At 29.8% G+C, this 86,315-nt stretch carries 64 protein-coding genes and 1 riboswitch (1 of these 65 cut by a window edge); of the genes, 6 read left to right on the plus strand and 58 right to left on the minus strand.

The window, feature by feature from the left end:
- From N4A55_RS11095 to N4A55_RS11215, 25 genes are all read right to left on the minus strand, one after another.
- On the minus strand, positions 1 to 410 hold the 5' end (the start) of the coding sequence (locus tag N4A55_RS11095; protein WP_293756222.1) for a sensor histidine kinase. Its footprint begins 1,309 nt before the window's first position; the window shows 410 of its 1,719 coding nt (coding positions 1-410); the start codon lies at positions 408 to 410; the stop codon falls past the left edge of the window.
- A gap of 2 nt (positions 411 to 412) precedes the next feature.
- Positions 413 to 2,167, minus strand: a complete 1,755-nt coding sequence (locus N4A55_RS11100; RefSeq protein WP_293756224.1) for an extracellular solute-binding protein — start codon at positions 2,165 to 2,167, stop codon at positions 413 to 415.
- A gap of 133 nt (positions 2,168 to 2,300) precedes the next feature.
- Entirely contained in the window at positions 2,301 to 3,077 is a 777-nt protein-coding gene (locus N4A55_RS11105; RefSeq protein ID WP_293756226.1) for a thioesterase II family protein, read from the minus strand.
- Between the two features lie 2 nt (positions 3,078 to 3,079).
- Complete coding sequence (locus tag N4A55_RS11110) at positions 3,080 to 3,481, minus strand: PaaI family thioesterase (RefSeq protein WP_293756228.1); 402 nt, start codon at positions 3,479 to 3,481, stop codon at positions 3,080 to 3,082.
- Between the two features lie 3 nt (positions 3,482 to 3,484).
- Positions 3,485 to 4,594 (minus strand): o-succinylbenzoate synthase, encoded by a 1,110-nt coding sequence (gene menC / locus N4A55_RS11115; protein WP_293756230.1) that lies wholly within the window; start codon positions 4,592 to 4,594, stop codon positions 3,485 to 3,487.
- Positions 4,575 to 5,993, minus strand: coding sequence for an o-succinylbenzoate--CoA ligase (gene menE / locus N4A55_RS11120; protein ID WP_293756232.1), 1,419 nt, complete (start codon positions 5,991 to 5,993; stop codon positions 4,575 to 4,577). The genes menC and menE overlap by 20 nt, the downstream gene beginning before the upstream one ends.
- Before the next feature lie 11 nt (positions 5,994 to 6,004).
- On the minus strand, positions 6,005 to 6,847 hold the full coding sequence (gene menB / locus N4A55_RS11125; protein ID WP_293756234.1) for a 1,4-dihydroxy-2-naphthoyl-CoA synthase: 843 nt from the start codon (positions 6,845 to 6,847) through the stop codon (positions 6,005 to 6,007).
- Positions 6,848 to 6,871: 24 nt separating this feature from the next.
- Positions 6,872 to 7,678, minus strand: a complete 807-nt coding sequence (gene menH, locus N4A55_RS11130) for a 2-succinyl-6-hydroxy-2,4-cyclohexadiene-1-carboxylate synthase (RefSeq protein WP_293756236.1) — start codon at positions 7,676 to 7,678, stop codon at positions 6,872 to 6,874.
- Between the two features lie 8 nt (positions 7,679 to 7,686).
- Positions 7,687 to 9,348: a 2-succinyl-5-enolpyruvyl-6-hydroxy-3-cyclohexene-1-carboxylic-acid synthase gene (gene menD, locus N4A55_RS11135; protein WP_293756239.1), complete on the minus strand. Its 1,662-nt coding sequence runs from the start codon at positions 9,346 to 9,348 to the stop codon at positions 7,687 to 7,689.
- A gap of 11 nt (positions 9,349 to 9,359) precedes the next feature.
- Positions 9,360 to 10,499, minus strand: coding sequence for an isochorismate synthase (locus tag N4A55_RS11140; RefSeq protein WP_293756242.1), 1,140 nt, complete (start codon positions 10,497 to 10,499; stop codon positions 9,360 to 9,362).
- 25 nt (positions 10,500 to 10,524) lie between these two features.
- Positions 10,525 to 11,553, minus strand: coding sequence for a 3-deoxy-7-phosphoheptulonate synthase (gene aroF / locus N4A55_RS11145; RefSeq protein WP_330666385.1), 1,029 nt, complete (start codon positions 11,551 to 11,553; stop codon positions 10,525 to 10,527).
- Between the two features lie 16 nt (positions 11,554 to 11,569).
- Positions 11,570 to 12,730, minus strand: a complete 1,161-nt coding sequence (locus N4A55_RS11150) for a saccharopine dehydrogenase NADP-binding domain-containing protein (protein ID WP_293756245.1) — start codon at positions 12,728 to 12,730, stop codon at positions 11,570 to 11,572.
- Entirely contained in the window at positions 12,711 to 20,528 is a 7,818-nt protein-coding gene (locus tag N4A55_RS11155) for a non-ribosomal peptide synthetase (RefSeq protein ID WP_293756248.1), read from the minus strand. The genes N4A55_RS11150 and N4A55_RS11155 overlap by 20 nt, the downstream gene beginning before the upstream one ends.
- 16 nt (positions 20,529 to 20,544) lie before the next feature.
- The gene (locus N4A55_RS11160; protein ID WP_293756251.1) at positions 20,545 to 22,131 is read right to left on the minus strand and encodes a (2,3-dihydroxybenzoyl)adenylate synthase; all 1,587 of its coding nucleotides are present in this window, start codon (positions 22,129 to 22,131) and stop codon (positions 20,545 to 20,547) included.
- A complete protein-coding gene (locus tag N4A55_RS11165; RefSeq protein ID WP_293756253.1) occupies positions 22,128 to 23,159 on the minus strand; it encodes a methyltransferase in 1,032 nt (343 codons plus the stop codon). Before N4A55_RS11165 ends, N4A55_RS11160 begins: the two co-directional genes overlap by 4 nt.
- A 22-nt stretch (positions 23,160 to 23,181) precedes the next feature.
- A complete protein-coding gene (locus N4A55_RS11170; protein WP_293756256.1) occupies positions 23,182 to 27,480 on the minus strand; it encodes an amino acid adenylation domain-containing protein in 4,299 nt (1,432 codons plus the stop codon).
- A 39-nt stretch (positions 27,481 to 27,519) separates the two neighbouring features.
- Positions 27,520 to 28,599: a Gfo/Idh/MocA family oxidoreductase gene (locus N4A55_RS11175; protein ID WP_293756259.1), complete on the minus strand. Its 1,080-nt coding sequence runs from the start codon at positions 28,597 to 28,599 to the stop codon at positions 27,520 to 27,522.
- Positions 28,600 to 28,634: 35 nt separating this feature from the next.
- Positions 28,635 to 29,237: an MptD family putative ECF transporter S component gene (locus N4A55_RS11180; protein WP_293756262.1), complete on the minus strand. Its 603-nt coding sequence runs from the start codon at positions 29,235 to 29,237 to the stop codon at positions 28,635 to 28,637.
- Positions 29,234 to 30,727, minus strand: coding sequence for an ABC transporter ATP-binding protein (locus N4A55_RS11185; protein WP_293756265.1), 1,494 nt, complete (start codon positions 30,725 to 30,727; stop codon positions 29,234 to 29,236). The genes N4A55_RS11180 and N4A55_RS11185 overlap by 4 nt, the downstream gene beginning before the upstream one ends.
- A gap of 32 nt (positions 30,728 to 30,759) precedes the next feature.
- Positions 30,760 to 31,485 carry an energy-coupling factor transporter transmembrane component T family protein gene (locus N4A55_RS11190; protein WP_293756267.1) on the minus strand — a complete coding sequence of 242 codons (726 nt, stop codon included), beginning with the start codon at positions 31,483 to 31,485 and terminating at the stop codon, positions 30,760 to 30,762.
- Between the two features lie 65 nt (positions 31,486 to 31,550).
- Entirely contained in the window at positions 31,551 to 33,299 is a 1,749-nt protein-coding gene (locus N4A55_RS11195; protein ID WP_293756269.1) for an ABC transporter ATP-binding protein, read from the minus strand.
- Positions 33,292 to 35,091 (minus strand): ABC transporter ATP-binding protein, encoded by a 1,800-nt coding sequence (locus N4A55_RS11200; protein WP_293756272.1) that lies wholly within the window; start codon positions 35,089 to 35,091, stop codon positions 33,292 to 33,294. Before N4A55_RS11200 ends, N4A55_RS11195 begins: the two co-directional genes overlap by 8 nt.
- 343 nt (positions 35,092 to 35,434) lie before the next feature.
- Entirely contained in the window at positions 35,435 to 37,564 is a 2,130-nt protein-coding gene (locus N4A55_RS11205) for a neutral/alkaline ceramidase (protein WP_293756274.1), read from the minus strand.
- A gap of 150 nt (positions 37,565 to 37,714) precedes the next feature.
- Positions 37,715 to 39,454, minus strand: coding sequence for an adenine deaminase (gene ade, locus N4A55_RS11210; protein ID WP_293756276.1), 1,740 nt, complete (start codon positions 39,452 to 39,454; stop codon positions 37,715 to 37,717).
- Between the two features lie 267 nt (positions 39,455 to 39,721).
- Positions 39,722 to 39,823: riboswitch (purine riboswitch) on the minus strand.
- Positions 39,824 to 40,040: 217 nt separating this feature from the next.
- Positions 40,041 to 40,571, minus strand: a complete 531-nt coding sequence (locus N4A55_RS11215) for a GNAT family N-acetyltransferase (RefSeq protein WP_293756278.1) — start codon at positions 40,569 to 40,571, stop codon at positions 40,041 to 40,043.
- A 1,050-nt stretch (positions 40,572 to 41,621) separates the two neighbouring features.
- Between N4A55_RS11215 and N4A55_RS11220 the strand changes: the two genes are divergently transcribed.
- On the plus strand, positions 41,622 to 41,852 hold the full coding sequence (locus tag N4A55_RS11220; RefSeq protein WP_293756281.1) for a hypothetical protein: 231 nt from the start codon (positions 41,622 to 41,624) through the stop codon (positions 41,850 to 41,852).
- 68 nt (positions 41,853 to 41,920) lie between these two features.
- Entirely contained in the window at positions 41,921 to 42,499 is a 579-nt protein-coding gene (locus tag N4A55_RS11225; RefSeq protein ID WP_293756284.1) for a hypothetical protein, read from the plus strand.
- A gap of 69 nt (positions 42,500 to 42,568) precedes the next feature.
- Here N4A55_RS11225 and N4A55_RS11230 read toward each other — a convergent pair whose 3' ends face one another.
- The 6 genes from N4A55_RS11230 to N4A55_RS11255 form a co-directional block, all read right to left on the minus strand.
- On the minus strand, positions 42,569 to 43,105 hold the full coding sequence (locus N4A55_RS11230; RefSeq protein WP_293756286.1) for a 2-oxoacid:acceptor oxidoreductase family protein: 537 nt from the start codon (positions 43,103 to 43,105) through the stop codon (positions 42,569 to 42,571).
- Between the two features lie 2 nt (positions 43,106 to 43,107).
- Complete coding sequence (locus N4A55_RS11235; RefSeq protein ID WP_193774598.1) at positions 43,108 to 43,845, minus strand: thiamine pyrophosphate-dependent enzyme; 738 nt, start codon at positions 43,843 to 43,845, stop codon at positions 43,108 to 43,110.
- Between the two features lie 2 nt (positions 43,846 to 43,847).
- A complete protein-coding gene (locus tag N4A55_RS11240) occupies positions 43,848 to 44,912 on the minus strand; it encodes a 3-methyl-2-oxobutanoate dehydrogenase subunit VorB (protein ID WP_330666384.1) in 1,065 nt (354 codons plus the stop codon).
- A gap of 26 nt (positions 44,913 to 44,938) precedes the next feature.
- Positions 44,939 to 45,145, minus strand: coding sequence for a 4Fe-4S dicluster domain-containing protein (locus tag N4A55_RS11245; protein ID WP_113674034.1), 207 nt, complete (start codon positions 45,143 to 45,145; stop codon positions 44,939 to 44,941).
- Between the two features lie 151 nt (positions 45,146 to 45,296).
- Positions 45,297 to 45,965 (minus strand): hypothetical protein, encoded by a 669-nt coding sequence (locus tag N4A55_RS11250; protein WP_293756292.1) that lies wholly within the window; start codon positions 45,963 to 45,965, stop codon positions 45,297 to 45,299.
- 527 nt (positions 45,966 to 46,492) lie between these two features.
- Positions 46,493 to 47,560, minus strand: coding sequence for a branched-chain amino acid aminotransferase (locus tag N4A55_RS11255; protein ID WP_293756294.1), 1,068 nt, complete (start codon positions 47,558 to 47,560; stop codon positions 46,493 to 46,495).
- Between the two features lie 530 nt (positions 47,561 to 48,090).
- Here N4A55_RS11255 and dinB point away from each other — a divergent pair.
- Positions 48,091 to 49,278, plus strand: a complete 1,188-nt coding sequence (dinB, locus tag N4A55_RS11260) for a DNA polymerase IV (protein ID WP_293756296.1) — start codon at positions 48,091 to 48,093, stop codon at positions 49,276 to 49,278.
- A gap of 81 nt (positions 49,279 to 49,359) precedes the next feature.
- Here dinB and N4A55_RS11265 read toward each other — a convergent pair whose 3' ends face one another.
- The 7 genes from N4A55_RS11265 to N4A55_RS11295 all read right to left on the minus strand — a co-directional run bounded on the left by N4A55_RS11265 (position 49,360) and on the right by N4A55_RS11295 (position 57,078).
- Positions 49,360 to 49,509 carry a hypothetical protein gene (locus tag N4A55_RS11265; RefSeq protein WP_293756298.1) on the minus strand — a complete coding sequence of 50 codons (150 nt, stop codon included), beginning with the start codon at positions 49,507 to 49,509 and terminating at the stop codon, positions 49,360 to 49,362.
- Positions 49,502 to 49,774: a PadR family transcriptional regulator gene (locus tag N4A55_RS11270; protein ID WP_293756301.1), complete on the minus strand. Its 273-nt coding sequence runs from the start codon at positions 49,772 to 49,774 to the stop codon at positions 49,502 to 49,504. Before N4A55_RS11270 ends, N4A55_RS11265 begins: the two co-directional genes overlap by 8 nt.
- Positions 49,775 to 49,914: 140 nt before the next feature.
- Positions 49,915 to 51,621 (minus strand): HAMP domain-containing sensor histidine kinase, encoded by a 1,707-nt coding sequence (locus N4A55_RS11275; RefSeq protein WP_293756303.1) that lies wholly within the window; start codon positions 51,619 to 51,621, stop codon positions 49,915 to 49,917.
- Positions 51,622 to 52,299 carry a response regulator transcription factor gene (locus tag N4A55_RS11280; RefSeq protein ID WP_293756306.1) on the minus strand — a complete coding sequence of 226 codons (678 nt, stop codon included), beginning with the start codon at positions 52,297 to 52,299 and terminating at the stop codon, positions 51,622 to 51,624.
- A gap of 8 nt (positions 52,300 to 52,307) precedes the next feature.
- Positions 52,308 to 54,119 carry a hypothetical protein gene (locus tag N4A55_RS11285; RefSeq protein ID WP_293756309.1) on the minus strand — a complete coding sequence of 604 codons (1,812 nt, stop codon included), beginning with the start codon at positions 54,117 to 54,119 and terminating at the stop codon, positions 52,308 to 52,310.
- Positions 54,120 to 54,155: 36 nt separating this feature from the next.
- The gene (locus N4A55_RS11290; protein WP_293756311.1) at positions 54,156 to 56,081 is read right to left on the minus strand and encodes an ABC transporter ATP-binding protein/permease; all 1,926 of its coding nucleotides are present in this window, start codon (positions 56,079 to 56,081) and stop codon (positions 54,156 to 54,158) included.
- Between the two features lie 280 nt (positions 56,082 to 56,361).
- Positions 56,362 to 57,078, minus strand: a complete 717-nt coding sequence (locus tag N4A55_RS11295; protein WP_293756313.1) for a DUF2161 domain-containing phosphodiesterase — start codon at positions 57,076 to 57,078, stop codon at positions 56,362 to 56,364.
- A gap of 179 nt (positions 57,079 to 57,257) precedes the next feature.
- On the opposite strand from N4A55_RS11295, the gene N4A55_RS11300 reads away from it, so the two are divergent.
- Positions 57,258 to 57,479, plus strand: a complete 222-nt coding sequence (locus tag N4A55_RS11300) for a hypothetical protein (RefSeq protein WP_293756316.1) — start codon at positions 57,258 to 57,260, stop codon at positions 57,477 to 57,479.
- 90 nt (positions 57,480 to 57,569) lie between these two features.
- On the opposite strand, the gene N4A55_RS11305 is transcribed toward N4A55_RS11300, so the two are convergent.
- Positions 57,570 to 58,697 carry a TMEM165/GDT1 family protein gene (locus N4A55_RS11305; RefSeq protein ID WP_293756319.1) on the minus strand — a complete coding sequence of 376 codons (1,128 nt, stop codon included), beginning with the start codon at positions 58,695 to 58,697 and terminating at the stop codon, positions 57,570 to 57,572.
- Positions 58,698 to 59,074: 377 nt separating this feature from the next.
- Positions 59,075 to 60,397 carry an FAD-dependent oxidoreductase gene (locus tag N4A55_RS11310; RefSeq protein WP_293756322.1) on the minus strand — a complete coding sequence of 441 codons (1,323 nt, stop codon included), beginning with the start codon at positions 60,395 to 60,397 and terminating at the stop codon, positions 59,075 to 59,077.
- A gap of 215 nt (positions 60,398 to 60,612) precedes the next feature.
- Here N4A55_RS11310 and N4A55_RS11315 point away from each other — a divergent pair, with 215 nt between their 5' ends.
- Positions 60,613 to 61,008, plus strand: a complete 396-nt coding sequence (locus N4A55_RS11315; protein WP_293756325.1) for a hypothetical protein — start codon at positions 60,613 to 60,615, stop codon at positions 61,006 to 61,008.
- A gap of 4 nt (positions 61,009 to 61,012) precedes the next feature.
- Here N4A55_RS11315 and N4A55_RS11320 read toward each other — a convergent pair whose 3' ends face one another.
- From N4A55_RS11320 to N4A55_RS11370, 11 genes are all read right to left on the minus strand, one after another.
- Positions 61,013 to 62,116, minus strand: a complete 1,104-nt coding sequence (locus tag N4A55_RS11320; RefSeq protein WP_293756327.1) for a GntR family transcriptional regulator — start codon at positions 62,114 to 62,116, stop codon at positions 61,013 to 61,015.
- Between the two features lie 9 nt (positions 62,117 to 62,125).
- Positions 62,126 to 63,586: a rhamnulokinase gene (locus N4A55_RS11325; protein WP_293756329.1), complete on the minus strand. Its 1,461-nt coding sequence runs from the start codon at positions 63,584 to 63,586 to the stop codon at positions 62,126 to 62,128.
- 102 nt (positions 63,587 to 63,688) lie between these two features.
- Positions 63,689 to 64,450: an amino acid ABC transporter ATP-binding protein gene (locus N4A55_RS11330; protein ID WP_293756332.1), complete on the minus strand. Its 762-nt coding sequence runs from the start codon at positions 64,448 to 64,450 to the stop codon at positions 63,689 to 63,691.
- A 13-nt stretch (positions 64,451 to 64,463) separates the two neighbouring features.
- Positions 64,464 to 65,075 (minus strand): amino acid ABC transporter permease, encoded by a 612-nt coding sequence (locus tag N4A55_RS11335; RefSeq protein ID WP_443083832.1) that lies wholly within the window; start codon positions 65,073 to 65,075, stop codon positions 64,464 to 64,466.
- 107 nt (positions 65,076 to 65,182) lie between these two features.
- A complete protein-coding gene (locus N4A55_RS11340) occupies positions 65,183 to 65,986 on the minus strand; it encodes an amino acid ABC transporter substrate-binding protein (protein WP_293756338.1) in 804 nt (267 codons plus the stop codon).
- Between the two features lie 109 nt (positions 65,987 to 66,095).
- Positions 66,096 to 67,016, minus strand: a complete 921-nt coding sequence (locus tag N4A55_RS11345; RefSeq protein ID WP_293756340.1) for a glycyl-radical enzyme activating protein — start codon at positions 67,014 to 67,016, stop codon at positions 66,096 to 66,098.
- 14 nt (positions 67,017 to 67,030) lie between these two features.
- Entirely contained in the window at positions 67,031 to 69,562 is a 2,532-nt protein-coding gene (locus N4A55_RS11350; protein ID WP_293756344.1) for a glycyl radical protein, read from the minus strand.
- A 316-nt stretch (positions 69,563 to 69,878) separates the two neighbouring features.
- On the minus strand, positions 69,879 to 70,853 hold the full coding sequence (locus tag N4A55_RS11355; protein WP_293756347.1) for a LacI family DNA-binding transcriptional regulator: 975 nt from the start codon (positions 70,851 to 70,853) through the stop codon (positions 69,879 to 69,881).
- 20 nt (positions 70,854 to 70,873) lie between these two features.
- A complete protein-coding gene (locus tag N4A55_RS11360) occupies positions 70,874 to 73,471 on the minus strand; it encodes a GH116 family glycosyl-hydrolase (RefSeq protein ID WP_293756350.1) in 2,598 nt (865 codons plus the stop codon).
- Positions 73,472 to 73,609: 138 nt separating this feature from the next.
- The gene (locus N4A55_RS11365) at positions 73,610 to 73,996 is read right to left on the minus strand and encodes a reverse transcriptase-like protein (protein ID WP_293756353.1); all 387 of its coding nucleotides are present in this window, start codon (positions 73,994 to 73,996) and stop codon (positions 73,610 to 73,612) included.
- Between the two features lie 80 nt (positions 73,997 to 74,076).
- On the minus strand, positions 74,077 to 74,775 hold the full coding sequence (locus tag N4A55_RS11370; protein WP_293756356.1) for a L,D-transpeptidase family protein: 699 nt from the start codon (positions 74,773 to 74,775) through the stop codon (positions 74,077 to 74,079).
- Between the two features lie 547 nt (positions 74,776 to 75,322).
- On the opposite strand from N4A55_RS11370, the gene N4A55_RS11375 reads away from it, so the two are divergent.
- Entirely contained in the window at positions 75,323 to 77,284 is a 1,962-nt protein-coding gene (locus N4A55_RS11375) for a GTP-binding protein (protein ID WP_293756359.1), read from the plus strand.
- A gap of 93 nt (positions 77,285 to 77,377) precedes the next feature.
- Here N4A55_RS11375 and N4A55_RS11380 read toward each other — a convergent pair whose 3' ends face one another.
- From N4A55_RS11380 to N4A55_RS11410, 7 genes are all read right to left on the minus strand, one after another.
- On the minus strand, positions 77,378 to 78,580 hold the full coding sequence (locus N4A55_RS11380) for a DUF3810 domain-containing protein (RefSeq protein WP_293756361.1): 1,203 nt from the start codon (positions 78,578 to 78,580) through the stop codon (positions 77,378 to 77,380).
- Entirely contained in the window at positions 78,549 to 80,768 is a 2,220-nt protein-coding gene (locus N4A55_RS11385) for an AraC family transcriptional regulator (RefSeq protein WP_293756364.1), read from the minus strand. The genes N4A55_RS11380 and N4A55_RS11385 overlap by 32 nt, the downstream gene beginning before the upstream one ends.
- A gap of 93 nt (positions 80,769 to 80,861) precedes the next feature.
- The gene (locus tag N4A55_RS11390) at positions 80,862 to 81,536 is read right to left on the minus strand and encodes a DUF1961 family protein (protein WP_293756366.1); all 675 of its coding nucleotides are present in this window, start codon (positions 81,534 to 81,536) and stop codon (positions 80,862 to 80,864) included.
- Positions 81,536 to 82,255 (minus strand): DUF1961 family protein, encoded by a 720-nt coding sequence (locus N4A55_RS11395; protein ID WP_293756369.1) that lies wholly within the window; start codon positions 82,253 to 82,255, stop codon positions 81,536 to 81,538. The genes N4A55_RS11390 and N4A55_RS11395 overlap by 1 nt, the downstream gene beginning before the upstream one ends.
- 24 nt (positions 82,256 to 82,279) lie before the next feature.
- Positions 82,280 to 83,668 carry a sulfatase-like hydrolase/transferase gene (locus N4A55_RS11400; RefSeq protein WP_293756371.1) on the minus strand — a complete coding sequence of 463 codons (1,389 nt, stop codon included), beginning with the start codon at positions 83,666 to 83,668 and terminating at the stop codon, positions 82,280 to 82,282.
- A gap of 14 nt (positions 83,669 to 83,682) precedes the next feature.
- Positions 83,683 to 85,059, minus strand: a complete 1,377-nt coding sequence (locus tag N4A55_RS11405; RefSeq protein ID WP_293756374.1) for a sulfatase family protein — start codon at positions 85,057 to 85,059, stop codon at positions 83,683 to 83,685.
- A 13-nt stretch (positions 85,060 to 85,072) separates the two neighbouring features.
- Positions 85,073 to 86,185: a glycoside hydrolase family 88 protein gene (locus N4A55_RS11410; RefSeq protein WP_293756376.1), complete on the minus strand. Its 1,113-nt coding sequence runs from the start codon at positions 86,183 to 86,185 to the stop codon at positions 85,073 to 85,075.
- Between the last annotated feature and the right edge of the window lie 130 nt (positions 86,186 to 86,315).

The raw sequence follows: 86,315 nt of genomic DNA on the forward strand, positions 1-86,315 counted from the left end.
TTAATTTTATTAAGCTTATTTCCCTCATGTATATAATATGTAATGTTTGCAATATTAGGATTAGATACTTCATAAAAAGCAGCTTTTTGTTGAATCTCTTCTAATAATTGTATACTGTCATAATTATTAAATTTACTAAAATTAGCTGATATATTGTTATTAATAAATCCCTCGAGAACCAGCTGTTGTGAAACATATCTCATATTATCCATAATGTTTTCAAACTGGAGCATTATTTTACTAACTTCACTTTCAATAGCAATATTGATATTTTTTTTATTAATGTTTAATGTGGTCTTAAAAGATATAACACCAATAATAATTATTGGTATTGTACAAGTAGTTATTAATAATATTATAAGACGACTTTTTAGTGAGCTAAACAAACTAATTTTTGGTATATATCGCATCCTTACACTCCTACATCTTTGTTTAGTTGTTGATACCATGTGTTTAATTCATCTTTAATATTATTACCACCTCTTATATTCCACTCATATATGTATTCATCAAAAAATTCTATAGGTACTTCACCCATTATTATTTTATTAAAAATGTAATTTTGATATTTTTTGAGAGATTTTTCTTTTTTTATCATAGTATTTGTACATGTATATACCTCATCATAATTAATATATGCATTTTCAAATAAATATTTCATATTAGCCACACCACCATTAGGTGCTATACGGCTAAAATACATACCCCAACTAATAGCATTAGAAGGGTTTTTAATATATTCATTATATGAATTCCAAGCTTTCCAAAACTCAGTATTTGATTGTATATAATCATTAGGTACTTCATTTAATCCCTTATCTATAATTGTATTTATTGCATTATAATTATCTATTATGGAAGTAGGCATATATACCTCCCAAGGCAACCAGTTTTGCACATAACTATTATATTCTATCTTTTCTTCTTCGGTCATGTTTTTTTGATATGAAGGATTATATATTTTACTCTCATAATTTGCAGTATAGTTCATTATTTTAAAAATAGCTTCTGGATTATCACACTCTTTACTTACAACTGTATAAGTATCAATTAGATATCTTGGCACAAAGATTTCTGGCAATCTCCCATCTTCACTAAGTATTGGCCCTATAACCCATTTTGCTTGAGGAGTTTTATTAACGTTATAGTTAAGAGGGTAATTAGGAACCCACCAACTGCCACATACTATAGGATAATCTCCATTAATAATTCCTTTTATCAAATTACTATTATTCATATTAGTATATGAATCAAAAGAAGCAAAATCAGAATGTATATACCCTTTTGTATACCATTCATTTAGCTTTTTTAGTGGCTTCATAAGTTCTTTATTAATACCACCATATTCAAGTACTCCTTTTTCGTTCTTATACCAACCTTTTGTTGTGGTTGAATAAGCCATGAAAAAAGGTACAAATCCAGCTAACTGATTCTCATAGTCTTTACTAGCAGCAATAATTGGTTCACCAATAATACCATCATTATCCCAATCTATTTTCATTAATTTATCACATACAGTTTCAAACTCTTTTATTGTTGAAGGTAATTTTTCTATACCTGCTTTTTGTAATATATCCATTCTATAATAAATCTGTCCTAATTGTTGACCAGAGTATTGAACATTTGGCAGACCATAGATTTTTTTTCCTCTCATCCCTGTATTAATTATATTATTATCATAATTAGTTATATTTTTTATAGTTTCATTACAATATTTTTCATAGATATTGGTTAAATCAGCTAATTTCCCTTGTTCATATAAATATTGAAATTGAGTTTTAGTAACTTGTACAATATCAGGTAGATTTCCAACTTCTAATTCAGCAGTGAATTTTGCGTCGTATTGATCGTTGCTAACAATCCATTTATATTTTATTTCTATATTAAGATCTCTTTTTAATAACTTTATAAGTGTTGCTGTTTCAGGAGTAACCTCTTTTGGAGTCTTAGGGTTAATTGAATCACTATATCCAAGAACTACTCCTATAGTGACAGGTTTATCATATTTTTTATTTATTAGTATTTCAGAACCATTTTGTTTTACATTTTTATTACTCTCTTCCTTAAGTGAGTTATAACTATAATCATTAGAACATCCAGTTATAATTATAATAACTATAATACCAATAATATATAGTTTAAAACAAACCTTTCTATGTAAATTCATTATGTTTTCCTCTCTAAAATATGTCTTACAACTAGCTTATAAGGTGTTAGCAAGTTTTTATAACATTGTATCATCTTCACTTGACTCTTACAAGTTGTAAAAAAAAACATTCTCCTGTAATTGTAGAAAAATCCTAACTCAATCCCATATTATACTCTCTGATTCCCAATATATTGTCAAGCATATAATTATAATAATCTTCTCCCAACTGATGCAAAAAGAAATGGTCTCCCTCAAATTCTTTTATAATAAACATGTTGGTTGTAACCAATCCCCATCTTTCCATTATTTTTTTACTAGCATCATAATCCTCTTTTCCTGCATGGGCTACAATAGGGATGTCAACTACTTCATCTTTGTAAGCTAAAGACTCATTTAACTTATAATCATTTTTTATTGCTGGTATTATAACCCTCAGTATTTCCTCATTTTCCAAAATATCTGAAGGTGTTCCATTGTTTCTTTTCAATTCTTTTACTAATTCATCGTCTTCCATGTAAGTCTGATACCTATCTTTTATATCATCAATAGGTGCATGTCTACCAGCAACAATTAATGAAGATGGCTTATTATGATAATCATTCTGTAATAGGTAGGCAGTTTTAAAAGCTATCATTGCTCCCATACTATGACCGTATAGTGTATAATCTTGTCCACAGGATACTTCATTTATGGCTTTAGCTACTTGAGGAATCAACTCTTCATAGTTAGAGATATATTCTTCCGTCATTCTCGTTGCTTTACCTGGTAATTCAATAGAGAATATATCTATATCAGTATCATATATCATCCAAGGTCTGTAAGTAGAAGCACTTCCTCCTGCATGATGGAAACAAAATACTTTATGTTTTTTCTTATCTTTCAATGAATTCATATCTTTGAATGGAAACCATTTCTTATACCTTTCCATGATTAGCTATTTTCCCCTTTCTCCACTTTAGTACTATCCTGCTCCATTATGGCATTAGTCACATTAACTACCGATATTAATTTATTTCTTTCATCTTTTACTTCAATAGTCCATAGATGGGTTCGGTTACCTCTATGAATCAGTCTTCCTGTTCCCTGTAAATAACCACCTATATTTTTTGGTCTAAGATGATTAGCAGTTATATTCTGACCTACAGCCATGTAGTTTTCATCAAGAATATTCTTTGAACCTAAACCAGCCAATGTCTCTGCAAAAGTAATTGTCAAGCCTCCATGAACTATCCCATAACTCTGATTATAAAAATCAGTGATATCTATTCTTGCTTCAATATAACTATCTTCTAGTATTATATTCTTGATATCCATAACCTGTAAAATATTCAAAAGCTATACCTCCTTTTTATTGTAATATATAGTATATTTTTTAAGTCTATCTATATTTACTTCATAACCGAAACTATTATTACTGCTTAATTTATAATAACTCTTCTTAAATTCAAGTGGTGGATATATCAAATCTTCATTAAAATATCTGGAACTTGAAGATAAGTCCCCTTCTATAAAATTATCTCCCAAAAATGCAAGATTAACTTGTATCATCTTCCCAATGCTGCTTTCAACCATACTTCCCATCCAAAAGGGTATACTCTCAGCTCTACATATCTTAATGGCTTCTTTTGTATAATACATACCCCCTAATCTTGAACATTTTATATTAAGCATTTTAATTGCTTGTAGTGAAATAGCTCTTTTTAGCTCTTTTGTATTCATAATGCTTTCATCAAGACATATGGGAGTTATCAACTGTTTTTGTAACCACGCAAGTTCTTTTATTTTTTTGAATTTAATTGGTTCTTCTATACAAATAAAATTCATAGAATCATATATCTTAAGTTCTTTTATATCATCTAAAGTAAAACTCCTATTAGCGTCTAATAAGAATCTAAGGTTAGGAAAACCATGTACAATTTTAATTATCTTAGGTAGACTGGTTTTCGGTTTTATTTTTAGTTTGAACCTTTTATATCCCTCATTATAGTATTTTCTAATATTATAAGTTAATTCTTCATACTCCATATCACCAAGTGCTATACCACCTTTTATCTTATCCTTTAAGATCTCTCTATCAAATAGATAATCTATAGCTTTTATATTATTTGTTCTGCAATATAAGTCTATTAAAGCTGATTCTATAGCTGCTATAGTCATTGGATATTTATTATCTATGATTTTATGAATTTCCAAAGGGTCATCTATTTGTAGATTCAATAATCTATCTATATACTCATTTTCTAAGATATGTAATGATTTATCAATGGTTTCATCTGTATAAAAGGGTTTATTAAAAGCAACTACTTCACCATATCCATAACTTCCATTATAATCTGTTATCTTTATCACTATAGTTTCCCTTTTACCTAGACTTGTTTTGGCCGAAGTGAATGTAAACTTGATATTAAGATGTATTTTAAAAAGTTCAACTCTCTTTATCTTCATATTCACAACTCCTCAAAGCTTTTTTCATTATTTTTCCTGTGTAATTCTTAGGTAGACTATCTCTAAAAATTATCTCTTTTGGGATTTTATAATTAGCTAACTGGGATTTTAAATATTTTAGTATATCCTCTCTGGATAATTCTGTAACAATATATAGTATTGGTACATTACCCCATTTAGAATCTTTTTTTGATATGACAGCGCACTCATTTACATAAGGATTATTATATAGAATGTTTTCAATCTCTAAAGGATATATGTTTTCACCTCCAGAAATAATTAAGTTGGATCTTCTATCAAGGATATATAAAAATCCATCATCATCAAAATAACCAATATCTCCAGTAGAAAAATATCCTGATAATCTATTTTTATGTAAATACCCTTTCATAAGCATAGGTGATTTTATTGTTATCTCCCCTGCTATGTAACCATCTTTTGTATGTTCCAAAAACTTGTCCGTATTTATCTTAATATCTACATATTTCATTGGTTTTCCTACTGATTTTATTTTTTCTAAGTTATCCATAACATTAAAATTAACTACTTGACTAGTGGTCTCAGTCATACCATAACTTTTGTAGATAGGAATATTCAATTTTGTTGATTTATTAATCAAATCATCTTCTATAAATTCTCCACCTAGAAGCATGACTCTAAGATTATGTTCTTCTATTTTATCTATTATCCTTCTTAACATAGTAGGTACCATAGATACCATATTAATCTTATTATTGTTTATTAGATATATAACTTTTTCTTCGTCGAAGCTTTCTAATATAGTAATTCTTGTACCATTATACAGACTTCTTAGTAATACCATTAATCCTCCCACATGAAACATAGGAAGAACTAACAACCAATTGTCATCTGGGCAGTATCCTAATGATTGTTTTGAAGCTTGTACATGACTTGTTATCTGATTTATTGTTATAGGAACAGACTTGAACCTGCCAGTTGTAGCACTGGTATTCATGATGAATAATACTTTGTCATTATTATGATTTTTGTTCTTATTACTATCAATAGGAATTATAATAGTCTCTTTCTCATTAGGCTCGTTAATATGTGTACCAAATACCTCTTTGAATGAAATGTATCTGTTATCACTTGAAAAAACCACTGTTATATCTAGCTCATCAATTTGTTCCTTTATCTCATTATTTTTTAGCATAGAATTTAGAAGTAGGGTCTCTACTTCTAAATTCATTAAGGCTAATAACATCATTGCGAATTCCACTGAATTATTAGATATGATTGCAACTCTTTTATTATCTCCTATATATTTTTTTAATTTTATTATAAGTTCATTTGTCTTTATATACACTTGTTTATATGTAAGTGAATTAATGAATATTTTATTTGGTATAGTCTGACTATACTTATATAGTTGGTTCATAGTTATCACCATCAAGGAAATTTATAAAACCTATCAAACTCTGGTTCTCTCTTTTCTTTGAAAGCATCTCTGCCTTCTTTACCTTCCTCACTAGTATAGAATAATAGTGTTGCATCACCTGCTAATTGCTGTAATCCTGCTATACCATCAGTATCAGCATTAAATGAAGATTTTAAGAACCTTAGAGCAGTAGGTGAGTGCTTCAATATTTCTTTTGCCCAATTTACAGTTTCATTTTCTAATTGGTCAAATGGTACTACTGTATTTACAAGACTCATTTGAAGTGCTTCCTTAGCAGTGTATTGTCTGCATAGATACCATATTTCTCTTGCTTTTTTATGTCCAACTATTCTAGCAAGATATCCAGCACCATATCCCCCGTCAAAGGAGCCAACTTTTGGTCCTGTTTGTCCAAATTTAGCATTCTCTGAAGCTATAGTTAAATCGCAGACTATATGTAGAACATGTCCTCCTCCAATTGCAAAACCATTTACCATTGCAATTACTGGCTTTGGTATAATCCTTATTAGATGCTGCAAGTCTAGAACATTTAATCTTGGAATCCTATCATCTCCCACATAACCTCCGTTACCTCTAACCTTCTGATCACCACCTGAACAAAATGCTTCTTTTTCTTCACCTTCACCATGATTAGCTCCAGTTAGGATAATAACTCCAATACTGCTATCTTCTCTAGCCACTGTAAATGCATCTATTAGTTCCATTACTGTTTTTGGTCTGAACGCATTTCTTACATGAGGTCTATTTATAGTAATCTTAGCGATCCCCTCATGAGTTTCGTATATAACATCTTCATAATTTCTAATTCCTTTGGTCCAATTAATCTTATTCATGTAATACCTCCATTAATTAATTTATTATAATATTTTGGTTTGTCTTATATTATGTAATAACTTATTTATTGACTGAGTTTTTTCCATATGAACATTATGTCCACTTGATTCTACCCTAACATGGTTTATATTTCTTATTAGCTCAGTTAATTCCTCACCTATAGATGTATATTTCTTATCTAATTCACCACTAATAAATGTGACACCTATATTAAGTTTATATAATTCACTTTTTAGGCAATTAATTCTACCTTGACTAAAACCTATAAGTGAGTTGGATAAGCCTTGTATATTATTACTGAGTCTAATTTTCTTTATAGCATTTCTAACATCATCCTTTAACATTTTTTGAGTTTCAAATATTGATATGTTACTCCAATAGGATTCAAACCACTCTATTCCATTATATCTTATGTCTTCAGCTAATCTACAATCACTGTAATAACGTTTATTACGCATTGATTCGTCTTCTATACCATAAGAAGATGATTCTAAGATAAGATGACTTAACTCTTCTTGATATAAAAAAGCATATGCTAAAGCTATTCGTCCTCCCATTGAGTAACCATATAAAATATACTTTGTATCAGTTATAGTATTAATAATATAGTTAATTGCTTTTACTAAATATTTTACATTATAATATTTCATATCTTTTGGCGACTGGGTTTTTCCATGTCCTATGAGGTCTATAAAAATCCTCTTATAACCTATACAATCTAAATACCTGAAAGTACTAATGTTTTCTGAGAAACCATGTAAAAACACCATAGGTATTCCATTACCTTCAACTTCTACATTGTAATTAATATCATCATATTTTATCTTCATAACCTTACCTAATATTTTTCCGTAATCAATTTATGTATTTTTTTACTTTCTTTTGAATCTATCATGACTTCTAGTAAGTTGACACCTTTTGATTCAATAGCTTTCAAAAATCTTGTCTCAAAATCTTCATAATTATTAATTAAGCTATATTTGATATTGTATAGGGTAGTTAGTCCACTGAAATCAATACCATGTTTAGTTAAAAACAAGTATTCAAAATTCCTTTCCTTACTCTGTGGCAGATATCTAAATATCCCACCGCCCCCGTTATTGATAAGTACTATAATAATATCAGCACCTTCCATTTGAGAGACTAACAGACCGTTCAAGTCATGATAGAAAGATAAATCCCCTATAAGTAAAACTGTATTCTCTGCAACCTGTGAAACACCTAGTGAAGAGGAAACAATTCCATCAATTCCATTAGCTCCTCTATTACAAAGTATCTTGATATTCTTCTTATATTTATCTCTGAAATAACTATCTACATGTCGGATTGACATACTATTAGCAACAAATAATCTAGTATCTTCCTTCATGGATTTTTCCATAATCTTTATTATATTGCCTTCAACTATAGTTTTTTCTTTTACCACATCATCTATGTTTTTGGTGTATCTTGTTTGAAGATTAATCCATTTATTAAGATAACTACAATCACTTAGGTTATAATTAATCAGGTTACAAAACTTTTGTTCACCAGATACAATATAATCTGTAATAGAAAGAGTTGAACTAACATAGCTAAACTCTGGTGCAACCTTAATATATCTAACATTCTCATTATATTTTATAAATTTATTTAAAGGTTTTGATACAAAAACATCTCCAAAGTGAATTATATAATCTACTTTTAATTCTGAATATATCTCTTCATTCTTCAATATAGAATCATATGTATATATGATATTTTTACTCTCCCTACTTCTAAAATTAGAAATAGGGTCAGCTAATATTGGAACTTTAAGTTTTTCTGATAAAGCTATTACTTCATCAAAATAATTTTGATTGGTATCAACACCACATATGATGATACCCGATTGGTACTTAGAAAAATCTACGTCTAAGCTACAATCATTACCATTATATAATTCATTAAAATTATAATTATGTTTTCTTCTACCTAGAGTAAAATCTAGTTTATCAAATTCAGGAACTAAAGGATCTCGCAATGGTACATTGATATGAACAACCCCCTTAGGTAGAGCCATAGCCATACTGTAACTTCTATCTATCACTGTCCTCACATATCTATAATATAGTTCATCATCTTTTGGTAATGCCAGTTCTTCATAATGTTTAACAAAATTATTATATATATTGTTTTGATTTATTGATTGAGGTGCACCAACATTCCTTAGTTCATGGGGTCTATCTGACGTAAGTACTATTAGTGGTATCTTAGAAGTTGCTGCTTCTGTAATAGCTGGCAAATAATTACAAGCTGCAGTACCAGAAGTACACACTAATATTACAGGTTCGCCTAATTCTTTTGCTATTCCCAGAGCGAAGAATCCAGCTGAACGTTCATCAATATTGATATATGTCTTAAAATCCCCTTCCATGAAAATCATGGATAAGGGTGTTGACCTAGACCCTGGACTAATTACTACATGTTTTATTCCTAATAAATATAATTCATCAATTAATGCTCCTATATAGTTAGTCATAAATTATCTCCTTACAAACACTCTAAAATAGTTTTAAGTTTGCCTTGTGTTTCTATATATTCTTTTTTACAATCTGAATTCTTGACTATTCCACAACCTGCATATCCATAGAGCTTATCATTTTCAATTATTCCCGATCTTATTCCAACTACAAATACACCATTACCAGATTCATCAATCACACCTATAGGTGAAGCATACATACCTCTTTCATGAGGTTCATATTTTCTTATTATTTCTAGGGCGATATCTCTTGGAGTACCTCCTAATGCAGGAGTTGGATGTAATCTATCTCTCCAAGTGATAATATCATCAGTGCTATCTGTCATAAGTTTAGTATGTAGATGATATAGATTTTTTGCTTCCAAAAGTTTTCTTTTAGAAACATATGTATTATTACCGTATTTCTCTAAGGTCTTTTTGATTGTTGATACTACCAAATCATGTTCATGGGAATTCTTTTCATCTTTTAAAAATTCTTCTCTGTTCTTAGAATCATTTTTCTTATCCTTAAGGAGAGTCCCTGCTACAGCATGACTGATTATTTTATTTTTCTTCTTTTCTAATAATATTTCTGGTGTAGCTCCTAGAAAACACTTACTACCTTTGGAATAAGCAAAAATAAAGTTCCCTGAATTATTATCAATCAATCTTTTTATAATAAATTCTTCTCTTGGTCTCTTAGATAAATCAATGATAACCTCTCTTGATAGAACAACCTTGTTAATTTTCTTTGTTAGTATTTTATCATAGCTAATACCAAATAGCTCTTTCCATTTATTATAATCTGTATTTGTAAGAGTATAATTATAATACTCTTCGTTCATTGTAGTATCAGTAAACTTTCTATCTATACCTTGATAATATAGTGTCTGTTTATTATCCTTTATCTTAAGATAATATGAAAAAGCAATGTTTTCTGATGTAAAATCATTCCATATACTATCTTTTACAGTATTAAAAAAAGTTTTTGTAGAAAAAATATATTTGTATCCGTCAAAGCTTTCGTTGTGTTTAAAAGTCTTCAACCTCTTGGCACCCATTATTATTTCTTCTTCGTTCGGGTTATAAAACAAGAATTTTTCTTCATCTTGGAAATCATTCCAAAAAGAGAATATATTATTAAGATTCAATGATTTCTCTTTATACATATAATAACCTCTCTTATACAATTAATTAAGCAATATCTCTTCCTACAGCTTTTGCTAATACTCTTAGTTCCTTAACTAGTTTCTTATAACAAAATGGTGTCAATGTCTGCTTTCCATCTGATACTGCATTCTCTGGATCTTCGCAAACTTCTATTATTAGTCCATCTGCTCCTACTGCTATGGCTGCCTTTGAAAGAGAAGATACCATCCAATCTCTTCCACAGGCATGACTTGGATCAACAATTATAGGCAGGTGACTTAATCTTTTAATAGCTACCACAGCACTTAGATCCAATGTATTTCTAGTGTAAGTTTCAAATGTTCTTATTCCTCTTTCGCATAGGATTACTTTATTATTACCATTTGCCATTATGTATTCAGCAGATAATAAAAATTCTTCTATGGTAGCAGATAAACCTCTCTTAAGCAAAATTGGTTTATGGATTTTACCTAATTCTTTCAGAAGGGCATAATTCTGCATATTTCTTGCACCTACCTGTATTATATCTGCACATTCTACAAACTGATCTATATAATCTGCTGACATTATTTCTGTAACTATGGGTAATCCTGTTTTTTTACTAGCTTCTTTTAGATACTCTAAGCCAGCAGTTCCTAATCCTTGAAAAGTATATGGTGATGTTCTAGGCTTAAAAGCTCCTCCACGTAAAAATGAAGCTCCATCCCTTTTAACTATTCTTGCTATGTCTTCTATCTGTTGTTGACTCTCTACAGAACAAGGTCCTGCAATTAATGCTATGTTTTTCCCTCCTATAGTTTTCCCTTTTATATTATAGACAGAATCCTCTGAATGAAATAATCTATTTGCCCTTTTATATGGATCTTTTATCTCTATGTATTTCTTGACTATATCTATAGATTCAATACTATATGGGTCAATTTTATGAGTATCCCCACTTAATATGAGAACCTTAGAATCTAGACCATTAACTTCATGTGCTTGTACATTTTTATGATCTAGTATTTCTAATAACTTGTTAACATCCTTATCTTTGGTTTGAGATTCTAGTACTATTATTATAATTCCTCCTATTCTCTTAACGTTCTAATTATATTATTTCTCCTTCTTCAAATTCTTTAATTGCTTCATAAAACATAATTCCTTTGTTATTCATTTTTTTTATAAAACTATCCTCAGAGATGATATCCGCAACATAATATACGCCACATTCATTTTTATTTTGTATAATATTCATTATTATTTCTATGATATTGGCACCTATAATACCTGATATATCATTTCCAGCTCCGTTATATAGAATCTTACCTTCAATTTCTATTTTATTATTGTCTTTTATACCTTCACAGGTTATATAAATCATAGTAAAGTCATTATGATTTATATCTCCAACAAATTTCCCCGTCATTTTTTTTGCTAATATATCTTTACCTAGTCTTTTACTATCTTTTATTATTAACATAGCATTTTCAATATCCTCTTTATTATAGAAAGTATTATAAAAATATGCTTCATCTATATTATTATTCTGGCACATTTTTTCAAACTCTACATTAATTATAGGATAACAATATCTGCTCCCTGCTGGTTCTGGGAGATTATACTTTTGTATTATATTGTTGTGTAGACTTGTAATGCATCCTCTATTGATATATTTCATCCCTTTACCAACTTTATTCCGGATTCCGCATATGTAATCATATGCGGAACTAAACGATAATTTTCCTTGAGTAGTAAAATATAATTTTAGACTATTTACAAGGTCAAAATATTTTTTGATGATATACATAGGATATATCTCTGTTAATCCTGGATAAACTCCACAAGCTATGATGAACAATAATCTTTTGGATTTTATTATGCTTTCCTTATTTTTTAATAAATCATAGAGTTTCTCTCCTCCAGAAACATCTACATAATGTACTCCTTGTTCAATACATGCTAAACCAACTTTATCTAATATAATTTCACTGGGTCCTGAGCAATTCATAACTATATTGCATCTACTGCAAAAATCTTCAAGCTGTACTTTATTATTAATATCAACTTGTACATATTCTTTTATAGAATCAGAAATATCAAACATCTTTTCTAATTTATCCTTGTCTCGAGACCCTAAAAGTAATTCATAATCTGTATATTCTATAAGAGTCTTAACAGCTTTTTTTCCAACACTGCCTGTTGCACCTAAAATACCTACAATATTTTTTCTCATATTCAAGCTACTATTGTTATATTTCTCCTTCTTCATACTCTTCATCATCCTTGCTTAATTCCTTATCAATAAAACTGGTTAATAATTCTATTGTAGGATTATCAAAAATATCTTTTAATGCTATATTGATATTTTCCTCTTTAAAAACATTTATTACTTGAATAGCTAATAATGAATCTCCTCCTAGTTCAAAGAAATTATCATCAATGCCTATCTCATCATATTTTAAAATATTACACCATATACGAGCGATTTCTTTTTCTCTATCATTAGTAGGATATCTCTTTTCACCCATAAAAGTCATATTAGATTTTTCATTCATCTCTTTTATCTTTGCTCTATCTATTTTCCCATTATTGGATAAAGGGAATCTATCTAGTACAACAAACTTCTTAGGTATCATATAATCAGTCAGCTTATGACTTAATAGTTCCTTTATCCTTTCTTGGTTAAAAGAATAATAAGTATCTTTTGCTTCTGCTATGAAGAAATTATCCATATTGTACACTCTCTTATAACTACTGTCTTTTAATAGTTCTATCCATCTGGATGCTGATAAAAATGGTAGTTTGATCTCTTTACGCTCATCCATAAGATCTTTATATCCATCTTCAAAGAAAGCTGTTGTATTAAGAATCAATTTATTATTTTCTGTAGGTTCAACAAATAATAGATATCCTCCCGGTTCTATCATATCATTAAGGTATTTTACTGTTTTTTCTATATTATCTGCTCTATGAAGGCAATTGTCTGCAATTATGATATGGTATCTTTCATCTTCATAGTCTTGTTCTCTGGCTGATTTATTCATATCAAATAATCTGTATTCTATGCTTATATCTTTTAGACTTTCTTTTTTCTTATTCAAGAAAAAGTTGGATTCATCTGAATAAGTATATTCTATATTAGTTCCAAAACCTTCTACCAAGTCTTTTGTGATATTAGAAGCCCTACTTCCTATTTCCAATACCTTAACTTTCTTGTCATTTGAATGGTTTTTTAATAGCTTATCAAAAACATTCAACATAAGCTTTTTATTATAATCTGTGGTTAGATTATATCTATTAAGATATTCTGGTGTTAGAAATACTTCTTTTTCCTCTAACAATAACTCTAATGGTTCTATCTCACCTCGTAATATCATATTATAAGTCTTAATATCACGTCTAATTTTATTAATTAGGTCTAATGCTTTTGTATAGATGTCCTCGTTTGATTTAATATATCCAGCATTAGGCTTTATAGGAATTTTTACTAATATCATGCTATCGCAATAATATTTATTATCTTTTATATAAATAATACTTTCATCTATTAACATGTCTAACCAACTGTTAATAAGGGTTTTGTATCTATCTATATAACCTGCTCTTTCCATTATTTCATCTATAGTATATTCCTTAAATGCTTCATTAAATATTCCTGCCTCAAAAAAGGCTCTACATATACCATAAATGCTAGCATAATCGGTAAACTTACGAAATTCATCTAAGATTCTATGATAATTAGGAGTCTTAATATTACTGTCTATACTAGTTATATACTTACTTAATTCATTCCAATGATATAGATCATCTACAGATTCCACTTTCACTTCATCATATATCCTGTTATCATCTTCTATTATTATATTAGCTATTAGGTACCCTACACCTAAGTCTTTAGAATCCATAAGAGTTACTACACTATCTCTAATACCATCTATACCACTAATTGCTGATTCAATCTCTCCTAATTCAACACGGTATCCGTTTATCTTGACCTGTAGGTCTTCTCGTCCAAGAAACTCTATATTTCCATCAGGGAAGTATCTTGCCATATCACCTGTATAATATAATCGTTCACCTTTTTCTGAATGATATATGAACCTTTCTTTTGTTTTTTCTTCGTCATTCCAGTAACCTCTTGCAAGACCTTCTCCAGCAATATATAATCTACCTTCGACCCAGTTAGGACAATCCTCCATTAGTTCATTCAAGATATGATATCTCTGATTAGTAAGGGGCTTTCCATAAGGTATACTTTTCCACTTATCATTAATATCTTCCACCATAAATATATTTGACCAAATAGAAGCTTCTGTTGCTCCTCCCAGACCTGCTACAACAGCATTTTCAAATCTAGCTTTTATTTTACTTGGTAGATTAAGAGGTATCCAGTCTCCACTTAACAGTACTAACCTAAGATTAGTATTATTTATAAGCTTATTATCATAATCATATTCAATAAGCATCTGCATAAATGCAGGAACAGTATTCCATACAGTTATATTGTTCTCATCTAATAGGTCAATCCAATAATCAGGTTCTTTTGCTTTTGTACTTTCAGGTATAATAACGGCTCCTCCACAGGATAACATTCCAAATATATCATATACTGATAAATCAAAATTAAGGTTTGATAATGCTATTGTTCTATCATTATGACCTATATTAAAACGTTTATTTATATCTAATATAGTGTTAACTGCACTTTTATGATCTATGACAACTCCTTTTGGTACTCCTGTTGAACCAGATGTATATATTACATAGGCTAAATCATTAGGTTTTGTCTCGTCTATATAATCATCTATGGTTTCATCAGATATCACAACTTCATCAATAGATAGTTTTATTGTTCCTTCTATATCTAACTCTTTATATAGAACAGATTGGGTCAAAATAATGTTAGTATCAGCTTCTTTTAATATGACTCTCATTCTATCTACTGAATTACTAGAATCAATAGGTAAATAAGCAGCTTTTGCCATCATTACACCTAGAACCGCTGGAATCTGTTCCCAACCCTTGTTCATAACTATCGCAATTAGGCTCTTATTATCAATGTTTTTTTCTTCGATATATCTTTTTATTTCATATGCATACAAAAATACTTCCTTATATGTTAGTGTTTTCTCATCATTAATGGTAGCTATATAATCAGGATGTTCCTTGACTTGTTTTAGAAACAAGCTTATTAATGTTTCAGTAGCCAAAGGAGCTTTTGTATTATTTGCTTCTATTCTTGACTGGTCTAAAATACTAATTAGATTACAAGTATTATCTGTCCACATATCTTTATTAACTGCCAAATCAGCTAATAATTTTTCATAGGCTGACATTATTTCATTAACCAATCCATCAGGAAAAATCCTATCAATTACATCCCAGAAAAGATATAGATTACCTTCCTTTTCTGCTACTTGATGATCTAGCCATACTTGTGGTGTCTCTGACATATTATATTTTATTTTTGGAAAATCCTTACTTACCTGATCCCCTTCTAAGCTTATCCCTAGACCACTCGTAAATACTATTGGCATAATAGGTGATGAATTATCTTTGTACCCAAGCTTACTGTATTCTCTCTGTACCTCAACACCACAAAAATATGGATGGTCAAGATTTTGCCATAATTTCTTTTGTATATTTTTACATCTTTCTAAGAATGTTATGCCATTTGTTCTGTCTACTGACAACATAACGAGAGAAGTAAAGTCCCCTATAATATCATTTATCCTATCGTGAACGGGTAATCTATTAAACCTAGTTAAGTTAATTGTAAAATTTTGTGTCTTGCTGAACCTTCCTATTACTTCTGAAAATGCAGTCAATAAAATGGCTGAAGGTGTAATATTTTCTTTCTTCCCTATAGATTTAATTCTATTCCACCTATCACTGACTAATATGGATTCATAATGATTGAATCTGGCTGATTCAAGAAAATCCGGACTATTTTTAATAGGTATTTCTGGTGCAGGAGGCATAATCTTAATTTCATTCAACCAGTAATTTTTATCATTTTCATATAATGAAGTTTCCTTTATTTTCTGTAAAGCCAATACATAATCTCTAAAGGAAAGGTGTATTTCTGGAAGTTTAAAATCCATATCTGCATATAAATTCTTCAATTGTTCCATGAATAATGAAATACTCCATCCATCAAATATAATATTGTCAAAATTCATATGTAGTCTTATCTTATCATCGTAATAGGTTGCATTAATATCAAACAAAGGCCATTTATCTATTGATAAAGTTGTGTGAGAAATCTCTTCTCTTATCTCATCCAATTTTTTATTGATATTAGAAGCACCTCTTAAATCTGTAGTTTTGATATGATAATCAGGTACTTTTTCAAGTATTACCTGTTTATGTTCTTCTGGTATAATAACAGCTCTTAACATATCATGGTATCTAATTAATACATTCAAGGCATTCTCTAACTTACGTATATCAATTGTACTTCCTTCTAATTCATAATAATAGTGAGTAGATACATTTCCCAGAGTATACAGACCACTACGTCCTATTAGATAAGCCTGTTGTATTTCTGTTAATGGGAATGGTTCATATCTCATCTTATCATTTATTTCAATGTATTTTACCAGTTCTTTGTTTTCTTGGTAAGTTTCTTCTATATCATTATTGTCTAAAGCCTTTTCTATGTAAAGTATCTGTTTTTCAAAAACTGGCCTTGTAAATATTTCTTCTAGGGATAACCTTACATTTAATTTCTCAGAAACTAATACACTTAATCTAGTTGCAAGAAGTGAATCTCCTCCCAAAGCAAAATAGTTATCCAAGGTACTTACCCTATCTACTTGTAGTATTTCACTCCATATCTTGGCTAAGGATATTTCTAATGGTGTTTTGGGTAATATACACTCCTTAACATCATCTTCTTCTATATTCATCTGGGTCAAACTCTTAATATCTACTTTTCCATTAGATGTTATAGGCATTTTGGGGATAATTTTAAATGAAGTAGGTACCATATAGTGTGGTAGTTTATCTTCCAAGTAATCTAATAGTTTCTTAGTATCTAATGTTAAATCCTTATTTCCCAATACTAAGAAAGATACTAGATATTTACCGTTTAAGTTGTTTATAGGTATTACAACACTATCTTTTATGTTATGAAATTTATTTATTGCTATTTCAATCTCTGTTAATTCAATTCTATGACCTCTTATCTTCACTTGAAAATCTTCTCTTCCAAGAAATTCTATATTACCATCTGATAGATAACGTCCTAAGTCACCTGTCTTATACCAACGCTCACCACCCCACATAACAAAACTGTTCTTTGTCAACTGTTCCTCATTAACATACCCTCTTGCTACTCCATCTCCACCAATCCATAATTCTCCAGCTACATAGTCTGGACAATCTCTTCCTTGTTTGTCAACAACTCTGAATTTCTGATTGGTTAATGGCTTACCATAAGGTATTGACTTCCACTCATCAGGTATAGGTAATGTTACCTCATAATGATTAGACCATATGGAAGCTTCTGTTGCACCACCTAAGCTAACCATAGATGAATTAACAGCAATCTCTTTCAACTTCTTGGGTAAATTAAGACCAATCCAATCTCCTGAAAGTAAAGCTAGTCTAATAGTTGGCATATTGATGTGTTTACTCTCTGCCATCAATAACAGCATATCCAACAGTGCTGGAACAGAATTCCAAAGAGTTATATTATACTTGTTTATTAATTTAACCCACTTCTCAGCATCTCTATAAGATTCTTCTTTAATCAATACTACAGTTCCACCAACACTTAGTAAGCCGAATATATCAAACACAGATAAATCAAATGCAACTGAAGAAACATTTAATATTATGTCATTTTCTTCTATGTCATACCTATTAATAATATCTGTTATAGTATTTAAAGCATTAAAATGAGTTATCTCAATACCTTTTGGCTCACCAGTTGAACCAGAAGTAAATATTATATATGCCAGATTACTATTATCTATTTCATTAATCTGTGAAATTGGTAGTCTTTTTTCTTTTTTCCCTTCTTCTATATCTAATATCTTGATGGAAGAATCTAGGTACTCACTTCCTTCTAACTTCTTATTGATTAATAGATGTTTTACATTTGCTTTTTTATACATTACATTTTGTCTAACTATAGGTTGGTCGGCAGCAACCGGAACATAATGTCCACCAATAGATACAATTGCCATTATAGCAATAATCTGGTCTACTCCCCGCTCCATAGTCATTCCTACTGCCATTTTTTCTTTTATCCCTTGCTTCCTAAGATAATTAGCAACTTTTAGAGTATCATTAAGTAATTCTCCATATGTATACTGTTTGCCTGTATTTGTATCTATTACTCCTATTTTATCTGGACTTATTGAGGCATACTTGAAAAATGAAGTATATAGGTTATCTCCTAACTGCAAAGAATTTTTTTTATTTATTTCGTCTCTTATCTTTATCTGTTTTTCTGGAATTAAGTGGGATGTACCATTCCATATATCATCATAAGCTCCTAATTGTTCTAATAGTAAGGTAAACCTGTTAAACATATCATCTAGCATATTTTTAGGAAACAAATCTTCTACAGAATCCCATATAAGTAAAACCCCGTCTTCATAATTGAAAATCTGTAGATCAATCCACACTTGGGGAGTTTGGGATATCATATATGTTATTTCACCAAAAATATCTCGAAACTCATTATTTATAAGTGGCTCACCTAAGTTACAGGAAAATACTACTGGTGCGAAATTTTTCTGCTCTTTATGTAATTTTGCTAAATCACGTTGAATTGCAACTCCTGAGTAAGCAGAATATTTCATGTTATTATGAAATTGTTCTTGTATCTTTTTAGCTGATGAAATAAATGATTCTTCATTAGTAAAATCCATCTGTATAAGTAGTAGATTAGTAAAATCTGCTACTACATTCTCTAGTTCTTTATCTAAACAATCTCTATTAAAAAGAGGAATATTCATCAAAAACTTATCATTACTACTCCATCTTTCAATTATCTTTGCGTAAGCTGTTAAAAATATCATTGCAGGGGTTAATCCATATCCTGCTGACTTACGTTTTATTCCTTCCCAATAGGATTTATTTAAAAAGTATTCATGCCTTTTGAATTTGACGTCTTCTATTTCTTCTGGTTTTTTCCCTAAAGGTAAAGAAGGTGGTCCCTGTAATGTATCTAATATACTATCCCAATATTTTTTTGCTTCATTTTTTGTTACTAACTGTTCTTTCTCAAACTTCTTAAGATATCTACCAAAACTCCAGTTTTTTGGAGCTTTTGGCATCTGATTTCTATTGTAGATGGCTACTAGATCTCTTAGTATTATCTGAAAGCTCTGGACATCTGCAACAAGTAAATCTATATCAAAATGAATTCTTGTGTTATTATCAGGCAATATACTTATCTCCATACCAGTTACTTTACCATTTTTAATATCCAAAAGTCTGTGAGCCATTCTTTTTCGTATCTTTTCAAGCTCAAGAGATATAATATCTTCTGTCAAGTCTTTCAAATTATGTATAACTATTCTTCTTTTCTCTGGCTCTTTAATTATTTTTTGTTTTCCATTACTAGTGTATTTTACTCTAAGCATAAGATGATGAGATATCAATATATTCCATGCATCTTCTAATTTCTCTGGTATTACATTTCTCCCATCAATTTCTAGATATCCATGACAACCTACACCACCTAATATCTGATGTTTTTCCCTTCCTATCCAATAAGCGTATTGTACATCTGTAAGAGAAAACTCTTCTTCTATATATTCTATATTCTTATTATTTTGTTTTTTTTCATTTAATTGATTCTTACTATCTATGCTAATTTTATTCTTATTAATTAATTCATACCATTTATCTAGATATGGTTTTGATATAAGATCTACGAAAGTTATTCTTACACCTTTTCTACGCCATACATTAGCCAATCTCATTATTTGCAACGAACTTAGTCCAAGCTCTAGTAAATTCTGAGAAGCAGAGAAATCTATTGGTTCACCTAACATCTTATTAATATCTTCTTTTATATTATCATAACTATATATAATATCATTCATAGCATACCTCCTCGTATTACTCTAGCATCTTCTTTAGTGTTACTTTATCCACTTTACCCACATTAGTTCGAGGTAAAAAGTCAATTACTTTTATCTTATCAGGCATTCTATATGTAGCTACTCCTTCATTCCTCAAAAATTCATTTATATCTGTAAAGTTTATATCATAATTATCTGTAGTTATAAAAGCACAAATAGCTTGTCCAAGATTTTTATCAGGCATAGGAACTACTGCTACATCTTTAATGTCTTTATATTTTCTTAGATAACCCTCTAGCTCAGCCGGAACAATTTTCTCTCCTGCCCTATTTATAATTTCTATAATACGTCCTCCCAACTGTATGTTGCCTTCTTTAGTGAATCTTGCTCTATCACCTGTACGGAAAAAGCCATCATCCGTAAATGCCTTATCATTTAATTCTGGCGAATTATAGTATCCAGTAAATGTATATGGTCCTTTTTCAAGTAATTCACCATATTCACCATCTTTTACTTCTTCTCCATTCTCATCAACTATTTTTACCTCATCACCATCTGAAATTGGGCTTCCTTGACAAGTAAAAGCAATTTCTACAGGATCATCAAGATAAGTAAAGCAGGTTAAGCCTTCACCTAATCCATATCCTTGCTGAATCTTGCACCCCATTGTCTCTGATAATCTTTCTGCTGTATCATATTCTATTTTGGTTGCACCTACTATTACCGATTTGATGCTTGAAAAATTAGCACTCTCTCCCCACATAACAGCATCTAACCATACTTCTCCTATAGCTGGTACCAATGCCATTACTGTTACCTGCTCCCTTTCTATCATAGGAAATACTTCGTCTGGGCTTGATGTTTTACAAAGTACTACTTTTCCTCCTGATAATAGAGTACCTAAGACCCCTGGACTACAAAATGGAAAATCATGTGCTATTGGTAAAAAAGCAAGATAAACACTTGTCTCATCTAATCCACATCTAACAGCACTGGCTTTGGCATTATACATATATGCTGAATGAATCTTAGGTATTAGTTTCGGCTTTCCAGTAGTTGTTCCTCCTGATAATAAGAATAGTGCAGTTTCTTTATAAGAAGGTTCATCTTCAATATCAATAGATTCTCTGAACAAGTCATTAAGGTTGATGAAATCTCCTATTTTTCCATCTGTTATAATTAATTTTAAAGAAGGATATTTCTTGCCCATTTTTTCTGCCATAACCAAATAATCAAATCCTAAGAAATCAGTAGGTATGATATAAGCTACAGGCTTAGCAATATTAAATACTCCATTAAGTTCTGATTCTCTGTGGGCTGGCAATGAAAATACAGGTATTGCACCTATACGAAATAGTGCAAAACATGTTATCACAAAAGTAATTGAATTAGGTAGTTGAACTACAACATTATCCCCTTTTCTTATTCCTATTTCATAGAATCCTGCTGCTAATTCATAGACTTTTTGATTTAACTCCCTATAAGTTATTCTTTTCTCTTCTTCAACTAATGCTGTCTTATCGCCATATTTTTCTCCCCAATTTTCAAGATGTTCTCCAATTGTAAGAGGCTCATAATATCCCTGCTTTTCATATGTATCATAGATATCATTAAAATTCATCATAATACCCCTTCCTCATAATAATCTTTTTGGAATTCCAAAATGTATTCAAAATTAGCTAACTTATATATCTCATTTAAAATTAATCCGCTCTCTAGGCATATATCAATAAATTCTTTTTTAGTTCTCTCTTTTCCTCCACACATTGACCAAATATGTAGATCATTCATATACAAATATAGATTCTTTTTCTCAATCTTTTCTGGAATTATCTTTTCAATTATAAGAAGTCTTGAATGTTCATCCATATTGTTTTTTACATTTTTCAAAATATTTATAGCATCTTCGTCTTCCCAATCATGAATGATTCTAGATAAAATAAATATATCTCCTTCAATATTTAATCCTGTAAAAAAATCCCCTGAAACAAATATACATCTATCAGCAAGTTCATATTGTCTAATGTTATGTTCTGCTTCCTTCCTAACATGCTCCAGATCAATTATTGTTCCTGAACTATTATGATAATACATTAAAAATTTACTTATAATATCTCCAGCTCCTCCTCCAAGATCAACAATCTTTAGTTTATCATCTTTATTATGTTGTTGTTCTAAGTATGGATTTAGATTCATATTCTTGCTTGAGCTTCTCATCATCAGATTAAAGTTATCAAATTTATTATCATCTAAAACTTGAGCATCAAAAAAATCATTTTCACTTAATAATTTGAATGGGTATATATTTTTTATTAATGCCTCATACATATATGACCAACATGTCATACACTCTCTACCATTGAATAAAACAAATCCTTTTAACGACTTTTGGTCATATTCGGATAATCTTTGACCTAATTTAGTTAAACTTAGTAATTCATCTTTTTCATTAATAAAACTATTAGCTACTAATGGTCTAATTAACCTATATGTCTTATCTCTTGGTATGTTTATTTTCTTACTCAAATCATTAATACTTATATTTTCATTATATAAATAATCAAATATATTAAGTTCACATGCAACATACATTAGATAAGCAGTATAATAGCCTTGTATCTTAGATATAATGATATTTTCTTCTAATTCCATAATAGTCTCCTTCTTAGTTTGTTTATAATAGAGGTTGTACAACTAACTTAGCTAAATTAAGTACATTTTCCTCATCTTCTATACAACTAATATGATCTCCATTTATTCTAGTTACTTCAAATTCCCCTAAACAGTATTGTTTCCAAAAATCCAATGTTCTTTCACTAGAATCTGCTAGATATTGGAATTCTTCCCGAGCCAACAAAAATCTTACATCTCCCATATAGATTGATGGTTCGAATTGTGCCGCTTTGAAGCTTTGATAGAAAATATTAAACATACCAATTACCATATCTACAGGTATTTTTTCTCCTGTTATATTATACATAATATCTACGTAATCACTGAATCTTTGTTCTCTAGTCAATGTGCTTAGTCTTTTAAATAAATTACTGACTTTCATAATTATGTTATCCCCATCAAGATTACATAAAGCATCTTCTGGAATATCATCTTTATGCTTATCAAACAATTTTTTAAATGTATAATCAAGTTCGTCTATAGTAACTTCATCATAGACTTGTGATAAATTAATATAAAAATTAGTTATGAATATTGATTCTAAAAACAACTTGTCTTTTATATCAAACTGTATCGAATAGCTGTCAATCAAAACCAAGTCAACAATATTTACATTATTTTCTGCTAAGCGTTTAGCCACTTCTACTGCTATTAAACCACCTAAACTATATCCAATAATCTGTACATCATTATTATTATATTTCATAATTCTTTCAACATAATCATCCGCAATATGTTCTATTAATTCCTCTGGTTTTATGGAAGAGTATTTTTCTGCATCTTTAACTGCTACTCCTATTAGAGTACCTATATCCTGTTTTACAAGATACTTTATAAGATATCTAAAACAATTCATAGTTCCTAATCCTGCATGTAAGATAACTCTAAGAGGTCCATCTTCATTTTTGCTGTACTCAATAATTGAAGCATTACTAGAATCACTAACTGAATCAACTATTTGATCTTTTGTACTTACTTGTTGTCGTACAAATTCAGCAAGTGAATTAATAGTTGGGTAATTCAACAATTGACGCAGCAAAGCATCATAAGAAATATCTATATTTATAGTTAATAATTCTTCATGCAAAACACCAGCAGTTTGTGCCATTATGAGAGAATCTGCTCCATAATCATAAAAATCATCTTTCTTACCGATTTCTTTTACTTCTAAAGCACTTTCAATAATTGTTTTTAGTTTTAATTCTAGCTGATCAAATACTTCTTTCTTATTTTTATCACATGCTTTTTGCATTTTTATATTAAGTAATTTCTTTCGATCTACTTTTCCATTTTGTGTTAAAGGGAAATTAGATAATATTAAAATAGAAAATGGAATCATGTACTTTGGTATACATAAGGCTAAATATTCTTTCAATTCATATTCTGTAACTTTTGAATATTTTTGATCATTATCTAATATAACATATCCATATAATTGTTTTTTATTCTCTGTAGTAGCTATTACAACTGCTGATTTAACTTTCTCATGTCTATTTAGAGCCGATTCAATTTCTCCCAATTCAATTCTATGCCCTCTAATCTTAACTTGAGTATCTTTTCGTCCTAAGAATTCAATTTCTCCACTAGGAAGATATCTTCCATAATCGCCTGTACGATATATTATGTCTTCCTCATGGGCTATGAAACATTTAGCTGTTACCTCTTTCTGCTCTAGGTATCCTTTTGATAATCCTTGCCCCATAATTCCTAGTTCTCCTTCAACTAATACAGGACAATCTCTAAGCTTGGAGTCAAAAACTTTAAATTGCTGATTAGCTAGAGGTCTACCATATGGTATACTTTTATATGTTTTATCACTATCATTATATATGTGGTATATTGACCATATGGAAGCTTCTGTAGCACCACCCATACATATAATATTTGCATTAGGTATTTTATTTTTAATTCTATTTGGTAGATTTACTCCGATCCAATCTCCAGATAAAAATATTTTTTTCATTGAAGTGAGGCTATTATTAGATACTTCCAAGTAATTAATCAACATCTCCATAATCGCAGGAACAGTATTCCACATAGTTATATTATTTTCTGATATTAATGATTGCCAATAAGAAGGATCATTTAATTTGCTATCACTAGGATATATTACCTTACCTCCCACGCTTAATAACCCAAAAATATCATAAACAGATAAATCAAAACTAAGTTTTGAAATTCCTAAAATAGAATCATCACAAGTAACCTTAAATCTATCATTAATATCATTTATAGTATTCATGGCAGCTTTATGACTGATAGTAACCCCTTTTGGTACACCTGTCGATCCAGAAGTAAATATTATATATGCTGTGTTATCTGAATTACCTGCATATCTTTCTATTTCTTGATCTTTATATACTAATTTATCAACTTCAATGACTTTATAGTTATTATCTAGTTTTATATTTAATAATGAAGTCATTAATATAATATCTGAAGAAGATTGTTGAATTATTGATTCAATCCTTGATACAGGTTGTTTATTGGATATTGGTATATAAATACCTCCAATATTTAATATCCCTAAGACACTTGCTACTTGATAAATGGATTTTTCCATTACTATAGCTATTCTATCCTGAGGTTTACATCCTGCATCTAATAAATAAGCTGATATAGTATCACTTAATCTTATTAACTCTCTATAGGTTATTGAATTATTTCCATCTTTTACTGCTATATTATCTGGTGTTAACCCTGCTTGTTCATATATTTGCTGGTGTAATAATTTATCTGGTAGAACCTTAGATGTATCATTAACAATTATTCTTTCATCTTGTTGCCATAGTGGCAGTTTCACAATATCTTTTTCATTCCAAGTTTCTTTTATTTCTATTAATCTATTTAATAATTCTTCAAAAGAATTAAACATATCCTTAATCATGTTTTGTGGAAATATCTTATCCCTGACATCCCAATTTATCCTAAGTCCATTCTCATCATCCATAGCTTGACAATCAATAAATACCTGTGGCGTTTGCGAAATACCATTTTCATTAACCTCTATTTTGGATGAAGCTACATTAGTTGATTCGCTTCCTATGGCACTAGTAAAAATAATAGGCATCAGTTCTTTATTGCTATGTCTTCTTGCTAATTCTCTTATTACTTCTACTCCAGAAAATAATTTGTGGTCTAAGTCATCAAATAGACGTTTTTGAATTTCTTGTGCATATTCTATAAATGTTTTAATATCCTTAAGGTTGATTTCTAATAAGTTAATAGTTGTAAAATCACCAACAATATCATTGACTTGTGGGTGTATAGGCATTCTATTCAACAAAGTAAGATTGAGACAAAATATGCTTTCTGTACTCCATCTTTCTATTATAAGTGAAAAAGCGGTTAAAACAGTTGCAGTAGGTGTCAATCCATTTTTCTTTGCAAAATCTTTTAATATATTCCACCTTTCTTGTTTTATATGTAAAGTATGTCTTTTGAATTTTACTTTTTCAATTTTCTCATTAACTAATATTGGTAATTTGGGTGCTGGAGGTAGAGTATCTACTCTTTGCATCCAATAGTTTTTATCTTCAATATATTGTTTTGATTTTTTTAACTTATTGGCAGCTAATATATAATCTCGAAATGTTAGCTCTAACTTAGGAAGTTCTTCATCAATATTTCTATTCAAAATATCAAATTCATTTAACAATAATCTAATGCTTGTCCAATCTGCTATTATGAATTCAATAGAGAAATGCATTATGTAATTATTGTTAGTCTTAGTAAGTTGTATATCAAATAATGGCCATTTCTCAATATCATATACTCTATTACCCATATTTCGTCGTATTTCATTCATTTTTTCTATTAGTACACTTTCATTGAGTCCACTGTATTGGTTATAGGTTATCTTAAAATAATCCACTTCTTTCTGAATGTATTGATTACCACTTTTGTCAAATTTCACACGTAACATATCATGCCGCTTAATTAGTTTATTCCATATTTTTTCTGTCTTTTTCGGATCTAATTGATCATATTCTAATTCTAGATATATATGGCATGCCACTCCACCATATTCAAAACTATCCCTACGTCCTAACAAATATGCAGATTGTATATCAGTACAAGGAAAAGGCTCATACCTTGATTCAATATCAGGAATTATTTTTATGGTCTCATTTACTGCTAGTATATCTATAATTTTTTCCTTATTCTCTTTTAACATATTTAATTCATCTTTACTAATACTACCCTTTGGAGCTTTGAAGTGTAATTTACCATCCTCCATCCAAAGAGAAATACCTTTTATATATAAATCTTCTAACAACTTCTCGATACTTATTTCCATACATATTCCTCCTGTTAATCTAACGAAACTATTTTACACCTACTTTTCAAAAGAAGATGGATCAACCCATACATCATTTTTATGATTATTTAACTCTGGATACCCTAATTCTTTAGTTAACTGCTGCCATAGTTTTGCATATAGAATCATTTGCTGCATATTACACAAATCATATTCTTTTTTTGTTTCATCCAAAATCATCCCTCTTATTTCTTTTATATCTTTTGCTATAGCTGTTGGCCATAGCTTAGATAATATTACATCATATGAAGGTGCTTTTTCATCTCCAATAATTTTAGTACTTTCATTAAAAAGCTCCCTAGGATATTTTGTAAACCTATCCTTTGGTTCTATATCTAAAGTTGGTAATTTCAAAATAGGCTGCCATATAACCGGACCATGAGTATCTGTAAGTATTAATCTTCCACCTTGAACATCTATAGAAAAACTATGAAATTCTCTTATATAACTATCTGGTTCATTTATATTAATTTCATTATTAGCTTTTAGCAAAAAAGGTATCTTGCCTATTGTTCCAGATATTATCTGATATATGCCAGATCCTTTGGTGCAATTTACAATTTTTATAGGGCTTATGTTTGTTAATAGTTTAGATAGAATATGCACCATTGGAAATAAAACTCTTGTAGAGCATTGTATCTCTATGTACTGAGGTTTCTGTTTTTTTAATAGTTCTTTTGTACAATCTGTATATTTTTCCACAGAAGGTAAATTAGTATAAAGATCTCCAACTTTAAAAAACACATTATGTTCTCTAGCAGTTTTCATACATTTTGCAATATTTTTATGGCAGACAGGGTGTTCAAGAATTACATTAACATTTCTTTGAAGAAAATCTATTGCTAAATTAACTCCTTGACCACCCATACTTTCAGATTTTACAACAACACATGCTAAGTCAATATAACTAGGAACATCATCAATATCTGTATATAAATCAACTCCATAATACTCTGCACATTTTTTTGATTTCTCACTACCATTAGATAATATACCAATTAATTTAACTTCATCTTTTATAAGTTGTATTGCTTCTAAATAAAATTGTCCGAACCCTACTCCACATACTATTGTTTTTATTACTTTTTTCTGGTGCATATTGACTCCTTCCTATTTTAGATATTAGACAATTGTTATGCTATACCAGCTTTTAGAAAATGCTTATTTAACATCTTTCTGCCCCATAGACAACCTAATATAGATGTGATTATTGTTAAAATACTTAATATTATCATTAATTCTGGGGTCATAATCTCTATACATTTTTCTGCAACTGGTAGAGACTGGCTACCTTTTTTTGCATATAACTCAATATATTCTTCCTGCATATAGATGAATGGATAATATTCACCAAGTGCTAATCCCAACATAAAAGATATGTATCCCAACACAATAGATAAGAATTTTTTTCTACCTAATAAGTTATATATTATCTCTCCTACTACCCCTCCTGCTAATGTAGTTATAAACATAATACCACCAGGTGCCATATTAAAAAGTACAAGTCCTAACAAAGCACTGCTTATTACAAATATACCTCTCATAGGTGCTTTTGTTATCATTAACATAAAAATCAATCCACCAATTGTTGATAGAATCAATGGAAGTACAATCAATATAGGTGGGAAAAATCCTATTGTACAAGCTAATGCTCCAAATACTACTATAAGCAGAGCATTAAATATCCCTATTGTTATTAAATCTTTTACTTTACTGTTTTTTTGGTTATTACTCATGCCAAATTCTCCTTTTCATAATTTTTATTTGTTTTTTTAATATTAAAAACAGTGATGGTTTTATTATCATTAAGTTTTAATACTGTATTAAATGTAAGATTAGCAAATTCTTCGTCATGGGTAATTACGAAAATACACCTATTACTATTTGATATTTTTCCTATTGCATTACTGACTTGTTTCATATTAGCTGCATCTAATCCACTTGTTGGTTCATCTAAAAATAGTAATCTAGAATCTTTCATACAAGCCATTGCTATAGCTAATCTTTGTTTTTGACCACCAGAAAGTGATGCTGGATGTCTATCTATATATTTACCTAGATTAAAGTATTCAAGATATCTTTTTGCTTTATCTCTTGTTTTCTTTGTTTCTGGTAATCCGATAATCATTTCTTCTAACACACTAGAAGCAAATAATTGATAATCTACATCCTGCATAACATAAGTGGAATTCTTAATCCTTACACTCTTTGATGCTTTCTTAGCATCTATATATATTTTACCTTCACTAGGATTTTCAAGTCCCATTAAGACTTTTAATAAGGTACTTTTACCAACTCCGTTTTTTCCTATTATTCCTATTATGTCTCCACCGTATGAATTGAACGAGACATTTTCAAATATGTATTTTCCTGCTCTATATCTAAAAGACAAATTCTTAACTGTTAATAAAGGATTAGTTTTTCTTGTGTGAGGATTATACGTATATTTCATTAAATCTATAGGACTGATATATAATTGTCTAAAATTATTTTTATCAAGCCATAGAGGTGATTTTTCTACAAAATCTTTTCCATTTATTATTTCCTTGATACTTCCATTTTCCATGTATACTACTCTATCAGCTATGTCTTTTAGATAATTAAGTCTATGCTCTGATATTATTACTGTGTGTCCTTTATCTTTTAATTTTCTTAATATCTCACCTAATTGTTTAGTTCCTTCATAATCTAGATTAGAAGAAGGTTCATCTAATACATATATCAATGCTCCAAGGGTATATACAGAAGCAACAGCAATTTTTTGTTTTTCACCACTTGATAATTTTAGAAGTTTTTTATTAATTAGATTATTAAGTTTAAGGTCTTCAACTGATTTCTTCATATTTTCTTGGATAACTTTAGAATCAATTCCATAATTCTCACTTGAAAATGGAATTTCCGTCCTAACATGCAAAGTAAAAAATTGCGAACGGGTATCTTGAAATACAGACCCTACCTCACGTGAAATTTCTCTTATTCCATCTGTACTTAAATCATAATTCTTTATCTTGGCTTTTCCCCTAAATTCTCCTTTATAAAAATTCGGAATTAATCCGTTAACACATCTTGTCAAAGTAGTTTTTCCACATCCGCTTTTTCCTGTAAGTACAATAAATTCTCCTTTTTTTATTGAAAGATTTATATTTGACAATGCTTGTTCATTACTTCCTTCGTATTTAAAATATAAATGTTTGTAGTCAATTACCGTTGGGTTTCCTTCTAACATAACATACTCCTCTAATAATTTATTATTATCAATCACAATAATATATAATTCTTGTCAATAAAAACAATTAAAACCGCTATACATATAAAAATAATACAATAACACCAATCAATAAGCTGAAATTTAACTTTTGTGATGCAAGTTCTATTGTTATTAAGATCTAAACCCTTACAAAGAGTAGCTGCTGACAATTCATCAGAAATTTTTGCACTTCGTATTAATAAAGGCAACATGAAATTTTCAATCATTTTCATTGGGTGCATTATAAATCCTATAAAAGAAGGATTTAACCCTCTCATTTTAAGGCTGACCCTGACAAGACTTATCTCTTCAGTAATTGTAGGTATATATCTATATACAACAGCTAGTGGAATAATAAATGTCTTTGGTATTTTCATATGTTCTAGAGCAGTTATCATCTCATTCATATAGTTCTTATTGAACATGATAAAGCAAACTATATAAATTGGTATTACATGTAATAATAAAATAATTATCATAGATATAACCATGCTTATATAATAGGTTGATATAAGGGTTAAAACCCTTCTTACAATAATTAATATATTATAAGCCACAAAAAAACGAATGGCTTTTTCCTTCATCTTCTGACTAAACATCAATATGTCTACAATCAGGAATAATGCATATACCATAGCCAATTGAAAAAGCATACAACTTAATACAGATACCACTATAACCAAAAATATTAATACTCGAGGATCAGGTTTTGATGTTTTAAAGTCTATTCTATTCATTGTATCTATCCTTAATCTATTTTTAATTTATTATTATTTAATCAGAATTACTATTAATATCTAAGTTATACGATACTCCATCCTTCAGCTTTCTCACGTATTGATAAGAAATTCTTATAGATACCCTCCTCATACAATAATTGCTCATGACTTCCTTTTTGTATGATTTCTCCATTATCTACAACTAATATTTGATCTGCATTTTGGATGGTAGCTAGTCTATGAGCTATTGTAATCATAGTTTTACCTTCTACTAATGAACTTATCGCCTTTTGAATTTCATATTCATTTTCTGGGTCAATACTTGCAGTAGCTTCATCTAATATTACTATAGGAGCATCTTTCAATATTGCTCTTGCAATAGAAATCCTTTGTTTTTCTCCACCTGATAATGTTGAGCCAGCATCCCCTATAATTGTGTCATATTTATCTGGCAGACTCATGATGAAATCATGGCATCTAGCTTTTTTAGCTGCTTTAATGATATCTTTTTTACTTGCATTTGGATTACCGAACTTAATATTGTTATATATTGTATCGTGAAACAAATACACGTTTTGAAACACCATACTAATGTTTTTTAATAGACTTTCGCACTTCATATTCTTGATATTTTGTCCCCCTATTAATATCTTTCCCTTATTAACATCATAGAATCTAGCTATCAAATTGCATATTGTTGTTTTACCACTACCAGAGCCTCCTATTATTGCTGTGGTAGATTTTTCAGGAATATCAAAAGATACATTCTTCAATATCTCATTCTTATCATACGCAAAAGTTACATTGTCAAATTCTATATCATATGAGAATAATTCTTTATTTACACCATTTTCATCAATAAATTTAGCATTATTGATTTTATCTAATTTATCCATTGTCTCATCGATGAGTTCCAATACGTGTGTAGCATCATTGATACCTTCAACATTACTAAAAATTACAAAAGAGAACATGACCATCATAAGCATTGTTGACATATCCATTGTTCCATTATTAGCCATTAATGCAGCTATACAAACTATAGCTATAGATGCTATTTTAAGAGATATAACATGAAAACTATTATATAAAGTGAATTCTTTTTCTATCTTTACATTTATATCTTTACTCTTTTTGTAAGCATCTTCTATTCCTTTTCTTGATACACCTTCTTGTTTGAAAGCTTTTACAATTGGTATTCCTCTTATATATTCAATTGTAGCTGCTATCATTGATTCTTGAGCAAAATGGTGTTCTGGTGCATTTTTATCAGTTTTATTACCTAATAGTTTCAAGAAAACTGCTGATAATCCAACCCCAGCAAGACATATTAAACCAATTTCAATCTTGTAAAATAATAAGCACAATATCATTGTAAAAACACAAATATATCCATTAACTACAGAATCTATCATTTTCATTCCATACATCTCTACGAATGAAAGATCAGTTGTAACTGATGCGGCTATTTCTCCAGCATTATGTGTATCAAAGAATCCTAATGATACTCTTTTCAATATATTACCTATCTCAATCCTTTGTTCCGCAGTGACTTCATAACCAACACTTTCTTGAGATTTTGCTTTTAGATAAGAAAATAGGAATCTACCTAATAAAGCAACAATCATAAAACCTAATAAATAAAAAACATAATCAGTAGTTAGTTTTTTTGTCCCATTCATATCTTCAATAACAAGATTTAATCCAATGGCAGTTCCCATAATAGGCATTGCAATGAATAATGAATTAAAGAAAGAATATACAAATCCTATATATATACGTTTTTTTCTATTTCCTGTCCATTTAATTATTCTTTTTATTGTTCTAAACACTTAATTGCACCTCACTATCATTTGATTTACTACTACTTGCAGCCCAATGTTTACTTCCAATATGGGCATCCCACATATTTTTGTACATACTTGACTTACTCAACAATTCATCATGGGTTCCTATATCCTTGATTTTACCATTATCTAGGATAACAATATTATCTGCATTCTTAATAGTTGATAGTCTATGAGCAATTACCAAAAGTGTTTTACCTTTTGTAAGTTCCGCTATTGATTTTTGTATTTTGTCTTCATTTTCTGGATCAGTGAAAGCTGTAGCTTCATCAAGAATAATAATAGGAGCATTTTTAAGTATTGCTCTAGCTATAGCTATTCTCTGCTTTTCACCACCTGATAGTTTTCCTCCTGCTTCCCCAGCTGCAGTCTCATATTTGTTATCAAGTTTTTCAATGAATTCGTGACAACAGGCTGCTTTTGATGCTCTGATTACTTCTTTATCAGATGCGCCAATATTTCCTAATCTAATGTTTTCCATTAAAGAACAGTTAAACAAAAAATTATCCTGTGTCACATAGCTTATTGAATCCATCAACTGTTCTATTGGAATATCCTTAATATTAACTCCATCTATTTTTATTTCTCCTTTAGTTACATCCCAAAATCTTACGAGCATTCTTGCTATTGTAGATTTTCCACTTCCTGATGCGCCTACAAAAGCTGTAAATTGACCCTCTCGTAGATTTAGATTAATGTCTGATAATGCACTTTTACTCTCATCGTTAACTTTTTCATCATCATAAGAAAAAGATACATCATTAAACTCGATATTATATGAATTCAATTTCATTTCTTTTGAAACATTTGGTAATTCATCAATACCCACATATTCATAGGCATCTCTCAAAGCAAATTGTATAGCTTTTAAATCATTTACAAGTATAGTAAAGTTAGTAAGTGCACCAACTATTCCAAGTGACAGTAATAAGCACATTGTCAATTCAGCTGGATCTAGTGAACCCTTTATATATAAATACAAACCAATAGGTAATGTTCCAAGTAGAGATGTTGGTAATGCAGAACTAGCAAAATTAACTAATTTCCAAGTGCTTCTAAACCAATCTAATGTATAATTTTTAAATTCTTTAACTGCTGATTCAAATTTTTCATATGATTTTGCTGATTGATTGAAAGCTTTTATTACCTGAATTCCTTCTATATACTCTACAATTACACCATTAACATAATTACTTGATTCCATGTAATCATCGTATTTTTTATTATATGTTTTCATAACTATTCCATAAGCAATACCTCCTATGAAAACAGAAATTAATGACGCCAATGCCATTCTCCAATCGATGCTTATGAGATATATTAATACACATATGGATAATACAAGATTAGAAAGGCTCTCTGGAATCATATGTGCCAACGGAAGTTCTATAGTCTCAACTCTATCAATAATAGTGTTTTTTATTTTCCCTGCTGATTCATTGAGTACCACTCCTAATGGTACTTTCATTAATTTATCACATATAGAAAGCCTAATACTCTCTAATATCTTATACGCAGATATATGTGATAACACCGTAGAGAACCCATGGAACGCTACCTTTACCACATATCCTGCTAATCCAATTCCCGACCACAATATTATATTATCCACTGTTTGAGCTCCATCAAAGAATAATTTAAAAATACGATAAACTGCCATATAAGGAACTATTCCTCCAAATACACTTATAATGGCAAAGAATACCGAAACTACTAATTTTACTTTACATTCTTTTGCGTAAAATGAAACAATGCTTAACCAATTTTTTTTCTTCATTCATATCCCTCTATCTTATATTTGTTTAGATAACTTATGCCTGTTCTACAGATTGTTAACAAAGATGTTATAGCTTTCATAATATATCTAATTAAATCTTTACATAAATACCTCCTTAATTTCTAAATCTTGTTTTTCAAAAATGAATATTTTGATATAATAGTTATTTATTTAATTAATTAGAATATATCATAACTAGTATAATCCAACCGATAATGATAGTCAATATTAATTTTTAGAATTAAATTAAATTTTTCTAATTACCAAAAAACATGTACTAGTGAATCAACTGTATTACATAAAAAAAAGATGTTGAAATATCAACATCTTATATATCATATTATTAATTTATTTGAAATTCACTTGATAATCCATCAAAGTTTATGATATCACCTGTCCATCCATTTTTATATGCACCATGATGAAGAATTCTATATATTCCTGGCAAAGTATCGTTAGGTATTGTCCATTCTACTTTTGCTAGAGAACTACCCCATACTGGATCTTTTCTTATCCATCTGTATTTAGTTTCCCAATCCCAATCATTAGCGATTGTTACCCATTGATTATCAACTCGTTTTTGTACTTCTAGATAAGTTGATTGTGTTTTTAGATCGTTCTTAGGATGACCAGTCCAGAATGAAACGGATACACTATCACCGATGTTATACGAAGAGTGTACGTCTTCTTCAACTTCTCCAAAATCCTTACCTATAGGAACATTATCAAACACAACTCCTGTTTGGAAACACATTTGTTCGTCTTTTAGATCTCTAGGTGTAGGACCTGATTCAGTTGTCACATTATTTTTCATATCATTTGCTATTTTGTGGAATTCCTGTAAATAGCTTGGTAATGTCCATTTACCAAAATGAGTTGATGCTCCTTCGTAATGCTGCATATCATATTCTTCCTGAGTAGCTACATAACCACTATACCCATTGGAAAGTCCTGCTAAAACAACTGTATGCTCTATATTAGAGTCTTTGTCCATAGTTTGCTTAACAATTCTTTTTAGCCTTCTACCAGACATAGAGGTAAATTCAGCTGGGACTGCCACTAAGACTAATTGACCAATTTTCATAATCTGTATAGGTAATATTTCTGGAGTCCAAGGATAAGGTTCTCCTTTTCCAGTAGCAAAAAGTATTGGTTTGGGATAGTGTTGTTCCCATAGTTCTGGATATTTTAATCCATTGACAGTATTTATTTCTGGAATTATATTGAGAAAATGTTGAGCAGTTTTTACTAGATTACATCCCTCATCTATCGGATAATCATCTGAAGTCATTCCCTCATGGAACATATCTATATTACTAGGACCGTCTTCTGCTCCACAAGCAAATGAATATCCTATAGCTGCATCATATGTCAACTTATGGTCTGATTCTGTTATTTCAGTTGGTAGTTCACTATTGCACTTATAACTAGTATATTCTAGCGCTACACTTATGTTCGAAAAATCTATGTATTTATGTCTATAATCAATGTTACCACTTACAATAGTAGCTGCAGAATTACTTAGTTCAAGTCCCTTCAAGTATTGCTGTTCTCCTGCAAATTTTGTACTTTCAAAATCATTATCCCCATATCCTTGTTCTCCCCCATAAATATTAGGAGATACATCACCACAGTCACTCTGGGCAAATGCAGCTACAAATGTTTTATCTGCCCTATAATCCGTTCCTAGAGTTTTTTCATATAGATATGATGCATATCCTTTATTATCACTGGAAATATAATGATTTGTATTACCCATTGATGTTGGATGTATTGGAAACCAGTTGATTATTCCTAATAAGTCTCCATTGTTATTTTTGATATTAAGCATTACCATATCCCTATCAATATCATCTGCAAATATATTTCTCTCATCTTCATCATTATTATTATAAGCTACTATAGACCTATTAATGCTTGTTCCATTAAGAGTAGAAGAATTAATCTCAATATAACCTGATTCAAGGTTATTATGAGCTCTTACTATAGAATTATATATACCATCTACTATACAGTCATAATTTTCTTCAATATAACCGTATGCTGAAATATTATATAAAGCATAATGAGAATGACCTGCTGGACCACAATGAGTATGAGTAGCACTTAACATAACGTTTTCATCTGTATATAAATCACCATATGTCTCCTGTAATTTCCTCATTACACCCTGTTTGACTCCCTGAAATAGTTGTCCCAAATCTGCACTAACAAACACAATTCTCTTGTTATTGGCATTATCAGCAACTATAAATGCCCTTGACCGAAGTCTAAGATGAATCCCTTCTGTTATTTGTTCATTACTTGCGTAACCCATCATTACTACTTCTGCTGCTGGTCCTGTTATATCATAAATACCTGTCCCAACATTATAGTTTCCATTATCTTTTGCATATGTAACATTACGTGTAGGTATTGCAATCAATGATATAGCACATATTAGGCATAAAAACTTATTGAATCCTCTTAACATATAAATCTCCTCCTTGTCCTAGTAATAATATATTCATATATATTACTTTTTATGAATATTTTTATATTCAAGGAGTTAATTAAATATGACTTAGATTATAGCATAGTCATTGAACCATCTATAATCTGTGGGATGGTAAACCATAAATTTCTATTCTTCAGCGTAAATATTGATAAATTCAAATGTTGAAAAATCAAATAACCCTTTTTCACAAACTTTGATTTCCGGTATTACTACAAGTGACATGAATGAAAGTGTCAATAATGGATTAATATCAACTTTTGGTGCAATTATCTTTATCATCTCATTAAGTTTTCCTAAATCCTTTAATACTGTTTCAGAGTCCCTTGTAGTGATTAATCCACAGATTTCAAGATTTAACTTAGCAAGTACTTTATTATCATCTACAACAACAATTCCACCCTGCATCTCTTCTATAACTTTAATTGCCTTTAGTATATCGTTATCATTAGTTCCTACAACAATTAGATTATGAGAGTCATGAGAAATAGTAGTTGCTATTGCTCCTGATTCTAGTTTTAGACCTTTCAGAATACCTTTACCTATATTACCAGTTTTTCTATGTCTTTCAATGACTATAATTTTCTGCTGATCTTTTTCTATATCTGGTTGAAAGTGTCCTCGATCATTGGTTATGACCTTTTCAATAGATTTTTTTGTGACTACTCCATTATTGATTACTTCTATAATATTAGCTTTATGATAGCCTTTCATATCAATAATCAGATCTTCTTTTTTTATTTCAGGTATATTTATAGAGGCTATTAATTTCTCTGGTTTCTCACATATAATTGTTGAAACTTCATCTATCAGCTTTTTATCTTTTACTACTAATTTTCCATTTTTATATACATCAATAATGTTAAGGTCCTGAATATTATCTAGTACTGAAAAATCCGCAATATACCCTGGAGCTATTGCTCCTTTTTCGTGGAGTTTATAACATTGGCAAGTATTATATGTTGCCATTGATATAGCTATAATTGGATCAAGACCTGACTTGATTGCTAGTTTTACATTATGATTGACTCCACCAATAGTCACCAGCTCGTCAAGATGTTTATCATCTGTTGCAAAACATAATAACCTATGGTTTCTCTCATTGACACTTGGTATAATATTAGGTAGATCTTTACATACTGAACCATATCTAACCAAAGTGTGGATTCCTCTTCTGTTTCTTTCTATTAAATCTTCAGCTGTGGTGGATTCATGGTCAGTTCTAATTCCTGCAGTTGCATAAGCATTCAACTTATTGATATCAAATCCCGCACAGTGACCGTCGATAATACAATTTTTGTTTTTTGCGTCTTCCAATTTTTCTATCATGTCCTCATTACAAGATACTACCGCTGGAAAATCCATAACTTCTGCAAGCCCTAGCACACTTTCTTCTTCATATAGTGGTTTTAGGTCTTTAGCTGTTAGAATTGCACCCCCTCGCTCAAGACTAGTGGCTGGAACACATGAAGGAAGCATTATATTGACATCCAATGGTACATGTTTAGCCATATCCATCATATATCTTATTCCATCAACTCCACTCACATTAGCTATTTCATGAGGATCAGCAATAATAGTCGTTACTCCAAAAGGTAATATTGCATTAGAGTATTGAATTGGTGTAACCATGGAGGATTCTATATGTAAGTGTCCATCTACAAAGCCTGGAATGATGGTTTTACCAGTTCCATCTACTTCTAATTCACCTTTTCCTTTGTAAGCACCTATTCCGACAAAATATCCATCTTTAATTGCTACATCTGATGTATATGTATCTAGATTAAATACATCTACGATCTTTACATTACTAATTACTAAATCCGCTTTTACTTCTTTTGTTGCTGCTTTTATTCTATCTACAAGCATTACACAAGACTCCTTATGGCGATTATATATAATTTTTATTTGGTTATTGGGAAGTTTCATATTAAGTAGTCTGGTATGTATTATAATAGAAAGTAAGGATGATTTCTTGAACATATAAAAAAGACTTTCTATTAGAAAGTCTCTTGATTCATAGTAGATATGCATTGCATAAATTTTAGTAAGACCAAAAAAACATCAGTTGGTTTATGAGTAACTGAGTCCTTTAATCTATAAAGCACCTATTTATAAATAATAAATGGGTACTAACTAATTATACTATAAAATCGTAGTCCTGTATTTTACGGTTACAGGGTAGAGACTTTCTCACCATATTAGAGAATTTATACGAAACAATTAATTTTTATTATAAAATATACTCAAGCCAGTTAATATAACTAGTTTGAGTTTTCATTTGATTTGTTGAATCATTCATCTATGATATAGATTGTAGAATATTGTATCACAATATTATTTTTTGTCAAGATGGTAATAATTGACATGCATAATTTTTCAGTTAAGTCATGTAATTTTATCAGCTGTCAACTACATAATAATCATATTCAGCATTCCCGTTGTTTTTTTATATTTAATTCATATATTCTTCTTTCAGTAATCCCATTACTATGATATCATGATAATTTCCTTCTCTATAAAGTTCTTTACGTAACACTCCTTCTGTTATGAATCCACATTTTTCATAGCATCTCATTGCTCTTTTGTTGAATGAATATACATTTAATTTTATTTTGTTAATATTCATCTCGTTGAAGATAAATCTTATAAGTACATTCATTGCATCAGTTCCATATCCTTTATTCCAATATTCTTTGTTTCCGATGAATATGCCTATTTCCACGTTACTGTTTTTCCAATCAACTTGATTTATTCCACAACCACCAATATATATATTATCATCAAGAGTTTCAATAGCAAAATTATATGTGTCTTTCAATGCAGTATTACTTTCAAACCACTTTTCTTCATCTTGCAACGTATAGGGGTAGGGTATTCCTGGATTTAAGTTTTTTTTCAGTTCTTTATCATTAATATAGTTTTGTGCTACTTCCGCATCAGATTTCCTATATTCTCTTAACCTGATTTTTTTTCCTTTATACATAATTATTACTCCTCTCTTTTTTTGAATTCAGCTTACTTATGAAGTATTTATCTCCATATTGCTATATATAAATTATATATATGTACTATAATAATGTCAATTTGCAGTTAACTATTGTATTCAATTTGTAACACAAAAAGTTCATCATCGATTATATAATTATAAAAACTATAATGTATTTAGGTTTATATATTCGAAATTATCTTGTATAATAATAGAATAGGAATAAACCAAAATAAAAATATTAAATTTTCTTATTAAGATAACAATCATAATTATCACTAAAATTATACAATATATATGGTTTAATTTCACAAAAATAAATTTACATATAATCTTTTGCTCATAATTACTCTTATATAGTAGAATTTTATCTTATATGTAAGTAAAAATGACTAATTTTTGACAATTCTATTGATTATTTAAATATTAATAATATAATAAATTATGAATTAGCTAGAACATATATTAATCTGCAGTTTTAATAATTTCCTAATGCTTATATTGAAAAAGAAATAATAGACATAAATAAATTTCATAACCGCAGTTTATTATCAAAGGATAATAATATTTCAAATTCACCTACTAAAAATAGGCATTGCTACAGTTTATTATGAAGAAAAATACACAAGAAATACTGATCATGAAATTATTTGTACAGAAAGCAGATTATTATCATTAGATGAAATCAACAAAATAGGTAAAGAAAAATTCTCTACAAAAAGTGATATAATATGGGATGGAATAGATTCCGTAAAAAGAGGAACTCTAAATATTACAATTGAAATTGGTACAGAAAATGGATGGAGTGAAGATAATTATGATTACTATCTAAAAGGTCAAGCCGACTGGGGTCCTTCATTTTTAGGTGTTAGTCATGGTCCTGCAGTTGGATATGATTATATAGGATTTAGTTGGGGAGGAGGATTCAACCTTGGAGACTCTGAAATATCTGGTTACTATAATAATTATTCTCCTATAAACTATTATAGAGAGGATATAGTTCATAACGCAGGAATTGTTTGGAGTTTTGAAGAACAATACCCAATTATGTCTCAATATGCAAAACACACAGAAGCATTAATTCATATTTCTAAAAACACACCAACTGGTAATGGTAATTCAACAACTGTAGCATTAAAATATATACATACTTATCAATCCGCAAAAGGTACAATTAGTATTAATGCTTCACCTAGTGGAATAGGTACTGGATTTACATTACAAGATGTTTCAAAACAATGGAACATTGTAGCATATATTACAAATATAAATTATTAATATCTTTTAGCTTTTACTTTTAGATACGATACATATATCAGAATAATAAAAATATTGGGAGTGATAAATTGTCACGAAAAAGATACCTATTTTTTTGTGTGCTAGTTCTAGTATTTATTATATTAGGGGACTATACTGATGGACTTTGGTCTAACCCAAACTATGAACATGGTAGTACAATTATTCAAACATTAAATTATTATTATAATATCAATAAATCCAATACTAAACTTGATGAGTTAATATATCAAGTTAAAACTAATAATGCTTACTTAGTTTTTTATAAGGATAATTATAATCTCTTAAATATAGCATTACTTAAAAAAAGATGGAATTCTAGATGGAAGGTACTTGCTAAAAAAAGAGGTATTTCTTTAGAAAATACTCTGCCAAATATATGGAATCTCAATGAAAGTAAAACAACTTGGCAATGGACACATTTAAAAAATGGGAATATTCAAATACCTATTTTTTATGGAGTAATATATAGTAACGATGTTAATAAAATAATAGTTAATAATGAAGAGGCTACAATAATAAGAAAAAATGATTTTAATATATGGTTTAGCATACAAGAATATACCAATAACTATGATATCAAAATATATAACTCTTCAACACAGGTAATTGAAAAATATCCTAAATGAAGTTAACTTTTACAAATATTATAAATATGAAAATCTCAGACTTTAGATAGCCTGAGATTTTTATATTCATTACTTAACACATTCAGCTCCACGTTCCATGGCTTTTATATTAATTGGAATAAGATGTTCTTTTGATTTTCCTAATACTTTCTTGAGTGCTTCAATAACTGAATCTATACTAACAACTTTGGTTAGTTCCAAATAAGCACCAAGCATTACCATATTAGCTATCCTTGTGTTACCAAGTTCAACTGCAATCTCATTAGCTTTGATATAATATACATTTATATCATCTCTAGTTGCTTTTATATCTATCAGCGAACTGTTAATTAATAGATTACCGCCTTCCTTGACACTATTTTCAAATTTAATTAATGATGGTTTGTTTAACATCAATCCTGCTGTAGCTTTTGTCACTATAGGTGATGCAACTGGTTTGTCTGATACAATTACATTACAGTTGGCTGTTCCGCCACGCATTTCTGGTCCATAGGATGGTAACCATGACACTTCTTTTTTTTCAGTCATTCCTGCATATGTTAGTATCCTGCCAATAGACATAACACCTTGACCACCAAATCCAGCAATAATTAGTTGCTCAGTCATTGTTACTCCCCCTCCTTTTTAACACCCAAAGGATATACTGGAACCATGCTATCTTTAACCCATTCAAGTGCTTCAGAAGGTGACATTCCCCAGTTGGTAGGGCAAGTTGATAACACCTCAATTAATGAAAATCCTTTGTTATTAACTTGATTCTCAAAAGCTTTCTTAATAGCTTTTTTAGCTTGTTTTATATGTTTCACGTCATGAACCGATACTCTTTCTATGTAATATGCTCCATCCAAGGTAGCCAACATTTCTGATACTTTTATAGGTAATCCTGCAAGTTTTGGATCTCTTCCATAAGGAGATGTAGTTGTTACTTGACCAACTAATGTTGTTGGTGCCATTTGTCCACCTGTCATTCCATAGATTGCATTATTAACAAAAATTACAGTAATATTTTCATTTCTTGCTGCTGCATGAACAATCTCAGCTGCTCCGATGGATGCTAAATCTCCGTCACCTTGATATGTAAAAACTATGTTGTCTGGTAAAACCCTTTTAATACCTGTTGCAACAGCAGGAGCACGACCATGCGCTGCTTCGTGCATATCACAGCCAAAATATTTGTATGCAAAAACAGAACATCCTACAGGTGCTACACCTATAGCTTTATCTTGTATATTAAGGTCATCTATTGCTTCAGCAACTAAACGATGTATTATTCCATGAGTACAACCAGGGCAATAATGAAAAGGAGTTTCAGTTAGGGCCTTTGGTTTATCAAATACTACTTTCATTATTATACCTCCTTCACTATTTTTCTAATCTCTGCCATAATATCATTAGGAGTTGGTACCATACCACCTGTTCTGCCATAAAAATATACGTCTTTTTTTCCGTTCACTCCAAGTCTTATATCTTCTATCATTTGACCTTTGCTCATTTCAACACTCATGAATGCTTTTACATGGTCTTTGTCAGCGTATTCTCTAACAGATTTATAAGGGAATGGCCATAATGTTATAGGTCTTATTAATCCTACATTGATTCCTTCTTCTTTTGCCATTTCGATTACACTTTTTACTATTCTTGCTGTTGTTCCATAAGCAGTTACGATTATCTCTGCATCATCGCAATTGTATTTTTCATATCTTACTTCTTTTTCCTCTATGAGTTTATATTTTTTATATGTCTTATCTACTTCTTTTTCAAGTTCAGCTGGGTCTATATATAATGAATTAATAATATTAGGTTTTCTAGTTCCATCGCAGCCTGTTGTAGCCCAATCTTTAGCAGGTAAATCTCTAGCAGGTGGTTTAACGAATTCAACTGGTTCCATCATTTGTCCAAGCATTCCGTCTCCAAGAATCATTACTGGATTCCTGTACATATCAGCTATATCAAATGCTTCCATTGTAAGACTAACCATCTCTTGTAAAGTTGATGGAGCATAAACGATTAGATTATAATCTCCATGTCCTCCACCTTTGACAGCTTGAAAGTAATCTGACTGAGCTGGCTGGATTCCTCCAAGACCTGGGCCCCCTCTTACTATGTTAACTATAACACATGGTAACCCTGCTCCTGCTATATATGAAATGCCCTCTTGTTTTAGACTTATTCCAGGACTTGATGATGATGTCATAACTCTTGCTCCTGCTCCTGCTGCTCCGTATACCATATTTATGGCTGAAACCTCGGATTCTGCTTGTAAAAAAACACCTCCGATTTTAGGTAATTTTTTAGCCATATATGCTGGAATTTCATTTTGTGGTGTTATAGGATAACCAAAAAAATATTTGCATCCAGCTTGTATTGCAGCTTCTGCTATGGCTTCATTACCCTTCATTAAAACCTTTTCCATTATTACTCCTCCATTCTATACTCTAATTATTTCTCTACTTTAATGACGACATCAGGACAAATGGTAGCACAAAAAGCACAACCAATACATTGATCCATGTCTGTAACAGTGGCAGGATGATATCCTTTTGTATTAATCTTATCTTTTGATAAAACCACTATCTTTTTAGGACATACTGTGGTACATAACCCACATCCCTTACATAACTCCTCATTAAAAGTTACCTTTGCCATATGTAATCTCCTTTCACCTAAGGAAACACTTAAATATTAGTTCATCTTTTGTAAGTTTGGATAAAGTTATATTTAAATGCTCCTATAATTATTAATACTTCATAATCTAGCAAAATACTTTAGGAAGGTGATTAAGAATAATCACTCTATCCTAAAATTTGGGTTGCATGAATAAATCCATATAAAATAATTTGCCTTTATGTTTTTCTGGTAATTCTATAGATATATCTTTCTTTGCATTTATATAAGTTATGGGTATGCCTGTCATATCCGATACGTTGTCAATAATTCTCTGACCTTGTAATATAATATCTTCTGTTGTTTCGTAGGACAGATTAGTATTGTTTACTAGATCTGTTATCTTTAATCTTGATCTTAATTCCACTTGTTTCATAAGACCTATGATATCTTCTTCATTATTAGTAAAAGGTCTTCTTGTGTTAATTACAAAATACATTTTATAATCACAAGAATCAAAATAACTTTTGAATTGACCAAGGCTGGTTGCCCCGTCTTCGTCGCCTCCTACATCAAAGAAAACATTAGTATTTTCCATACTAAAAACACTATAGATAGATGCCGGTAAAGATGGTATATCCAGATTCGTTGTTGCAAAATTAGGGGTTATCACCTTAATATTTTTCTCCTCCAATAAAGGTTTAACTTCTGCAGAACGAAAAAAAGGATTAACCACATCAACATCTACAAGTACCGTTTTCTTTCCTTGTTCGGCAGACTTTAAAGCTGAATTGATTGCCATTTCAGTCTTACCACTGCCAAAATTCCCTGTAAAAATAGTAATATTTAATCCCTTTACCATATTACGCTCCTTTGCTATAGTTTATTTAATAATGTCCTTTCCAGAAACACATTTAGTTATTAATCCCAACTATATGTTTTCAATAAATAGTTTGTGTTTTATGCCATTTATATTTATATAATAACATATCAAAGCTAATTTTCCAATATATAATGAGAATTAAGTAGTAAATACACATTAATTTTTTCATGTTATTTTTGTGCATTTTTACCAATTATCAGATATATTATATTAGTCCACCACTCAAATACATTAATGTAGTAAATCGAAAAATATTCCCTAAATTTATACTACTTTAATTAATAATAACATTAATAAATATAACAAACAAGATTTCTAGCAAACTTATTCCATGTATTTAGTTAATAAAGAAAATTATCAAAAGATAATTATTATATAAACCATCATATGTATTTTATTAATAATATTTAATCTTAATGATCTTGACAGTAAAATGAGAATATAAAAAAAGAAGGTTAATTAAAACCCTCTTTTTTCATAGTTAATTCAAATTATCATTATACTATCTATTTTATTTCTTTTGCCCATCCATAAGTATCTACTACTTGACCTGTTTGGATACCAGTGATTGTATCATAAATCTTTTGAGACACTTCACCTATTTTTCCATCATTGATACTAATTACTCTGCCATTGTAGTTAAGTTCTCCTATTGGTGATATAACAGCAGCTGTTCCAGTCCCGAATGCTTCTTCAAGTGTTCCTTTTTCTGCTGCATCATAGATTTCTTCTATTGAGAGTTTTCTCTCTGAAACAGGTATATTCCAAGTTTTTAATAATTCAATAACAGAATCTCTTGTAACACCTGCTAATATGCTACCTTCAAGAGATGGTGTAATAACCTCTCCGTCAATTTTGAAAAATACGTTCATAGTTCCTACTTCTTCAACATATTTTCTTTCTACTCCATCAAGCCATAATACTTGAGAGTATCCTCTTTCTTTAGCTTTCATTTGAGCTTTGATACTAGCTGCATAGTTTCCCCCTGTCTTAGCAAAACCAATGCCACCTTTTACTGCACGAACATACTCAGTTTCAACCCATATTTTCACAGGATTAATACCTTCTTTATAATAAGCACCAACTGGACATAATATAACCATAAACATATAAGAATTAGATGCTCTTACACCTAAGAAAGGATCAGTAGCTATGATAAAAGGTCTAATATATAGAGATGTTCCTTTTGGAGTTGGAATCCATCCTTTTTCTACTTTTATAAGCTCGTTGATAGCTTGAAACATATCATCTTCATCTATCATAGGAATACATAATCTTTCATTAGTTACATTAGTTCTTTGAATGTTTTTTTCAGGTCTGAATAAAAGTACTCTGTCATCTTCGGTTTTATAGGCTTTCATTCCTTCAAACATTTCTTGTCCATAATGAAAAACCATAGCAGAAGGATCTAATGAGATTGGTTGATATGGTACAATTCTTGGGTCATGCCATCCTTTTCCTTCAGTATAATCCATAATAAACATATGATCAGTAAATTCTGTTCCAAATCCAAGATTATTAAAATCTGGTTTTTGCTTAAGGTTTTTGGTTAATTCACATTTAATATTTAGCATTTGAATGCCCCCTTCTTAATATAAGGAAAATCTTTTCCTATAATTTCATACTTAAGTTTACTAACTTGAATATATTCTTATTTTTAATAATATCATAAAACTATAAAAAATGTCTTGTTACTAATATATTTTTAATATATAAATGTGTTTAATTCAAAATACTTAATATAAGTAAGTAAATTCATATCATGCAAATTATTTAAAGTATATTATATACTCATTGATAGGTAAATGCAATATAATATCGATTATAGTTTTTGAACATCGAGTCCATTTTGCTTGAAGTAACCTTTAATAGGATTACAAAAAACTTTTTCTTCTACTGTGGACTACTTTTGGCTATTTCAAAGTTAATATTTGAATTTATGAGAAGAAAAACTTTAGGGCTTACAATAATTCATATCTATAAATTTAAAAATCTATACATATGGTTTCTTTTTTATGCATTTTTATGGTATTATTATATAAGAACATATATTCGGGTTATAATTGATATAGAATTATATACCCATATAATAAGAGGGATAATTATGAGAACAATACTTCATATTGATATGAATTCTTTTTTTGCTTCTTGTGAGCAGGCTAACAATCCAAGATTGAAAGATGTGCCTTTAATTGTGGGTGGAGATCCACAAAAGAGACGTGGTATTGTATTAGCTGCTAGTTATGATGCTAAAGCTTATGGTGTAAAAACGGCTATGCCTATCTGGCAGGCTGTGAAGTTATGTCCTGAGGCTACTGTTGTGCAGCCCACTCATAATCTTTATAGTAATATATCAAGAGAAATAATGGGTATATTTGATGAGTATACTCCTTTGAAACAGCAACTTTCAATTGATGAGGCTTTTTTGGATATGACTGGGACAGAGAATCTTTTTGGTTCGCCCCATGAGGTGGCTATAACTATTCAAAACCGATTATTAAGTGAATTAGATATACCTTGTTCAGTAGGAATATCGTCAAATAAATTACTAGCTAAGATGGCATCTGATTATAAGAAGCCCCTAGGTATTACAGAAATATATCCAAAGGATGTTGAAGAAAAATTATGGCATCTACCAGTTGGAGAATTATATGGTGTTGGTAAAAAAACTACTGTAGCTTTTAATAAAATGGATATATCTACAATCGGAGATTTAGCTACGTGTCCAATTAGTGTATTAAAAACGATTGTTGGTAATAAATATGCTGGAGAAATCCATAATTCTGCAAATGGTATTGGTAGTAATATCATTACTCCTAATGTAAAGGACGATATGAAAAGCATTAGTAATGAGATTACTTTTTCTTCTGATGTAAGGGATTTGGATGAACTTAAAAAGGAAGCCCTTCTATTAGCAGACTCTGTTAGTTGGAGACTTAGGAAACACATTTCAAAGGGTAAAACCATATGGATTAAAATAAAGTATAATGATTTTAATGTCATAACTAGAAGTATTACTATTGATGAACCTACGGATGTAACTGATACAATTTATAGTATGGCATGTAATCTACTAAACCATATACCATTAGATAAACCAGTAAGATTACTTGGTGTTGGCATAGGTAATTTTGGCATCCAAGATTATAAGCAGTTATCTCTTTTTGAAAATGAGGAAAATACGGTAAAAAAAGAGCAAGTTGATAAATTAGTAGATGAGCTTCGTGGACGTTTTGGTTACAATTCTGTTAAAAGAGCTTCTTTTATAAATAGTAAATACAAACCAAAATAGATCCCTATACTAAAATGAGGTTGTGCTATAATACATTTTTTATTGGCTACAAGTTTGTATTATCCATCAGCCCCATTCAGTTTATTCATGTAGATTCATATATTTTTGTATACTATTCATTTTCAAATACGTCTTTGCACCATGTATAATCACAAATATTATCAGCATAACATATAATCCACTAACAATTTTTTCATAATCAATAAAATACCTAAAAGCTAGCTTAGTCATTATTATTACCTCCTAAAATGTCTTCACCCAATTTGGTTAGCTGTTGTAAACGTAGTAATTCTTGATTTGCTATATGTAAGCCTTGTTCTGTTATTACGTATTCTTTTTTCTTACGGCTAGTACCTTCTTGGTGATATATTTTTATCCAGCCTTTTTTTAGCAAAGTATTGATAGCACCATAGAGGGTACCACTACCTAATTGAACACTTCCATTACTGATTTCGCTAATATGCTGCAGAATACCATAACCATGATAATTAATCAATATGAATCCAAACTTCCTTTTTATGAAATTCAGATAAAAGGAATGTTATCCAATTATACACTTATCTGATTAGAGAATTGTCCTATGATATGGAGTTACGCCTTCTTATTATAGAAGACGTTAACTTAGTATTGTTACCCTTATTCTTCTTTAAAATCAATAATAAAAATAACACCTTTTGAAGTATTGCCAATTGAATATTTTAATCCATGTCTATCTAGAATTATTTTCACTATTCCCAGACCCAGTCCGTTCCCTTTAACATTTTTATTTCTTGCTTTATCTACTCTATAAAACTCATCAAAAACATGCTTTAGATCATTTTCTGGTATATGAACACCTGTGTTTTCTATGGAAAGCAAATAATGCTTTTCTTGTTCAATAAGTCTAATGAATATTTTATTGCATTCTGGCGAATATTTGATTGCGTTGCTCAACAGATTTTGAATGACTTTTCTCATTGCTTCTTCATTAGCTGTAATAAATACATCATCTAATAAATCTAATCCTATATCTTGTTTCTTTTGTTTACTAAGGTATATTATATTATTTAGTGTTTTATAAATTAATCTTGTTAAGTCAATTTTCTCTAACGATAGATTATATGACTTTGATTGAAACTTTGTTAGTTCAAGCATTTCATTTAATGAATTACTTATCTGATCTACACTATCTATTGTATAATCAATATACTGTTCTTTACTATACATTCCATCTTTTATGGCTTTTAAATATCCTTTGATAACTGTCAATGGTGTTTTTAGGTCATGTGATATATTCATTAATAAATGCTTTTGATATTTTTCAATCTCCAATCGTTCTTCATATTCTATTTTTAATTTATTATTTATATTTTCTAATGACACAATCTTATTTTCAAGATTCTTTGATATATCATTCAAAGCTTCTCCTAGCTCTTGTAATTCATCTTTTGAATGTAATTGTACTTTATTATCAAAATCTTGAATAGCTATAGCTTGAGCACATTTTTTCATCTTCAATATAGGATTAATTATACTTCTTGAATAATTAAATATAATCAATGTAACTAAAACAATAGTAAATATAATAATATATCTATTAAAATTATTTAGTATCAAAATAATATCTTGATACTGTTCAAGAGATATTGAAGCAATTAAATACCCATCATTTAATTTTTTAGTTCTTAATAGATAATCATTTTTAGTGTCATTAATTTTTTTCAAACCATCAATTAGTTCTTTATTATTTAATAAATAATTACTTATGGTGGTTTGATGTTCAAAACTAATATGGTAATTATTTGTATATTTAATAATTTCTCCACTAATATTAATTATATCGGTTTTATCCCGGTTAGATAAACCTATTAATTCATCCGAAATAATTTTTTTATTCGCATTTATAGAACCATTTTCTATTATTTTATCAATCATAAGAGAACTGATATAGTATTTATCATCACCTTTCAGTCTAAAAAGAGCTACCTCAACTTGACTACCTATTTCAAATATGGTATCAATATTACCTATCATAAGATACCCTGTTATCATTTCATTATTATCTGTCTTAATAGTAATAGAATCTTCATTAAAAATATTTCCTGATATTGGCATTAAATTATTATCTAAGTGAGCTACTAATATATCATTTTTAGTTAATCCATTCACTATTTCATTATTGATATTATCTTTGTTCATTTCCATTTCAAATTGATTTATTTTTTTATCCAATATTTCTCCCTGGTATTTTTGATAATAAAACTCAAAAAAGAAATTTTGAAAGATAAATTGGCAGAAGAAAACTAATCCGAAAATACATATATTTATAAATAATAATTTATTTCTTAATCTACTTCTCTTCATTTAGTCCTCCTCAAATGAATATCCTACTGAAAAAACAGTCTTAATTAGGTATGCCTTATGTTGTAAATTCTTTCTTAATTTTCTTATTTGGGTATCTACTACTCTGTCACTTCCAAAGTAATCATATCCCCATATTTTATTAAGCAACTCTTCTCTTGATACCACTCTTTCTTTATTATCAACTAGATATTTTAATATATTGAACTGTTTTGGCTCTAATATTATGTGTTCCCCATCAACAAACACTTTTCTTTTATTATAATCAATTATAAGCCCTTGAATATTAATCATTTCTTCATTATTATCGATTGTATTAATATTAATTCTTTCTAAGAGGATTTTAGCTTTTATAAGCAGTATATCAGGATTAAAAGGCTTGGTTATATAGTCATCAATTTTATAGGAATATCCTTTTATTTGGTCTTCATCATCGCTTCTAGCTGTTACCATGATAATAGGGACATTGGATGTCTTTCTAATACGGCTTGCTATTTCAAAACCATCTATTCCCGGTAACATAACATCCAAAATAACTAAATCATAAGAATCAGAATTGAAAGCTATATAGCCTTCAATTCCATCATCTTTTAATAATGCATCAAATTTCTCCCTAATAAAATAATCTTTCACTAATGTACCGATTCTATAATCATCTTCTATAATTAACACTTTATACATATTATCACCTATTTATCTTCTAAATAATACATCCCATCTTTTTCGTTGAATTTTGCATCATATATTTGTACTTGCTTTGTCTGAACTGATAGTCTACTATTATCAATATCGACATCTTTTTTAGGAACCGTTACATAAATATTTTCTATTACAATGTCAGATATACCATTTGGAATTTCTTGTTCTTTACTTGATTCATTACCTTCTATTACTTCTTTATTTTTTTTAGTTAATTGTTCAGAAATTAGTGATTCACTTAATACTTGAGCATTTTTTAATAATATTCTACCATTTCCTAAACGTATTTCTTTTGACATACTATCGATTGTGACTTTTTTATTTTTATACTCATATTGAAGTGATTCTTTATTATAGACTACATTACGATTCTCAGTATATTTATTATTTATAGGTATTACAATTATATTATAATCATTGCTTTGTAGTTTGTTTTCAATATCTTCAACTCTAGTTTTAATATTTTTATTATATGCTTCATATTCATTAGTTATTTTCATAGTTAACTTTTTATTTCCTTCATTTTCTGTAACACCGTATTTTTTTAATAAATATTTGACAGGATTATTATAGTCTAAATTATTCTCAATACCCAAATCATAGATTAACCCATACGCTGCTGAACCTATAATATAGTATTCCATATTTTCCTTCATTCCTAATATTCTTATATTCATATCTTTGTTTAATAATTTTACAGCATTTTTATTAACTTCATCAACTGTTTTATTACCTTCTAATATAGATAATGCTTTATATTCTGCAAATCTTGCTTCGCCTTCTATTTTATCATAACTACTCTTTTCTTTATTGTCTTCACTTTGTTCTAAGTATTTCTTATAAAAATAATTAGCTTTTTTAATATTATTTATTTTTTCTTGTTCATCAACAGTAGATAAAGCTTGTTTATAAAAATGAGTCATTTGATTTCTATATATACGAGATTGATATTCCATTGGATACTTTACTGCTCTACTCCTACCCATTGCTTCTTCCATTGTTGTCAAATTCTTATCTTTTGCTTTTTGTAGAACAAGATGAACAGCTTCATGTACAATAAATTTAAAGATTTCAGTTTTCATAGAGTTAAGATCAAATGCAATACCTATCATATAATCAACATTAACGATATAAGTTGGTTTGTTATTAAACTCAACAATATTATAAATTTGTACAAGGATTCTTTTATCTTTAAATGTATCTGTGGAGTATTCTACCATTTCATCTTTTTCACCATATTTTTTATCTTGACTATTAATTAAGTACGCTGTATGTAGAGTATTACTTATTAAAAGAATTTGCATTTTCTTCATATCAAACATTGGGTCGATTAGATGAGCATTATCAATTAGAGTTTCTTTTGTTTCTCTACAAAGCTGTGGGAATATTTCTCTTAATTTATCCTTTTGTTCTTTTGTAATAATAACATTACCATTTGCTTCTTCTGAATCCGTTAATACTGTTGTATCATTAGTATCAAATAATACCTCTGCCCCTTCTGGAACAGGAATTCCTTCTGGTATGAATACTGTATTTCCTGTCAATCCTTCAACCGGCATCTTTTCTGCTCCTTTTGGAATTTCCATACCTTCTGGTAGAAGAACCATTTTTCCTTTAAAAGCATTACTATCTTGGAGACCTTCAATATTTCCATTATCTGTACCTTTTACCTTAGATTCAGCGGTTTGACTACTTACTTTTCCACTATCAATTGATTGGGAATTGTTTTCTTTCTTCATTTGACAACCGATTAAATTAATTATTAGTATACTAATTAAAAGTACTACAAAAATTCTTTTCATTATATACATCTCCTTAGTTTTTAATGGTTTTTTTTATTAATTTCTTCTTAGTAATTCAATAGGTGATAATTTTGATGCTTTTACTGCTGGTACAATACTAGATACTAAACTTACAATTATGCCCACCGTTAAAGCAATCATTAGCGTTAATATATTAGGATTATAAATTGGATAATTCATATGTTTTATTGCCATTGGGTTGATTGCCAAAAACATTACTATTGACAATATTACTCCTGCAGTTGAAGCTAATGTTCCTAATAATAAACCTTCTGTAACAAATATCTTCTTAATATCTTTTTTTGTTCCACCAATTGATATAAGTAATCCTATTTCCCTTTGTCTTTCAAGTACACTAATAAATAATATTATACCTATCATTAATGCTGAAATAAGAAGTATTAAAAGTGCCGCTCCTAAAATGATAAGATTAAAATTCTTAAATACTTTAGTTAATCCTTTTAACACATCTTCTGGTCTTGTGATATCATATGATTTAACATAAGTATTATATACCTGACCTATATCTTTATTATCCTCCAAATAAACACTCATTTTATTTGTTGGTATATCTTCATTCTTACCTAGAAATCTGGAACGTCTTACAAATGTCTTTTGGGTTTCATATGGTAAATACGCATAATCTTCACCAATTAGAGTCTTTTGAGTTATTCCTACAATATTAAGGGATTGTTTGTCCCAACGTGACGGATAATTATTCAAATCATCTACTGCTAAGAATTTTGATTCAATCTTTTTGCCTATTAGTTCTTGGATATTACCATCTTTAGCCAACTTCATTGCAATGTTATAGGATAGAGCTATTTCGTTTTTATTATCCTGAGGTAATCTTCCATGCAATATTTCTGGTGTCGTATAATCTTTTTGATACTCTTCTTGAATAATTGATTTTACTTTAAAAGATATTTCTTCTTTATTATCAAGTTCGTGCTTGGCATTTAATACATATTCATCTTGTAATAATTTTATTTTTTTATTTTTCTTTAATGCAAAATAATCTTCGCTTGTTAAAGCATCTTTTTTAATAAATGTAAGCTTTTTATTATCAATAATACGTTTGTTAGCATATTCTGAATAGCTTTTTATACCATTACTTATGCCAAATGCTATTGCCAAGCTACATATTCCTATAATCATACTTACAGATACAAGTAAATATCTCCATTTTCTTTCTAGCAATCTTTTCCATGATAATCTAAAAGCTGCTCTAATATCAAAACTACGTTTTTGTACTATTGATTTTTCATGTTTATATACAACCTTTTGTTTGATTTCATCTTTTATAACTTGACCATCTTTTAATTCCACTATTCTTGTTGAATAATCTTTTACTTCATAATCATGTGTTACAACAATCACAAGTTTGCCAGAATCAGCAATATCTTTTAATATATTTAACATTTCTATTGATGTTTTGCTGTCAAGTGCACCCGTTGGTTCATCAGCAATAATTATATCCGGATTTTTAACTAAGGCTCTTGCTATAGATACTCTTTGTTTTTGTCCTCCTGATAATTCACTAGGCTTATGATTAAGATGTTCATAAAGTCCAATATTCATAAGTATTGATTTTGCTCTTCTTCGTTTTTCTTTACTATCAACAGCATTCATAGATAGACCAAGTTCAACATTTTCAAGCACAGTCAAATGCTCCATCAATTGAAAATCTTGAAAGACAAAACCAATTTTATTTTTTCTACAATTTGCTAGTTTTAGATCTGAAAAGCCTGCGATATCTTCATTATCAATGAAAACAGAACCTGCTGTCGGCTTATCAAGACCAGCAATAATATTTAACAGTGTAGATTTACCTGAGCCAGATTTCCCAATTATGCACACAAACTCCCCTGGTCCAAACTCAAGATTAATATCATTTAGAGCTGTAAGAGGTTTTTGCTTTTCTGGATTATATATCTTTTTAATACCTTTTATTTTAATCATTTTATCACTCCTTTTTATTAGTTTATTTAGCTCTTAATTTTAATTTTATTCTTATAACATGATTATACATATTCAATATCTATTTATTATCTAGAAAATGTGTTTTTTTTGTTAATATTACTGTCCATATGATGATTGGTATAATTCTATGCACTAGATAAAACTAAAAAACCTTATATCCCTTTATAAAAAAAGGTTTACAAGGTTTTATTTTCTTACAAGTATTAAATATATTGTTTAAACACATGTTGCTATACAGATACTGATTATTATAATAATACTATGCTTCATCCATAGGTAATTGATTGTAATAATAATCAGCTAATTCTTTATATTGTTTAATGGCTTCAATGCCTTTTGGGGTGATTCCATAAATTCCTCTATCTATTTTGGTAAACCAGTCGTAAAAATTATTATATAGTATGGAAGTAGTTTTATCACCTGTTCCTAGTTCCCTAAGTTGTTTAGGTGATAAGTCCCCGTATTTTTCTAAGCAGCAGGCGATATGTATAGAATTTTCCTTATATGCTGTCATAAGCTTTGTTTTAGTACTTCCACCTACATTGAAATTACCATATCGTCCTTCAATCTCAGCAATAATATTATTTTTCTTCTTGGATGATAATCGCTTACTTTGATTTCTGTCAAAAGGCTTAGGGTGATATACTACCTGAACCAACGGTTTATTACCTTTGAATGAAACAAATATCAGTCCTAGTTCTAATCTTCTGATTAGATAAAGCTTGTCCTTCCACTGCCTTGAAAATATTTTTTTTGGTCGTTCTATGGCAAGATATACTCTATCAGTTAATCTTTGCCCTTTAGTTCCTTGAATCAACAGTTTCATATTAAGAACTTTTTTAAGCTCTATAACAATTAGTTCATCATCTTTTACTGCCGTTACATCAATAGATCTAACCTCGCCATTAACTTTGTATCCTAAATTCGTAAAATAATTGTAAATAGGTTTATATAAATCCGTTTCTTTTATATCCATCGTCATTCTCCATCTTGTTTATATAAATATTATATACTTAATGAATTGATTAGCCAAGTTACAAGTTAATGAAGTTCAAATAATTTGTAATAAATGAAAAAAATGGAGTATATTTTCTTCCAAAATAATTAATACTAGTATTGTTAAATTATAACTAATACAATTAGGAGGAAAAATATATGCATAATCAAATGAATAATCAAAATCAACAAGGCAAAAATGCTATTCAACATGTACATGATGTACAATCACAATTAGAAAGTGCTAAAAGTTGTTTGAATCAAGCAATAAGCACAGTAGAAAAACCAGAAAACAAAAAGAGAATTCAGGATACTCTTAATGCAGTTAACAACGCATTAACTAGCGTAAATAATACTATTTCTAATTATCAAGAATCATAATCAAAATTAAACAAGCAAAAAAATATTAAGGGGCTGTCGTAATATCTAAGTCATTCAAAAAAATGTATTATACGACATCCCTTATGTATTTTATCTATTTATACATAAAATACTACTTAGTCTTTCACCAATCTTTTTATCCTGATTGTTAACAATCTCAATATATCTTGTCCAACTATCAAACTCAATGATGCTTTTTTTAAATAGAATCTTTTCAAAGTTTCTTCTTATTTTATTTACATTATCTTTATCTTTTTCATTAATATTATCATTATTAAGAATAGCGATAGCAGTAATTAGAGCTTCTATTACCCTATCTCTTTTTGAATCATTAATTACACTAATAAATTTTTCATCAAATTCTATGATTGTATCATAATCATTATTAATCTTAACCTGCTCCATCAAGGATTTTGAATAGCCTACTATACATTTATCTCTATCACATTTACCACAATATTTTTTACCTAAACATATCTCTTCAATATTATTATCTAATTGAGTGTAATAATCATATATCATTTGTGAAGTCTTTAGATATTTTGATGCCTTTTCCTCTGCACGAAGTTTTAATAAAGGTTTAACTCTTATAATAAAAATGGTAGTAACTAGTATAAAAAATAATATTACATATACTGATTGTAAATAACTACTAGGTACTGTTGAAAACAATTTGGTTATACCAAAAATCATGAAAATAGAAGCGGCAATTAATTTAATAGTAAATTCTGGGATTTTGTTTCCTAACTTCCTTCCAATGAATATACCTAATCCTCCAGTAACGATCATACCTGATACAGTACCAAGAAGTATTATTAATGGATAAGAAGCATCTGTTGATAATGTTATTGCAGTAAGTTGGGTTTTATCACCTAATTCACCAATAAAAAATGCTGTAGCCACAGTAAAAACCGGTCCTAAAGACATGGTTTTATTCTTATCTTCACCATTTTCTTCTTCAATTTTTAATGTCCATATGGAAAACCCTATGAATGCAAAACCAGCAATTATCCCAAGAATATTAACAGGAATAAAGCGACATAGATAATTTCCCATTATAACAGCTAAACCATGATTAAATAGTGCTCCAAAAAAAATCCCCCCTAGAACGAACCTAACTTTGTAACGAGTTGCAAATGCCATTGCTAATATTTGAGTTTTATCACCCATTTCTGCAATAAAAATGAGACCAAAAGCTTTAATAAATTCTGAAAACATTTCTAATCCTCCAATAATCTCTAAGAATATCCAAAAGGTAGAACTTATCATTAGTTATATTAAATAAGAGTTTCATAAGATACTCAATATTAGTAGATAATGAGCAATATGTAACAAAAAAAGAAGTGAAATTTTTAGATTGGTATAGCTAAACCAATCTAAAAGTCTCACTTCTTTAAATTCTATTTAAAGCGAATAAAACCAGGATTTCTCCATTATGTTGACTTTATTCATGACTATCGTCACAGTTACTCCCTTTTAGAACATTTATGATTGTATCACAAATATATCAATATGTAAATATAAAAATTACAAATGATAATTATTCTTATCTAAACTTAAAGGAGCAAACATATCTTATATCTCTATAAACTATCTTATAATATTATCTCTTTTACCATTTGGCTCAGACTAGTTTTTTCTTCAACACCTTTTATCATATCAGATGATTTTGTTATATCTCCTATTAGGATACCACCAGTAAACTTATTCCCCGTAAAATATAGCTTTTTATAGATTGATTTATCTCCATCTTGCTTATTAACACTATTATATGACAAGTCTTTTTTACTTCCTAGATCTCCAGTTGAAAATATATTCATGTTCATTGCATTGAATACATTATTAGGTATAATATTTTTGTAAGTAAGAGTATCTCCAACAGCATTAGCCCCTGCAACTTCACCTTGTTCTATGGCTTGCTGCCATATATAATAGTTAATACCATTAAACTCAGTTACATCTCCTGCTCCATAGATATTATTAATATTGGTTCTCATATATTCATCAACAATGATACCTCTATTAATGTTTATCCCTGCTTCTTGGGCTAATTTTGTATTAGCTCTGACTCCTATAGAAACAATGACTATATCTGCTTCTATTATCATTTCATTACTAAGTTGAATTCCTGTAACTTCATCTTCCCCAATAATAGCATTAGCAGTTACACTTTTGTTGATGTTGATTCCCGTTTTCTTAATACCATCTTCTAATATCTTAGAACTTTCTTCATCTAATTGTTTTGGTAATAGTCTATCAGCCAGCTCTATAACAGTTACATCAAGGCCTAATTTCTTTAATTCCCAAGCTGCTTCAAGACCTAATAATCCTCCTCCAATAATAGCTGCTTTATTACTATTTTTTGCATAAGATTTTACTTCATCAGCATCAGATAGTGTCTTAATAGAAAAGACCCCTTTTTTATTGATACCTGAAAGTTCTGGTATAAAATTATGGCTACCATTTGCTAATATTAGCTTTTCATAGCTTACAATTTCTCCATTATCTAATATAATCTGGTTGTTACTGGCATCAATCTTAGTGACTGTAGTACCAAGCATCAAATTTATGTTATTCTCACTATACCATTCTTTTTTATGGAGATAAAAATATTCTTCATCATGGCTATCACTTATATAATCTGATAGACTAGGTCGATAATAAGCATAATTAGGATCTTTATCAATAACTATAATCTCAGCATCTGTATTTCTTTTTCTTATTGCTTCAACTGCTGAAATACCTGCTGCATTATTACCAATTATAACAACCTTTTCTTTTTTATCTGATGTAAATACTGGTTTCTCTTCAGTATATAATTCGAATTCTTCCGATGGGGCACCACATACTGGACAAATCTCAGGAGGTTCATCTCCTTCAAATATTTCTCCACAAATAATACATCTCCAAAGTTTCATATTACCATCCTCCTTATTATTCATTCTTCTTATTTATAGAATATACTTATTGATAATTATTGTCAAGTAAAAGCTATAGTTATATAAAGGCATATAAATTATAATCTTTTCATCTTGATTGTATTTATTCTATTGCCTTATTTGCAAATTAATGCTAAAATTATATCAGTTTAAGGTTATTATAAGAAAAATACAGATTTTATAGGGGGTACAATATGTCGAATTCATTCTCTATTACCAAAAAAGGATATTCACTACAGGAAGTTGATGACTTCATTATGGAGTTAGAAGATACTATTGACAATTACAAATTAAAAGAGCAGTACATTTCGCAAGCTTTAGTTGAATCTCATATTACTTCTAAACAAATTATTGAAGAAGCCGAAATACGTGCATTTGAAATTGAAAAAGATGCTCTTATTCAATTAGAACATCTAAAACATGAATTAGATAGTACTAAGAAAAAGCTTGAAAGTTTTAAAAATGACTACGATGTCTTTATAGATCATTTCAAGAATTCTTTTACAGATATTGAATTACAGGCCGTCTTGGATACTATTGATGAAATAGATAATATTATTAGTGGTTCAAAAAAAAATAAAGCTGGTTGATTATCTACCAGCTACATGATTTTCTTTGTATTAATTCATATTTTATTTTTTTTACTTTTCTACTAACTTTATCTTTATTGATTAATCTATTAATAAGGATTTTGGCTGCCTCTTGCCCTATTTTATCAGCATGTTGATCAAAAGATGTGAGACCTACTTCAAATATTGAATCAATATAAAAATCACCAAAACTGATTAATGCAATATCTTGTGGGATCTTAAGACCTAATCTTGCTGCTTCCTTATAAAATAATAATGCTGTTATATCATTAAAGGCTAATACTGCTTGTAAATCTTGGTTATTATACAAATATTCCCTAATATTTTTACTAATTACATTATAGTCATATACATTTTCTTTCTTAGTTTCAGTGCTTCTTACTATCAGCCTGTTATCTACTTCAATGCTATTATCTTGCATTGCTTGTATAAGCCCATTTACTCTTTCTCTGGTTACTGATGATTCTATAGAATACGGATAATAATAACCTATATTCTTATACCCATTCTTTATGAAAATATTACCTGCCTCATAACCAGCGTTGAAATCTTCTCCAACAACTGCATCAAAAGGAAGTGATTCAAAGTATCTATCAATACATATAATTGGTATAGGGGAATCAATAAATTCTTTTAATCTTGTAGTTTCTTCATCTTCAAGACAACCACATAATATTATTCCTTTTGCTCCGTCTTTTATTGAATTGTTGATTTTATCGTATTGGGTCTTAGTATTATTCATTGAGTAATACGTAGCTAGAGTTAACCCACCTTGTTTCAATATCTTCTCTGCACCTAATATAATACTAGAATTGAATTCCGAAAATAATAAATTATTATCATGGAAAATAAGGTCAACCCTATTACTTACTTCTTGTTTATTTCGTAATGAATCCTCTTGAACGAATGTCCCCACACCTTGAACTCTATATATATAACTTTCTATAACCAGTTCATCAATGGCTTTTCTTACAGTTACTCTACTTGTATTAAATAATTTACAGAACTCGTTTTCACTTGGAATAGCTTCTTTTGGCTTATAAATTCCACTAGTGATACGCTGCTGAATATAATTTTTTAGAGTTTTGTACTTAGGTTGTATATCCATATTTTCACCTTATTTTATTATTTCTTGAAACTTACAGTACTTATTATCCAAATCATTATCGTCCTCTGGTATATATCTTGAAATTTTAATTGAATTACGTACAATCTCTCTACCTTGTTTTATATTATCAATTTCTCCCATTCCAATTGCTTGAAGTAATATGTTCCCCATTGATGTAGCTTCTTTTGGTCCAGTGATTACTTCTTTTCCAGTTGCATTAGCCACTAATTGGCATAATAACTTATCTTGGATTCCACCACCAAACATATGTATAGTATTATATCTTTTATTAGTAGTTTTTTCAATTCCTTCTATAGTATGTTTTATTGTTAATGCCAAACTTTCTTCAATAACTCTAACAATCTCACCAATTGTTTCTGGTACAGGCTGTCCTGTTTCCTCACAGAATCTCTTAATCTTATTAGGCATATCAGAAGGAGAGTAAAAGAGTTTGTGGTCCGGATTAATTATAGACGTGGTTTTTGCTTTTAATCCTTCTTCAACCATCTCACCAAATCCTATGTCTATTCCATCTTTGTTCCACTGTCTTTTTGATTCTTGAATCAGCCAAAGTCCCATGATATTCTTTAGAAGATTAACTTTACCACCAACTCCGCCTTCATTACTGAGACCATAATTTTGTGTGGTTTCATTAACTAGAATACCTTCGTTTTCTACGCCTACCATTACCCATGTTCCTGTAGCAATAAAAATAAAGTCTTCTTCTATAGCGGGTATAGCAGCGATAGCAGAGGATGTATCATGACTTCCTACACTGATCACTTTACAATTATCTATATCAAGTTCTTTCTGAATATCATCTGTAATATCTCCTATTTCATTACCTGGTTGAATTATCTCTGGGAATATTCTAGTAGGTAACCCAACTCTATCTATTAAATCATAATTCCAATCATTTTTATGGTAGTCGTACAGTTGTGTAGTTGTAGCTATTGTATATTCAGCTTTTTTGACCCCTGTTAAAATATAGTTAAATAAATCAGGCATAAGTAGCATTGTCTGAGCATCTTCCAAGCGGCTTGAAGTAGTCTCAGTTTCTGCTAACAGCTGATAGATGGTATTATATTGATTACAATCAATACCACTAAGACGTATTAATTCCTCTTTTGAAATAAATCCAAAGCACTTATTGGTCATATTATCTGTTCTTGAATCCCTATAATGGAAAGGGCTTGTTATAAGTTCATCATCCCCGTCAATTAGACCATAATCAACGCCCCATGTATCAATTCCAATACTTTTTAGGTCTTCACCATTATTTTTACATTTTATAAGACATTTCTTAATTTCATAAACTAATCTTAGAAAGTCCCATTGTAAATGATTTCTAAGTTTTACAGGCTCATTTTCAAATCGATGTACTTCTTTTAGAATAATCTTATTATCCTTAAGTTCTCCTATTATACCTCTACCACTACTTGCTCCAAAATCAAATGCTAACATTTTCATATACTGATCACCCCATATTTTATTAGTTTATTGTTACTTGTAATTACTTGTAATTACAAGTATAGTTATAATATACTTTACTAAGTGTTATTTGTCAATTAATTATATATTAATTCTTTTGATAAAAGCCTTTGTCCTTTCATTCTGAGGATTACCAAATACCTCTTCTGGTGAACCTTGTTCCACTATAACTCCCCCATCCATAAATATAACATGATTGGCAACTTCTTTTGCAAAACTCATTTCATGAGTCACTATTACCATAGTCATATGTTCTCTAGCCAAATCTTTTATTACTTTCAACACCTCTCCTGTAAGCTCAGGATCAAGGGCCGAAGTTGGTTCATCAAAAAATAATACTTTGGGATTAAGAGCTAGGGCTCTTGCTATTGACACACGTTGCTGCTGTCCACCTGATAGTTGACATGGATAAGCATCCTCTTTGTTAGACAAACCCATTTTGAGAAGTAACTCCTTGCCAATTTTATAAGCTTCTTTTTTACTCATTTTTTGTACATGAATAAGAGCATCAGTCACATTCTTAATTACTGAAAAATGAGGAAACAAATTAAAATTCTGAAATACCAAACCATAATAGCTGTATATTTTCCTTAACTCCTTATTAGAAGCATATTTCACTATCCCATTATCATCAGTATTTACTGCGCATTCTCCATTATAGATTATTTCACCAGAATCAATTCTTTCTAACATTGTTGCACATCTAAGTAATGTTGATTTTCCTGAACCAGATGGACCGATTATGGCTACAACCTTGCCTTTTTTTACATTCAAGGATATATTTTTAATTACCTCAAGGTCATCAAAGCTTTTTTTAAGATTATTTATTTCTAATAATTTCATTTACAATGACCTCCTATCTATAGTAATTTAAACTCTTCTCTATTTTCTCCATTAACATTGCTACTATAAGATTAAAAACATAATAGAAAATACCCGCTACTACAAACGGAGTCATATTTGATTGTGCAGATGCTATAGCTTTTGCTTCTGTAAACATCTCTGAAAAAGAAATTACAAAAGCTAAAGAAGTATCTTTTACAAGTGTTATGACTTCATTAGTTATAGAAGGTAATATTCGTTTTATGACTTGTGGCAAGATAATCTTAATAAATGTCTGTACTCTATTGTATCCAAGAAGCTTAGCTGCTTCATATTGACCTACAGCTATAGATTCAATTCCACCTCTATATATTTCAGCAAAATATGCTGCATAATTCAATGAAAAACCAATGATTACTGCCCCAAAACGATAGCTTCTAGGCATACTTATTCCAAATATATAATATGGTCCAAAATAAACCACCATTAATTGCAACATAAGAGGTGTTCCACGCATAACAGATATGTATATCTTTATAATGTTCCTAATTATACGGTTTTTAGAAATCCTTCCAATTGAAACTAATAGACCAAGAGGAAGAGATATCACCAAAGTAAATGTGAATATCTCTATAGTTTTCAACATACCTTCACCTAATTTAGATAATAAAACTAGTAAATCCAAAAGGTTATCCTCCTAACATTAATAAAACGTAACTACTGTAAAAAAAAGCTATGCCTCGTTCCATATAATTATTTCTTTATAGTAGTGATATCTTTTCCAAACCACTCAGTAGAAATTTCTTTTAGAGTACCGTCATCAGCCATTTCTTCTAATGTTGTTTGTACTTTATCTCTTAGATCTTCATTTCCTAGTAAAAATCCAACTCCATATCCTTCAGAAGCTAAAGTTTCATCTAATATAACAAAGTCAGCTTTCTTTTTCTCAATATGATAACCTGCCACAATATAATCCATAGCAACTGCATCAACTGCTCCTGATTGAAGATCCATTAAAGCCATGTTATAATCTGCTGCTTTTATATAATCACCAAAAGTATCTACCAAGTCTTGACGTTCAGATAATGCAGCTTCTGCACTTGAATCAGCTTGTGCCACAATAGTTTTACCTGCTAAATCAGCAAAAGTTCTAATATCTGAATCTTCTTTTACAACAAATACTTGTTTATTAGACATATATGCATCTGTCCAAGTATAATTATCTTCACGTCCAGTAATTGTAAATCCATTCCAAATACAATCTATATTTCCAGACTTCAATTCCATATCTTTTGCATCCCAAGCTATAGGTTGTAGAACTAGCTCGTAATCCAAACGTTTTGCAACTTCAGCAGCAAGGTCAAGATCAAATCCAGTAAAATCTCCATCATCTCCAACAAATCCCATTGGTGGGAAATCTTGGTCAAATCCTACTGTGAAAGTGCTTTTTTCTTCATCGCCTTCACCATATGTATCGTCTGTAGTTTTTTTAGTTGAACAAGCTGTAACGCTTATTAGTAAAATGATTATTATAAATAGTAAGTAACTCTTTTTCATAGTTGTTCTCCTCGTATAATATAATTTTTCTTTAATTGTAAAGTGATTTTACCTTGTTATGTTATCACATTATCACATTAAAGTAAAGTTCAATTATTATTTCTACTAACTAACCACCTATCTTACATTTTAAACCAGAGTTACTAATAATATTTTTTAATTTATTAAGATTTTTATTTAGAGGAATATCTATATTTTGCATTTCATATATATACCCCAAATATTCATATTTATTCGTACCTAAACGATGATATGGTAAAAGATGTATTTCATTCACATGTATTTTTTTAGCAAATTTAACTGTATCTAATATATTTTTTTCAGTATCATTTACACCAGTAATAACTGGTATCCTTATTATGACTCTGTTACAACACTGGGTAATATATTCTGCATTTTTTAATATCTTATCATTATTTTGCCCTGTAAATCTTCTATGCAGTGTACTATTCATTATCTTAATATCAAGTAAAACTAGATCTGTATATGGCAATACTTGCTGTAATGATTCTTTTGTGACAAAAGCAGCAGTTTCAATAGCTGTATTCAAACCAATCTGTTTACATGCTTTTAAAATCTCTCTAGCAAATTCAGGCTGGAGTAAAGCTTCTCCTCCAGATAACGTAACTCCTCCACCTGATCGCCTATAATACACTGAATCTTTCATAATTATATCAAATACTTCTTTTACTGTAACATTTTTCCCTGACATTTCTAACGCTTCAGCATTACACACTTCTATACATTTTCCACATTGGTTACACTTTTCAAAGGCTATTCTGCTCTTTAATTGTAAGTCTATCGCTCCAGTTGGACATACTTCTACACATCTGTTGCATTGGATACAATTTTTATTGATAAACATAATCTGTTTTTTATAATTCTGTGACTCTGGATTGCTACACCACTTGCATCTTAGTGTACATCCCTTAAAAAAAATAATTGTACGAATACCAGAACCATCATGTAAAGAAAAACGCTGTATATTGAAAATTGTCCCTTTTTCTTCCCAATTAACTTCTTTAATCATAGATATACCTCTCTCTAAACCAACTGCTCTGTTCTATTAATAATGTCGTCTTGTACAGATTTATCTAATGCAACAAATTGTGCACTATATCCTGCAACTCTTACTACTAGATTCCTATGTTCTTCTGGATGTTTTTGTGCTTTTATCAATGTATCTCTGCTTACAACATTAAACTGAACATGCATACCTTTTTGGTCAAAATAACTTCTAACAAGATTAATCAAATTCCATAATCCTTCATTTCCTTGTAATACAGAAGGATGAAATTTTTGATTAAGTAATGTACCATTAGATGCAATAAAGTGATCTAGTTTTGCCACTGAACTCATTACAGCTGTTGGTCCTGTCTTATCCATTCCAGCAGATGGTGAAACACCATCCGCAAGTGGTGTATGTGCTTTTCTTCCATCTGGAGTAGGCCCTGTTGCTTCTCCCATTGCTACATTAATTGATGCTGGATACAAACCAGGCTGAAAACAACCTCCTCTTGGATTTTTATATTTTTCTACCTCTTTACAGTAAATTAATGCCGCTTCTCTAGCTAACATATCAACTTCATCTATATCATTACCATATTTTGGTGCTTTATTAATTAGCATTTGACGAACATATTCTCCATCATTATATGTTCCAAGATGATAATCCTTAAATTCATTTCCCTTGATCTTACACTGCTCAATTAAAACTCTTTTCACTTCTGATATAATGATTTTACTTAGTAATTTATCTTCGTCCTTCTCATCTGATAAATCTTTCCCAAAATTATTATCTAATGCCTTCTTTAAGTCTTGCAATGATATCTTTTTCTCATCAAAAACAAGTTTTTTTATAACTTCTAAAGAATCTCCAACATTAGCTACTCCAACACCTTGTGGACCAGTAAAATTATAATGTGCTCCTCCTTCTTGTATTGATTTACCACTTTTTATACAATCATCTACTAATGAAGATACAAAAGGTAATGGGGCTCTTTCACAATGAGCATAATCGACACTGTTTTCTCCATTAGCTAGTAACATTACAAAATACTCCATTTGCTTTTTATAGGCTTCAAGAAAAGCTTCAAAAGATTTAAATTCAGTAAATTCTCCCGTTTCTAATCCAACTTGTTTATCATTTTGTTTATCATTTACTTTTCCATTGTTAAGTGTAATTTCTAGAACTTTTACAATATTAAAGAAACCTGAATCATGCCAACCTTCAGTTTTTCCGCCTTTTTGTGGTTCTACACATCCTATGATACCATAATCTCTTGCATCTTCTAATGTCAATCCTCTACTAATAAGTGATGGAATTATTACTTCATCATTATAATAAGCTGGCATACCAACACCTATTCTACTAATCTCTGCTGCCTTTATTAATAATTCTTGTGGTGACATATTCCAAACACGAACAGATATAGATGGTTGAGATAATCTAGTATGATTTGTTCCCTCTAAGCACATAAAAGACAACTCATTAGTGGCATCTTTACCATCTTTTGTTTGTCCTCCAACAATTAAGTTTTGAAAAAGTGGATATCCTCCAAATGCTTTTGTTGATGCTTCATCTCTAACTTTATTAATATCATTAAGTTTAATAAATACACAGTCAATCAATTCCTGAGCAAATTCATATGTAATTATGTTATTTTCTATATCATGTTTTAAGAATGGATACATATATTGGTCAAATCTCATTGGTGAAATTGAATGTCCATTTGATTCTATTTGTATAACAGCATGAACAAACCAAAATGTCTGTAATGCTTCATAAAATGAAGTAGCAGGGTTAGCTGGAACTCTATTACAAACATCTGCAATTTTCAATAATTCTTTTTTCCGTGCTGTATTCATTGTGCTTCTGGATAATTCTAGTGCTTTTTGTGCAAATCTTTCTGCAAAAATAATAATAGCTTTACTAGATATTATTACCCCTAGTAAAAATTGTCTTTTCTTTATGAAATCTTCATCTTGTGGCATTAAGCTAAGTAATTCACTATGTGCTTCTTCAATAATACCTTTGAATCCTATATTCAGCGCCTTTTCATAATCAACACTTATATGTCCAACCCCATTATAATAATAATTATTGACTGTAAAAACATTAGATTTCATTGCTTCTAAGGTTTCTTCTAGCATATAGGATGTAGCTAGTTCATTAACTGTTTTACCCTTCCAGTATGTAAATACATCTTTTAACTGTTCTTTTACTTCATCAGAAACAATAAAAACATCTCCATCTCTATTTGATATCATATCAAATTCTTCTAATAGCCATTGATTAGAAAACTCTGGAAATACTTGAGCTGAGCGATATTCTTTTGTTAAATTACCAACAATTAATTCATCTTCTCTAATTACAATTGGTATTTTTTTTAAGATGTTTTCAAGAGCCAATGCTCTTCTAAGAATCATAGGTTTATCTTCTGTTTCTTTATATGATTCAGTAATAAGTACTGCACGTTCAGCTTCTATTACAGGAGTTGTCTCATATAATCGATCAATAATTCTTCTTATTCTAGCCGTAGGCTCTGTATTTTTACTCACATCATTCCATTTCATTTCTTTATACCTCCTTAGTATGACAATCTATACATAATATTGTAATCCTATAATTGATTATAATATCTTTTATAGAAAGTTATATTAGATTACTTATTGTGAATTAACCTTAATAGTAAAATTCTATAGAATTTATTAGATATTACTATTATAAAACCAAACACAGAAAAAATCAATATAACACAGCAAAAAACTAGTATAATAAAAGATAAAACAACATGATTATTTTTCTGTTATTGTTGTTTTTATCAATAGCAACAAAAAAAATAGGACTATTGCCCTATTTTTTAATGAAATAAACTTTTGTATATAAACTTTATAAAGATTCTCCTTGAATAATTTTATGTTTTATAACCACATTTTGTATTTTATCATCACTTTCAATAGCTTTACTTATGGAATCAATAGCTATTGCTCCTATTTGTTCAATTGGATAACTCACTGTAGTTAAATGTGGTTCAATATATTTTAACATATTAATATTATCAAATCCCATTACTCCAACTTGGCTAGGAATTTTTATTTTCTTTTCCTTCAAATAATTAAGGACCTCTAAAGCATATATATCACTTGAACATAATATAACAGTTTTGTGTTCCAAGATATTAATAGTTTCAAGTTCTCTAATATAATCTTTTGAATCAATAATAATAGATTTATGTTCCATATTAATTTGACTAAATCCTTCAAACCTTTGTTTCAAAGCATAAATATTATGTGTACTTTTATAGGCTAGCGGCGGACTTATGTAAATAATTCTATTATAACCTTTATTATGCACAAATTGCGCTGCATCTTTCATTGCTAATTTATTATCTACACTGATATAAGGTATTCTATCGGATACTTTATTAGCTAATGTTATTAACGGTATATTGAAATTTTGAAGCCATAATGAATAATCTTTTTCATTATTTACAGAACATAGTATTAAACCATCAACTTGTCTTTTTATCATATTCTCTACACATTTTTTTTCAATATCTTTATCATAATGAGTTAATGCCAAATCAATATGATAATCTTTTTCCTTAGCTTTTACTTCCATATAATTAATTAGACTAGAAAAGAATTCATTATATAGATTAAAAACTATTATACCTATTGTATTTGTTTTACCCTTTTTTAAACTTCTAGCTATATAATTAGGTTTATATCCTAGTTTCTTTGCTGTTGCTAATATAAGTTCTTTTTTCTCTGGTTTAATCTTTCCTCGATTATTCAAAGCTCTATCCACAGTTCCTCTTGAAACATTACATGCATCAGCGATATTTTTAATTGTTACAGCCATATAATCACCTAAATGGATTTTTATTTTCTATAAATAATTAATTTTGAATTTTGTTTAATGCTTATTGCTTCATTAAAATTAATAATACCTTCCTTGAATTCGTAATTTATTACCTCTTCATTATTTTTAACAGTTTTAATTTTATCTTTAATAAATAATAATTGCAAGGTTTTTATGTCAAGCTCTCCATATAATACAGTTAATTGTACAGTTTCATTGTTGCTTGTAAATGTACCCCATGCATTACCAATAGCCCAGAAACACTTAAAATTATCTTGATTGATAACTGGATTGAATCCTATAGTTTTATTAACCATATCAAACTTAAAACCACTTAGTGTTAATAAAAGACCATAACTAGCCATAGAACGTGCATAATTACTACCACACTCAAATTCATTCCAAGGATTTCTTTTATAACCATCGTATCTATCTCTTACGGCTTTAACAATCTCTAATCCTTCTGAAATCATACCTTCTTGTATCATATGTATTGCGGCTTGATATTCAAAACCATTCATAGTTTCTTCAGCATATGGAATAGGAACTATAGGCTTATATTTATCTTCTGGCCAATCACATATTACAATTCCACCTTCTTTGTCTAAACAGTATACTCTACATGGGTTATAGAAATTAACCATTGTTGGTTTAAAGTTATACTTATACAAGGATTGTAAAGTTTTTTTTGTGTTTTTAGGGTCAAATATTTCCCCTAAACCAATAATATTTGAATGCCATTGGGCAATTACTTGATCAATAATACAACCTTCTCCAATTTGATATTTAATTTCATTAGACTCTTTATTCCAATAAGAGTCTATAGAACTATTATCCTTATCAGTAACATATTTATTTAATATTTCTTTGTCTTTGAGGTCTATTTGTTGGTGGTAATATTCACCGTTGAATAGATTGTTATCTACCCATTTTTTCCCTCTATTGAAAATAGCTCTATATTCATCAGCTGTATCCTGTTCTCCTAATACTTCAGCCATCTCAGCTCCCGCTTTTAAAGCTGCAAGATAGAATCCTGTTAACCATGAATTAGGTCCGAAAAGTTCCATATCAAGGGTATGATGTTGTCTTCCTGTCAACACACCTGATTTTTCAGGGTCCCATTTATCATAATTAGTTGGTTCCCAAGCATATTCAATGGATTTTTTTACAGCTTTCCAATTGGATATCAACCAATCAGTATCACCAGATATCTTCCATTCACGGTATACTTTAATTACATCACCAAATTGTCCATCGGCACATGCTCTAAAATCACTGATTTCTCTACCTAATGGTAATCGTAATCTGAAACACATTTCACCATTTTCTTTTTGATTATATTTATAATTCAAATCCCTCATGGAGCGTTCTAAGTTAGGGAATAAGAAAGGGAGTGCATATGCATAATTCCATACATGTGTACAGCTTCCTTCACAACTTCCAGTATCTTCATGACAACCTTCCCAACCATAAAATTCACCATTTTCTAGTCTTAAGCAAGTAGGAGATTTTAGTATTGAGATATTAGCAGATAATGCATCAATCACTTCAACAGGTAAAGTGGATTCAAATAATGCTTTTTTGAATGTCAATGTATCCCTATATAATTTTTCCCAATTTTTAAAACAGTATGTAGCTACATCAGTAGAATTTTCAAATATAGTACTATAGTAATTCTTCCAATAATTTTTATTAGTATCTTTGTATTCAGGTTCATTTTTAAATGCATCCCAATAGTTGTAGCAATTAGGGAAATACCATGATAGAATATATTTTACTTTTTTAGTTTCTCCTGGATTAATAGATATTGTTGCAGATATCATACAAACATCATTTTCTGTCAAATTATCCGTTTCAACCTTTTCATTTTTATCATATGTTCTATTATTATATGATCCAAAAGAAGTAAACTCACGCCAATAAATCTCAAGGTTATCAAACCATTTTCCTCTAAACCAATATTCTTGATAATTAACATCGTGTGCATCTGTAGCTATTGAAGCATTTCCATAGTTATAATCTTTTTCTTGATATTCACCAGACATATCCATGATATGCAACCCATCAGCATTCTTGTACTTATTGATGTTTATTCCTTTTAATGGATTACTCATTGCAAAGTTAATTGTATAGTTTAACTGTTTATCAGTTACATTTTTAACTTCTATATCAAAAAATGAAGCTGGAATACTTGAGTCCTTATCATTAAGTGGGATAAATGGATTAAATGCAGTAAGCTTGATTAATCCTGGAAAGTTATTATCTGATAAATTAATATTTGCTATAGGAAATTCTCCTATGAATTCAACATTTTCAAATTTTGGTAGCCCACTCATTGTTGTACGATTGACACCGTGACCAAATCCTCTCCATTTTTTTCCACTACCTGTATATGGAGGTTGAAGGTGACCTTGTAAAATTCTAGAATCAATAACTTTTTGTCCATCTTCTGCTTTAATAGCGAAATGTGTAAATCCATTATTACTATTTTTATTAGGTCTATTAAAAATTTCCCAATCAATTAATCTTCCGTCTCCTGCTAGTCCAATACATCCAGCCCCTATTCCCCCTAAAGGAAATGATATTTCTTTTGTTTTTTCTCCAATATAAATTCCCATCTATACACAACCTACCTCTCAAATAATATTATGTGCTCGAGCACATTTATTTTATCATCTTATTATTACAAAGTCAATTATTTTAAATTTTAAACTTCATATTTTTATAAAATGTCTTATAAATTATATTTTCTTTATCTATGATTCTAGTACTTTATTCCATTTTTTTAGTTCGTTATTATCTGTTCCAACGTTTTTGATTGTAACATTTGGGTATTGCCCTAACCTTTCTCTTACCTTCTTAGCAGTCATCATTACTTCTTTATTTTTTGATGTTGAAGTACCTTTTATCTGCTCATATAATGCTCCATCATTAATTTTAACTGTAATATCCCTATCTCCATATTCTTTGAGTTTCTTCAATAATGTGAGTAGTGCCCAGTGAGTGACAACAAGAGGTTTTTTATATTCTCTCCAAGCCGATTCTTTGCACACAAGTTCGTCATCATCATATATACAATATCTAACTTCTATATCTTCATTCTCTTGATAAGTTGAAATCCCTACTAAATAAGCTGTAATCATGGTTACCTCCGTTAATTATATAGTTTATCTTAGTTTAACACTTGTATTCATTTTAATCAATTATAAGTTAGTATAGTTTTTTATTCATATTGAACAAACCCAAGACTTTCATATAAAGTCTCAGTTATGTAATAAGATCTAGGTAATCCTTTATCATCTTGGTAAGCATAGATTGCCAGCTTCATTTGTTCACCGTATTTTCCATCGCAAAAACCTTTATAATAACCCAGTTCTCTAAGTCTCTTTTGAACAGCAAAGACATCAGAACCAATATTACTAGGTTTCAATGTTCTAAATCCATCTCCAAAAGGTCCATATGGTCCCTGAACTATGGTAACCTTTGTTCCATAAGGTATATATTGTTTTAACTCCTTAGCATCTTTATTATACATTCTAATGCAACCTTTTGAGAGTCCACTTCCTATACTCCATGGTTCATCTGTACCGTGTATACCGTATTTTCCCCAGGGTACATTGAACCCCATCCATGTTCCACCAAAACCTTCTCCCCAATTGGCTTTACTAACAATATTCCATGTCCCTAGAGGTGATGGCGTACTATACTTCCCCCCAGAAACAGGATATTGCTTATATATTTCATTATCTTTAAAAACGTACATGATATAAGTATCAAGGTCTACATGTATAAAATAAGGGTTATTCTTTTGACTAAAAAACACTTCCAACAGATTTTCATTGGTCTTTTTCATACATATAAGGTTTGCTACACTAACAGCAAGTATAACAGTTAATACAATTTTTATGTACATATATTTCATACTACTAATCTCCTTTTAAGTGTGTACTTAGCAATACAAACTTGTAGCGTCATATTAATAATATGAAATACAAACTGTCCATTATAACAAAGAATTACAACATATAAAAAAAGTTCACCTAAGTGAACTTACAGACATTCGACAATCTGCCCTAAAGCTTTTCTTCTTCAGACTTCATATTTTCACCATCTTTTTACAATTGAATCGTATAAGCAAAAATTCTTTTAATAAAAAGAAGCAAATTTATTACTCTCTTTTTTTATTTTTTATATTTCTAACTAGTTTTATTATATATTATTTGGTTATATTTACAACAAATATTTTTATATCTTAGTAATAAAATTTATTTAATATGTATATTTATTTATATCACTTAAAATTTATAATAATAAGTGCTATAAAAATAAACCTGCCTTTTTAGATAGGTTAAAATATACTAAGATTTGGATGCTATTAAAAGATTAAGCTATGTATGTATTATGTATAGTTTATATGATATAATGTTGGCTAAGCATTAATTAACTTAATTTTGAAAGGAATTAAACTCATGTATAAAACAATAGGAATGGTAGCTCATGTTGATGCAGGTAAGACAACACTTCTAGAACAAATTTTATATCATACTAATTCAATAAAAGAAGCTGGTCGAGTTGATAATAAAAATACTGTCCTTGATTATCATACTATTGAAAAAGAGAGAGGTATTACCATCTTTTCTGACCAAGCTGTAACTACTTATAATAATTGTACATATCAGCTAGTTGATACTCCTGGTCATGTGGATTTTTCTACAGAGATGGAGAGAGCCATTAGGATATTGGATTATGCGATAATAATAATATCTGCTGTTGAAGGAATTGAAGGTCATACTGAAACTGTTTGGCAGCTTCTTAGAAAGTACAATATACCTACTATGTTTTTTATTAATAAATTGGACAGGGTAGGTGCTGATTTTAACAATACAGTTAATGAAATAAGAAGTACTTTCACAAAAGATTTAATGCTTATATCTAGTGAAAACATTAGTTATTTACTTGATAATCCAACAAGTAAAATAATAGAATCTTTGGCTGACTATGATGATGATATATTAAATAAATATATAGATGGAATAGAAGTAAAGAAGGAAGAATTAGTTAATACTGTAAAGAGATTGTTTAATGATAATGTTATATATCCTTGTTTATGTGGTATCGGTTTGAAGGGTATCGGAATCAAGGAACTCTTAAGAGCTATAGATACTTTAACAATCTCTGGACATACAGATGGTAATGGTGATTTTCCATCAGGAACTGTGTATAAGATTAGATATGATGATACAGGTAATAAGCTTACTTTTATAAAATTGCATAATGGTTCACTTAAGGTTAAAGATACCGTAACTCATAGGATTATGGATAATGAGATTACAGAAAAGATTAATGAAATAAGGATATATAATGGGACTAAATATACTCTTTGTGATAAAGCCTGTCCGGGACAACTTATTGCAGTAACTGGTCTTGGTTCATCTTATATTGGTGAAGGAATAGGTGATATAGAGGATTATATTGATTTCTTGTTGATACCTACATTAAAATCCAAAGTGATATATGATTTGGCTGAGAATCCAAAAGAGATATTTAAGATTTTCACAATGTTAACAGAGGAAAATCCTTCTCTTGATGTTCAATGGATAGAGGAATTAAAGGAAATACATATAAAAGTAATGGGGACTATACAGCTTGAAATATTAACTCAGATTGTATTAGATCGTTTTGGCAAAACTATTGATTTTGGTACTCCAGAAATATTATATAAAGAGACTATTGCTAGTAATACTCATGGTTTTGGACATTTTGAACCTCTGAAGCATTATGCTGAAATAGAGTTTGATATTGAACCAGCTCCTAGAGGTTCTGGGATATCAATTGATTCAGTTTGCAGTGTGGATGTATTACATACAAGATGGCAGAGGTTAAGTCAGAAAAATATTCCAGATGCTTGTAAGAAAGGGATTCTTACTGGTTCTCCTTTGACAGATGTGCATATTACCCTTACTACTGGTAAATCTCATGTTAAACATACTAGTGGAGGGGATTTTCGACAGGCTACTTTTAGAGCTATTAGGCAAGGGATTGAAAAAGTTGATAATATACTTTTAGAGCCTTTTTATCAATTCAAGGTGAAGATTGAAAAACATTTGTCGGGTAGAGTAATGACTGATATAACTAAGATGTATGGTAGTTTTGATTCTCCTGTTACGATGGATGAGCATGTTATGATTAGTGGTAGGGTTCCTGTTTCGACGGCGATGAATTATCCTAGTACGCTGGCTTCTTTTTCGTCTGGTAAGGGGAGTATTACTTTTGTTTTTGCTGGGTATGATAGATGTCATAATACAGATGAGGTAATAGAGAGATTGGGGTATAATAAGGCTGCTGATAAGGATTATACTTCGACTTCTATTTTTTGTTCTCATGGGAAGGCTTATGGGGTTAGGGGGAGTGAAATTGATGGGGGTAAATAGTGGTTTACGGTCGTGTAGGTAGTATAGGTGAATAAAAATCTAAATAACTATCATAGACATATTATTAGGATCATCTATATCTTTACTTAATTATTATTTATTATAATTAAGTCTGTATTCTGCTATTAGAAGGTCTACCATTCTTCCGTAGCTTTGGACACCGTCTTGTTGTTTATTTAGTTTGAGGTAAGTGTTATTTATTTTTGTTGAGGCTTTATCTATTGGTCCTGAGTATTTTTGCCAGAATTTGTTGTTGTCTTGTAGATCTCTTAGTACTCCTTGTGAAAACGTAGCTTTTAGGGTATAGTATGCATTGGTGTCGTGTTGGTAGAGTTTATTCATGGAATGAATAAGGGCTAGGATTGTTCCGGAGTATTGGAAGTCTAGGTCTGGGTGGGCTATGCAGGTTAGGTAGGCTATATAGTTGGCTTCGTCTTCTCTGGCAAATCCTCTTTGATGTGCTATTTCGTGGCATGCTGTTGCGGGGAGTAATACATGGGTTCTGTCTTTATTGACATTAGCTTCAGCTGTGAAAGGGAAGTAGATACCAGTAATGCCTGAATAGGACATTACTTGGGAGAAAACTACACCTTTGGGAGCTCCATAATTACCTCCTAATTCTTTGTATTTGTCTGCAATATTGTCGTAGCCTTTATGTGCTCGATTGAAGATGTCGTTGTAGCCCTTTGGTACATACATAACGCTATTATCATCTTCTTGAACTTGATTTCTTAGGTCATTTGCTTCTGTAATTAAGCTTTCGCATAGACCAGTTAATTCTTGTATGGTTGCATCTTGTACGTTAAGGTTGGCTATTTCAGAAAAGGGTAGTCTATAATAGTTGAGACCCCAGATTAGTACAAATATGAAATATCCAACGCTTATGAATATCAATATTTTTCGTAGGAAATCTATTAGTATATATCTTTTTTTGTTTTTGGTTTTTATTAATGTTATTATTATTCTTACTAGCTTGTATATAAATAGTGCAATAAGAAATATAATAAGTAGTTCAGCTATTGAAATTGGTATAATTCCGGTTATGTTACTAAGGAATTGGCTAATGTAATGATATATACCGTTTGAATAATATTTTTCGATAAATGCTGGTGAAGATTGTGCTATATTGGTTAATAATATTCCAATAGGTAGTAATAATATAAGGCTCCACTTAGAAATACTCTTTAATCTATCCATACCTGATTCCAACTTTCTAATTAATTTTATCAGTTGAAACGTCCTCTTGTCAGAAAACATTTCCATGTCAAGCTTTTCTGAATTGGTTTGGAGTAACATTATAATACTTCTTGAAGTATCGAATAAAACTCTGTGAACTGTTATATCCTAACTTGATTGCAATATCTTGTATTTTCATGCTTTTGTTGTTTAGTAATAATTCTTTTGCTTTTTCCATTCTTAAGTTGGTTATATAATCAAAGACAGTAATTCCATTTTCTGTTTTGAACAATGTGCTTAGATATCCTGGGGATAGATATACGTAATCTGCTATCATTTCCAAAGATAGATCTTTATTGTAATTGTTTTTGATGTATTCTTTTACTTTGTTGATTATATTGTCGTTTTGCATTATGTTCAATTTTGAAAAAAGTTGGATACATTTTCTAATGATACTGTAAATTAATTCGTACATTTCATTTAGAGTTTTTGCTTCGTTTATTTTAGCGAATATTTCTCTATTGGTTATGTCAATATCCTTCATACTAAAGCCAAAGTTAGTCATTTGTTCTATTATATTTAGGCATACTTGGAAGTAGACATATTTTATATAATCTATATTTTTGATACTTCCTTTTAGTCCTTCTGTAAGCTTTCTTAATGCAACAAAAGCCTTTTCTTCGTCCTGTTTCTTAAGGTAATTCAATAGTTCTTTTTCTATACTTTTATCATAGAATATATTTTTCTCTATTTGCTGTGGTACCATATGTGATAATATTTTGTTATTACCTACAAAAAATTTGTACTCTAGTTGTTTTTGGACTTCTTCGTAATGTTCATGGATATCTTCTAGATTATTGAAGTCATCACTTAGAGATACGGTCAAAGATATATTATCATTATTAAAATCTTCGTGTATTTCTGTAAGTAATGCATATACATGGTTGATATCCTTGTTGGTGTTCATAATAATCAAGATTCTTTTTTCATTGATTTTACTTATTATTTTTTTAATATCAGGTTTATCAAAGTATTTATCCAATCTATCCTTTATCTTATTATTCATATTGGTGTTTTCTAGTTCTATCAACATGAGATAATGACTTGTGAAACTGAATTCAACATCTAATAAATCTAGTACTTGTTTGAAGTTATCTAGATCAAAGTAATTATTGTTGATTATGTCATTGATGGAATGCTGTTTGAAATATGGGAATACATATTGGTAATCATTGTTCAGTTTCAGGTTTTCAGTGAACAAATAGGCTATTACATTGTCAATAAGCTGATAATCGTTTTTGGAATTAATTGTATCAATCTGAGTTATCTGATTCACTTTATCAATTAACTTTCTAATAGGTTTATACAGATAATCAGAAAAGAAATAAGCTAATACAAGAGCGATAAACAAAATAACAAAACAAGATATAATGTTAATCTTTCTTAATACAATTGTTGGTTTAGATAAATCATTTAACTTTTGTGCAACAACAAACGTCCAATTATATTTAGATGAGAAACTTTTCCATACATATAATTGTTCATTGTTATAAGATAATTTTTGATTAGAACTTGATCCATTAGTAATATCTTGAAACAACGTTGTATTAATATTATTATCGTTAAGTACATTCGAATAAATCATTGTATTATCATAAAATATAACATAGAATAATCCATCTGTTGAATCAGCAATAAGTTCGTCCCAAAAGCTATCATAATTAAGATTAACTACAATGTATGAATTTTCCTTTCTATCAAAAGAAAGAAATTTCTTAACATAACTAAAAACTTTCCTATCTTTTATTGTTCTTGCTTTTGTTACATAATTGGTACTATCGAACTTAATGTTTAATATTTCTTTATCCAAAAACTCGGTTTTTGAATATTTTGAATTACTTATTACAATATTTTCTGTATCGTTAAACAAGTAGATAGAATGAATCAATGGATGAGAAATAATATTCTTATTAAATAAAGTTATTGCATCACGCATGAATAGGCTACTACTATATGTATATTCACTAGTTGTTACCAACTTCCAAACGCTATCATTACTTACAAATTGATTAACTAATGCATCTATATCCGTTAACTTTTGTTCAACCATTAATCTTGTCTGATTAAGTACATTTTCTCTAGATAGATTAACTTGTTTTAGTAAATGATCATTGCTAAATTTACCAACTAATGACGTTATCATGATAACAGGTATCATTATACTTATAGATATTACTAAAAAAAACTTATAAAATGTTACACTTCTACTCTTTTTATTAATCACATTAACGTCAGCAAGTTTTTTCATAAAAGCCACCCCATATTATGTAAATTTACCTTTTACTTTTGATAGCTTCTCTATTATATCATAATTGTATGATTAATAAAACCCTTACGTCACTTACTTTATCTTCGCATCTAACAATTCCAATACCTGAAGATTACTGTACTCACCTATTAGTGGAGCCATTTGTCTAAAACCTATTTTCCCATCACCTAACAAAGAACCATAACTAATTCCGTCATCTATATAGTTAAATATAAGTAAATCATCTATATACAAGCTTATTTCTGCTCCTTTTTTTATGACCATTATTCTATAATCTCTATTTACATTTCTTACACTAGGTATTGGGTCAGCTCCACTAGCAACCATATGAAAACCATGACTTTTTCTTAGATTACACATATTAAACTTTCTTTGCTTTTTTCGTCTGAAATATGATGCATGATATGTATTAATATCTCCTTCATAATACTGCTTGTATATACCTTCACGCTTTGCTATTGATGTATCAAATATGGATTTCCCATCTCTTCCTTGAGCACAGAAGAAAAACATTGCAAGTCCTGGTTCTCTAATAGGTTTAAATTGCCAAGATACTTTTATATTACTTGGAAAATCTTTGTTACACCATAAAACAAAATTAGAAACTTGACCAAGCTTTGGATCAATATTATTTTCCATTCTCATTTTCCCATTAACAAAATAAATACTGGCATCTCCCTCTAATATAAAATCCTTAACATCTTCAGTACATGCTAGTGGATTATGGTAGATTAATTTTTCTTGCATTAGTTTTCACCTCTTTTTTTTGTGACATTATATACTTTTAGATTTGCATACTCACCAATTAGAGGTGCCATTTGCCTAAGTCCTATTTTACCTTCTCCTAATACCGCATCATATTTTTCACCATCATCTATCCACTTAAACAAAAGTTGATCCTTCTCTGTATAGGGATTATATATATAAAAGGAAATTTCATTTTCATATTTAATTAAAGTAATATAATAAGGCTCTTTTATATCTTCAATATTGGGTATAGGATCTGGACCTGTTGACACCAAGTGAAATCCATAACTCTTCCTTAAATTACAAGTATGAAAATCAATCTCTTTATCTAAACGGCGTCTATAATAAGATACGTGATAAGCATTAATATCTCCTCTATTATACTGCTTATAGATTCCTTCTCTAGTGGATAAAACTTCATCAAAAATATCTTCTCCATTTCGCCCCTTAGCACTAAAAAACATCATTGCAAGTCCAGGCTCATTTAGAGGTTTAAATTCCCATTTAACAGCTATATTACTTGGAAATTCCTCTGGACACCAAAAAACAAAATTACCTTTTTGATTTCCTACGATTTTAGGATCTAATTTATTTTCCATTCTCATTCTACCTTTGACAAAATATATCTCTGCTTGACCTTCTAATATGAAATCTTCTATATCCGATTTCTTAGAAAGACTATTTTCATATAGTACATCTCCTAATTCATATCCTACCATAGTCATTCTCCTTTAAAAATCTCATCATCTATTTATTATCTCTCTAGATTCTTTTTCAATTTCACATGGTTCTCTACCTAATTCTTTAACCAATAAATCATGTAGCTCTTTTACAATGTCTTCATATCGTTGATCTTTAATAAGATTATTAAATTCACTAGGATCATCTTTCATGTTAAATAATTGTCTTTCTTCACCATTGTTTTCATCAATTTTATTAAAGTATACATATTTATAATCACCTTTTCTAATCATACAATGTCCTGCTGCAATACCATGAGCATAATACTCACTAACTGCATAATCTTTCCAAGAACTTTTCTGATTATCAAGAAGATTAACCATGGAATTACCATCCCAATCTGGTGGAACATCTGCACCCGCCACATCACAAATTGTTTGTATTACATCTAGCAAATTACAGATTTCTGTTTTTCGTATACCCTGCCCCCATTGCTTTGGCCAACTTACAATAAGAGGAACCTTTGCCGAACAATCATACATAGAGTTCTTCCACCACAGTCCATGTTCTCCCATGTTCTCTCCATGATCGCTCGTATAGATGACAATGGTATTTTCTTTTATTTCTGAATCATTTAATGAATCTAGAAGTTTTCCAACCTCCTCGTCAAACCATGTTACTAGTCCATAGTATAGCTCACGACCTTTTTTTGTTATTGTTGAATCAACTTGATCGTTTTTAAACGCCTTTTGCATAATTTTATAATGTTTTGGCAAAGACTCAATATGATCTTTTGGTATTATAGGCATAGGAACTTTATCTCTATACATCTCATAATATTTTTCTGGAACAATTAATGGAAAATGAGGTGCCAGATAGCCCGCTATTAGGAAAAATGGCGAATCTTCTTTTTTTCTTTTTTTTATAACATTAGAACATATTTGTGTTACTTTTCTGTCATGATCCATTACACGATTGTCATCACCAACATAAAACTTATCAAATCTAGGTGACAATTCACTTTCTCGGCTTTCAAATTCACCATCAGTCAAATCAATACGTTTGTTATAAGGTTTTCTTATATTTGTATTAGTCCAAAAAGGATATAATTCATCCATTCCATATCTTCTCTCTTTTGAATAATGCATCTTCCCACCTAGATAGCAATCATAACCTTGCTCTTTTAATACAGTAGCTATGGAACTTATGTCATTACATTCTAACTTACTTTCATTACTCCACGCTCCACATTTACTTATGTATTTACCTGCAGTAATTGAGAGCCTTGCAGGTACACATATTGGAGACGGTGTATAACAATTTTCAAAAAACACTCCTTTATCTGCTAATTGATCAAGATTTGGCGTTTTTATAATCTTATCTCCAGCAGTTCCCATTACTGAAGCATTGTGCTCATCTGACATAATAAATAAAATATTTGGTTTGTTCACCTCATCACCCTCTCCTAAAATACCCAATCACCTTTTTCTTTTGCCCACTTTACACATTCATGATGTAAAGATTTAACTATTGACTTATTTTTTTCGTCATTTGCCACATTATTCATTTCCAATGGATCTACTTCTAAATTATATAATTCTTGTTCCATCTTGTCATCATATATATATTTATATTGTTTTGTTATAACAGCTCTTCGTATACAACCCAATTCTGGATTACCTGAATACTGACAAAATACTTTTCTATCCTTTATCTCTTCATTGTTATGTATTCTTTCACTTTGAGATATTCCATCTAACTCATTGGACTTTTTGATTCCTAATTCATCTAATAATGTTGGTAAAATATCTAAATTAGACATTATATCGTCTATCTTCATAGAATCCACATGTGGTATTTTTATGCATAATGGAACTTTGATTGCTTGTTCATACATTTCCATTTTTTGATACATACTATGTTGACCTAAATGATCTCCATGATCACTTGTGAATACGATAATTGTATTGTCCATCAAACCCTTTTCTTCAAATTTGTTAATCACTTGACCTATTTGATTATCTACGTAATTAACTAGACCTAAATGAGCAGACCATACTTGTTTCCATTCTTCTTGTGATACATCTTCTGCAAGTTGAGCAGGAACCCCTAGCCTTCTATTACTAGGTTCATTTTGTGCTATTTTACCTACATTGTCAGGTAGCTTGATGGTATCTGGATTAAACTTATGTAGATATTCCTTAGGTACCCTAAGTGGAGGATGTGGTGCCCAATAATTAATAAATAAAGCAAAAGGTTTATCAACAATATTTTCTATAACATCCAAGCACTCTCTAGTAAAATATGTATCTTTATAAATTTTCGAATCATATTCCCACTCTGATACATATGTATTTGAGTATTTTTTCGCGAAGAATTCACCGTTTTCTCTACTTTCATTCACTTCTTTTGAGTGTTTATTATCTCTTTTAACTGATATCCCTTGTTTCTTTACATAAGCATTGTAGTCATGTTGATCAACCCACTTATCAAAGTTAACCCTACTTTTTAATGTTGGATTAACCTTAATATGATCAACTCCAATATGATTTATATTGTAACCATTTTTTTCTAATATTTCATGAATTGTTTCATGATCTCTAGCTCTTATTCCATCCCAATCATTAAATACTACCCCATTATGAGTTGGATATTTTCCTGTTGCAAGAGCTGTTCTACATGGTACGCAAAGAGGACATGTATTATATGCTTTTGTAAATATAACACTTTCTTCAAACAACTTATTCAAATTAGGTGTTACCTCTATACCACATTGTTTCATACCAATACTATCTGCTCTTTGGTGATCCGTCATAATAAAAAGAATATTTGGTTTTTCCATATAAAAAACCTCCTTACCAGAATAATTCTTCCTCACCTTTTAACTTGGATAATGCTTCTACAAAGAAATAGTCTCCGTATATAATTGGCGTATTAACATATTTTGAACGTGTATAATTCACTGTTCCCATAGTAATTAAGGCCTCTTCATCATTACCCCATGCTCCATAATTTTTATATAATGAATGTATTATTTGTTCAGCTTTTTCATGGTAAAAGTCTTTTTCAACTCCATCAAGGTACTTACACAATTCAAGAAGACCACTAGCTGCACATGCGGCGGCTGATGAATCTTTACCATCTCTTTGTTCTTTTGGTGCTCTAAAATCCCAACATGGAACCTTGTCTTCCGGAAGATTAGCTATAAAAAAGTGTGCAACCTGCTTAGCTTTATCTAAATACCTCTTATCTCTTGTATAACCATAACCTATAGATAATCCATAGATTGCCCAAGCTGCTCCTCTAGCCCATGCTGATTCTTCTGAATACCCTTGACCACCTAATGCACCTACTCTTTCTCCTGATTTTGGATCAAAGCATACAATATGATGTACTGAACCATCATTCCTTATAAATTCATTCATGACTGTTTCAGTATGAGCCATAGCAATATGTTTAAATCGTGGATCATTTAACTCCTCAGATGCCCAATATAACAAAGGAACATTCATCATGCAATCAATGATAGCCCATCCTTGACTATCTGCGTAAACCTTATCAGTCCATGCTCTTATATAGTTTCCTTTAATGTTAAATCTACCCGCTAGATGGCTTGCAGCAATAAGTCCTCTTTTTCTTGATTCTTCATCTTTTAAAAGCTTATAATGAGCTACCGATGAGAGTATCCACATAAATCCTACATCATGATGTATCCCAATAAAATTATGTAAATCCTTATCCAATTGACTCTCACATGATACAGCATATTTTTTTATATTTTCATCTTGCGTTTCTTTATAATTAAGCCATAATAGCCCAGGCCAGAAGCCCGCTGTCCAAAAACCTGATCTTTCGCTATTATATTGACCTTCTATTGATACATGTGGAAATGTATCTTTTATTCTATGACTTATTTGTGACACTTTTTTGATTGATTGTTCCCATGCTTCATCATACCATTTATTCATTATGTATCAATCTCCTCTCTTAACCTTTAACTGAGCCTAACATTACACCTTTTGTAAAATACTTTTGTAAGAATGGATATACACAAAGTATTGGTACTACAGAAATCATAACTGTAGCCATCTTGAAATT

The organism is Vallitalea sp., assembly GCF_025211055.1.
Lineage (GTDB): Bacteria > Bacillota > Clostridia > Lachnospirales > Vallitaleaceae > Vallitalea.

Bases quoted from the DNA above. Each gene is read 5' to 3' on its own strand.
- N4A55_RS11100 (WP_293756224.1), bottom strand. From the start codon at position 2,167: ATGAATTTACATAGAAAGGTTTGTTTTAAACTATATATTATTGGTATT.
- N4A55_RS11105 (WP_293756226.1), bottom strand. From the start codon at position 3,077: ATGGAAAGGTATAAGAAATGGTTTCCATTCAAAGATATGAATTCATTG.
- menC (WP_293756230.1), bottom strand. From the start codon at position 4,594: ATGAAGATAAAGAGAGTTGAACTTTTTAAAATACATCTTAATATCAAG.
- menE (WP_293756232.1), bottom strand. From the start codon at position 5,993: ATGAACCAACTATATAAGTATAGTCAGACTATACCAAATAAAATATTC.
- menB (WP_293756234.1), bottom strand. From the start codon at position 6,847: ATGAATAAGATTAATTGGACCAAAGGAATTAGAAATTATGAAGATGTT.
- menH (WP_293756236.1), bottom strand. From the start codon at position 7,678: ATGAAGATAAAATATGATGATATTAATTACAATGTAGAAGTTGAAGGT.
- menD (WP_293756239.1), bottom strand. From the start codon at position 9,348: ATGACTAACTATATAGGAGCATTAATTGATGAATTATATTTATTAGGA.
- N4A55_RS11140 (WP_293756242.1), bottom strand. From the start codon at position 10,499: ATGTATAAAGAGAAATCATTGAATCTTAATAATATATTCTCTTTTTGG.
- N4A55_RS11150 (WP_293756245.1), bottom strand. From the start codon at position 12,730: ATGAAGAAGGAGAAATATAACAATAGTAGCTTGAATATGAGAAAAAAT.
- N4A55_RS11155 (WP_293756248.1), bottom strand. From the start codon at position 20,528: ATGAATGATATTATATATAGTTATGATAATATAAAAGAAGATATTAAT.
- N4A55_RS11160 (WP_293756251.1), bottom strand. From the start codon at position 22,131: ATGATGAATTTTAATGATATCTATGATACATATGAAAAGCAGGGATAT.
- N4A55_RS11165 (WP_293756253.1), bottom strand. From the start codon at position 23,159: ATGGAATTAGAAGAAAATATCATTATATCTAAGATACAAGGCTATTAT.
- N4A55_RS11170 (WP_293756256.1), bottom strand. From the start codon at position 27,480: ATGGAAATAAGTATCGAGAAGTTGTTAGAAGATTTATATATAAAAGGT.
- N4A55_RS11175 (WP_293756259.1), bottom strand. From the start codon at position 28,599: ATGCACCAGAAAAAAGTAATAAAAACAATAGTATGTGGAGTAGGGTTC.
- N4A55_RS11180 (WP_293756262.1), bottom strand. From the start codon at position 29,237: ATGAGTAATAACCAAAAAAACAGTAAAGTAAAAGATTTAATAACAATA.
- N4A55_RS11185 (WP_293756265.1), bottom strand. From the start codon at position 30,727: ATGTTAGAAGGAAACCCAACGGTAATTGACTACAAACATTTATATTTT.
- N4A55_RS11190 (WP_293756267.1), bottom strand. From the start codon at position 31,485: ATGAATAGAATAGACTTTAAAACATCAAAACCTGATCCTCGAGTATTA.
- N4A55_RS11200 (WP_293756272.1), bottom strand. From the start codon at position 35,091: ATGAAGAAAAAAAATTGGTTAAGCATTGTTTCATTTTACGCAAAAGAA.
- N4A55_RS11205 (WP_293756274.1), bottom strand. From the start codon at position 37,564: ATGTTAAGAGGATTCAATAAGTTTTTATGCCTAATATGTGCTATATCA.
- ade (WP_293756276.1), bottom strand. From the start codon at position 39,454: ATGCTTGTAGATAGAATAAAAGCAGCAACAAAAGAAGTAAAAGCGGAT.
- N4A55_RS11215 (WP_293756278.1), bottom strand. From the start codon at position 40,571: ATGTATAAAGGAAAAAAAATCAGGTTAAGAGAATATAGGAAATCTGAT.
- N4A55_RS11220 (WP_293756281.1), top strand. From the start codon at position 41,622: ATGTCTCAATATGCAAAACACACAGAAGCATTAATTCATATTTCTAAA.
- N4A55_RS11230 (WP_293756286.1), bottom strand. From the start codon at position 43,105: ATGACTGAGCAACTAATTATTGCTGGATTTGGTGGTCAAGGTGTTATG.
- N4A55_RS11235 (WP_193774598.1), bottom strand. From the start codon at position 43,845: ATGAAAGTAGTATTTGATAAACCAAAGGCCCTAACTGAAACTCCTTTT.
- N4A55_RS11240 (WP_330666384.1), bottom strand. From the start codon at position 44,912: ATGGAAAAGGTTTTAATGAAGGGTAATGAAGCCATAGCAGAAGCTGCA.
- N4A55_RS11245 (WP_113674034.1), bottom strand. From the start codon at position 45,145: ATGGCAAAGGTAACTTTTAATGAGGAGTTATGTAAGGGATGTGGGTTA.
- N4A55_RS11250 (WP_293756292.1), bottom strand. From the start codon at position 45,965: ATGGTAAAGGGATTAAATATTACTATTTTTACAGGGAATTTTGGCAGT.
- N4A55_RS11255 (WP_293756294.1), bottom strand. From the start codon at position 47,560: ATGCTAAATATTAAATGTGAATTAACCAAAAACCTTAAGCAAAAACCA.
- dinB (WP_293756296.1), top strand. From the start codon at position 48,091: ATGAGAACAATACTTCATATTGATATGAATTCTTTTTTTGCTTCTTGT.
- N4A55_RS11265 (WP_293756298.1), bottom strand. From the start codon at position 49,509: ATGACTAAGCTAGCTTTTAGGTATTTTATTGATTATGAAAAAATTGTT.
- N4A55_RS11275 (WP_293756303.1), bottom strand. From the start codon at position 51,621: ATGAAGAGAAGTAGATTAAGAAATAAATTATTATTTATAAATATATGT.
- N4A55_RS11280 (WP_293756306.1), bottom strand. From the start codon at position 52,299: ATGTATAAAGTGTTAATTATAGAAGATGATTATAGAATCGGTACATTA.
- N4A55_RS11285 (WP_293756309.1), bottom strand. From the start codon at position 54,119: ATGAAAAGAATTTTTGTAGTACTTTTAATTAGTATACTAATAATTAAT.
- N4A55_RS11290 (WP_293756311.1), bottom strand. From the start codon at position 56,081: ATGATTAAAATAAAAGGTATTAAAAAGATATATAATCCAGAAAAGCAA.
- N4A55_RS11295 (WP_293756313.1), bottom strand. From the start codon at position 57,078: ATGGATATAAAAGAAACGGATTTATATAAACCTATTTACAATTATTTT.
- N4A55_RS11300 (WP_293756316.1), top strand. From the start codon at position 57,258: ATGCATAATCAAATGAATAATCAAAATCAACAAGGCAAAAATGCTATT.
- N4A55_RS11305 (WP_293756319.1), bottom strand. From the start codon at position 58,697: ATGTTTTCAGAATTTATTAAAGCTTTTGGTCTCATTTTTATTGCAGAA.
- N4A55_RS11310 (WP_293756322.1), bottom strand. From the start codon at position 60,397: ATGAAACTTTGGAGATGTATTATTTGTGGAGAAATATTTGAAGGAGAT.
- N4A55_RS11315 (WP_293756325.1), top strand. From the start codon at position 60,613: ATGTCGAATTCATTCTCTATTACCAAAAAAGGATATTCACTACAGGAA.
- N4A55_RS11320 (WP_293756327.1), bottom strand. From the start codon at position 62,116: ATGGATATACAACCTAAGTACAAAACTCTAAAAAATTATATTCAGCAG.
- N4A55_RS11325 (WP_293756329.1), bottom strand. From the start codon at position 63,586: ATGAAAATGTTAGCATTTGATTTTGGAGCAAGTAGTGGTAGAGGTATA.
- N4A55_RS11330 (WP_293756332.1), bottom strand. From the start codon at position 64,450: ATGAAATTATTAGAAATAAATAATCTTAAAAAAAGCTTTGATGACCTT.
- N4A55_RS11335 (WP_443083832.1), bottom strand. From the start codon at position 65,075: ATGTTGAAAACTATAGAGATATTCACATTTACTTTGGTGATATCTCTT.
- N4A55_RS11340 (WP_293756338.1), bottom strand. From the start codon at position 65,986: ATGAAAAAGAGTTACTTACTATTTATAATAATCATTTTACTAATAAGC.
- N4A55_RS11345 (WP_293756340.1), bottom strand. From the start codon at position 67,016: ATGATTAAAGAAGTTAATTGGGAAGAAAAAGGGACAATTTTCAATATA.
- N4A55_RS11350 (WP_293756344.1), bottom strand. From the start codon at position 69,562: ATGAAATGGAATGATGTGAGTAAAAATACAGAGCCTACGGCTAGAATA.
- N4A55_RS11355 (WP_293756347.1), bottom strand. From the start codon at position 70,853: ATGGCTGTAACAATTAAAAATATCGCTGATGCATGTAATGTTTCAAGA.
- N4A55_RS11360 (WP_293756350.1), bottom strand. From the start codon at position 73,471: ATGGGAATTTATATTGGAGAAAAAACAAAAGAAATATCATTTCCTTTA.
- N4A55_RS11365 (WP_293756353.1), bottom strand. From the start codon at position 73,996: ATGATTACAGCTTATTTAGTAGGGATTTCAACTTATCAAGAGAATGAA.
- N4A55_RS11370 (WP_293756356.1), bottom strand. From the start codon at position 74,775: ATGAAATATATGTACATAAAAATTGTATTAACTGTTATACTTGCTGTT.
- N4A55_RS11375 (WP_293756359.1), top strand. From the start codon at position 75,323: ATGTATAAAACAATAGGAATGGTAGCTCATGTTGATGCAGGTAAGACA.
- N4A55_RS11380 (WP_293756361.1), bottom strand. From the start codon at position 78,580: ATGTTACTCCAAACCAATTCAGAAAAGCTTGACATGGAAATGTTTTCT.
- N4A55_RS11385 (WP_293756364.1), bottom strand. From the start codon at position 80,768: ATGAAAAAACTTGCTGACGTTAATGTGATTAATAAAAAGAGTAGAAGT.
- N4A55_RS11390 (WP_293756366.1), bottom strand. From the start codon at position 81,536: ATGCAAGAAAAATTAATCTACCATAATCCACTAGCATGTACTGAAGAT.
- N4A55_RS11395 (WP_293756369.1), bottom strand. From the start codon at position 82,255: ATGGTAGGATATGAATTAGGAGATGTACTATATGAAAATAGTCTTTCT.
- N4A55_RS11405 (WP_293756374.1), bottom strand. From the start codon at position 85,059: ATGGAAAAACCAAATATTCTTTTTATTATGACGGATCACCAAAGAGCA.
- N4A55_RS11410 (WP_293756376.1), bottom strand. From the start codon at position 86,185: ATGAATAAATGGTATGATGAAGCATGGGAACAATCAATCAAAAAAGTG.